Annotated in this window: 117 protein-coding genes and 4 tRNA genes (2 of these 121 only partly in view); 77 read left to right on the forward strand and 44 right to left on the reverse strand. The window is 68.9% G+C overall.

Translation table 11 applies throughout. From position 1 onward, the window contains the following. The 6 genes from mshD to ACRSBM_RS42055 form a co-directional block, all read left to right on the forward strand. Positions 1–313, forward strand: the final stretch of a protein-coding gene (gene mshD, locus ACRSBM_RS42030) for a mycothiol synthase (RefSeq protein WP_434452357.1). It extends 563 nt beyond the left edge of the window; 313 of the gene's 876 nt are visible here — the last part of the coding sequence; its start codon lies beyond the left edge, outside the window; its stop codon occupies positions 311–313. A 198-nt stretch (positions 314–511) separates the two neighbouring features. Next, positions 512–1,615: a phosphate ABC transporter substrate-binding protein PstS gene (gene pstS, locus ACRSBM_RS42035; RefSeq protein ID WP_434452359.1), complete on the forward strand. Its 1,104-nt coding sequence runs from the start codon at positions 512–514 to the stop codon at positions 1,613–1,615. A gap of 33 nt (positions 1,616–1,648) precedes the next feature. Beyond that, positions 1,649–2,713 (forward strand): phosphate ABC transporter permease subunit PstC, encoded by a 1,065-nt coding sequence (gene pstC / locus ACRSBM_RS42040; RefSeq protein WP_434452361.1) that lies wholly within the window; start codon positions 1,649–1,651, stop codon positions 2,711–2,713. After that, positions 2,710–3,624, forward strand: coding sequence for a phosphate ABC transporter permease PstA (pstA, locus tag ACRSBM_RS42045; RefSeq protein ID WP_434452363.1), 915 nt, complete (start codon positions 2,710–2,712; stop codon positions 3,622–3,624). Before pstC ends, pstA begins: the two co-directional genes overlap by 4 nt. 10 nt (positions 3,625–3,634) lie before the next feature. Further along, a complete protein-coding gene (gene pstB, locus ACRSBM_RS42050) occupies positions 3,635–4,411 on the forward strand; it encodes a phosphate ABC transporter ATP-binding protein PstB (protein WP_434452364.1) in 777 nt (258 codons plus the stop codon). A gap of 10 nt (positions 4,412–4,421) precedes the next feature. After that, positions 4,422–5,582, forward strand: coding sequence for a hypothetical protein (locus ACRSBM_RS42055; protein ID WP_434452365.1), 1,161 nt, complete (start codon positions 4,422–4,424; stop codon positions 5,580–5,582). Between the two features lie 6 nt (positions 5,583–5,588). Here the strand turns inward: ACRSBM_RS42055 and phoU are convergent, their stop codons facing one another. From phoU to dusB, 5 genes are all read right to left on the reverse strand, one after another. Then, positions 5,589–6,254 (reverse strand): phosphate signaling complex protein PhoU, encoded by a 666-nt coding sequence (phoU, locus tag ACRSBM_RS42060; RefSeq protein ID WP_434452367.1) that lies wholly within the window; start codon positions 6,252–6,254, stop codon positions 5,589–5,591. A 72-nt stretch (positions 6,255–6,326) separates the two neighbouring features. Continuing rightward, positions 6,327–9,311, reverse strand: coding sequence for an LCP family protein (locus ACRSBM_RS42065; protein WP_434452369.1), 2,985 nt, complete (start codon positions 9,309–9,311; stop codon positions 6,327–6,329). 301 nt (positions 9,312–9,612) lie between these two features. Beyond that, on the reverse strand, positions 9,613–10,461 hold the full coding sequence (locus tag ACRSBM_RS42070; RefSeq protein WP_434452370.1) for a GGDEF domain-containing protein: 849 nt from the start codon (positions 10,459–10,461) through the stop codon (positions 9,613–9,615). A gap of 141 nt (positions 10,462–10,602) precedes the next feature. Beyond that, the gene (locus ACRSBM_RS42075) at positions 10,603–11,055 is read right to left on the reverse strand and encodes a hypothetical protein (protein WP_434452372.1); all 453 of its coding nucleotides are present in this window, start codon (positions 11,053–11,055) and stop codon (positions 10,603–10,605) included. Next, entirely contained in the window at positions 11,048–12,172 is a 1,125-nt protein-coding gene (gene dusB, locus ACRSBM_RS42080; RefSeq protein WP_434452374.1) for a tRNA dihydrouridine synthase DusB, read from the reverse strand. Before dusB ends, ACRSBM_RS42075 begins: the two co-directional genes overlap by 8 nt. Positions 12,173–12,447: 275 nt before the next feature. On the opposite strand from dusB, the gene ACRSBM_RS42085 reads away from it, so the two are divergent. Further along, complete coding sequence (locus ACRSBM_RS42085) at positions 12,448–13,119, forward strand: DUF4241 domain-containing protein (RefSeq protein ID WP_434452376.1); 672 nt, start codon at positions 12,448–12,450, stop codon at positions 13,117–13,119. A 71-nt stretch (positions 13,120–13,190) separates the two neighbouring features. Next, entirely contained in the window at positions 13,191–13,667 is a 477-nt protein-coding gene (locus ACRSBM_RS42090; protein WP_434452379.1) for a DUF6328 family protein, read from the forward strand. Here the strand turns inward: ACRSBM_RS42090 and ACRSBM_RS42095 are convergent. Both ACRSBM_RS42095 and ACRSBM_RS42100 read right to left on the reverse strand, forming a co-directional pair. Then, the gene (locus ACRSBM_RS42095) at positions 13,632–14,327 is read right to left on the reverse strand and encodes a hypothetical protein (RefSeq protein WP_434452380.1); all 696 of its coding nucleotides are present in this window, start codon (positions 14,325–14,327) and stop codon (positions 13,632–13,634) included. The genes ACRSBM_RS42090 and ACRSBM_RS42095 overlap by 36 nt on opposite strands. 110 nt (positions 14,328–14,437) lie before the next feature. Continuing rightward, positions 14,438–14,848, reverse strand: coding sequence for a hypothetical protein (locus ACRSBM_RS42100; RefSeq protein ID WP_434452383.1), 411 nt, complete (start codon positions 14,846–14,848; stop codon positions 14,438–14,440). A 288-nt stretch (positions 14,849–15,136) separates the two neighbouring features. Between ACRSBM_RS42100 and ACRSBM_RS42105 the strand changes: the two genes are divergently transcribed. Continuing rightward, complete coding sequence (locus ACRSBM_RS42105) at positions 15,137–16,576, forward strand: MDR family MFS transporter (protein ID WP_434452384.1); 1,440 nt, start codon at positions 15,137–15,139, stop codon at positions 16,574–16,576. 446 nt (positions 16,577–17,022) lie between these two features. Further along, on the forward strand, positions 17,023–17,961 hold the full coding sequence (locus ACRSBM_RS42110) for an alpha/beta hydrolase (protein ID WP_434452386.1): 939 nt from the start codon (positions 17,023–17,025) through the stop codon (positions 17,959–17,961). 226 nt (positions 17,962–18,187) lie between these two features. Here ACRSBM_RS42110 and ACRSBM_RS42115 read toward each other — a convergent pair whose 3' ends face one another. The 3 genes from ACRSBM_RS42115 to ACRSBM_RS42125 form a co-directional block, all read right to left on the reverse strand. Beyond that, positions 18,188–18,586, reverse strand: coding sequence for a hypothetical protein (locus ACRSBM_RS42115; RefSeq protein WP_434452389.1), 399 nt, complete (start codon positions 18,584–18,586; stop codon positions 18,188–18,190). Positions 18,587–19,843: 1,257 nt separating this feature from the next. Next, complete coding sequence (locus ACRSBM_RS42120; RefSeq protein WP_434452391.1) at positions 19,844–20,455, reverse strand: HEPN domain-containing protein; 612 nt, start codon at positions 20,453–20,455, stop codon at positions 19,844–19,846. Positions 20,456–20,464: 9 nt separating this feature from the next. Beyond that, positions 20,465–21,505, reverse strand: a complete 1,041-nt coding sequence (locus tag ACRSBM_RS42125; protein WP_434452393.1) for a ParA family protein — start codon at positions 21,503–21,505, stop codon at positions 20,465–20,467. A gap of 82 nt (positions 21,506–21,587) precedes the next feature. Between ACRSBM_RS42125 and ACRSBM_RS42130 the strand changes: the two genes are divergently transcribed. Beyond that, positions 21,588–22,151, forward strand: coding sequence for an HD domain-containing protein (locus ACRSBM_RS42130; protein ID WP_434452395.1), 564 nt, complete (start codon positions 21,588–21,590; stop codon positions 22,149–22,151). Here ACRSBM_RS42130 and ACRSBM_RS42135 read toward each other — a convergent pair. Together ACRSBM_RS42135 and ACRSBM_RS42140 are read right to left on the reverse strand one after the other, a co-directional pair. After that, the gene (locus ACRSBM_RS42135) at positions 22,136–22,609 is read right to left on the reverse strand and encodes an NUDIX hydrolase (RefSeq protein ID WP_434452397.1); all 474 of its coding nucleotides are present in this window, start codon (positions 22,607–22,609) and stop codon (positions 22,136–22,138) included. The genes ACRSBM_RS42130 and ACRSBM_RS42135 overlap by 16 nt on opposite strands. Before the next feature lie 10 nt (positions 22,610–22,619). Continuing rightward, positions 22,620–23,363, reverse strand: a complete 744-nt coding sequence (locus ACRSBM_RS42140) for a DUF5919 domain-containing protein (RefSeq protein WP_434452399.1) — start codon at positions 23,361–23,363, stop codon at positions 22,620–22,622. A gap of 158 nt (positions 23,364–23,521) precedes the next feature. On the opposite strand from ACRSBM_RS42140, the gene ACRSBM_RS42145 reads away from it, so the two are divergent. The 9 genes from ACRSBM_RS42145 (at position 23,522) to ACRSBM_RS42185 (ending at position 29,595) form a co-directional block, all read left to right on the forward strand. Next, the gene (locus tag ACRSBM_RS42145; RefSeq protein ID WP_434452401.1) at positions 23,522–23,977 is read left to right on the forward strand and encodes a hypothetical protein; all 456 of its coding nucleotides are present in this window, start codon (positions 23,522–23,524) and stop codon (positions 23,975–23,977) included. 3 nt (positions 23,978–23,980) lie between these two features. Continuing rightward, complete coding sequence (locus ACRSBM_RS42150; RefSeq protein ID WP_319969644.1) at positions 23,981–24,181, forward strand: hypothetical protein; 201 nt, start codon at positions 23,981–23,983, stop codon at positions 24,179–24,181. After that, positions 24,181–24,441: a hypothetical protein gene (locus tag ACRSBM_RS42155; protein WP_258946352.1), complete on the forward strand. Its 261-nt coding sequence runs from the start codon at positions 24,181–24,183 to the stop codon at positions 24,439–24,441. Before ACRSBM_RS42150 ends, ACRSBM_RS42155 begins: the two co-directional genes overlap by 1 nt. A gap of 16 nt (positions 24,442–24,457) precedes the next feature. Further along, complete coding sequence (locus ACRSBM_RS42160; protein ID WP_434452403.1) at positions 24,458–24,688, forward strand: AMED_5909 family protein; 231 nt, start codon at positions 24,458–24,460, stop codon at positions 24,686–24,688. A gap of 159 nt (positions 24,689–24,847) precedes the next feature. Then, positions 24,848–25,111: a hypothetical protein gene (locus tag ACRSBM_RS42165; protein WP_434452405.1), complete on the forward strand. Its 264-nt coding sequence runs from the start codon at positions 24,848–24,850 to the stop codon at positions 25,109–25,111. Continuing rightward, complete coding sequence (locus ACRSBM_RS42170) at positions 25,081–26,571, forward strand: FtsK/SpoIIIE domain-containing protein (protein ID WP_434452407.1); 1,491 nt, start codon at positions 25,081–25,083, stop codon at positions 26,569–26,571. Before ACRSBM_RS42165 ends, ACRSBM_RS42170 begins: the two co-directional genes overlap by 31 nt. Beyond that, positions 26,568–28,172: a replication initiator gene (locus ACRSBM_RS42175; RefSeq protein ID WP_434452409.1), complete on the forward strand. Its 1,605-nt coding sequence runs from the start codon at positions 26,568–26,570 to the stop codon at positions 28,170–28,172. The genes ACRSBM_RS42170 and ACRSBM_RS42175 overlap by 4 nt, the downstream gene beginning before the upstream one ends. Before the next feature lie 17 nt (positions 28,173–28,189). Next, positions 28,190–28,384, forward strand: a complete 195-nt coding sequence (locus ACRSBM_RS42180) for a helix-turn-helix domain-containing protein (RefSeq protein WP_346129861.1) — start codon at positions 28,190–28,192, stop codon at positions 28,382–28,384. Further along, entirely contained in the window at positions 28,384–29,595 is a 1,212-nt protein-coding gene (locus tag ACRSBM_RS42185) for a tyrosine-type recombinase/integrase (protein ID WP_434452412.1), read from the forward strand. Before ACRSBM_RS42180 ends, ACRSBM_RS42185 begins: the two co-directional genes overlap by 1 nt. A 79-nt stretch (positions 29,596–29,674) precedes the next feature. Here the strand turns inward: ACRSBM_RS42185 and ACRSBM_RS42190 are convergent. Beyond that, positions 29,675–29,750: transfer RNA gene (locus tag ACRSBM_RS42190), tRNA-Lys, on the reverse strand. 207 nt (positions 29,751–29,957) lie between these two features. On the opposite strand from ACRSBM_RS42190, the gene ACRSBM_RS42195 reads away from it, so the two are divergent. The 3 genes from ACRSBM_RS42195 (at position 29,958) to ACRSBM_RS42205 (ending at position 33,264) form a co-directional block, all read left to right on the forward strand. After that, the gene (locus ACRSBM_RS42195; RefSeq protein WP_434452414.1) at positions 29,958–31,028 is read left to right on the forward strand and encodes an aldo/keto reductase; all 1,071 of its coding nucleotides are present in this window, start codon (positions 29,958–29,960) and stop codon (positions 31,026–31,028) included. A 98-nt stretch (positions 31,029–31,126) separates the two neighbouring features. Continuing rightward, a complete protein-coding gene (locus ACRSBM_RS42200) occupies positions 31,127–32,245 on the forward strand; it encodes a serine hydrolase domain-containing protein (RefSeq protein ID WP_434452415.1) in 1,119 nt (372 codons plus the stop codon). Continuing rightward, the gene (locus tag ACRSBM_RS42205) at positions 32,242–33,264 is read left to right on the forward strand and encodes a serine hydrolase domain-containing protein (protein WP_434452417.1); all 1,023 of its coding nucleotides are present in this window, start codon (positions 32,242–32,244) and stop codon (positions 33,262–33,264) included. The genes ACRSBM_RS42200 and ACRSBM_RS42205 overlap by 4 nt, the downstream gene beginning before the upstream one ends. 12 nt (positions 33,265–33,276) lie before the next feature. Here the strand turns inward: ACRSBM_RS42205 and ACRSBM_RS42210 are convergent, their stop codons facing one another. Beyond that, a complete protein-coding gene (locus ACRSBM_RS42210; RefSeq protein WP_434452419.1) occupies positions 33,277–34,185 on the reverse strand; it encodes a CobW family GTP-binding protein in 909 nt (302 codons plus the stop codon). 11 nt (positions 34,186–34,196) lie between these two features. Continuing rightward, entirely contained in the window at positions 34,197–34,994 is a 798-nt protein-coding gene (locus ACRSBM_RS42215) for an LLM class F420-dependent oxidoreductase (RefSeq protein ID WP_434452421.1), read from the reverse strand. Between the two features lie 91 nt (positions 34,995–35,085). On the opposite strand from ACRSBM_RS42215, the gene ACRSBM_RS42220 reads away from it, so the two are divergent. From ACRSBM_RS42220 to ACRSBM_RS42230, 3 genes are read left to right on the forward strand one after another with little or no spacing between them, the layout of a single operon-like run. Beyond that, entirely contained in the window at positions 35,086–35,613 is a 528-nt protein-coding gene (locus ACRSBM_RS42220) for a hypothetical protein (RefSeq protein WP_434452423.1), read from the forward strand. 1 nt (position 35,614) lies between these two features. Continuing rightward, on the forward strand, positions 35,615–37,486 hold the full coding sequence (locus ACRSBM_RS42225) for a flotillin family protein (protein ID WP_434452425.1): 1,872 nt from the start codon (positions 35,615–35,617) through the stop codon (positions 37,484–37,486). Then, positions 37,483–41,901: a DNA repair ATPase gene (locus tag ACRSBM_RS42230; RefSeq protein WP_434452427.1), complete on the forward strand. Its 4,419-nt coding sequence runs from the start codon at positions 37,483–37,485 to the stop codon at positions 41,899–41,901. The genes ACRSBM_RS42225 and ACRSBM_RS42230 overlap by 4 nt, the downstream gene beginning before the upstream one ends. Here ACRSBM_RS42230 and ACRSBM_RS42235 read toward each other — a convergent pair. Next, positions 41,898–42,383 carry a hypothetical protein gene (locus ACRSBM_RS42235; RefSeq protein WP_434452429.1) on the reverse strand — a complete coding sequence of 162 codons (486 nt, stop codon included), beginning with the start codon at positions 42,381–42,383 and terminating at the stop codon, positions 41,898–41,900. The two genes, ACRSBM_RS42230 and ACRSBM_RS42235, sit on opposite strands and share 4 nt — an antisense overlap. A gap of 85 nt (positions 42,384–42,468) precedes the next feature. Beyond that, on the reverse strand, positions 42,469–42,879 hold the full coding sequence (locus ACRSBM_RS42240; RefSeq protein WP_434452431.1) for a PPOX class F420-dependent oxidoreductase: 411 nt from the start codon (positions 42,877–42,879) through the stop codon (positions 42,469–42,471). A gap of 34 nt (positions 42,880–42,913) precedes the next feature. Between ACRSBM_RS42240 and ACRSBM_RS42245 the strand changes: the two genes are divergently transcribed. Continuing rightward, positions 42,914–43,726: an oxygenase MpaB family protein gene (locus tag ACRSBM_RS42245; protein WP_434452433.1), complete on the forward strand. Its 813-nt coding sequence runs from the start codon at positions 42,914–42,916 to the stop codon at positions 43,724–43,726. A gap of 82 nt (positions 43,727–43,808) precedes the next feature. Beyond that, on the forward strand, positions 43,809–44,624 hold the full coding sequence (locus ACRSBM_RS42250) for a glutamate ABC transporter substrate-binding protein (protein ID WP_434453473.1): 816 nt from the start codon (positions 43,809–43,811) through the stop codon (positions 44,622–44,624). A gap of 12 nt (positions 44,625–44,636) precedes the next feature. On the opposite strand, the gene ACRSBM_RS42255 is transcribed toward ACRSBM_RS42250, so the two are convergent. Continuing rightward, entirely contained in the window at positions 44,637–45,749 is a 1,113-nt protein-coding gene (locus tag ACRSBM_RS42255; protein ID WP_434452435.1) for a L,D-transpeptidase, read from the reverse strand. Between the two features lie 360 nt (positions 45,750–46,109). On the opposite strand from ACRSBM_RS42255, the gene ACRSBM_RS42260 reads away from it, so the two are divergent. Continuing rightward, on the forward strand, positions 46,110–46,313 hold the full coding sequence (locus tag ACRSBM_RS42260; RefSeq protein WP_030477903.1) for a cold-shock protein: 204 nt from the start codon (positions 46,110–46,112) through the stop codon (positions 46,311–46,313). Between the two features lie 105 nt (positions 46,314–46,418). On the opposite strand, the gene ACRSBM_RS42265 is transcribed toward ACRSBM_RS42260, so the two are convergent. From ACRSBM_RS42265 to ACRSBM_RS42280, 4 genes are all read right to left on the reverse strand, one after another. Further along, entirely contained in the window at positions 46,419–46,721 is a 303-nt protein-coding gene (locus tag ACRSBM_RS42265) for a hypothetical protein (protein WP_434452437.1), read from the reverse strand. 360 nt (positions 46,722–47,081) lie between these two features. Further along, a complete protein-coding gene (locus tag ACRSBM_RS42270) occupies positions 47,082–49,265 on the reverse strand; it encodes a heavy metal translocating P-type ATPase (RefSeq protein ID WP_434452439.1) in 2,184 nt (727 codons plus the stop codon). Then, positions 49,265–49,471 carry a heavy-metal-associated domain-containing protein gene (locus tag ACRSBM_RS42275; RefSeq protein ID WP_434452441.1) on the reverse strand — a complete coding sequence of 69 codons (207 nt, stop codon included), beginning with the start codon at positions 49,469–49,471 and terminating at the stop codon, positions 49,265–49,267. Before ACRSBM_RS42275 ends, ACRSBM_RS42270 begins: the two co-directional genes overlap by 1 nt. A gap of 55 nt (positions 49,472–49,526) precedes the next feature. Continuing rightward, a complete protein-coding gene (locus tag ACRSBM_RS42280; protein WP_434452443.1) occupies positions 49,527–49,787 on the reverse strand; it encodes a hypothetical protein in 261 nt (86 codons plus the stop codon). A gap of 154 nt (positions 49,788–49,941) precedes the next feature. On the opposite strand from ACRSBM_RS42280, the gene ACRSBM_RS42285 reads away from it, so the two are divergent. The 5 genes from ACRSBM_RS42285 to ACRSBM_RS42305 all read left to right on the forward strand — a co-directional run bounded on the left by ACRSBM_RS42285 (position 49,942) and on the right by ACRSBM_RS42305 (position 51,359). Next, the gene (locus ACRSBM_RS42285; RefSeq protein ID WP_434452445.1) at positions 49,942–50,187 is read left to right on the forward strand and encodes a hypothetical protein; all 246 of its coding nucleotides are present in this window, start codon (positions 49,942–49,944) and stop codon (positions 50,185–50,187) included. Between the two features lie 125 nt (positions 50,188–50,312). After that, the gene (locus ACRSBM_RS42290; RefSeq protein WP_434452447.1) at positions 50,313–50,942 is read left to right on the forward strand and encodes a ScbR family autoregulator-binding transcription factor; all 630 of its coding nucleotides are present in this window, start codon (positions 50,313–50,315) and stop codon (positions 50,940–50,942) included. 149 nt (positions 50,943–51,091) lie between these two features. Beyond that, a tRNA-Glu gene (locus ACRSBM_RS42295) sits at positions 51,092–51,164 on the forward strand. A 33-nt stretch (positions 51,165–51,197) separates the two neighbouring features. Further along, positions 51,198–51,271: transfer RNA gene (locus tag ACRSBM_RS42300), tRNA-Asp, on the forward strand. Between the two features lie 14 nt (positions 51,272–51,285). Further along, a tRNA-Phe gene (locus ACRSBM_RS42305) sits at positions 51,286–51,359 on the forward strand. A 46-nt stretch (positions 51,360–51,405) separates the two neighbouring features. Here the strand turns inward: ACRSBM_RS42305 and ACRSBM_RS42310 are convergent. Next, complete coding sequence (locus ACRSBM_RS42310; protein ID WP_434452449.1) at positions 51,406–52,116, reverse strand: hypothetical protein; 711 nt, start codon at positions 52,114–52,116, stop codon at positions 51,406–51,408. 61 nt (positions 52,117–52,177) lie between these two features. Here ACRSBM_RS42310 and ACRSBM_RS42315 point away from each other — a divergent pair, with 61 nt between their 5' ends. Both ACRSBM_RS42315 and ACRSBM_RS42320 read left to right on the forward strand, forming a co-directional pair. Continuing rightward, the gene (locus ACRSBM_RS42315) at positions 52,178–52,387 is read left to right on the forward strand and encodes a helix-turn-helix domain-containing protein (protein ID WP_434452450.1); all 210 of its coding nucleotides are present in this window, start codon (positions 52,178–52,180) and stop codon (positions 52,385–52,387) included. Continuing rightward, positions 52,384–52,911 (forward strand): Clp protease N-terminal domain-containing protein, encoded by a 528-nt coding sequence (locus tag ACRSBM_RS42320; RefSeq protein ID WP_434452452.1) that lies wholly within the window; start codon positions 52,384–52,386, stop codon positions 52,909–52,911. The genes ACRSBM_RS42315 and ACRSBM_RS42320 overlap by 4 nt, the downstream gene beginning before the upstream one ends. On the opposite strand, the gene ACRSBM_RS42325 is transcribed toward ACRSBM_RS42320, so the two are convergent. Further along, positions 52,862–53,515, reverse strand: a complete 654-nt coding sequence (locus tag ACRSBM_RS42325; RefSeq protein WP_434452453.1) for a YczE/YyaS/YitT family protein — start codon at positions 53,513–53,515, stop codon at positions 52,862–52,864. The genes ACRSBM_RS42320 and ACRSBM_RS42325 overlap by 50 nt on opposite strands. Positions 53,516–53,576: 61 nt before the next feature. On the opposite strand from ACRSBM_RS42325, the gene ACRSBM_RS42330 reads away from it, so the two are divergent. Further along, a complete protein-coding gene (locus ACRSBM_RS42330; RefSeq protein WP_434452455.1) occupies positions 53,577–55,013 on the forward strand; it encodes a PLP-dependent aminotransferase family protein in 1,437 nt (478 codons plus the stop codon). A gap of 296 nt (positions 55,014–55,309) precedes the next feature. Here the strand turns inward: ACRSBM_RS42330 and ACRSBM_RS42335 are convergent, their stop codons facing one another. The 5 genes from ACRSBM_RS42335 to ACRSBM_RS42355 form a co-directional block, all read right to left on the reverse strand. After that, on the reverse strand, positions 55,310–56,128 hold the full coding sequence (locus ACRSBM_RS42335; protein WP_434452457.1) for a hypothetical protein: 819 nt from the start codon (positions 56,126–56,128) through the stop codon (positions 55,310–55,312). 810 nt (positions 56,129–56,938) lie between these two features. Further along, on the reverse strand, positions 56,939–59,188 hold the full coding sequence (locus ACRSBM_RS42340) for a CHAT domain-containing protein (RefSeq protein WP_434452459.1): 2,250 nt from the start codon (positions 59,186–59,188) through the stop codon (positions 56,939–56,941). Further along, a complete protein-coding gene (locus ACRSBM_RS42345) occupies positions 59,185–59,544 on the reverse strand; it encodes a hypothetical protein (RefSeq protein WP_434452461.1) in 360 nt (119 codons plus the stop codon). Before ACRSBM_RS42345 ends, ACRSBM_RS42340 begins: the two co-directional genes overlap by 4 nt. Then, positions 59,541–60,071, reverse strand: coding sequence for an RNA polymerase sigma factor (locus tag ACRSBM_RS42350; RefSeq protein ID WP_434452463.1), 531 nt, complete (start codon positions 60,069–60,071; stop codon positions 59,541–59,543). The genes ACRSBM_RS42345 and ACRSBM_RS42350 overlap by 4 nt, the downstream gene beginning before the upstream one ends. 96 nt (positions 60,072–60,167) lie before the next feature. Then, complete coding sequence (locus ACRSBM_RS42355; protein WP_434452465.1) at positions 60,168–61,331, reverse strand: pyridoxal phosphate-dependent aminotransferase; 1,164 nt, start codon at positions 61,329–61,331, stop codon at positions 60,168–60,170. Positions 61,332–61,411: 80 nt separating this feature from the next. Between ACRSBM_RS42355 and ACRSBM_RS42360 the strand changes: the two genes are divergently transcribed. Further along, complete coding sequence (locus ACRSBM_RS42360) at positions 61,412–62,608, forward strand: DUF445 domain-containing protein (RefSeq protein WP_434453475.1); 1,197 nt, start codon at positions 61,412–61,414, stop codon at positions 62,606–62,608. On the opposite strand, the gene ACRSBM_RS42365 is transcribed toward ACRSBM_RS42360, so the two are convergent. Next, entirely contained in the window at positions 62,581–63,066 is a 486-nt protein-coding gene (locus ACRSBM_RS42365; protein WP_434452467.1) for a CGNR zinc finger domain-containing protein, read from the reverse strand. The two genes, ACRSBM_RS42360 and ACRSBM_RS42365, sit on opposite strands and share 28 nt — an antisense overlap. Before the next feature lie 86 nt (positions 63,067–63,152). Between ACRSBM_RS42365 and ACRSBM_RS42370 the strand changes: the two genes are divergently transcribed. The 3 genes from ACRSBM_RS42370 to ACRSBM_RS42380 are packed head-to-tail and all read left to right on the forward strand — an operon-like array spanning position 63,153 to position 66,588. Beyond that, positions 63,153–63,677, forward strand: a complete 525-nt coding sequence (locus ACRSBM_RS42370) for a PadR family transcriptional regulator (protein ID WP_434452469.1) — start codon at positions 63,153–63,155, stop codon at positions 63,675–63,677. Continuing rightward, a complete protein-coding gene (locus ACRSBM_RS42375) occupies positions 63,674–64,354 on the forward strand; it encodes an ABC transporter ATP-binding protein (RefSeq protein WP_434452471.1) in 681 nt (226 codons plus the stop codon). Before ACRSBM_RS42370 ends, ACRSBM_RS42375 begins: the two co-directional genes overlap by 4 nt. Beyond that, complete coding sequence (locus tag ACRSBM_RS42380) at positions 64,351–66,588, forward strand: FtsX-like permease family protein (RefSeq protein ID WP_434452473.1); 2,238 nt, start codon at positions 64,351–64,353, stop codon at positions 66,586–66,588. The genes ACRSBM_RS42375 and ACRSBM_RS42380 overlap by 4 nt, the downstream gene beginning before the upstream one ends. On the opposite strand, the gene ACRSBM_RS42385 is transcribed toward ACRSBM_RS42380, so the two are convergent. Continuing rightward, positions 66,524–68,542: an NACHT domain-containing protein gene (locus tag ACRSBM_RS42385; protein ID WP_434452476.1), complete on the reverse strand. Its 2,019-nt coding sequence runs from the start codon at positions 68,540–68,542 to the stop codon at positions 66,524–66,526. The two genes, ACRSBM_RS42380 and ACRSBM_RS42385, sit on opposite strands and share 65 nt — an antisense overlap. Positions 68,543–68,614: 72 nt before the next feature. Then, positions 68,615–69,682, reverse strand: a complete 1,068-nt coding sequence (locus tag ACRSBM_RS42390) for a methyltransferase domain-containing protein (protein WP_434452478.1) — start codon at positions 69,680–69,682, stop codon at positions 68,615–68,617. 117 nt (positions 69,683–69,799) lie between these two features. Between ACRSBM_RS42390 and ACRSBM_RS42395 the strand changes: the two genes are divergently transcribed. The 5 genes from ACRSBM_RS42395 to ACRSBM_RS42415 all read left to right on the forward strand — a co-directional run bounded on the left by ACRSBM_RS42395 (position 69,800) and on the right by ACRSBM_RS42415 (position 72,455). Further along, a complete protein-coding gene (locus tag ACRSBM_RS42395) occupies positions 69,800–70,177 on the forward strand; it encodes a helix-turn-helix domain-containing protein (RefSeq protein ID WP_434452481.1) in 378 nt (125 codons plus the stop codon). 5 nt (positions 70,178–70,182) lie between these two features. Beyond that, on the forward strand, positions 70,183–70,848 hold the full coding sequence (locus ACRSBM_RS42400; RefSeq protein WP_434452484.1) for a hypothetical protein: 666 nt from the start codon (positions 70,183–70,185) through the stop codon (positions 70,846–70,848). A 102-nt stretch (positions 70,849–70,950) separates the two neighbouring features. Next, entirely contained in the window at positions 70,951–71,244 is a 294-nt protein-coding gene (locus tag ACRSBM_RS42405; protein ID WP_434453476.1) for a DUF2516 family protein, read from the forward strand. Next, positions 71,241–71,897 (forward strand): alpha/beta fold hydrolase, encoded by a 657-nt coding sequence (locus ACRSBM_RS42410; RefSeq protein ID WP_434452486.1) that lies wholly within the window; start codon positions 71,241–71,243, stop codon positions 71,895–71,897. The genes ACRSBM_RS42405 and ACRSBM_RS42410 overlap by 4 nt, the downstream gene beginning before the upstream one ends. Positions 71,898–71,906: 9 nt before the next feature. After that, complete coding sequence (locus tag ACRSBM_RS42415; RefSeq protein ID WP_434452487.1) at positions 71,907–72,455, forward strand: type 1 glutamine amidotransferase domain-containing protein; 549 nt, start codon at positions 71,907–71,909, stop codon at positions 72,453–72,455. A gap of 28 nt (positions 72,456–72,483) precedes the next feature. On the opposite strand, the gene ACRSBM_RS42420 is transcribed toward ACRSBM_RS42415, so the two are convergent. Next, the gene (locus ACRSBM_RS42420; protein WP_434452488.1) at positions 72,484–73,242 is read right to left on the reverse strand and encodes a MerR family transcriptional regulator; all 759 of its coding nucleotides are present in this window, start codon (positions 73,240–73,242) and stop codon (positions 72,484–72,486) included. 176 nt (positions 73,243–73,418) lie between these two features. Between ACRSBM_RS42420 and ACRSBM_RS42425 the strand changes: the two genes are divergently transcribed. Then, positions 73,419–73,970 carry a YbaK/EbsC family protein gene (locus ACRSBM_RS42425; protein ID WP_434452490.1) on the forward strand — a complete coding sequence of 184 codons (552 nt, stop codon included), beginning with the start codon at positions 73,419–73,421 and terminating at the stop codon, positions 73,968–73,970. Here ACRSBM_RS42425 and ACRSBM_RS42430 read toward each other — a convergent pair. Next, positions 73,947–75,014, reverse strand: a complete 1,068-nt coding sequence (locus tag ACRSBM_RS42430; RefSeq protein WP_434452492.1) for an LOG family protein — start codon at positions 75,012–75,014, stop codon at positions 73,947–73,949. The genes ACRSBM_RS42425 and ACRSBM_RS42430 overlap by 24 nt on opposite strands. A 55-nt stretch (positions 75,015–75,069) precedes the next feature. Here ACRSBM_RS42430 and ACRSBM_RS42435 point away from each other — a divergent pair, with 55 nt between their 5' ends. The 3 genes from ACRSBM_RS42435 to ACRSBM_RS42445 are packed head-to-tail and all read left to right on the forward strand — an operon-like array spanning position 75,070 to position 76,107. Beyond that, positions 75,070–75,225 (forward strand): hypothetical protein, encoded by a 156-nt coding sequence (locus ACRSBM_RS42435; RefSeq protein ID WP_434452493.1) that lies wholly within the window; start codon positions 75,070–75,072, stop codon positions 75,223–75,225. 55 nt (positions 75,226–75,280) lie between these two features. Beyond that, positions 75,281–75,706: a hypothetical protein gene (locus ACRSBM_RS42440; RefSeq protein ID WP_434452495.1), complete on the forward strand. Its 426-nt coding sequence runs from the start codon at positions 75,281–75,283 to the stop codon at positions 75,704–75,706. Further along, positions 75,703–76,107: a hypothetical protein gene (locus tag ACRSBM_RS42445; protein ID WP_434452496.1), complete on the forward strand. Its 405-nt coding sequence runs from the start codon at positions 75,703–75,705 to the stop codon at positions 76,105–76,107. The genes ACRSBM_RS42440 and ACRSBM_RS42445 overlap by 4 nt, the downstream gene beginning before the upstream one ends. Before the next feature lie 68 nt (positions 76,108–76,175). Here the strand turns inward: ACRSBM_RS42445 and ACRSBM_RS42450 are convergent, their stop codons facing one another. The 5 genes from ACRSBM_RS42450 to ACRSBM_RS42470 are packed head-to-tail and all read right to left on the reverse strand — an operon-like array spanning position 76,176 to position 79,848. Beyond that, on the reverse strand, positions 76,176–76,922 hold the full coding sequence (locus ACRSBM_RS42450; RefSeq protein ID WP_434452498.1) for a hypothetical protein: 747 nt from the start codon (positions 76,920–76,922) through the stop codon (positions 76,176–76,178). Between the two features lie 28 nt (positions 76,923–76,950). Next, positions 76,951–77,802 (reverse strand): formyltetrahydrofolate deformylase, encoded by an 852-nt coding sequence (gene purU, locus ACRSBM_RS42455; protein WP_434452500.1) that lies wholly within the window; start codon positions 77,800–77,802, stop codon positions 76,951–76,953. Between the two features lie 37 nt (positions 77,803–77,839). Continuing rightward, a complete protein-coding gene (locus tag ACRSBM_RS42460) occupies positions 77,840–78,565 on the reverse strand; it encodes a maleylpyruvate isomerase family mycothiol-dependent enzyme (protein ID WP_434452502.1) in 726 nt (241 codons plus the stop codon). 9 nt (positions 78,566–78,574) lie between these two features. Further along, complete coding sequence (locus tag ACRSBM_RS42465) at positions 78,575–79,381, reverse strand: class I SAM-dependent methyltransferase (RefSeq protein WP_434452504.1); 807 nt, start codon at positions 79,379–79,381, stop codon at positions 78,575–78,577. Continuing rightward, a complete protein-coding gene (locus ACRSBM_RS42470; protein ID WP_434452505.1) occupies positions 79,360–79,848 on the reverse strand; it encodes a DUF2505 domain-containing protein in 489 nt (162 codons plus the stop codon). The genes ACRSBM_RS42465 and ACRSBM_RS42470 overlap by 22 nt, the downstream gene beginning before the upstream one ends. Here ACRSBM_RS42470 and ACRSBM_RS42475 point away from each other — a divergent pair. Both ACRSBM_RS42475 and ACRSBM_RS42480 read left to right on the forward strand, forming a co-directional pair. Beyond that, complete coding sequence (locus tag ACRSBM_RS42475) at positions 79,847–80,947, forward strand: UDP-N-acetylmuramate dehydrogenase (RefSeq protein ID WP_434452507.1); 1,101 nt, start codon at positions 79,847–79,849, stop codon at positions 80,945–80,947. The genes ACRSBM_RS42470 and ACRSBM_RS42475 overlap by 2 nt on opposite strands. Positions 80,948–81,023: 76 nt before the next feature. Next, complete coding sequence (locus ACRSBM_RS42480; RefSeq protein ID WP_434452508.1) at positions 81,024–82,037, forward strand: hypothetical protein; 1,014 nt, start codon at positions 81,024–81,026, stop codon at positions 82,035–82,037. On the opposite strand, the gene ACRSBM_RS42485 is transcribed toward ACRSBM_RS42480, so the two are convergent. Further along, entirely contained in the window at positions 81,991–82,722 is a 732-nt protein-coding gene (locus ACRSBM_RS42485) for an SDR family oxidoreductase (RefSeq protein ID WP_434452510.1), read from the reverse strand. The two genes, ACRSBM_RS42480 and ACRSBM_RS42485, sit on opposite strands and share 47 nt — an antisense overlap. A 92-nt stretch (positions 82,723–82,814) precedes the next feature. Between ACRSBM_RS42485 and ACRSBM_RS42490 the strand changes: the two genes are divergently transcribed. The 19 genes from ACRSBM_RS42490 (at position 82,815) to ACRSBM_RS42580 (ending at position 101,177) form a co-directional block, all read left to right on the forward strand. Continuing rightward, positions 82,815–83,954, forward strand: coding sequence for a L,D-transpeptidase (locus tag ACRSBM_RS42490; RefSeq protein WP_434452512.1), 1,140 nt, complete (start codon positions 82,815–82,817; stop codon positions 83,952–83,954). A 48-nt stretch (positions 83,955–84,002) separates the two neighbouring features. Continuing rightward, a complete protein-coding gene (locus ACRSBM_RS42495; protein WP_434452515.1) occupies positions 84,003–84,767 on the forward strand; it encodes an alpha/beta fold hydrolase in 765 nt (254 codons plus the stop codon). Beyond that, positions 84,764–86,011: a D-inositol-3-phosphate glycosyltransferase gene (mshA, locus tag ACRSBM_RS42500; protein WP_434452517.1), complete on the forward strand. Its 1,248-nt coding sequence runs from the start codon at positions 84,764–84,766 to the stop codon at positions 86,009–86,011. Before ACRSBM_RS42495 ends, mshA begins: the two co-directional genes overlap by 4 nt. Beyond that, positions 86,008–86,487 (forward strand): YbjN domain-containing protein, encoded by a 480-nt coding sequence (locus ACRSBM_RS42505; RefSeq protein ID WP_434452519.1) that lies wholly within the window; start codon positions 86,008–86,010, stop codon positions 86,485–86,487. The genes mshA and ACRSBM_RS42505 overlap by 4 nt, the downstream gene beginning before the upstream one ends. Positions 86,488–86,547: 60 nt before the next feature. Further along, positions 86,548–87,393, forward strand: a complete 846-nt coding sequence (locus ACRSBM_RS42510; protein ID WP_434452521.1) for a DUF4349 domain-containing protein — start codon at positions 86,548–86,550, stop codon at positions 87,391–87,393. A gap of 399 nt (positions 87,394–87,792) precedes the next feature. Then, positions 87,793–89,358 (forward strand): 4-coumarate--CoA ligase family protein, encoded by a 1,566-nt coding sequence (locus ACRSBM_RS42515; protein ID WP_434452523.1) that lies wholly within the window; start codon positions 87,793–87,795, stop codon positions 89,356–89,358. A 212-nt stretch (positions 89,359–89,570) separates the two neighbouring features. Continuing rightward, entirely contained in the window at positions 89,571–90,317 is a 747-nt protein-coding gene (locus ACRSBM_RS42520; protein ID WP_434452525.1) for a phosphoglyceromutase, read from the forward strand. Between the two features lie 236 nt (positions 90,318–90,553). Then, positions 90,554–91,726 carry a sensor histidine kinase gene (locus ACRSBM_RS42525; protein WP_434452526.1) on the forward strand — a complete coding sequence of 391 codons (1,173 nt, stop codon included), beginning with the start codon at positions 90,554–90,556 and terminating at the stop codon, positions 91,724–91,726. Next, on the forward strand, positions 91,723–92,403 hold the full coding sequence (locus ACRSBM_RS42530) for a response regulator transcription factor (RefSeq protein ID WP_109629061.1): 681 nt from the start codon (positions 91,723–91,725) through the stop codon (positions 92,401–92,403). Before ACRSBM_RS42525 ends, ACRSBM_RS42530 begins: the two co-directional genes overlap by 4 nt. Positions 92,404–92,430: 27 nt before the next feature. Further along, the gene (locus ACRSBM_RS42535) at positions 92,431–93,411 is read left to right on the forward strand and encodes a Ppx/GppA phosphatase family protein (RefSeq protein ID WP_434452528.1); all 981 of its coding nucleotides are present in this window, start codon (positions 92,431–92,433) and stop codon (positions 93,409–93,411) included. After that, a complete protein-coding gene (locus ACRSBM_RS42540; protein ID WP_434452529.1) occupies positions 93,411–94,700 on the forward strand; it encodes a hypothetical protein in 1,290 nt (429 codons plus the stop codon). Before ACRSBM_RS42535 ends, ACRSBM_RS42540 begins: the two co-directional genes overlap by 1 nt. Further along, positions 94,697–95,542, forward strand: a complete 846-nt coding sequence (locus tag ACRSBM_RS42545; protein WP_434452530.1) for a sugar phosphate isomerase/epimerase family protein — start codon at positions 94,697–94,699, stop codon at positions 95,540–95,542. Before ACRSBM_RS42540 ends, ACRSBM_RS42545 begins: the two co-directional genes overlap by 4 nt. Before the next feature lie 62 nt (positions 95,543–95,604). Further along, entirely contained in the window at positions 95,605–96,501 is an 897-nt protein-coding gene (locus tag ACRSBM_RS42550) for a proline dehydrogenase family protein (RefSeq protein ID WP_434452532.1), read from the forward strand. Beyond that, complete coding sequence (locus ACRSBM_RS42555) at positions 96,498–97,280, forward strand: thioesterase family protein (RefSeq protein ID WP_434452533.1); 783 nt, start codon at positions 96,498–96,500, stop codon at positions 97,278–97,280. Before ACRSBM_RS42550 ends, ACRSBM_RS42555 begins: the two co-directional genes overlap by 4 nt. Positions 97,281–97,290: 10 nt before the next feature. Continuing rightward, a complete protein-coding gene (proC, locus tag ACRSBM_RS42560; RefSeq protein ID WP_434452535.1) occupies positions 97,291–98,100 on the forward strand; it encodes a pyrroline-5-carboxylate reductase in 810 nt (269 codons plus the stop codon). Positions 98,101–98,461: 361 nt separating this feature from the next. Further along, entirely contained in the window at positions 98,462–98,674 is a 213-nt protein-coding gene (locus ACRSBM_RS42565; RefSeq protein WP_030477960.1) for a helix-turn-helix domain-containing protein, read from the forward strand. A gap of 120 nt (positions 98,675–98,794) precedes the next feature. Then, entirely contained in the window at positions 98,795–98,896 is a 102-nt protein-coding gene (locus tag ACRSBM_RS42570) for a 30S ribosomal protein bS22 (protein WP_015105422.1), read from the forward strand. Positions 98,897–99,164: 268 nt separating this feature from the next. Beyond that, positions 99,165–100,202 (forward strand): NAD-dependent epimerase/dehydratase family protein, encoded by a 1,038-nt coding sequence (locus ACRSBM_RS42575; protein ID WP_434452537.1) that lies wholly within the window; start codon positions 99,165–99,167, stop codon positions 100,200–100,202. 15 nt (positions 100,203–100,217) lie between these two features. After that, positions 100,218–101,177, forward strand: coding sequence for a lysophospholipid acyltransferase family protein (locus ACRSBM_RS42580; RefSeq protein WP_434452538.1), 960 nt, complete (start codon positions 100,218–100,220; stop codon positions 101,175–101,177). On the opposite strand, the gene ACRSBM_RS42585 is transcribed toward ACRSBM_RS42580, so the two are convergent. Further along, the gene (locus tag ACRSBM_RS42585; RefSeq protein WP_434452541.1) at positions 101,146–102,423 is read right to left on the reverse strand and encodes an isocitrate lyase/PEP mutase family protein; all 1,278 of its coding nucleotides are present in this window, start codon (positions 102,421–102,423) and stop codon (positions 101,146–101,148) included. The two genes, ACRSBM_RS42580 and ACRSBM_RS42585, sit on opposite strands and share 32 nt — an antisense overlap. 66 nt (positions 102,424–102,489) lie before the next feature. On the opposite strand from ACRSBM_RS42585, the gene ACRSBM_RS42590 reads away from it, so the two are divergent. Continuing rightward, complete coding sequence (locus ACRSBM_RS42590; protein WP_434452544.1) at positions 102,490–103,140, forward strand: ArsR/SmtB family transcription factor; 651 nt, start codon at positions 102,490–102,492, stop codon at positions 103,138–103,140. Here the strand turns inward: ACRSBM_RS42590 and ACRSBM_RS42595 are convergent. The 3 genes from ACRSBM_RS42595 to ACRSBM_RS42605 form a co-directional block, all read right to left on the reverse strand. Next, positions 103,133–104,029, reverse strand: a complete 897-nt coding sequence (locus ACRSBM_RS42595; RefSeq protein WP_434452546.1) for an HAD family hydrolase — start codon at positions 104,027–104,029, stop codon at positions 103,133–103,135. The genes ACRSBM_RS42590 and ACRSBM_RS42595 overlap by 8 nt on opposite strands. A gap of 41 nt (positions 104,030–104,070) precedes the next feature. After that, positions 104,071–105,057 (reverse strand): DUF5667 domain-containing protein, encoded by a 987-nt coding sequence (locus tag ACRSBM_RS42600; RefSeq protein ID WP_434452548.1) that lies wholly within the window; start codon positions 105,055–105,057, stop codon positions 104,071–104,073. A gap of 138 nt (positions 105,058–105,195) precedes the next feature. After that, a complete protein-coding gene (locus tag ACRSBM_RS42605) occupies positions 105,196–105,816 on the reverse strand; it encodes a sigma-70 family RNA polymerase sigma factor (RefSeq protein ID WP_434452550.1) in 621 nt (206 codons plus the stop codon). A gap of 164 nt (positions 105,817–105,980) precedes the next feature. Here ACRSBM_RS42605 and ACRSBM_RS42610 point away from each other — a divergent pair, with 164 nt between their 5' ends. The 5 genes from ACRSBM_RS42610 to ACRSBM_RS42630 all read left to right on the forward strand — a co-directional run. Continuing rightward, positions 105,981–107,456 carry an AMP-binding protein gene (locus ACRSBM_RS42610; RefSeq protein WP_434452552.1) on the forward strand — a complete coding sequence of 492 codons (1,476 nt, stop codon included), beginning with the start codon at positions 105,981–105,983 and terminating at the stop codon, positions 107,454–107,456. A 4-nt stretch (positions 107,457–107,460) separates the two neighbouring features. Next, positions 107,461–107,697 carry a glutaredoxin family protein gene (locus ACRSBM_RS42615; protein ID WP_434452555.1) on the forward strand — a complete coding sequence of 79 codons (237 nt, stop codon included), beginning with the start codon at positions 107,461–107,463 and terminating at the stop codon, positions 107,695–107,697. Positions 107,698–107,864: 167 nt separating this feature from the next. Then, complete coding sequence (locus tag ACRSBM_RS42620; protein WP_434452557.1) at positions 107,865–109,337, forward strand: molybdopterin-dependent oxidoreductase; 1,473 nt, start codon at positions 107,865–107,867, stop codon at positions 109,335–109,337. Positions 109,338–109,505: 168 nt separating this feature from the next. Beyond that, positions 109,506–110,276: a redox-sensing transcriptional repressor Rex gene (locus ACRSBM_RS42625; RefSeq protein WP_434453478.1), complete on the forward strand. Its 771-nt coding sequence runs from the start codon at positions 109,506–109,508 to the stop codon at positions 110,274–110,276. Positions 110,277–110,313: 37 nt separating this feature from the next. Beyond that, a protein-coding gene (locus tag ACRSBM_RS42630; RefSeq protein ID WP_434452558.1) for a glutamyl-tRNA reductase crosses the window boundary here: on the forward strand, positions 110,314–111,151 show its 5' portion. 476 nt of this gene lie beyond the right edge of the window; only the first 838 of its 1,314 coding nucleotides appear in the window; its start codon is at positions 110,314–110,316; the stop codon falls past the right edge of the window.

Here is a 111,151-nt window from a genome sequence, read left to right on the forward strand (position 1 = left end):
CAAGGAGGACGAGGACTGGTTCGACCCCGAGGGCTTCCTGCTCGCGTTCGACGCGGAGGACAGGCTCGCGGGCTTCCACTGGACCAAGATCCACACCCCCGCGCTCGGCGAGGTCTACGTCGTGGGCGTCGACCCGGACCGCCAGGGCGGTGGCCTCGGCAGGGCGCTGACCCTGGTCGGGCTGCGCCACCTGCAGCAGCAGGGGGTCAAGGAGGTCATGCTCTACGTGGAGGCGGACAATGCTCCGGCGGTTCGCGTCTACACGGGGCTCGGCTTCACCCTTTGGGACGCTGACGTCCAATACGCCAGGTAGTGAACAAACTGTCACAAAGCGCATACGCGCAGGTCACGGCGTCACCCTAATGGCGGTGTGCCTGGTCACTTCCCGTCCTGTGTTCACCTCGCGTTCACCTCGTCTAGGCGGACTGTCCATTCTGGCTACCTACCTTCCGTAGCGAGCGGCGACGTCCGTCGCGAAACCGCTAATGCTTCCGCAAGGTGGAGGACTCAGGTGAAGATCCAGCGGCACGGCGCCGTACTCGGCCTCGTCGCGGCCGGCGCGCTTCTGCTCAGTGCGTGCGGCAGTGACAACAACGCGGGCACGGGCGGCACCAACGCGCCCGCTGCGTCCGGTGTTGAGTGCGGTGGCAAGACCAACCTCAACGCGGAGGGCTCGTCGGCGCAGAAGAACGCGGTCGACGCGTTCGTGCAGGCCTACCAGGCCGCCTGCCCCGGTGTGAACGTCGCGTACAACCCGTCCGGTTCCGGCGCGGGCGTGAAGAACTTCAACGCCGGCCTGGTCGACTTCGGTGGCTCGGACTCCGCGCTGAAGGAAGGCACCGAGACCACGGACGCCGCCAAGCGCTGCCAGGAGAACCCGGCCTGGAACCTGCCGCTGGTCTTCGGCCCGGTCGCGATCGGCTACAAGCTCTCCGGTGTGGACAGCCTCGTGCTGGACGCCAAGACCACCGCCGCGATCTTCTCCGGCGAGGTCAAGAAGTGGAACGACCCGGCCATCAAGGCGCTGAACGGCTCCGCGACCCTGCCGGACAAGGACATCGCGGTCGTCTACCGCTCGGACGAGTCGGGCACCACCGACAACTTCCAGAAGTACCTGGAGGTCGCCGGCGGCTGGACCAAGGGTGACGGCAAGCAGTTCAAGGGTGGCGTCGGCGAGGGCAAGGAGAAGTCCGCCGGTGTCGCGCAGGCCGTCGGCTCCATCGACGGTGCGGTCACCTACGTCGAGTGGTCCTTCGCGCAGGACAACAAGCTCTCGATCGCCAAGATCGACTCCGGTGCCGGCGCCGTCGAGCTGACCGCCGAGTCGGCCGGCAAGGCCATCGACGAGGCGAAGATCAAGGGCGAGGGCAACAACCTGGTCCTCGACCTCGACTCGATCTACGGCTCCAAGGCCGCCGGTGCGTACCCGCTGCTGCTCGCGACCTACGAGATCGTGTGCTCGAAGGGCTACGACGCCGACACCGCCAAGGCCGTCAAGGCGTTCCTCACCGTCGCCGCGACCACCGGCCAGGAGCAGCTCGCGGACGCCGGCTACGTGCCGCTGCCCAAGGCGTTCCAGGAGAAGCTCCTCACCGCCGTGAAGGCGATCGCCTGAGGTTGATGCGAGACTGCGACCAACGCTGACGCGATGAACGATCCCGTCGCGGCCTTGCGCCCCGCCGGCTCCGGGGACCCCGGAGCCGAGCGGGGCGTCGCGGCTGCTCCCACTGCCACGGAGGCTCCGATTCCCCCGACACCGGAAGCTTCAGAAACTCAGACCAAGGTTCACGTTCGGCCAGGTGACCGGATCTTCCGCGGCCTTGCGACGGGTTCCGGCGTCTTCATCGTCGCGATCATCGGCGCGATCGGGCTCTTCCTGATCCTGCAGGCGATCCCGTCGCTCGGACTGGACCAGGTCAACTTCCTGACCAGTCGCGAGTGGAGCACCAGCGATGCGAACAACCTCCGGTTCGGCATCCTCGACCTGCTGATCGTCACGGTCGTCGTCGCCGTGGTCGCGCTGCTGATCGCGATGCCGATCTCCATGGGCATCGCGCTGTTCCTCACGCAGTACGCGCCGCGCAAACTCGCCCGGCCGTTCGCGTACGTGATCGACCTGCTGGCCGCGGTCCCCTCGATCGTCTTCGGTCTGTGGGGCCTGTTCGTGCTCGGGCCGGTGCTGTACCCGTTCTCGACGTGGCTCGTCGAGAACCTCGGCTGGTTCCCGCTCTTCGCCCAGGGCAACGTCAACCTCCAGCTCGGCGGCACCGTCTTCACCGCGGGCATCGTCGTCGCGGTGATGATCCTGCCGATCATCACGGCGGTCAGCCGCGAGGTCTTCGAGCGCACGCCCACGATGCACATCGAAGGCGCCATCGCGCTCGGTGCGACCAAGTGGGAGGTCGTACGGACCACGGTGCTGCCGTTCGGCAAGGCCGGTTACATCAGTGCCTCGATGCTCGGCCTCGGCCGTGCGCTCGGCGAGACCATCGCCGTGATGATCATCCTGAGCACCGCGTCGAGCTCGTTCGGCTGGTCGCTCTTCGACGGCGGCAACACGTTCGCCTCGAAGATCGCCCTGGCGGCACCGGAGTTCAACGACCCCCGCTCGGCCGGTGCCTACATCGCGGCCGGTCTGGTGCTGTTCGTGCTGACCTTCGTGGTCAACGCCATCGCGCGCTCGATCGTCGCCGGCCACAAGGAGTACGAGTGAGCACGAACCTCGCTGACCCGGCGCGCCTCGCGACGCCGCCGACGTTCCAGGCGGTCGGCGCCGCCCGCCGCTTCAAGAACGGCATCGCCACCGCACTCGTGTGGGGCGCGTTCCTCATCGCGATCATCCCGCTGGTGTGGGTGCTCTACACCGTCGTCCAGCGCGGCTTCCCGGTCATCCTCGACGGTGACTGGTGGCAGAAGTCGCTGTCCGGCCTGCTGGCCCGCCAGCAGGGTGGCGGCGCGTACCACGCGATCTACGGAACGCTGGTCCAGGGCCTCGTCTGCGCGGTCATCTCCGTGCCGATCGGCATCATGGTCGCGATCTACCTGGTCGAGTACGGCGGCCGCTCGCGGCTGGCGAAGGCCACGACGTTCATGGTCGACATCCTCACCGGTGTCCCGTCCATCGTCGCGGCGCTCTTCGTCTACACGGTGTGGATCACGTACTTCGGCTTCGGCCGCAGCGCGCTCGCCGTGTCGCTCGCCCTGGTGCTGCTGATGGTGCCGGTCGTCGTGCGCACGACCGAGGAAATGCTCAAGATCGTCCCGGACGAGCTGCGCGAGGCCTCCTACGCGCTGGGCATTCCCAAGTGGAAGACGATCGTCAAGATCGTCATTCCGACGGCCCTCTCCGGCATCCTGACCGGCATCATGCTCGCCCTCGCCCGCGTCATGGGCGAGACCGCGCCGGTGCTGGTGCTGGCGGCGTACGCGGCGTACATCAACTTCAACATGTTCAGTGGCCCGATGGCCTCGCTGCCGTTGATGATGGTGAACGAGCGCAACAACCCCACGCAGGCGGGCTTCGAGCGCATCTGGGGCGCGGCGATCACGCTCGTGCTGATCATCACCCTGTTCAACCTGCTGGCCACCGTGATCTCGCGGGTGCTGGCGCCGAAGACGAAGTGAGCGGGCGGACATGGCCAAGCGACTCGACATCAAGGACCTGAACCTCTTCTACGGCAAGTTCCACGCCGTCGAGAACGTCTCGCTCGCGGTGCCGCCGAAGAACGTGACCGCGTTCATCGGCCCCTCCGGTTGCGGCAAGTCGACCGTGCTGCGGTCGCTGAACCGCATGCACGAGGTGGCGCCCGGCGCGCGCGTCGAGGGCAAGGTGCTGCTCGACGGCGAGGACATCTACGCGTCCACTGTGGACCCGGTAGAGGTGCGCCGCACCATCGGCATGGTGTTCCAGCGGCCGAACCCGTTCCCCACGATGTCCATTCGGGACAACGTGGTGGCCGGGCTGAAGCTCGCGGGCATGAAGAACAAGAAGGAGCTCGACGAGGTCGCCGAGCGCTCGCTGCGCGGTGCCAACCTCTGGAACGAGGTCAAGGACCGGCTCGAACGTCCCGGTGGCGGCCTCTCCGGCGGTCAGCAGCAGCGTCTGTGCATCGCGCGCGCCATCGCGGTGCAGCCCGACGTGCTGCTGATGGACGAGCCCTGCTCGGCTCTGGACCCGATCTCCACGCTGGCGATCGAGGACCTGATCACCGAGCTGAAGAAGGAGTACACGATCGTCATCGTGACTCACAACATGCAGCAGGCGGCGCGCGTGTCCGACCAGACCGCGTTCTTCAACCTGCTGGGTGTCGGTCAGCCAGGACAGCTGATCGAGGTGGACGACACGGAGAAGATCTTCTCCAACCCGGGCCAGAAGGCGACCGAGGACTACATCTCCGGCCGGTTCGGCTAGATTGCTGCGGGTGAGCCCGCAAAGCAAGTCCCGCAAGAAAAAGCAAGGCAAGGCACCCGGCCGCAGGCCCGAGCAGCAGTCCCCGTACGGGGCGTTGCTCGAGTCGGCGGCCGCGCTGCGTTCGGAGTCGTGGCTGCTCGCGGACGCCTGGGCGAGCGAGCTCTACGCCACGCTCTGGCTCGCCGGCTCCGGCCACACGCCGATGGTCGAGGCACTGCGGGCGATGGACGACCCGGCGGCGCTCACGGCGTTGCGCGCACTGTCCGGTGTGGGCTCCGAGGAGCACCGGCGCGAGGCCGCCGAGGCCGCGGAGGCCGTCGCGGCACGTGGAGTCGCCGAGCCGTCGTGGTACGTCGCCGGCACCGTCGCGGACTTCCGGGACGCGTTCCTCGTCACGAACCTGCTGGGGGACGTCGAGGTCATCGCGATCACCCAGGAACGCGCCGGCGTCGGCGAGACCGTGCTGTTCATGCGGCAGCCGGTGCTCGGGGCCACCGCGATCGAGCTGTTCTCGACGCCGGACGAGGGCACCGTGGCGTTGCTGGAGGACATGATCGCCTCGACGCCCGAGGCGTTCCGCGACGAGATCACGCCGTTGAGCGCCTCCGACGTCTACGACCGGGTGTGGCCGGACGTCGAGCAGTTCTGGGCGGACGGGCCCGACGAGGAGGCCGAAGAGGGCCTGATCGGCTCCGAGGACGTGCGGCACCCAGTCCAGCTGATCGCTCTCGCCGATGCCCGCGTGAGCGCGCTGGTGCCCGACGAGTACGAGATCCCGACCGTCAGTCCGAAGAGGACGGACGAGGTGGTCGAGGCGTTCGTGGCTTCACCGCACGGAATCGCCGACGTCGACGCCGTGCGGGCGTTCGCGCGGATCGTCGCTTCCGCTGCGGTCGAGCAGAACCGCGATCCGGTCGTGTACGGACCCGCGTCGCTCACCGCGGTGCTGATCCTGAACGTGGCCGCGCGCCTGCACGTCTCGGACGCGGATCTGGCGTTGCTGCCGGAGATCGCACGGGCGTGGGCGTACTTCACCGTGGACGTGCGGGACCTGCCGCGCGACGAGGCGCGGGCGGCGTGGGATGAGGAACTGCCCACCGTGCTCGCCGAGTTCGCGGAGGCCTACGCCGATCCGGAGCTGGTGGCTGAGCGCGATGGGCAGTTTCGCTGAAGGTTCCTACAGTTTCTCGTCGCCACCGTAGCCGGGCATCCGGCCGGTGACGACGAAGACCGTGCGCTTGGCGACCGACACGGCGTGGTCGCCGTAGCGCTCGTAGAAGCGGCCGAGCAGCGTCACGTCCACGGCGGAGGCGACGCCGTGCTGCCACTCCTTGTCCATGATCACGGAGAACAGGTGGCGGTGGATGTCGTCCATCGCGTCGTCCTCAGCCTCGAGGGCGCGAGCACGGTCGACGTTCTTCTCCCGGATGATCTCGGCGGCCTCCTTCGCGAGCTTGACCGCGATGCGGCCCATCTCGGAGAAGTACGGCTGCACGTCCTCCGGCAGCGCCGACGCCGGGTGCCGGCGGCGTGCGGCCTTGGCCACGTGCAGCGCCAGGTCGCCCATCCGTTCGACGCTCTCGGCGGCGTGGATCACCGCCAGCACAGTGCGCAGGTCGGTCGCGACCGGTGCCTGCAGAGCGAGCAGCGCGTACGACTGCTCCTCGATGCTGGAGCGGACGTCGTCGACCTTCTGGTCACCGCTGATGACCTGCTCCGCGAGACCGAGGTCGGCCTGCAGCAGGGCAGCGGTCGCGTTCTCCATCGCCTCGGCGACCATGCCGGTCATGTCGGCCAGTCGGTCGGCGAGTTCTTCTAGCTGGTCGTGGTAGGCCTCGCGCATGGCGCTCAGCCTACGTCCCGACCCTCGCGGCAGCGACATGCCAGCATGAACCCGAGGTGAACCCCAGGCGAATCACTTCGCCGCGCAGGGGTCCTGTGCCGCGTTCACAACGGACAGGTCGTCGCCGGGCTGACCTTGGTTGTTGCCCTGCTGAGGGGTCCCGCCCTGCTGCGGCGCTCCGCCCTGCGGATTGACGACCTTGCCGTCGAAGTTCGCGCCGATCGTCAGCACGACCGCCCCGCCCATCTCGGGCGCCTCCACCAGTTCCGCGCTGGGCACGGCGGCCTTGAGGGTCGCCGCCTTGTTCTCCTGGCCCTTCGAGTACCTGATGGTCGTCTTCGGCGCGTTCTCCGGGGCGTTGTCCTTGCGGGCGATCTTGAACCCGTACTGCTCCAGCGAGGTCGACGTCCTGCCGACGGCGCCCACGTTCGACGGGTCCCCGTTGAGCACCTGGATGGTGACCTCCTTGGGGTCGATCACCGTGCCGGGCTGGGCGGGAGCGTTGGGGTCGCCGGGCTTCGGCTCGGCCACCTTCTCCTGCGGCAACGGCGTGCCATCGATGATCGTCTGGAACAACGCCCTGACGTCGTCGTCCTTCAGTCGCTCGATGTTGTCGTCCGGGTTGTTGATCAGCTTGTTGTCGTCGGTCCAGTGCGGCATCGTCACGAACGAGACGCGGCCCGCTTCGAGGCCCTGCAACGAGTTCGCGAGCTCCAGCAACGACGCCACGTCGATGTTGTCGCCGGCGGTCGAGGTCGTGAGCGCGTTGATGAAGTTGTTGAGCTTGGTCGGGCTCAGCAGGACCTGGTTCGACAGCGCCTGGCGCAACATCGCCGACATGAACCCCTGCTGGCGCTTGATCCGGTCGAAGTCCGTGCCGCCGTCTCCGGCGACCTTGCGGGCGCGCACGTACTGCAGCGCCTGGTCGCCCTTGAGGACGTGCTTGCCCGCCTTGTCGATGACGACGCCGAGCTCGTCGTCGACGATCTTCGTCGGCGTGCAGATCTCCACGCCGCCGATCGCCGTCGACATCTCGCGGAAGCCGATGAAGTCGATGCTGACGAAGTGGTTGATCTGGAGGCCGGACAGCTGGGTCATCATGTTGGCGACGCACTCGGGCCCGCCGTCGTTGTAGACGGAGTTCGCCATGACCTGCTTCTCGGGAGCCAGCGGACCGGCGTACTGCCCGGTGTCCGGGTTCCAGCTGCGGCAGGCCGGCCGGTCGACGCGGACGTCGCGCGGCAGCGACACGATGACCATGCGCTTCCGGTCCTTGGGGATGTGCGCGAGCATGATCACGTCCGACCGCGCGCCACCCTCCTGCTGCTGGGTGCCGACGTTGTCGCCCGCCTTCGCGCCCGCTCGGGTGTCCGAGCCGACCAGCAGGAAGTTCTCGTCACCGAGCTGCTTCTCGGCCTGGTGCACGGCCTGCGAGTTGCCGCCGAGCGCGTCGATCTTCTGGAACTTGGAGTCGGCCCACTGCATCGCTGCCCAGCCGATGCCGGTCGACGCGAACACCGCGGCCGCGGCGGCGATCGCCCCGATCCTGGCGGTACGCATCAGTTTGCGCTGCTTGGGCGTGCGTCCGACGGGCCGCTGCTCGCCGTCTTCCTCAACGACGACCGGGTCGGCGAACTGGGTCGCCTCCTCGTCCTCCTCGTCCTTGACCCACGGCATGAGCTTGGCGCGCCGCTCCTTGCGCTGGCGCTCCTGCTCGAGCAGTTCGTCGTGCACCGCGGAGAACCGCGCGAGGGTGTGGTCGACCTCGCGGCGCTTCTTCACGTCGTCGCCGATGGCCTCCATCTCGGTCGTGAGGCACGTCGGGTCCATCTCTTCGCGCTTCTCGACCTTGGCCACGCCCGCCGCGGAGGTGATCTGCGTGGCCTCGGGGCCGGGCGCGGCGGCCTTGGGCTCCTCGACCGGCTGGGGCGGCGTGGGCGGTGTGGGTGCCGCAGGCGTCTGGGGCGTCGGGGGCGTCACGCCGAGCCGGTTGGCGATGACGTTGGGCGCCGGACGTGGGCCGCTCGACTCTGCCCGTGGGGGCATCGGCCGGGGACCGCTCGACTCCGCGCGCGGCGGCATCGGGCGCGGAATGCTGCCCGACGACGGGGCCTCGCCCGGCAGGAGCCGGCGCGGCGCGGGGCCGTCCGGCGTTCCTCCCGGCGCGGGGGGACGCGGGATGCCGTCCGACGACGGTGCGTCGCCGGGGGCGAGCCGGCGCGGCGGTGCGCCGTTCACGTCGGGGGCCGGGCGGCGCATCGTGCCGCTGGGCATGCCGTTGGCCGCCTCGGGCGCTCCACCAGGGGCGGGGCGCCGGGGCACGCTGTTCGACGACGGCGCGTCGCCGGGAGGCATCCGCCGCGGCTCACCGGGTGCCGGTGGCCTGGGCGCGCCGTTCGAGGTGGGTTCACTGGGCGCGGGCGGGCGCGGGATGCCGCCGGACGACGGTGCGTCGCCTGGGGCGAGCCTGCGCGGCGGAACGCCGTTCGAGCCCATTTCCCCTGGTGCGGGGCGTCGGGCAGTGCCGTTCGGCTGCTGCTCTCCCGGTGCCGGGCGGCGCTGCCTGCCCGTCGCGTCGGGACGCGGCCGCTGACCGGTCTGCTCGCCGGGCGGCGGGAAGGCGCCGTTCGGCGCCGGCTTCTGGACGGGCCGCGGCCGGGATCCGGTCTGCTCACCAGGCGCGGGACGCGGTCGCGCACCCGGCTGCTGAACGCCGTTCGGTTCCGCGGGTGCGTCCGGCCTGCGCCGCCTGCCGGTCTGGTCACCGGAGAAGTTCTGCGGAGCAGCCTGCTCAGGACGCGGGCGCGGGCCCGTCTGCTCACCAGGCCGGTGAGCGGCGGGCGGCTGCTGCCGCGGCGCCTGTGGTGGCTGCTGGGGCTGGTGCGGCTGGGCCGGCGGGTCAGGAAGCGCACGCCGGCCGGTCGCGGGTGGTTCTGGCAGGGCACGCCTGCCTGTCGTGGATGCGTCGGGCGAGCCTGGCGGGACGGGTCGGGGGATGTTCGTCCTGCTGTGCTGCTCGATGAGGTCCGAGACGCTCAGGCCCCCAGAGCCTTCCATCGAGCGACGTCTACGGCCGGTCGGCTGGTCGAGCTGGGGATCCTGATCACCGCGGGAAGAGGGGCCGCCACGTCGGGGGTCGTCGGGCACCCAATCTCCCTTCTGGGTCAGAAGCTGAAAAAGTGGTTCGTCATTACGAAGTGACGACGACCGGGACACAAGGGTTGCATCACCGGCGTGTCAGTTGCGCCCGCGATACTACGGATGTAGGCGACTTCTGACGACCACTCCGGGTGATACGTCTGCGATCCGTACGCGATTACGAGCAGTCTGCTTGCCCTGAACGGGTGAGCCAGGTCACTCAGTAGTAACCGAGAACACGTGTCTCTGTGACCGCACGCCTGCCCGCGGCAGCACCTGCGAGCCGAACCCGTCCGTCGGCACGGTACGCCACGGCGTTGCGACCTGACTGCTTGGCGGTGTACAGCAGGCTGTCGGCCCGCAGCAGCTGTTGCTCGGCGCCGACGGGTGGACGTTCCGGCGCCTCGTCGGCGGCCGGTTCGTACGCCAGGCCAACGCTGACGGTCACGCGCAACCCCGGCGCGAGCTCCTGCCAGAGGTGACGCTCGACACGTTCTCTCGCCGCCTCGGCGATCTCCACGGCCGTCACCGCGTCCACGCGCGGCAGCACCAGCACGAACTCCTCGCCGCCGTACCGGGCGCAGAAGGCGTCCTCGGGCAGGCCCTGCTGCAGCAGTTCGACCACGCGCTGCAACACGCGGTCGCCGAGCAGGTGCCCGAACGTGTCGTTGACCTGCTTGAACCAGTCGAGGTCGATCAGCGCGATGGCGAGCCCGTGCCGGCACGCTCCGTGTTCGGTCAGCAGGTCCATCAACCGCTGGTCGAGGTAACGGCGGTTGTAGGAGTCGGTGAGGGTGTCGCGCAGGCTCTGCTCGCGCGCCTCGGCGTGCTCCCGGCGCAGTCTGTCGACCTCGCGCCGCAGCTGCTCGGGAACGTGCGGCTGCTCGTCCTGGTCCGCGTAGAGGAGGTCGAGCGCGGAACGCAGGTGCTGGTACGCCTGCCGCCACTGGCCGCGGGAGGCGAGCAACGCCGCGATGGACTCGTGCAGGCTTATCGGCCCGGTCCCCTGCTCGTCGACGCTGGCGTCGATTGGCTGGGAATCTGCGATTTCGGGTCGCAGCGCGGTCATCGCGGTCACCTCCTTACTTGCCAGGTGTCGTCTCCTGAGAGGCAGCGCTTGAGCTAGAAGGACGCGTGGAGGCGGGATTTCCCCCGTCCGGTTGACCGTCAGCTGCTCCGATCCAGTGAGCTTGGAAGATCGACAATCCGCTCAGCCACCGAGACAGGGCGCGAACCCGTACACCTCGTCGTCCAGGAGTACGACGTGCAGTGACCCGATCTGGCTGCCGATGACCTGGTCCTTCTGGCGCAGCGTGATGGTCACGGCGACGACGTAGACGTCCCCACGCGGATGGGCCTTCTCACCAGGGGGTGCCCAGTCGGCGTCCATGCGAAGCGTCGCCCACGTCGGCTCGACCTTGATGGTGGCGCCGCGCAGCTCGCACGTCTTCTGCCGGAAGTCGGGGTGCTGCGTCTCCTTCAGCAGCTTCTGCTGCTGGTTCGCGCCCTCGTCGCCCGCCTTGTTGAGACGCTCGTAGAACGCCTTGAACCTGGCTCGGTCGCCGTCGGACAGCTGGACCGGCCGTGCCGTGCCCGCGACCGGGCCGGCGCAGCCCGCGAGGAGCACGAGCGAGGCGAGGAGGACCGCGATGCGCTCAGCCACCGGAGTGCATCACGTCCGCACCGGCCGGAACCGTCGCGTCCTCGGGGTCGTCGAGCCAGCCCTCAGGCAGCACGACCTTCGCCGACGAGCCCTGCCTGCCGCGCGGCCCCTCGGCGTTCGCGGGGAACGGGACGGACCCGTCGAGCGTGCCGATGAGGTCGTCGAGCTCCTGCAGGCTCGACACCATCGCGAACGCCCGCCGCGTGTCGCCGCCGACCGGGAAGCCGTGCCAGTACCAGGCCATGTGCTTGCGCAGGTCACGCAGACCCTTGTGCTCGCCGTCGTGGGCCGCGAGCAGCTGGGCGTGCCTGCGCAGGACCTCGGCGACCTCGCCGAGCGTCGGCCCCTCGGGGACCGGTTCGCCCCGGAACGCCGCCTGCAGGTCGCGGAACAGCCACGGCCGCCCCAGGCAGCCACGCCCGACGACCACACCGTCGCAGCCCGTCCGCGCGACCATGTCGAGCGCGTCCTGGGCGCTGAAGATGTCGCCGTTGCCCAGCACCGGAATGCTCGTCACGGCCTCTTTGAGCCGGGCGATGGCCGTCCAGTCCGCCTTGCCGGAGTAGCGCTGCGACGCCGTGCGCGCGTGCAGCGCCACGGCCTGTGCGCCCTCGTCCTGCGCGATACGTCCCGCGTCGAGGTACGTCAGGTGGTCGTCGTCGATGCCGATGCGGAACTTCACGGTGACCGGCATGTCACCGGCGTTGCGCACCGCGGCCCGCACGATCTGCCGAAACAGCTCCCGCTTGTACGGCAGCGCCGCCCCGCCGCCCTTGCGCGTCACCTTGGGCACCGGGCAGCCGAAGTTCATGTCCATGTGGTCGGCGAGGTTCTCGTCCACGATCATCTTCGTGGCCTCGCCGACGTTGCGCGGGTCCACCCCGTAGAGCTGCATCGACCGCGGGCTCTCACCCTCGTCGAAGGTGATCATGTGCATGGTCATCGGGTCACGCTCGACGAGCGCGCGCGCCGTGATCATCTCGCAGACGTAGAGCCCGGCCCCGTACTGACGGCACAGCTGCCGGAACGCCACGTTGGTGATGCCGGCCATGGGGGCCAGCACGACGGGCGGGTCGACGGCGAACGGGCCGATCTTCAGCGTGGAGGGAACGGACACGCTCCCCAGGTTACGGCACTGACCTGCCGCGATCTTCACCGAGAGTGACCGCGATCGCGTCGAGGACCGCGACCAGTCTGCGGCGTTTGTCACGTTCGCTGCCGTGACGATGACGTCGACCCGCTCCGCCGTGATGCCGCCTCGATCGCCCCACGCCCACCAGCGCCGCAGCGGTTTCGCCGGAACCGGGCGCTCTTCACCGAGCGCGAACACCCCCGGTGCCCCGATCGGGTGTCGGGGGCTTCTGCCAACATGCCCTTGGAGGTGGCCTACGCGTGGGGGCGGTTCAACTGATCAGGTCCGGGTTCGAACGGTTCTTCGTCGACGGGCCCGTCGGCTCGCCGACCGGCGGCGGCGAACAGCAGGTCGTCGCCGTGCAGCAGGTGGGCGACCTGGCGCTGCCGAGCGGCAGGCTCGTCGCGGCCGACCCGTTCGTGCTGTGGCCGGAGGACGCCGAGGCGTTCACCACCGAGGTCGCGCCGGGCGCGTACCCGGTGTCGGTCTCGCTGGTGTCGTGGGTGGACGGGGACGGCTTCCCCGACCTGCGCCAGGGTTACCGCGTCGCCGCGGCCAAGGTGACGGTGCGGGACGAGCCCGCGTACTCGTGGACGCCGGCCGTGCTGCCCGGCCAGCGCGTGCCGATGCACGAGGAGTTCGGCTACGAGGTGAAGTCGAGCACCGGCGCGTTCTTCGACCTCACCGCCGCCGAGGCGCTGGATCGTCTGGCGAGCGACGACGAGGTGGGCAACTGCGACCTCATCGACGCCCTCGACAAGGTGGGCGGCGGTCGCGGCCCGGCCAACGTCGCGGACTTCCAGTCCGGCCTGAACGTGGTGGCGTTCTCGACCGGGTGGGGCGACGGGGTCTACCCGACGTGGGTCGGCCGCAACACCGCGGGCGATCCGGTCGCGTTCGTGACCGACTTCCAGGTGATCAGAAACGTCTAGGTCGTGATCAGCCGCAGCACTTTGCGCGCGGACCGGTGTTTCAACCGGCCTGTTCCGGGTAAGCAGTGCTGGTGAGCGAAGCCGAGGAATCCGACCAACGCAGACTCGCCCGCAACGTGAACGAGCTGCTGCAGGAGCTCCGCGTTGCGCAGGCCGGCGTGCAGATCCTGTTCGGATTCCTCTTGTCCATCGCGTTCACCGAGAAGTACGCGTCCGTCGGCGCGTACATCCGCGTGACCCACCTGGTCACCGTGCTGTGCGCCGCCGTGGCCGTCGCCTTCCTCACCGCTCCCGCCGCGTGGCACCGGGTCCTCTTCCGCCAGGGCCGCCGCGAGGATGTGGTCCGCAAGGGCAACGCGTTCGCCCTGACCGGTCTGGCCTTCCTGGCCCTCGCCATGACCGGCACCGTCCTCATGCTGGCCGAGGTGATCCTCGGCGGCTGGCCAGCGATCGCCGTCGGCGTGCTGGCGTTCGCGGTGTTCGCCGGCCTCTGGTTCGTCCTGCCGTACGCCTCACCCGAGGGTGCTGAGGACGGCGAGGGCGCCTAGTCCGATCGCGACCGGCACCGCCGTCAGCACATTCCTCCTTGTAGGCCGCGGTTGTTCGCGCAGCACGTGAATTCCCAGCGGCACCAAGGCAATGCACAACCCGGCCGTCCCGACGATCGACAGGACCTCGGTGCCCTTCAACACCCCGAGCGGCAGCAACCCCATGGCCGCCAACGCCACCGCACGCACTTTCCCGAGCACGCCGCCGAGGTACGCCCCGATCGCCAGCACGTACCAGCCGAACATGATCGTGAAGGACAGGAAGCTGAACAGGTGCAGCTCCCCGTACCCGTTCGCCACCAGCTCGATGGCGCCCTCGACCCCGAGCGAGCCGGTGGCGTTGAACGCGGCCTGGTCCATCCCGGCGTGGAACGTCCGCCCGAACAGCCCGACCGTCACGAGCAGGCCGCCCCAGGCCGCCCACCTCGGTTTCTTCTCCCCGATGCGCTGCGCGAGGAAGGCGACCGCGGCCCACATCACCACGTTCCCCGCCAGGAAAGCCGTGTAGGCCGCCCGCATCAACTCCGGATGCTCGGCCACCGCCCGCAACTGGTCGGGGAAGAAGAAGTTGAACGGCGAGCGCAACACGGTGCCGGCAAAGAGGAGTACCGGCCCGAGCACCAGCGCCACGCCACCGACCCACCCGTTCGGAAACCTCATGGTCGTTGACGCTGCCACCGCTGCGGCTTGCTGTGATCGGCCTTCGGTCCGACCCGTGCCTCAGACCACGGTCCGAGATCCCCGTGCACGCGAACGCGGCGGCGTCGTCATCACGGTCGCGGACCGAATCCGTGCTGCTGCCCAGGCGGAACCTGAGGCCCAGGGCCGGGAAACGGCGGTCCGGAATGCATCGGCCCCGGCCGCTGAGCCGGCGCGGCCGCGATCCGGGTCCGGTCGAACTGTCCGATCGCGACAGCGGCACCGATCAACGCCACCCCACCGATCGTGAGGCCGAGGTAACTGATGGTGTCCGTCAGCCCCGACGGCCCGCTGTACCTGGCGCTCTGCGTCTTGCAGGTCATGCGGGCGGTGGTCCCGCTACCGCTGTTGGTGCAACTCCACGACGCTTCGAGCGGACCACCGGAGACCTTGGCGTCGACGGCGATCAGGATGATCCCGAGGGCGGCCGCGATGATGCCGAGCACGATGAGGGCAATACGAACAATCCGGAGAAAGACCACGTGGGGCACGCTAGCTCGCGCTGCCGGTGATGTCCCTGGATCACCACATCTCGTCCCGCGCGGCCGGACTGTCGATCCGCGCCCCTGCCGTTCGACGTGTGGGTAGAAGGGCAAGGACCGGATCCGCCCCGGCGAATTCGGATGAGACTGACGCGGCGATGAGGAACACTCGGACCTACCGATGAGTTCCGCAGTACCCGCCGGTCTTCACCGGTGTCACGAAGAACGCCGACACCGGCGGCCTTGGCCGCGACACGACTGTGCCAGCAACCTAGTGAGGGCCCTGACATGCCTGCTGCCATCCAAGACCGCCCGACCGCGCAAGCGGGCAAGACACCACTGGTGGTGCGCCTGCTGGTGCTGGCGACGTTCGTCGTGATCCTGAACGAAACGCTCATGATCAACGCGATTCCGCGCCTGATGGAGTCGATGCACGTCACCGAGCAGGCGGCGCAGTGGGTCTCCACCGCGTTCATGCTCACCATGGCCGCGGTGATCCCGATCACCGGCTGGTTCCTGCAGCGCGTCACCACCCGCCAGGGTTACGCGATCGCGATGGGCGTCTTCCTGGCGGGAACCGCTCTCTGCGCCGTGGCCCCGTCGTTCGCGGTGCTGCTGATCGGCCGGATCGTGCAGGCCACGGGCACGGCCGTGATGATGCCGCTGCTGATGACCACGTTGATGACCGTCGTGCCCGAACAGGACCGAGGCCGCGTCATGGGCAACGTGACGCTGGCGATCTCGGTGGCGCCCGCCCTGGGCCCGGCCGTCTCCGGCCTGATCCTGCAACTCGGCTCGTGGCGGCTCCTGTTCGTGGCCGTCCTGCCGATCGCGGGCGCCGTGACCTACTTCGGCCTCCGCCAGCTGGCCGACATCGGCGAGCCGAAGGTGAGCTCCCTGGACTGGTTCAGCGCCACCATGGCCGCCCTCGGCTTCGGCGGCCTCGTCTACGGCCTGAGCCTGTTCGGCGAAGGCGACGCCGAACTGGGCGCGGGCATCGCCGTCGCGGGCGCCGCCACCATCGCGATCTTCGTGCTCCGCCAGCTCAAACTGCAACGCACCGGCGCCCCCTTGATGGACCTGCGCACCCTCAAACACCGCACGTTCGCGCTGGCGCTGGCCCTCATGTGCGTCGCGTTCCTGGCGATGATGGGCTCGATGATCCTGCTGCCGCTCTACCTGCAGAACCTGCGAGGCCTCACCCCACTGGAAACCGGTCTGCTGCTCATGCCGGGCGGCCTCGCGATGGGCCTGCTCGGCCCGACCGTCGGCAGGCTCTACGACCGCCTCGGCAGCCGCCCGCTGGTGCTGCCCGGCGCGATCGGCATCGTGCTCTCCCTCGCCGGCTTCACCCAGGTCTCGATGACCATGCCGTACTGGCAGGTCCTGGCCCTGCACGCGTTGCTGATGGTGAGCCTGGCAGCGACGTTCACCCCGATCTTCACCCTCGGCATGGGCGCGCTCCCGTCGAACCTGTACCCGCACGGCAGCTCGATCCTCGGAACGCTGCAGCAGGTCGCGGCAGCCTTGGGAACCGCACTGGTGGTGACCGTGATGTCCGCGCGCTCCAGCCAACTGGTCGCCGACGGCACCGCCGCCGCGTCGGCCCAGTTGAGCGGCATGAAGCTGGCCTTCGTGGTGGCGGCCGTCATCGCCGCGGCGACGATCGCGGTAGCGGCCCTGCTGCCGAACCGAAGCTCGACCGGCACCGCCGCCCCTGTCCACTGAGCCGTCAGAACGACGACACCCCCAGGTCTTGGACCTGGGGGTTTTCGTTGCACCCGACGTGGGTGGCGATCCGGGAGCAGCTGTACCCGCTGGTTCGGCCACCACTCGTCGCCCGGCTGGTTGGCCGGAACTGTTTGGCGGACAGTCCTTTGTCGACGTTCGCCTGGGTGCGGAGGGGACCGATCCAGTGGGTGTTCGGGCGTTGTTCACCGCGATCATGTCCGTGGCGCCCCACCGGAGGTAGGTTCCGCACATGCTCAAGGCGGCACCGGCCTCGCCGGTCTTCAAGGTGTAAGCCTCGTCCGCCGGCCCGCGATCGCGGCGGGTGCCGGCCAGGCGAGGTGCCCGGATCCGGTTCAGGACAGGAACGACCTGTGGGCTGCCTGCTAACCCTCACTCTGCGTGAGAGCGCTCTCACAACCTGTTGAAGGAGATCCGGAAACACAATGAGGACCTTGGTCGCCGCACTCGTGCTGGCGCTGTGCACGCCGGCGGTCGCCAACGCGGCCGCTCCCGCCTGCACGGACATCACCACGGCGAGCGGCATGCACGCCAACCTGTGCGACCCCGGCTCGGACACCGCGCTCGTACTCGTGCCCGGCGCCACGTACAACTCGGCGTACTGGGACTTCCCGTACCGCCCGGAGCTGTACTCGTTCAGCAAGGCGATGAACGCCGCGGGCTACGCGACCGCGACCGTCGACCGGCTGGGCACCGGCCGCAGCGACAAGCCGCTCAGCGTGACCGTCACGGCGGCCCGGCAGGCCGCCGCGGTCAACGACGTCGTGCAGTCGTTGCGGGACCGCGGTTTCCGCAAGGTCGTGCTGGGAGGCCACTCGCTGGGCTCGATGATCTCCATCGTGTCCGCGTCCACCTACCGCAACGTCGACGCGGTCCTGATCACCGCGGCAACGCACCTGATGGACGCGCCGACGTTCCTGGACTTCGCGGCCACCAGGATGGAGCCGCGGTCAGTCCTGGACCCCGGCTACCTCACCACCAAGCCCGGTGAGCGCTACCACGTGTTCCACGCTCCTTCCCAGGTCGAGGCAGCAATGGTGACGGCCGACGAGGCGACCAAGGACGTGGCGTCCATGGTCGAGATCACCACGGGCCTCACCCTCGGCGTGGCGCTGCCGTACTCGATCCGGATCAACGTGCCGGTGCTGCTGGCCATCGGCGAGGTCGACCCGCTGCTGTGCAGCCCCATCGCACGCGACTGCTCCACCGCCGAACGCATTGTGGAGCAGGAACGCCTGGCCTACGCGGGTTCCCCGGACCTGCGCGGGTACGTGCTGCCCGGCGGGTCGCACGACCTGAACCTCCACCCGGACACTCGGAACTACCAGCGCGCCGTCATCAACTGGCTCAACGACGTCGTCTGACGCACGAAAGCCCCGGTCCCTTGCCAGCGCAGGGAACCGGGGCTTCGCTGGGTGTGCCGCCGCGCCGCAACCGGGCTAGCTCGCCGGGCAACTGATTGCAAAGTGGGGGGTAAGCGGGGGCTTTGATCTCGAACGGATCGCCCCCGCTGCTCCTATCAGCGATCGTCCACACCCTGCCATCATCCCGGCCAGGGGCCGATCGCGTCCGGCGCGGAAGTCAACAGCTTCAAGCCTGAGATTGCGTTCGGCTGACGACTGCAGCGGCTATGAGCGCTACGAGGTTGTCGGTCCAGCAGTCCGACTCCTTGGTGGCGACCTCGGCACCGCAGGCTGCACAGACGAGGTTGGGGCCGTCCTGGCCGTCAAGTCCGCAGCAACCGGCGCGCCGTCTGCGATCGGGATGCAGAGCAGTGCCTGGCACGTCGTCAGGATGCAGGATGAACAGCGTGGCGTTGTAATTGATCGCGTAGGTGCCCTGCGCCACCCGCGGGTCTGCGATGCGATGGTCGGACAGGTGATCGCCAGCCGGGAATGCCTCTGACTCCAGGAGATCGCCGGTGAGAGGGTGATCGCAGTTCGCGCAGACATACAGGGTCACCGGGACAATGTGCGGAATCACGACCACGGTTCGAGCGAAATCGCATATCTGGCCGACCAGTCCCGTGAAGTTGGCCGGCACAGTGACCCGGTCAGCGAATACCACGCTGCGTGCCGCCGTCCAACACTCGCCCGCCGGCGCCGCGCTTCCGCTGTCAGGGGTCGGACTGGTGTTCGCTGAGCGTTCATGGTGCTTCGTCCTGGCCGTCGTTCGGTGGCAAGGCGGCGCAGCCGTCGCGGCAGTCGAGCGCATGCCCTGCAAGCTGTGGTGACCCCGCTGGCGCTCGTAGGGAGCTGCTAGACGACTTAGCTCCACGGGTGAAACCTCGCTGGCTGAGGTGAGGCCGGAGTTGCGGCGCGCAGCGCTGCGCCCGGCCGACCGGGCGCAGCGAAGCGGCTGCCGGTAGCGCCGGGATGGATGTTGTTCGACGAAGGCCCCGGACGCGCCGCCAGCGGCGGCGCCTTGAGAGCGCCCTGGACAAGCCCGAGCATGACAAGACCGAGAGGCCTGACCAGGGCGAACAGAGCGGGCTGCCCGATGCCGCTGCTAAAGGAGTCAGGGGTTAAAGCGCATCAAAGGTGTATCAGCGATCACCCAATGCGAAACCCCCAGGCCTGTGACCTGGGGGTTTGGTGGGCCGCCAGGGACTCGAACCCTGAACCCGAAGAGTAAGAGCCTTCGCTTGGCGTTGTTCGCCGATCTTCCTCGACAGTGCTCACTACCTGCACGGATGCGGTCTTGATCTGAGCACTGTGGACGATCACTTCGCGACGTTTATCGACGTTTTACGAGACTAAAGCACATCATGATCTTGGTCCTTCTGGGCCCGTCCGCACCCCTGCCATCATCCCGATACTGAGCCTCGAACGCGGCCGGTGGTGCTGGGTCAAGGTACTCGTTCCAGCCTTGACGCGGCGCTGCCGGCCGTTGTCATGACTCGCGGCGTCGGGGTGGCTCGGCCTGGCGTTCGTCGGGGCGTTCCCGCTGCTTCGTCTGGTGCCTGATCGGTGGCAAGGCGGCGCAGCCGTCGCGGCAGTCGAGCGCCAGGACCAGCAGTCCGCGGTGACCCTGACGGCGCTCGTAGGGAGCTGCTGGACGACATGGCTCCACGAGAAAGCTCATCGGTTGGGGCAAGGCCGAAGGACGGCGCGCAGCGCCGCCCGGCCGACCGGCGCAGCGAAGCGGATGCCGGGAGCGCCGGGATGGAAGGTGTTCGCCGTACACGCGGAGCGTGCCGCCAGCGGCGGCCTTGATCCCGTAGAGCCAAATTCGGCAAGCCACTCGCTACCAGGTCACAGTTTGTCCAAGCGTTTTTTGTAGCTGTCCTTCCAGGCCAAGATCAGTTTGGGCCGATAGGTGCTTCAGGAACTCGGAGACTCTTCGGCACACAACGACCGAAAGCCACATTCCTGTCGGTCGTTTCTCCAGCCAGCTGAATGCCGGAAGGGAGAATCCGTGTGCAAAGGAGTGTCTGACAGTGAGGATTTCGTTGAGGCGTTGCTGGGCCGCGATAGGTGTTGTCAGTTGGCCTTTCGGCCATGTCCACAGGGGCAAGACATCAAAGCCGGTGTATCGACTTATGTGCGTCCTGCAATTTTCCCAATTTGGTGTGTTGAAGCTTCCTCGGGCGCGCTCCTGCTCCGCGAGTAGCAGCTGATGAAGAGCGGACTCCAACGGCTTACGGGCCTTCTTCCCGTACGCTAGTAGGAACTCTTCGGTTACTGCCTCGACGTAGGCCTCCCACGAGGCAACAGAGGCAGCCAAGTGGGCTCGGAAGCGAATTTGTTTATAGCTCGATGTCAGGACTGATTCTGGTCCATTCGACGGCAGATCCTGAAGCAGAAGGTCTGCACTTGTAAGAGCATTCTGGAAGGATACGATTGACTTTGATGACATGGGCGGCCATCACAGTCTTGAAGTGAAGTTGGCGAGTGCTTCTTTGTACCTGTTAAGCGGGGCGATATTGATCTGAACTCGCTCGCCATTGATTGTCTTGGGGCCGGGCTTAAGTAGGTGAATCGGCGTACCGGTGATTGTTGATATAATGCAGGCGGAGTGGTAATCCGGTACCTCGGTAAAGGTCTTGTCGAGCTTGCCGATTCCGACCTGGAACAGGGATGGATGTTCCTTATAAGTCTTCTCTACGGTCGACTTGATGATCTTCGCTGCGATTTCAAAGGCCTTAGAAGCAGTCTCTCCGTACAGCGTGACTCGGTTGCTTACGAAGGTGTGAAGCTTGGGCGTCTCCACTCTTTCGGCCTCAGCGCGCCTGGCGAAGTTGATTTTTGCGTACTCGGCGATATCGCCCTGCCCGACCCCGTAAAGGAGTGCAAATACGTTTTCAATGCCGCGGCGCGAGCTATCGTCTGCGGTGAAGGGAATAATTATATTATCTGCTGCCACTAGTGCCTGCTGGGTGTAGACCGCGAAAGAAGGATTGCAGTCGATAAGTACGTATGCATCCCGATCGGCGCTACGTGCAGAGAGTGCCTTGCAAAGGTCTCTCACCCATTCGAGAACCCGTTTCCAGGCATCTGATGGAATTGGCAGGGCAGACGTTTGCCGAATTGCTTCGCTCAAGATTTCCAAAAGATTGTCGCCCGCAACCAGGTTGACATTCTTTGGAATCTTGCTGTTGAACTCATTTGGAATGCTGATGTACTTCTCTACCTCGGCTGCTGATACGGTGCCAAAAGGGTTGCTGAGGCGCGCTTCAAGGTAGCCGGCTACCGTACGTCTTGGTCGCTCTTGGGCGAGTTCTTGAATAGGTGGATCTGTTGGGGTGAAACCTCCGAGTAGAGTTTCGGATACATTTGCTTGCGGGCAAAGGTCGATCACATAGATGTCGCTTTCTGGGTTGTCATGCGCGAGCTGGCAAGCGGCCGTAAAGCAAAGAAAGCTCTTGCCAACGCCGCCTTTGTTGTTCCAGAATGCGTAGGAATGCAATACAATCAGCTCCGCGTCGTCGATGTGATCGGCATCTCAGTGTAGATGTCGAGCTGCCCTGAAGTCTCGGTAGGTTGGCTCCGTGGACGTTACTAGTTGGGCATGTGCGCAGGCTGAGCGTGATCTAGCTGGTCTCCCGCGTCGTTGGGCACACGTACGCGGCGTGGCAAGGCGCGCGAGCATGGCGGCTGAGGCCCTCTCGGTCGAAGACGGCGAGATGCTGGTCGCGGCTGCGTTCCTGCATGACGTGGGCTATGCGAGCCACGTGGCCACTTCGGGATTTCATGCGCTCGATGGCGCTTGCCACCTTCGTGATCTTGCTGCTCCGGGCCGCCTATGCGCCTTGGTTGCGCATCATTCGTGTGCGTACCGAGAGGCTGAACTGCGCGGGCTCTCGGCTCATCTGGCGCAATGGGCTGATGAGCGCACGCCCGTTCGTGACGCGCTCTGGTGGGCAGACATGACCACGACACCCGACGGTGAGCCGACGAACATTCATGATCGAATCGAAGAGATACAGAAGCGCTACGGCCCGGAGGACCTGGTGACCTTCTTCATCCGGCAGGCCAAGCCGGAGTTGGTCGCTGCGGTCGAGCGTACCGAGGAACGGCTACGCGCGGCGGGTGTCGACTACACCGCGAAGTAGGGTGTCGATCGCTCCTCGAACCCGTGTTCGATCCGAAGTCGGATCGACGGATGGATGTTGAGCGTGTCGAGGTCTCCGCGGCTTACCCAGTGAACTTCGCTGGACTCGTTGCTAGTCCGCAGCTCGCCGCCGATCAGCCGTGCCCGGAAGCAGATGGAGAACTGCTGCCGCACCTCGCCGTCTGTGTAGGCGATGACGTGCGCGGGGTCGGAGTACACGCCGATGATGTCGACGGGCTCGACGTCGATCCCGGTCTCTTCCTTGACCTCGCGGATGACGGTGTGGCCGATGGTCTCGCCGACGTCCTGCGCTCCGCCGGGGATCGAGTACAGGTCGTTGTCGGTCCGCCGGATCATCAACAGCCGGCCGTGCTCGTCCTGTACGAACGCCGTCACCGCCACGACGATGTTGGTCGCCTTGGGCGCGTTCGGGTCGTTGTAGTGATCAGTGCGAGCCATGCCTACCTGCCTACCACTTCGGCGGCTTCGCGCCGTCCCAGACGCCCTGGAAGCTCTCGGCGTACGTCTCGAACAGGTCGCCCCCGGACAACCGCCGCAGGTGCAGGACCGGCGCGTGCGCTGCCATGAAGCCGTGCACGTGCGTGTTCACGAGCATCTCGTCATCGAAGCGGTAGATCGAGTTGTAGAGCGTCGTGCCGTGAATCCGGATCTCCACGCCAGACACCTCGGCCAACGGCTTGTAGACCGCGAGGGCGTTCCGGATCTTCGCGCCAAGCGTGGTCTTGCCGATGCCCTCTTCCTCGCTGCGGCGCGCGACCTCTCGGCTCGCGGGGTCTCCGAGCAGCAGCCGGATCTTGACGCCGCTCTCTGCCTTCTGGCGAAGCGTCTTGATCAAAGCTGGGTTGTCCACCAGGAACATGCCGGCGTAGACGAGGATCGAAATGCTGATCTTGGACTGCTCGATCAGGTGTCCCCAGATGTCCTGCGGCACGGCATGGCGGTGCGCGTAGACCTGGACGACCTCGGACTCGTTGATCTCTTTCTTCTTCTCTGGCGCGACGGCGTCTGGCCAGAGGTAGGTCTCGGTCTCGCGGACCATCGCGGCGATGGCGTGCCGGTGACGTGGGTACGGCGTCCGGTCCTGCGTGATCCACCGTTCGACGGTCTTCGGGTCTACGCCGGTTGCCTTGGCCACTTCATCGAAGCCCAAAGTGTTGCGCAGCAACGCATCCCGCAGGCGCTGGTTCGGCATGATCCACCCTCCGTACAACTAGGGACGACTTCAATGTAGCCGAGACGTCTGTAGTTGTCCTGTTGTGTGGTGTGGACGTCCTCGCGATTCGTCGAAAGTCGTAGGTGTCGAGATGTCGGGGAGTGGCCCCGACCGGCACAAACGTCAGGAGAACGACGATGGCGATCACAGGTGGGAGCAGGTTCCCGGCGGGTCACGACTTCGTGTTCCCGAGGGGCGCGCTCGTGATGGGCGTCGAGCCGGTGCTCAAGTTCCAGTCGGCTGAGGAGCGCGCCAAGGGCCTCCCCGCCGAGCAGGAGACGGACAAGGAGACCGGTCAGCTCGTGTGGTCCGTCCTGGTGATCGACCAGGCTGCGGAGCGCAAGGCGGACGCTGCGGTCACGGTCAAGATCTCGGCACCTCACCAGCCGGTGCCGCCGGAGGCGATTCCGGGTACGGACATCCGCCCGGCGATGTTCGAGGGTCTGACGGTGACGCCGTGGATCGATGACAAGGGATGCCGTGGCGGCCACGTCGGGGAGCGCCACCGCTGCCGGGCGAAGCTGGGCTACAGCCTGCGGGCCACAGGCATGAAGGCCATCGTTGCGGCCAAGCCCGCACCTAAGGCGGCGTGATCCGTGCCTGACTTGATGCGCCTGCACCTGACGGCGAACCTGCCGATCCGGGTGGAACCGCTCGTCTTCGCTGGGCGGGTCGAGTTCCGGCTGGGCAACGCGTTCCCGGCCGTCTTGGTGGTCGACGCGGAAGCGTTGCCCCGGCTTGCTGAGGCGATCGCGGAGGGTCAGACGGCTCTCGATGCGGCGCGGGGTGGTCAGTGATGGGGTTCAACGCCACCTGCACGCCCGGTCAAGACGCGGGCGCGGCCATGATCCGCGTGACGCCTGAGGTTCCGGCGCTGGCCATCTACCTCGATCCGGTCAACATCGCGATCCAGCTTCCGCCTTTCCCCGGTGGCTCGGACGTGCTGATGCGGTTCTGTCGGGAGTTGTCGCGCGAGGCGGCCAAGCTGGCCGATCACCTCGACAACCAGGAAGGCCGTCACGCGCTCGCGGAGGAGGCTCCCGATGTCCTCGGCTGAGGCTATGCACTGGGGCTTGGCTGAGCAGGCTCGGACGCTGAGCGAGGCGCACGACGTGCTGAGCAAACTCATGCCCAACCCGAAGGCAGCTCCCGCTGTTCTGCGGGACTACTACCTCCGCTCGGCCGCCATCTACGCGCGAGTCGCTGAGACCGACCGCAGCCACCACCACGAGGCCATGTACTGGGCGAACCGTGAGCGCGAGAAGGGGGAGGCGATCAAGGTCACGAAGACGGCGAAGAAGTAAGCAGAAGTCCTTATTGGACAGAGCGCGTGACTTTGCTGGGTCACGTGGCGATGCCGCACGTCTTGTTGCGGTGCAAAGAGAACGTGAGACGCAGGAGCGGAACCCGGCTACCAACCTCGCCGCTCCTGCGTTGTCCACCCAACTCAGGAGTGAACAACGATGAGCGTAGAGCCTGAGCGCATTCGTGCGCTAGACGGGGATCAGATGATCTCCGGCAGGCAGACCGTTTCCAGCTACGCCGTGATGCTCGATAGCGGCTCACTGGAGACGATGGAACTCACGGCCGCGCAGGCCAGGGGCTTCGAATGCCTGACCTGCCGGGCGCAGCACACCGCCGCTTCGGGAGCGTTCCAGCCTGTTGGGCGCATCCCGAGCGTGGGCAGCGTCTTCCAGTGCCTCAAGTGCGCTGGCGGTGCACGATGAAGGGCAGCCGCTGGGTAGACCCCGCGCCGTTCGAGGGCTCTCGTCCGCAGGTTCCGTGGTGGGTGTGGCTTCCCGGCTGGGTCAAGCTCGTGCTCGCGCCGTTCGGGCTGCTCTGGCTCGCGGTCCGCCTGGTCGTGCGGCTGGCCGTGACGGCAGTCCGGTACCCGATCGCGGTCACGGCCGGCCTCGGCGGCTACGTCACCTACCGCCAGTTCGGGCTGTCGCCGCTGGTGATCGCGTTGCTGTCGCTCGTGTGCGCCTTGACCGTCTGGTACGGCCTTCATAGGGACTCGTACCTGCGGCACGGCTGGTACCGCGTGCTTACCGAGTGGCGGCGGCTCACGGTATACGTGCCGCAGTGGCGCACCGTGATGCGGCTGGCGGAGCTGTCCAGGGACAACCGGGGGCGGGAGTACCGGCCGAAGTTGCGCCGCGTTCGCTCTGAGGGCTGGCGGGACAAGGTCCGGGTGCGGATGATCCCGGCGCAGTCGCCGGAGCAGTGGGAAGCGCGTCGGGACAACCTGGCGCACTCGTTCAATGCCCGGTCCTGCCGTGTGCGGGTGTTGAAGCCTCGCGTGCTTGAGCTCGACTTCGTCCACGCTGACCCGTTGGCGCGTCCGGTCGCGGTGCCGCAGCTCGCCGACGCCGGAGAGGTCGACCTCAAGCGCGTCGTCGTTGGTCGCACTGAGACCGGCAAGCCCTGGCGGCTGAGGCTGCTCGGCTCCCAGGTCCTCGTGGTCGGCGTGCCCGGTGCTGGCAAGGGCTCGGTGCTGTGGTCGATCGTCTGGCAACTCGCCCCGGCCATCAAAGCCGACATGGTCCGGCTCGTCGGGATCGACCCCAAGGGCGGCATGGAGCTGGGCCAGTGCCCGGACGCGTTCGAGAAGGTCGTCTACGACAACGGGCCGGAAGCTGTTGCCCTGCTTGAAGAAATCGCGGCTGAGGTCAAAGAGCGCGCCTCTCGCTACCGGGGTATCCGGCGGCTTTGGGCGCGCAGCACTGGTGAGCCATTCACGGTCCTGATCGTGGACGAGTTGGCGGACCTGATCGCCTATCAGGCGGACCGGAACCTGCGTGACCGCGCGACGCGCGCTATCCAGACGATCACCTCGCAGGGACGTGCACCCGGCTACGCCGTCGTCGGCCTGGTCCAGGACCCGCGCAAGGAGATCGTCGGCTTCCGACACCTGTTCACCACCCGCGTGGCGCTGCGCCTCGATGAGCCGGTGCAGGTGGACATGGTTTTGGGCGATGGCGTTCGGCAGCGCGGTGCGGCTGCTCACGAGATCAGCGAGAACACGCCCGGTGTCGCCTGGGGCAAGGAGGACGGGCAGCGCGAACCCGAGAGGGCACGGGCCTTCAACGTCACGGACGCGGACCTGGTCGAGCTGGGCGTCTACCTTGCCCCGGCCACCGTCCACGAGTTCCCCGAGCTGACAGACGGGAGGGCGGCGGCATGACCGAGTACCTGACCCGCTCGGAGCGGATGAAGCAGCCGGCCGCGCTCGACGTCGTCCGAGCCGTCGCAGAGGAACACGGCGTCTGCGTCCGGCCTCTGGCCAAGGAGCGGATCGACCTCGACACCGGGCGCGTGGACATCGTGCCTGTGCCGTGCGGCTCGACGGTCGCGAGCGTCTGCCCGACCTGTGCTGAGAAGAACCGCCGTCTGCGGATGGCGCAATGCCGCGAGGGATGGCACCTGACCGAGGAACCGGACTTCACTCCGGACGCTCCGAGCGACGATCAGCGGGAGCTGACCGAGTACCGGGCTGACCTGGTCAAGGCCTTCCGCCTGGCCCTCGATGAGGGCGACGAAGTTGGAGCGGAGGAGGTGCGGGAGGAGGTCGCGGAGGTCGACGCCGAACTTCGGCAACTCGGAGTCCGCGGCTCCCTCCCCTCCCTGGAAGTGCCGCTCACAGCTGCTCGGAAGCGGTCGACCAGGCGGCGGCAGGACGCGCCCAACCTGCCTCGGCGGCCGGTCAGCAAGCGCACCGTGGGCAAGGTCTTCGGAGGCAAGTACCAGCCCTCGACGTTCCTCACGCTGACGCTCGACACCTACGGCAAGGTCCGCAGCGATGGCACCCCGGTAGATCCGACGACGTACAACTACCGGCGGGCTGCTCGGGATGCGGTGCACTTCGCGGCGCTGCTCGATCGGTTCGTCCAGAACCTCCGGCGCTGTGTCGGCTGGGAAGTTCAGTACTTCTCGACGGTCGAGCCACAGCGGCGGCTGGCTCCGCACTGGCACGCAGCCGTTCGAGGCTCGGTCTCACGGACAGAACTGCGGGCGGTCGCTGAGGCCACGTACCACCAGGTCTGGTGGCCCGAGCATGACGAGATCAAGTACAGCGGCGACAACCTGCCGTTCTGGGATGTGCGGGCCAAGGGGTTCGTTGATCCGCAGACACGCAGGGCCTTGCCTACCTGGGAAGAAGCCCTAGATGAGGTCGAGCGTCCGGCCCATGTAGCGCGGTTCGGGGTGCAGGTGCACTCCAAGGGCATCCTCGGCGGCACCGAAGAGGCCGGCCGCCACATCGGCTACCTGACGAAGTACCTCACCAAGAGCATCAACGAGTGCTACGAGGCGCAGACGGCCCGTCAGGAAGACCATGCCGAACGGCTGTGTGCGGAGCTGGCCGTGACGCCCTGCTCGCCGCAGTGCGCGGTGTGGCTGATCTACGGCGTCCAGCCTCGTGGGGCTCGGCTGTCCACGGTGCCGGGGAAGTGCAAAGGCAAGGCGCACAAGCGAACCACGCTCGGCGTCGCTGGTCGGCGGGTCCTTGTGTCGCGGAAGTGGTCGGGGAAGTCGCTCGCGGACCACAAGCACGACCGCAAGACGTTCGTTCGGCAACTGCTCGCGGATGTCGGGATCAAGCCCGAGGACCAGGCGCAGCGCGTCGTCTGGAACAACGTCCAGCCCGGTGACCCGAACGTGCCGCCTCGAGCACACCTGTTGTTGAGCGCTGTCGCTGAGCGGCGCAGGTGGAAGGCCGAATACACCGCCGCGCTCCTCGCATCCGCCGGACCGCCAGAAAGTTCGGCAACTCCGCAAGCTGCCTGATCAAGGGGGAGAACATCATGGAAGCACGCGAGTTTGAGCCGCTGTGGACAGTCAGTGACGTTGCGGCCTACCTGAACGTCCCGGTCCACACGCTCTACGGCTGGCGCACGAAGAACTATGGCCCACCCGCACGGCGCTTGGGGAAGCACCTGCGGTACCTGCCGTCCGAGGTGCGGAGCTGGTTCGAGCACCTGCTTGAGGAGGCTGCCTGATGGGACGGCCACCTCTCGACATCGGCACCTATGGCGCGATCCGTTGCTACCAAGAGGCAAAGGGCTGGCGCGCACAGACGAACTATCGCGACTACGACGGCCAGACACGGCCGGTTCAGCGGCGCGGGAAGACCAAGGCTGAGGCTGAGCGGAACCTCAAGAAGGCGTTGGCTGAGAGGAAGGCACCTGCCGGTGATGGGCTGACGCCTGACAGCCGGTTCAAGGAGGCTGCGGCTCTGTGGTTCGGCAAGTTCCAGGCGCTCGCCGATGCCGGCAAGAGGTCGCCTGGCAGCGTCGACACCTACCGGAGCATTCTTGATCGTCACGTATTGCCTGGCCTCGGTGAGCTGCGGCTTCGTGAGATGACCGTGGCGCGGATCGACGCGTTCCTCCAGACGCTGTGGCGGTCGGTCAGCGTCGACACCGCCAAGACGGCCCGTTCGGTGCTCTCCGGGGCGCTGAGGATCGCGGTGAGGGACAAGGCGCTCGACACCAACCCGGTTCGCGAGACGGATCGGCTCGAGGCTGGGCGCAAGAAGAGTCCGAGGGCGCTCACGCTCGAAGAACGGCTCTTGTGGCTCGAAATGCTCGAGTCGGATGAGGAGGCGGTGAAGTGGGACCTTCCTGACCTGTCGCGCTTCATGATGGCGACTGGTGTCCGGATCGGTGAGGCGCTGGCCGTCTACTGGGAGGACGTCGACGTCGAGGCGGGCACGGTCGCGGTGAACTACACCGTGATCAGGGCCAAGGGCATCGGACTGATCCGGAAGTCCACGAAGACGGAGGCTGGAGAGCGCACGCTTCCGCTGCCTCGGTGGGCGCTGGACATGTTGAAGCGGCGGTATGCGATCACCCTCTTCCCGAACGGGCCTGTCTTCCCCAGCAGCCTCGGCGGCCTACGTGACCCGTCCAACGTTCGGAGGGACCTCCGCAAGGCTCGCGGCGGCGAAGAGTTCGCGTGGGTCACCTCGCACGTCTTCCGGAAGACGGCGGCAACCATCCTCGATGAGGCGGGGCTCTCCGCGCGCCTGGTCGCGGACCAGCTCGGGCACGCCCGGCCCTCGATGACGCAGGACGTCTACTTCGCCCGCAAGGTGGTGGACAAGCGAGCTGCTGACGCTCTTGAGGGCGCGTTCGGCGTGCCGAAGCGAGACGCTGACGAGGACGAAGAGGACCAGATCGAGGACGGTCCGCCGGATGCCGCAGCTTGAGAGTCAGAGGCGTAAAGCGTGCCAAAGGTGTGCCAGCGATCTTGCAAAGCGAAACCCCCAGGCCTGTGACCTGGGGGTTTGGTGGGCCGCCAGGGACTCGAACCCTGAACCCGAAGATTAAAAGTCTCCTGCTCTGCCAATTGAGCTAGCAGCCCTCGCCGGACAGCCTACCGATCTCCAAGGCCGCATGTCCTCCGGGTTGCCAACCTCACCCCCGCCGCGCCCCAACCCCCGCCACCAAGCACCCAACCAGCCACGAAAGAGAGGATCAGGCAAGAACACAAGCGGATCGTCGTACCACCACCAACCCGAAGCAGCTGGAATTGGAGGTGTCACAACGACGACCCAGAGGAGCAGAGAAGATGCCGCTCGACCACTACGTCACCCTGGGCCGCTCCGGCCTCCGCGTCAGCCCGTTCGCCCTCGGCGCGATGACCTTCGGCGAGGACGCCGGGGCCGCCGGCTGCAGCGTCGAGGAGTCCGAGAAGATTCTCAGGGCCTACCTCGAGCGAGGCGGGAACTTCATCGACACCGCCAACTTCTACACCAACGGGCACTCGGAGAAGATCCTCGGCGACTTCTTCGGCAGCAACGGCGGCAGGGACCGGGTGGTGCTCGCGTCCAAGTTCTTCTTCAACATGCACCCCGGCGACCCCAACGGTGGCGGGGCGGCACGCGGGGCCATTCGCCGGCAGCTCGACGAGACGCTCCGGCGGCTGAGGACTGACTACCTCGACCTCTACTGGATGCACAACTGGGATCGGAACACCCCCATCGAGGAGACCATGCGGACCCTCGACGATCTGGTGGGATCGGGCAAGGTCGGGTACATCGGGTTCTCCAACGTGCCTGCCTGGGTGACGGCGCAGGCACAGACGATGGCACTGCTGAAGGACTGGACGCCGCTCATCGCCTTGCAGGTCGAGTACTCGTTGCTGGCGCGGACGGTCGAGGGTGAGATCGCGCCGATGGCAAAAGAGCTCAACATGGCCCTGGTGCCTTGGAGTCCGCTCAAGAACGGGTTCCTCAGCGGCAAGTACCGGCGGAACGTGCAGGTCAGCGACTCGGAGCGGACCAAGTTCGTCGGCGGGCCCAGCGAGCGGGAGTTCGAGGTCATCGACGTCGTCACCGGGATCGCGGACGAGCTGGGCACGACTGCGGCGGCGGTGTCGTTGGCCTGGCTCAGGCAGCGAGGGAACGTGGTGCCGATCATCGGGGCGCGGAAGCTGGAGCACCTCACCAGCAACATCGAGGAGGTCACGCTCACCGAACAGCAGGTCGCGCGCCTCGACGACGTTTCGCGGCCCGAGCTCAACTACCCCGCGCCGCTGCACGGTGAGTTGCGGGCGATGCTGCAGTTTGCCGGCGCGACGGTGGATGGCGAGCCGTCGAACGTCTACCCGCCGTTGTTGCTCAGCGACGTCCGCTACTGAGGTAGAGCCTGCTCCACCCCGAGAACGGAAGTGTGCGTGACTGTGCCGGAAGGCGCCGGCTGAGAGTGTTTCCCCATCGACGGAAGGGGAGGCGCAGGATGAAGAAGACGCTGGTAGGGGTCCTGGCAGCGGCCATGCTGTTCAGCGGGACGGCCATGGCCACGCCGAGCAGCCAGGTGCAGAAGCAGCTCGACGGACTCACGCAACAACACGAGTTTCCGGCGGCGCTGGCGACGATCACCGAGGCCGGCGGCTGGTCGATGTCGCTCACCTCGGGCACGGCGGAGCTGAACAAGCGCACGCCCGTCCCGAGGAACGGGCAGGTGCGGGCCGGCTCGAACACCAAGGCGTTCGTCGCGACGGTGGTCATGCAGCTGGTCGGCGAGAACCGCGTCGAGCTCGACAAGCCGATCAACCACTACCTGCCAGGAGCGGTCAAGGACGACCGGATCACCGTTCGGCAGCTGCTCAACCACACCAGCGGGCTCGCGAACTACACGCAGTACCTGGGGCTGGAGAAGTTCGAGGAGCTGCGGCACCGCTACTTCGAGCCGCGTGAGCTGCTGGACGTCGGCAACGCGAATCCGGTCACCAACGAGCCGGGCGCGAAGTTCAAGTACAGCAACACGAACTACGTGCTGCTCGGTCTGCTGATCCAGAAGATCACGGGCAGGCCGGTCGCGGAGAACGTCGACCAGCGGATCATCAAGAAGCTCAACCTGCGCGACACCTACTGGCCCGGTGTCGGCGACGAGACCATCCGGGGCAAGCACCCGCACGGGTACGCGAGGACGAGCAACGGGATTGAGGACGTCACCGAGCTCGACCCCTCGTGGGGCTGGGCCGCCGGACAGATCATCTCCACGACCAAGGACCTCAACACCTTCTACCGCAGCCTCCTCAAGGGTGATCTGCTCAAGAAGGCCCAGCTGGACGAGATGAAGAAGACCGTCGACACCGCCGGCGAGATGTGGCCGGGTGTCGAGTACGGGCTCGGCATCGCCAGTGCGCCGCTGTCCTGCGGCGGTGTCTCGTGGGGCCATGGCGGTGACATCCACGGCTTCGAGACGCGTGGTGGGGTCACCGACACCGGCAGGGCTTTCTCGGTCGCCGTCACGGCGCTGCCCGGTACTTTCCAGGGCACGCCTGAGGAAGGCGCCAAGGCCCACGACGCGGTTCTGGCCACTGTGGACGCTGCCCTGTGTGGTGCCAAGTGATCATCGCCGCAGCAGTCGCAACGCTGTCGTTGCTCATCCCCCAGCAGCTCGACCAGATCGTCCACGAACGCACGCCCGGAGTCGAGGCCCACGTCAACGGCCGCAACTACGCCGCGGGCAACGCGCCGGTCAACGGGCAGGTGCGGATCGGCAGCATCACCAAGTCGTTCGTGGCGGTCGCCACGCTGCAGCTCGTCGCCGAGAACAAGGTGCGGCTCGACGAGCCGGTCAACCGGTTCGTGCCGCACATCAAGGACGGCCGCATCACCGTGCGCCAGGTTCTGCAGCACACCAGCGGTTTGCCGGACTACGTGATCCAGGTCGGCGTTCCGAAGATCGAGGACATCCGGAACAGGTACTTCGCGCCGCACGACCTGCTCGACGTGGCCCTCGCGCAGCCGCCGCTGTTCCAGCCGGGCGAGAAGTACGAGTACAGCAACACGAACTACGTCGTCGCCGGCCTGCTGATCCAGAAGGTCACCGGACGGCCGGTCGGCGAGGCGATCCAGAAGGTCATCACCAAGGCCGGCCTCAAGGACACCTACTGGCCGGACCAGGGCGAGCGACGGATCCGCGGCCGCCACGCCCAGGCCTTCGTGCTGACCGACCTGCTCGACCCGAGTTCCAAGGTCGTCAACGCCACCAGGCTCGACACGTCCGCGGCGTGGGCGTCCGGCGCGATGGTCTCCACGCCCGCCGACGTCGCCAAGTTCTACAAGACGTTGCTGCAGGGCGGACTTCTGCCGAAGGCGCAGCTCGACGAGATGCGCAAGACCGTCCAGGTCGACGACCGGAGCGCCTACGGGCTCGGCCTGGAGAGCACGAAGCTGAGCTGCGGCGGGGTTTCGTGGGGCCACGGCGGCTCGATCCACGGGTGGGCGTCGCTCGGTGCGGCTACCGACGGCGGCAAGTCGGCGGCGATCACGCTCACCGCGTTGCCCGGCACGTTCGGTGACGACCCGGCGAAGAAGTACCAGCGGATGATCGACGTGATGGACAGCGCGTTCTGCCGGAAGTGAGCCGGAAGTGCGTCAGCGGGCGTACCGGAGCACCCAGAGCATGTCCTGCTCGGTGACCGGTCCGTCCGCGACGCACGCCAGCAACCAGTCGGTCAGCGACTCCGGATCGATGCCCGCCCCGATCAGCACCAGCTGAGTCGGGGCGTCGTCGCATTTCGTGAACGAGACGTACGCGCCGACGGTCTGCAGCATGAACGTGCCACCGGGAAACCGCACGAAACCCTTGGCGCGGAACAACCCCTCCGGGCGTGCGGACAGGAAGTCCATGAACAGCTTGGGATGCATCGGCTCCGCTGATTCGAACGACACGCTGTCGTACGAGGCGTGGGCGTGCGTCGAGTGGTCGTCCAGGTCGTCGAACGACAGCTGCCGCGGCCCCAGGTCCGGTGGCCGCACCTCGAACAGCAACGCCGGGTCGATCCGCCCGTACGACACGGGGACGACGGGCACCTGGCAAGGCAATGCGGGCAGGGACGAAACGCGGTCGACCTTGTTCAGCACCACCAGGTCCGCCAGCGCGAGGTCGCGCTCCAGGTGCGGCACGGCGTCGAGCTCCACCGCGTCGACCACGTAGATCAACCCGCCGTAGGACACGTCCTGAGCCTGCAACACCATCCGGACCATCGCCGCCGGCTCGGCGAGGCCGGACGCCTCGATCACGATGACGTCCAGGTCCGCCGCGGCCAACTTGGCCAGCATCCCGTCCAGTTCGGTGCCGTCGACCGCGCAGCACAGGCAGCCGTTCGACAGCGACACCATCGAGTCCACCTGCGCCGACACGGCGAACGCGTCGATGTTGATCCGCCCGAAGTCGTTCACCACGACGCCGATCCGCGTGCCGCCGGACGTGCGCAGCAGGTGGTTGAGCAGGGTGGTCTTGCCGGAACCTAGGAAGCCGGCGAGCACGACTACGGGGATCACGACGACCGAGGCTAGCCGGTGAACTCCGAGTTCCTCTTCAGCACCTCGTCGACGCTGCCCTCGAACGACGGCGGGTAGATCACCAGCTCGTCCACGCCCAGGTCCTCGTACTCCCTGATCACCGGCTTCGACAGCGGGACTTGCGCGGACACGCTGATCCGGAAGCCGGCGGGACGCTCGGGAAAGCGGTCGAGGTGGCCGCGGATGTCGGCGGGAGTCCCGATGCCGAACCACCCCTGCGCACGGGTGACGGCCCGCCGGAACGCCGAGCGGCTGTGGCCGCCGACGACCACGCGCACGTTGGACGGCCGCGGATGCGCGTCCACGCCGGAGAACGACACGAACCTGCCCGCGAACGACGGCGAGGGCGCGTGCCACAGCTGGTCCATCGCGTCCAGGTACTCGTCGGTCCGCGCGCCGCGATCGTCGAACGACACCCCGACGGCGGTCATCTCCGGTTCGAGGTAGCCCGCGCCGACGCCGAGGGTGAAACGGCCGCCGCTCAGCAGGTCCAGCGACGCCACCTGCTTCGCGAGCACCAGCGGGTTGCGCTGGGGCAGGATCACGATGCCGGTGGCGAGCTCCAGCCGGGACGTGACCGCCGCCACATAACCGAGGTGCGTCAGCGGGTCCACGATCACGGTGTCCGGTTCGGACGGTGACGGGTCCACCCGCGGCGACGGCAGCACCACGTGGTCGGACGCCCACCAGGAGTGATAGCCGAGTGACTCGGCCAACTGGGCCAGTCGTCGCGTCTCGTCCGGTCCGGCGGTGTCGCCGATGTTGAGCCCCTGCACCCCGATGTCCATGACCGGGCCAACGATCGATCTGCGTCGATCATTCCCCGGAATGCAACGGATTCGGGGTTTCGCGCATCAGAGTGTCCGAGAGGGGGCGATGATGACCGAGTTCCTGGCTGCCGCGGTGGCTTTCCCAACCGTGCTGTTCAGCCTGCTGGTGCTCGTGGTGCTGGCGTACTGGCTCACGGTCGCGTTGGTGGGCCTGGACTTCGACGCCCCGGTGCTCCCGATCTCGATCTCGTTGTTCGTCGTGGTCACGTGGTTCGCCGCGCTCGTCGGCACCGTGCTCACGCCGGAGGGCTCACTGCGGTACGCAGTCCTCGCCGGCGCGCTGCTCGTGGGCGCGTTGGTCACCAAGATCCTGCTGATCCCGGTCAGGAACTGGACAAAACCCGAGAAACCCGCGTCCCGCAACGACTTCGTGGGCCGTACCGCGATCGTCCGGACGACGAGGGTGACCGAACACTACGGGCAGGCCGAGGTGACCGCCGACGACGGCGGCACGGCGGTCGTGCAGGTGCGAGCCGCGCAGAGCACCGAACTGAAGGCGGGTCAAACCGCACTGATCTTCGACTACGACGCAGAAGGCGAGTTCTTCTGGGTCGTGGACATCACCACAGGGGGCTGAAATGGGTGCGATCTCCACGGGGCTGATCGTGCTGATCGCCGTGATCGTCGTCGTGCTGATCCTGGCGACGATCACGCTCAGCAGGTTGTTCAAGAAGTGCGAGCAGGGCAAGGCGCTGATCGTCTCGAAGATGCGCAAGGTCGACGTGACCTTCACCGGAACCGTCGTCCTGCCCGTGCTGCACAGGTGCGAGACGATGGACATCTCGGTGAAGACCATCGAGATCCGCAGGGCCGGCAACGAAGGCCTGATCTGCAAGGACAACATCCGCGCGGACATCCGCATCACGTTCTTCGTGCGCGTCAACAAGACCGTCGAGGACGTCATCAAGGTCGCGCAGGCGATCGGCACCGAGCGCGCGAGCCACGAGGCCACGCTGCAGGAGCTGTTCAACGCCAAGTTCTCCGAGGCGCTCAAGACCGTCGGCAAGCAGCTCGACTTCGTCGACCTCTACACCCACCGCGACGAGTTCCGCGACCGGATCGTGCAGGTCATCGGCACCGACCTCAACGGCTACAGCCTCGAGGACGCGGCCATCGACTACCTGGAGCAGACGCCGCTCAAGCAGCTCGACCCGGCGAACATCCTGGACGCGCAGGGCATCCGCAAGATCACCGAGCTGACCGCGATCGAGCACGTCAAGACCAACGAGTTCACCCGCAACGAGGAGAAGGAGATCACGCGCCAGAACGTCAGCGCGCGTGAGGCGATCCTGGAGCTCGAACGACGTCAGGCCGACGCGGAGATCAAGCAGAAGCGCGAGATCGAGACCGCCCGCGCGCAGCAGGAGGCCGAGACGCAGAAGGTGCAGGCCGAGGAACGGCTCAAGGCCAACACCGCGTTCATCCGCACCGAGGAGCAGCTCGGCATCCAGACCGAGAACAAGGCCCGCGAGATCGCCGTCGCCGAGAAGAACCGCGAGCGCGTCATCGCCGTCGAGACCGAGCGCATCGAGAAGGACCGCCTGCTGGAGGTCATCGCCCGCGAACGCGAGACGTCGCTGCGCATGATCGAGAAGGACAAGGAGCTCGAGCACGAGCGCCGCGCGATCGCCGACCTGGTGCGTGAGCGGGTCGCCGTCGAGAAGACGGTGGCCGAGCAGGAGGAGAACATCAAGCGGCTGCGCGCGGTCGAGGAGGCCGAGCGCGAGCGCCAGCAGATCGTCATCAGGGCCGAGGCGCAGGCGCAGGAGTCGCTGGTCAAGGACATCAAGGCCGCCGAGGCCGCGGAACAGGCCGCGCAGCACAAGGCCCGCGAGGTCGTCGTGCTCGCCGAGTCGCGCCAGCAGGCGGCGGACCTCGACGCCCAGGCCAAGATCAGGCTCGCCGAGGGCGTGCAGGCCGAGTTCGCCGCGACCGGTCTCGCCGAGGCCGTGGTCGACCGCCAGAAGGCGCTGGCCGACGCCGAGGGCATCCGCGAACGCCTCAAGGGCGAGGCGGAAGGCCTGTCGCACAAGGCGGAGGCGATGGCCGCGCTCGACACCGCGACCCGTGAGCACGAGGAGTACCGCCTGCGCCTCGAAGCCGAGAAGGAGATCCGCCTCAGGGGCATCGACGTGCAGCGCCAGATCGCCGAGGCCCAGGCCATGGTGCTGGCCGCCGGTCTGGAGAAGGCCGACATCGACATCATCGGTGGCGACACGATGTTCTTCGACAAGATCGCGAGCGCGATCACCGCGGGCAAGCAGGTCGACGGCTTCGTCGGCAACTCGGACGTCGTGCAGGCGCTGGGGTCGAAGTGGATGGACGGATCGGCGAACTTCCCCGAGGACCTGACCAAGATCCTCAGCTCCTTCACCACGGGTGACGCGCAGAACATCGCCGCCGCCATCGCACTCACGCAGATGGCCAAGAACAACGGCCAGCCCGCATGACCCAACTCGACGCCGGCACTTACGAGGTGCTGCGGGCCCGGCTCGCCGACCAGGCCGCCGAACTCGCCCGCAGCACCGAGGCGCTGAACGCCCAGCGCGTCGAGACCTTCGGCAGCACCGCGCTCGAACTCGTCGCCACCGAACGGATCCGTACGGCGAACAACTGCGTGCCGCGCGACATCGTGGCACTCGGCGACGTGATGCTGTTCGGCTACAACGTCTTCATGGGCCTCAAGCCCGAGACGACGGTCGACGACGTCTTCGCGGCGCACGGCAGGGACTTCGGCACGGTCGAGGCGGAGTTCCTGCGGGACCCGAGGTTCCGCAACGACTTCGCCGAGCTGTACCGGTACTACCGCGAGACGCGACTGCTCCAGCTGCGCATCGTCGAGTCACGGCTGCTCGCGGTGTTCCAGACCGGCGCGCGGATCGAGGACATCCGCGTGCTGCGCTGGGACGTCAAGGTCGACGGCACGGTCACCTACGTCGACAACCGCGGCGACCGCGACCACGTCTTCCCGCCCTCGCACGACTTCACGTGGGTGGAGACGACGCGCGAGCAGCACGTGCTCGGCCGGCACCCGCACATCGCGATCGACAACGAGGTCTTCGTCGAGACCGTCGGCGGCACGCTCACCGTCAAGGTCGAGAACAACACCGAGTCCGGCCAGGGTGTCTACGAAGAGCCCGTCGACGAGCCGTTGCAGAGCCTCGCCGACGCCGACGTGCACTACGCCCGCGTCGGCCCGTTGATCCTGTTGCGCATCCTGCCGTACAAGGAGACGGTCTGGCGGCACCTGGTGTTCAACACCCGCACCAAGGAGGTCACCAGGCTCGACGGCATCGGCCAGGCCTGCCAGCGGCTGCCCGAGGACCAGGGAATCATCTTCCCCGGCGGCTACTACCTGGTCACGGGTGCGGACAAGACGTTCGACGTCGACACCGACGAGCTGGAGTTCGAGCGGGTCGTCCGGTCCGCGAACGGCGAGGACGTCCTGTACGTCTTCCACGCCCGCCGCGATGGCCGCAGCCTCCTGTTGCCCTACAACGTGATCCGCAAGGAAGTCGCGACGCCGCTGGTCTGCCACGGGTACTCGCTGTTCGCCGACGGCACGCTGGTGATCTTCCGCGAGACCGGCTCCGAACCCGTGCGGGTACACCCGATGCAGGTGTGGCGCACGCCGTTCCTGCAGGACGAGGAACTGCCGGAGCAGGCGGGTCCACTCGCCCGCATCGGCAACGCCGAACTGGTCCGCGGCATCTCGGACTGCCTGTCCATCACCAGGATGAGCGCCGAGATGACGCCGAGCGCGCCGGTGTTCGAGGGTCTGATCGCCCTGTGCACCAGGGTGATCGACGGCGTGCACTGGCTCGGCGAGCTGGGGCTGAAGCAGGCCGTGCTGGCCGTGCGCGCCACGGCGGAGCAGGTGCTGGACGAGTTCGAGGCCGTCCGCACGCTCACCGAACACGCCGCCGGGCAGCTCCACGCGGCCTCCGAGAAGCTCGCCTCACTGGTCAGGCTCGCCCGCTCGGCCGCGCCGCGCAGCGCCGACGAGTGGGTGCGGCTGCTGGCCGACCTGAGGTCCGCCCAGGGCCGGCTGATCACGCTCAAGGACCTGAAGTACGTCGACCTCGACGAGATCGACCGGCGCGAAGCAGAACTGGTCGAGGAACTCGGCGCGTCAGCACGCAGAGCCGTCGCGTTCCTCAGCGGTGACGGCGCGTTCTCCCAGTACCACGAGGAAATCGACCGGATCGCGGCGGTGGAGCTCACGACCGCCGCCGAGGCGAAGCCGTTGCGCGAACGGCTCGCGCAGCAGCAGACCGGCCTGGAGGTGCTGACCGAGGTCGTCAGCACGCTCGACGCCGCTGACACGACGACCCGCACGCGGATCCTGGCCAGCATCGGTGAGGTGCTGGCCGCGGTCAACCGCGCACGGGCCACAGTGGACGGTCGGCGGGCGCAGCTCGCGAACGCCGAGGGCCGCGCGGAGTTCGCCGCGGAGTTCGCGCTGCTCGGCCAGGCCATCACCGGCGCGCTCTCGGTCGCGGACACCCCGCAGCGCTGCGACGACCAGCTCGGCAGGCTGTTGCTGCAGCTAGAGAACCTGGAGTCGCGGTTCGGTGAGTTCGACGACTTCCTCGCCCAGGTCGGCGCCAAGCGCACGGACGTCTACGAGGCCTTCTCGTCGCGCAAGCAGACGCTGCTCGACGAACGGGCGCGCAAGGCCGACCGGCTCGTGCAGTCGGCGGAACGGGTGCTCGGCACGATCCGCCGTCGAGTCGGCAAGCTCGGCTCGGCCGACGAGATCAACACGTACTTCGCCGGCGACCCGATGGTCGCCAAGGTCCGCACGGTCGCCGAACAGCTACGGGAGCTGGGCGACGTCCGGGCCGACGAGCTCGACGCGAGTCTGCGTGATGCCCGGCAAGAGGGAGGCCGGGCACTGCGGGACCGGGCCGATCTGTACGACGGCGCGTCGATCGTGCTCGGTCGTCACCGCTTCCCGGTGACGACCGAGCCGATGAACCTCACGCTGGTGCCGCGCGACGGCCGCCTGTTCTACGCGGTCACCGGCACCGACTACCGCAGCGAGGTCACCGATCCGGCGTTCGAGGCCACCAGGCCGTTCTGGGACCAGCTGCTGGTGTCGGAGACCCAGGACGTCTACCGGTCCGAGCACCTCGCGGGCTGCCTGCTCGCCGAAGGCCGCACCGATGCCGCGAACGCGGCCGCGGAACGGTACGACGAGGGCTACGAGAAGGGCGTCCACGATCACGACGCCGAGAAGATTCTGGCTGTCCTGCGACGACTTCACGCCGGTGCCGGACTGCTGAGGTACCCGCCGGTCGTCCGGGCGGCGGCTCAGGTCTTCTGGTCCGAGCAACGAGAAGACCAACGCGCGGTGTGGGCGCGCAAGGCCGAGTCACTGGCCCGCGCCCGCACGATCTTCGGTGGCACGCACGGAATCGCGGAGCTGACGGAGCAGTTCGGCCTCGACCCGCTCGCCGCCGAGTATCTGTTCGAGGAGCTCGCGTGTGAACCGAAGGGGTTCGTCACCAGCAAGACCGCCCGCGCGGTGATCGACAGGTTCCGCGCCGTGGTGACCGAGGAACTGCACGACCGCGACCTGATCGAGGCGTGGCTGCGGGCGTTCCTGGGAGACGAGGACTGCCCGGAGTTCCCCGAGGTCGTCGCGGTCCTGCTCACCGACCTGCCGCGCTACGACTCCAGTGCGTCACTGACCGAGACCGTCACCGGCCTGCTCGGCACGCACCCGCGCGTGACCGGCCAGTCGATGGACCTGCGCCTGGACGAGGTCCTGACCAGGCTCAGGACCTTCACCACCGAACAGGTCCCGGCGTTCCGTGCCTACCAGCGCCGGCGCGACGAGCTGCTCGCCGAGGAACGCCGCAGGCTCAGGCTCGACGACTACCAGCCCGCGGTGCTGAACACGTTCGTGCGCAACAGGTTGCTGAACGAGGTCTACCTGCCGTTGATCGGCGACAACCTCTCCAAGCAGCTCAACGACGGCACGGGACTGCTGATGCTGATCTCCCCGCCCGGCTACGGCAAGACGACGTTGATGGAGTACGTCGCGAACCGCCTGGGCATGGTTTTCGTCAAGGTCAACGGTCCGGCGCTGGGCACCGGCGTCACCTCGCTCGACCCGCAGGAGGCACCGAATGCCACCGCACGCCAGGAGGTCGAGCGGATCAACTTCGCGTTCGCCCTGGGCAGCAACGTTCTGCTGCACCTCGACGACATCCAGCACACATCGCCTGAGCTGCTGCAGAAGTTCATCTCGCTGTGCGACGCACAACGACGCGTTGACGGCGTCTGGGACGGTGAGACACGCACGTTCGACCTGCGGGGCAAGCGCTTCGCGGTGTCGATGGCGGGCAACCCGTACACCGAGACCGGCCGCGCGTTCCGCGTTCCCGATATGCTCGCGAACCGCGCGGACGTGTGGAACCTGGGCGACGTGCTGTCGGGTCGCGACGCCCTCTTTGCGTTGAGCTACCTGGAGAACGCGTCCGGCTCGAACCCGACGCTGAACGGCGTCGACGTGGAACCGTTGGTACGCCTGGCGAACGGCGAGAGCGTCCGCCACGACCACGAAACCGTTGAACTGGAACGAATGCTGTCCGTCGTGCGCAAGCTCCAACGGATCCAGCAGGTCGTGCTCAAGGTCAACCAGGCGTACATCGCGTCGGCCGCGAACCCGTCCGAGCAGCCGTTCCTGTTGCAGGGCAGCTACCGCAACATGAACCGGATGGCGGCGAGGATCGTGCCGGCGATGAACGACGACGAGGTCGAGGCGTTGATCGACGACCACTACCTCGGCGAGGCACAGCTGCTCGGCGGTCTCGCGGAGGCGAACCTCGCGCGACTGCGCGAGCTCAAGGCCTAGTCGCAGTCCACGTCGAACGGGTCGCGGCCGCGCCCGCCCCGGTCCTGCGGACCGGCCGGGCGCAGGTCGTGCTCCTCCAGGAAGTCGCAGAGCTCGTCGGCGTCGAGCGGCAGCTCCAGGCAGCGCTCGAGGGCCTTCCCGAAGAGCTCGGAGTCGCAGCGCAGCAGGTCGAACAGGTTGGGCGGCCACGGCTTCGACGGCTTACCGGGGGACGGCGGTGGCGGCTTCTGCGTCGGAAGCGGGGCGGTGGCCGCCGGGGGAGGCGGTGGCGGCGCAGGTGGCGGTGTGTGCACCACGGCACCGACGGCGGAGACGGTCGTGGTGGCGGTCGCGGTGACGACCTCGGGCGGAGCGGGTGGCGGGGCGACGAGACGGATGTCGACCGGCTTGTCCGGGGGTACCGCGAACAACGCCGCGATCAGGGCCGCGCCCATCACCGCCACCACGGCTGCGAAGTAGCCGCGGCGTCTGACACCAGTCATCGCTTCCGCTCCCCAGGTTCCGCCTGCCCGGTAGCCGCCGTCCCCGTGGAATCGTTCCGCCCGCTAACGGTGTTACTGCCCGGGCTCAGCCCGTCTTGTCCGGTCCCGCACTGGCCAGTGCGACGCGCAGGATCACCCGCTGTTCACGCTCCATCGCCGCCCGGTAGTCGTCCCAGTTCTCGTGCTCGCCGGAGATCGTCCGGTAGTACTTGACCAGCAGATCCATCGCCTCCGGCAGCCCGACGACCGTCGCGGTGCCGTTGATCTGGATCCACCGGCCGAAGAAGCTGTCCGGCAGCACGCACAACGACACGCGCGGATCACGTTGGATCTGCTTCGTCTTGTACGCCGTCGCGCGAGTGGAAACGAGCGCGTCACCGTTGTCGTCGAGCGCGACGAGCACCGGTGACATGGACGGCGTGCCGTCCGGCTTCAGCGCGCAGAACACCGCGCGGTGCTGGCTGCGGAGCACTTCCCGTGCCTGATCGAGGTCCATGGTCTTCATCTTCGCGAGGCGGGACGATGTCCGCATGCCCGATCCGAATTCCGTGAGCTGGCAGATGCACGCAGATCCGACGATGTGGATCGCCGGGATCGCGAGCCTCTACCTGCAGGCACTGCACCCGAAGGCCGTCGCCGGTGTCGTGCAGAACTCGAACTTCCAGGCGGACCCGCTCGGCAGGCTCAGGCGCACGGCGGACTTCGTCGGGCTCGGCGTCTACGGCACCGACGAGGAGATCGCCGCCGCCTCGGCACGGGTGCGCGCCACGCACCGCAGCCTGCGTGGCGTCGTCGACGGCAGGACGTTCCGCATCGACGAGCCCGAACTGCTGCTGTGGGTACATTGCTCGGAGGTTTACAGCTTCGAAACAGTTCTCGACCGCGCGGGGTACGGACTGTCAGACCGGCAGAAGGACCTCTACTACGCCGAACAACGATCTGCCGCCGCTTTGGTCGGATTGCACCCGGATGAAGTACCGGGATCGCGGCGCGAGATGGCGGAGTACTTCGACCGGATGCGTCCCGTTCTGGCCCGAACGCACGATTCAGATGTGATCTACACCTTCTTGCATGGCCCACCGGTGCAAGGTTTCGTCCGCCACGGCCTTCCGCTCTACCGGGTCCTGGTGGGCCACCTGGCGTACTCGGTGCTGCCAGATTGGGCGCTCGAGCTGCATGGACGCGAGCCTTACGCACACGCCGACCGGTGGCTCAAGATCATGCGCCGAGCTGCGCTTTTGGTGCCGGGCAAGATCAGGAGACTGGCTCCGCCCGGCCATCTGAGGCGCGCGATCGAACGACTCGGAAAGCAGGCGATCCCGAGCAGGGCGAGGCTTCCGTAGATGTCATACGTCACAGTTGATCATCGCCGCAGGTCCGTAGCATTGCTCACGACTCCACACCACCCCTGGAAGGCCTGTCGTGATCCGTCGTGCCGCGCTTCTGACTGCCGTAGCGGTGTTCGCCACCGCCTGTGGGAGCGGTGACACCAGCACAGTCATCGGACGTGCTGACAGCGGGAACCTGACCATCGGCATCCGCTACGACCAGCCGGGCCTGAGTGAAAGGCGGCTCGACGGCCGGTACGTCGGCTTCGACGTGGAGGTCGCCAAGTACGTCGCGAACGAGCTCGGCGTGGAAGAAGCCGGCATCAACTTCGTGGAGGCCCGCGGCGCCGCCCGCGAGTCGATGCTGGAGAACGGCGAGGCCGACCTGATCATCGCCTCCTACTCGATCACCGACGCCCGCAAGGAGAAGGTCGCCTTCGCCGGCCCCTACTTCGAGACCGGCCAGGGCATGCTGGTGCGCTACACCGAGGAGTCCATCCAGGGCCCGGAGACCATGAACGGCCGCAAGCTGTGCTCGGTCAAGGGATCCACCTCCGCGCAGAAGGTGAAGACGGACTTCGCGCAGGCCGTGCAGATCGTCGAGTACGGCCAGTACTCCGACTGCGTGATCGCTCTCATGGCGGGCAACGTCGACGCCGTCACGACCGACGAGGTCATCCTGGCCGGGTTCGCCGCCGAGAATCCCGAGCTGCTCAAGCTCGTCGGCAAGACGTTCTCCAAGGAGCGCTACGGCATCGGCGTGCCGAAGGGTGACACCGAGTCGCGGGACGCCGTCAACGAGGCCATCGAGAAGATGATCTCGAGCGGTGAGTGGAAGCGGGCGCTGGAACGCAACGTCGGCCCGTCGGGCTACGAGATCCCGGCGCCGCCCCAGATCACGGAGAAGAGCTGAACAGCTGTTGTCTTACGGATTGGCTGCCGACTTGGAGGTCCAGGTCGGCCAGTCCAGCGTCCAGTCCCAGTAGTCGCGGTCGGCCGGCCCCAGCGGAACCGACGACCCCACGACCTCGACCGGGTCACCGATCATCGTCAGGTCGTAGAAGATCTTGGCGTTGGCGCCGGACAGGTTCGCGCACCCGTGCGAGACGTTTTCCCGGCCCTGCGACGGGATCGTGCCGTTGTTCTCGTGCACGAACTCGCCGTTCTGGGAGATCAGCACCGCCCAGGTGACCGGGATGTCCTTGTAGCCGAACGTCGGGTTGGTCATCGTCCGCGCGGCTTCCTTCTGCTGCACCACGTGGATGCCGTTGCGGGTCTCCGCGCGCTTGTCGCTCTCCATGCCGTACGACGCCGGGAAGTCGTGCAGCAGCACGCCGTCACGGTAGATCTCGAACCGGTGCGTCTTCGTGTTCGCCTTGGCCACCAGGGCCCTATCGGCGATCTTGAACTGAACGTGCACGTCCGCGGCCCCGTACGCGCCGCCCCCGAACGGCACGCCGTAGACGTTGACGTCGACGGACACCTCGGTGCTCGGCTTCCAGTACTCGCGCGGCCGCCAGTGCGCCTCCGTGTCGGACAGCCAGGCCCACGCGCCCTCGGTCGGCACGGAGGTCGTGACAGTCATGGACTCCTGCACGGCGGCCTTGTCCGCGACCGGCGCGCTGAAGGTCACCTTCACCGGCTGCGCGATGCCGTACGTCTGGTGGTCGCCGACGTTCATCCGCGCGCTGGTGAGCCGCTGCGGCTTGACCGTGCGGAACGAACCGGAGACCGGAACCTCCGTGCCGTCCTGGCCCTTCGCCGAACCGGACCACGTGTAGACCTTGTCGTAGCCCAGATCCTCGGTGGCGACCCACCTGTCCGCGGTCAGTTCGCCCTTGACCACCCTGTTGCCCGCGCCCGTCAGAGCGACGGCGGTCAGTGCACCTCCAGTCACCCCAACCTGGAACGGCCCCGCCGGGCTGATCCCCTCACCCGACGCCGGCGTCACGGTGACCGCCGCCTTCTCCGCCGCGGCCGGCGTAGTGGGCGGCGTCGCCGGACCGGACGTGTCGGGCACGGCGCTGCAGGCCGTCATCCCCAGTAACAAAGCCAAAACCAGTGGCCGGATCACGTGCTCTCCCCAAGATCCCCTCGTCCAACGCTGGAGAAGACGCGCAGGGTCGCTACACGTTGCTTGGGAGATTGCGATCACCCGCTCGGACCAGCGGGTTTACCCCTATTGAGGCAAGCGACTGGCCAGTAATGACCAGTAGTGCTATGACCAATCACACGTTAGGCTGACCCGCGCAGGCCGTGGTTTCTGTGTTCGTGCTTCACACGCTCGCGGAACGACACGCGGGCGTGCGGTGCGCTCTCACGGAGTGAGCCGAACGCCCCCGGGACGGCCGGGGTTGCACGGTGCAGCCCCAAGCTTTCCTGCGATGGAGGCAGGTACATGGCACAGGGCACTGTCAAGTGGTTCAACTCCGAGAAGGGCTTTGGCTTCATCGCCCAGGACAACGGCGGCGCAGACGTCTTCGTCCACTACTCGGAGATCCAGGGTCAGGGCTTCCGCACCCTGGAGGAGAACCAGCGAGTGGAGTTCGAGGTCGGCCAGGGCACCAAGGGTCCGCAGGCCCAGAACGTCCGCGCGGTCTGATTCACAGCAATACGCCGCAATTCGAGTCGTACGTGCGAAGGACCCTCGACCGGGCTCGGTCGGGGGTCCTTCCTCGTTTCGCTTTCGCCAGTACTAGTCGTTGTACTAGTGGCCGCGCTGCCGCGCTTCCCACTCCAGGCGCTGCATGACCCACTCCGTGGCGAGCGCCTGCGGGGATGTCTGGCGCTCGGCGGCGAGCTCCTTGAGCTGCTCGTTGGCCATGAGCTGGAGCCGCAGCTGGTACACCTGCGCGTTGCCGAAGCCCGATGCGGTGGTCTCGTTGTCCGAGTCCGGGGCCAGGGCGGCCAGGTATGAGGTCAGCTCCTCGTCGGGCAGCGTCTCCGCCTGCGGTTCGTCCGCGGGGCGGTGACGGCCGGACTTGGAGCGTCCGAGGGATCCGATAGGCACCGGGACACGATAACGGCTCGGTCACGGAACCCAAACCCTTGTGAGCCGGGTCACCCCAAGGTGTGGTTTCCAAGCGAACCCGGGCCGGGGACGATTGGCGAAGATCCATGGCCGACCTACGGGGGTCCGGGGGCTTGCCCCCGGCTGGGGTCTGGGGGCTCGGCCCCCAGAAGACACCCGCAGCGTGAGGCGGCGAGGCGTAAGCCGAGCAGACTCACGCACAGCTGCGGAGGCCCCCGCGCCAGGGGGAGGAACGCGGGGGCCGGAGGGGATCTCCACAGGCGCTGACCGGGGGTGTGTCAGCTCTTTGGATTGTTGCACGCGCACACGCCCGTTGGGGAGAGTTCGCAAGCAAGATTCTTAAGTTGCCGATGCGCGGAAACCCCGCAGTCGCAAGCTATTGGTAACAACGAACACGCTGCTGAAAGCCATTGCGGCCCCCGCGATCATGGGGTTCAGCAGGCCCAGCGCCGCGAGTGGAAGTCCAGCGACGTTGTAGGCGAACGCCCAGAAAAGATTCCCCTTGATCGTGCCCAAAGTCTTGCGGGACAACCGGATCGCGTCCGCCGCCACGCGCAGGTCGCCGCGCACCAGGGTCAGGTCGCTCGCCTCGATCGCGACGTCGGTCCCGGTTCCCATGGCCAGCCCCAGATCCGCGGCCGCGAGCGCCGGCGCGTCGTTCACGCCGTCGCCGACCATGGCCACGACTCGGCCCTGTGCCTGCAGATTCCGGACCGCGGCGACTTTCCCGTCGGGCATGACATCGGCGATGACGTCGTCGATGCCCACCTCGGCCGCCACCTGCGCGGCCACCGAGGCGTTGTCGCCGGTGAGCAACACCGGGCGCAGGCCCAGTTCGCGCAACGAGCGAATCGCTTGTGCCGACGTGGGTTTCACGACGTCCGACACGGCGATGATTCCGACAACCTTGTCATCAAAGGAAACCGCTACAACCGTTCGAGTCGCGTGTGCAACTGCGGCCTCAGTCAGTTCCCGTGGCAGGGAAACGTCGCGCACCCGGCCGACGACGACGCGCCGGCCTTCCACGACGCCGCTGACACCGATGCCATCGGTGGAAACGAAGTCGGAAACCGGAAGCAGTTCGGCGACCTCGCGCCCGATCGCCGCGGCGATCGGATGTTCGGACGCGTTCTCGACGGCCGCCGCGAACCGCAGCACCTCGTCGCCCGCCACGCCGTCCGCGGGCACCACGTCGACCAGCGTCAGCCGCCCCGTCGTGACCGTGCCGGTCTTGTCCAGCACGACGGTGTCCACGCGCCGCGTCGACTCCAGCACCTCGGGACCCTTCACCAGGATCCCGAGCTGGGCGCCGCGGCCCGTACCCACGAGCAACGCCGTCGGCGTCGCCAGTCCCAGGGCACAGGGGCACGCGATCACCAGCACCGCCACCGCCGTTGTCACCGCGAACTCCAGCGGCCGCCCGGCCAGCAGCCACGCGGCGAACGACGCCAGCGCGATCAGCACGACGACCGGGACGAACACGGCGGAGACCCGGTCGGCCAGCCGCTGCACCTCGGCCTTGCCCGCCTGGGCCTGCTCGACCAGCCTGGCCATCCGCGCGAGCTGCGTGCCGGCACCCACCGAGGTGGCCGTGACGACCAGCCGGCCGCCCGCGTTGACCGTCCCGCCGACGACGGAATCGCCCGCACTGACCTCGACCGGCACCGACTCCCCGGTGACCATCGAGCGGTCCACGGCCGAGCTGCCCTCGTCCACTAGCCCATCAGTGGCGATCCGCTCACCTGGACGGACCACGAACCGTTCGCCGACACGGAGCTGTGCGATCGGCACGCGGACTTCCCCGCTGTCGCGCAGCACCGCCACGTCCTTCGCGCCCAGGGCGAGCAGCGACCGCAGGGCCGCACCCGCGCTGCGCTTGGACCGGGCCTCCAGCCAGCGTCCGAGCAGCAGGAACACGGTCACGCCGACCGCGACCTCCAGGTAGATGTCGCCGGAGGTCGTGGGGCGCGGCAGCAGGCTGAACTCGTGCCGCATGCCGATCGTCCCGGCCTCGCCGAGGACCAACGCGTAGAGCGACCACAGGTACGAGACCGTGACACCCATCGAGACGAGGGTGTCCATGGTGCTGGCGCCGTGCCGCGCGTTCACGGCGGCGGCCCGGTGGAACGGCCAGCCGCACACCCACACGACCACGCTCGCGAGCGCCAGCGACACCCACTGCCAGGTGGGGAACTGCCACGCCGGGACCATCGAGAACGCGATCACCGGCACGCCGAGCACCGCGGCGAGGGTGACCCTCAGCCGCAGCTCACCGGCCTCGTCGGGCTCGGGAGCCTCCGGCCGGGGCTCCTCGGCGTCGTAGCCCGCCGCCCGCACTGTCGACACCAGGTCGGTGACGTGCAGGCTGTCCGGGAACTGAACGCTGGCCTTCTCGGTCGCGTAGTTCACGGTGGCGGACACACCGTCGAGCTTGTTCAGCTTGCGTTCGATGCGCCGCGCACAGGAGGCGCACGTCATGCCGCTGATGCTGAGCTCGACGTGACGAGGCTCGGTCGTGGTCATCAGGCGACCTGGTACCCGGCCTCGGTGACGGCGGCGACGACCTCGGCGCGGTCGAGCTCGCGGTCGCTGGTCACGGTCACCGCGCCGGTCTCCAGGACGACGTCGACGCCCGTGACGCCGGCGACCTCGCCGAGCTCTTCGGTGACCGAGCTGACGCAGTGGCCGCAGGTCATGCCGGTGACGGTGTAGGTGGCGGTGACGGACATGGGAGCCCTTTCTCTCTACGGGGCTCCGAGTCTATACCCCCCTGGGGTACGCGATCTACTGAGGACTCTCGGGTTTGGGCTGGTCCAGGTTCTGGATGTTGCTCTCGATCTTGTCGACCAGCTCGTCGAGGCCCTCGAGCATCTTGTCGAGCTCGGCCATCCTGGAGCCGAACGCGGACTCGATGTCGGCGTCGATCGTGTTCAGGTCGATGCCGCTGATCGCCTTGAAGATCTCCCGCTGGTCGACCGAGGGCGGTATCTGGGACGCGTTTTGGCCCTCTGCTTCGGGGGAAGGCTCCGGCGTGGGGTCAGTCATCTGTCCATCATCCCCTGGCCAGTTCCCCACGAGACACACGCCGCACCTGTACGGAAAGTAACGCTGGGTGCCGGTGGAATCACTCTGCGGGGGGCTGCGGCCGTTGTCCCAGGTCGCTTAGCCTCGCGCCAACCTCAAGTCGGGGAGGGTTCTCATGAGCGGGTCACTGGAAGTTCGGAAGTTCCTGATCACACAGGACGACAGCATGTCGCGGCAAGGCGGGCCGAGCGTGCCGGCCCAGCGCAGCGGAGAACCCTCGCGGATCTCCGACGAGCAGGTCCACCGGGCGAGGCTCGCGGTCGCGCGGAGCGCACTCGGAACCGAGGACTGCCGGATGCTGCTCGACATGCTGGGCCTGTCACCGGGCGAGGACGGAGGAACGCCCCCGGTGCAGCGGTGACGTGATGGGCACGCGAATGCGGCCCTGACTCCAGACGCGCACCCCCCGGAGCGCGTCTGCGGGACAGGGCCGCATCTCGAAACATACCCACGGGTCTCTTTAGCGGCAACGGCTAACCTTGGTCCATGCCCCAGCAGGACCGGGCGCACGCGACCCGTGAGGCGATCCTCCACGCCGCGGCGCAGGAGTTCGACCGGCTCGGGTACGAGCGCACGTCGCTGACCGCCGTGCTCGCGCGCGCCGGGCTCACCAAGGGCGCCTTCTACTTCCACTTCCCCTCCAAGGCCGCGATCGCCGACGCCCTGATCGAGCGGCAGAGCGAACTGTGGGCCCAGCTCAGGGAGTCGTGGCGGGCGCGCGGCCTCGATCCGCTGAGCGCGCTGCACGGCATGTTCGTCGAGTCGGCCGACCGGATGGCCACCGACGTCGTGCTGCGGGCCGGCGTACGGCTGAACGCCGATCGCGAGGTCGGTTATCCGGGCGTCCCGAACACGCATCTGCTGTGGGAGAAGCTGGTCGCCACCTACGTGATCGAGGCGGGCGAGCGCGGAGACCTGCGTCCCGGCGTCGATCCGGACGCCGTCGCGCGGACGTTGTGCGGCGCCGCCCTCGGTTCCCGGCTCATCTCCTCGGCGACGACGGGGTGCGCTGACTTCCCCGACCGAATCCGCGAGGTGCTGGGCCATGTGCTGCCCTCCGTCGCGTGTTCCGCGTGGAAGTTGTCTGGATCACAAAGTGCGCGGGAAAAGTCCTGAAGGCCCCGCCAGGCCCTGAACAGGCATTTGTTGATCTGGCCGATCTCGCCCGGAAGCGGGTTTGAGCAGCTCAACGCACAAGTGGGACCCCCGTTTTGGAGGTGCGTGGACCTATGGCATATGCTTACGATGCTTCCAGAGACCAGCTAGTCCCCATCATCTAGCGGCCTAGGATCCCGCCCTTTCAAGGCGGTCGCGCGGGTTCGAATCCCGTTGGGGGCACGTAGTACGGTACGGTAAGACAGCAACAAGCAAGGCCCAGTGGCGCAGTTGGTTAGCGCGTCGCCCTGTCACGGCGAAGGTCGCGGGTTCGAGTCCCGTCTGGGTCGCTTTTTCTTCTCATGGCCAGGTAGCTCAGTTGGTACGAGCGACCGCCTGAAAAGCGGTAGGTCGGCGGTTCGACCCCGCCCCTGGCCATCCTTCTTCGAAAGAAGCCCCGCGGAACGCTGCGGGGCTTCTTTCGTTATGCGCTGAAGCTGATCCGGGCGATGGCCTGGTCGTCGTGGGTTTTGTAGCGGGGCCAACGCGTGCGCTCCGAATCACCGCGCTCGGCTTCGCGGATTCGGGCCAGCACCTCGTCCAGCGGCAGTTCCGCGAGGTCCTCCCAGGCGAAGAGCCCGTACTCGGACACTCCACAGGAGACACCGTCTGTGAGAGCGATCACACTTGTGGTCTCCGCTCGAACCCAGGTGGTGGTCAGAGCCTGGTGTCCAGCACCGGGTTCAGCCTCGGCGACCCAGTAACCGCCGGGCCTGTTCGTCCATCGGAGGATGTCCGGGTCCGGCCGGAGATCTTCGAGCCTCGTGTCCTCGAGCACGCGAGTGGACTGTCCGAACGCGACCACCGGGGTGTCGCACAGCACGAGCGCGTCGATGGTCTCGTCGTTCCAGCGCACGATCGCCGCGGTCGAGGCCGGCGAGTCGCCGGGCACGAGATCGTGTCGCCGCACGAGGTTCGTGATGGCCTGGGCGAGCAGGTCCGTCAACGGGTCGGTGTCGTTGATCAGCCGGGCCAGCTCGTCGGCGAGTTCCGTGGCGTACCAACCGCCGTTGCGGTCGGGTGGCCTGGTTCGCGAGGTGACTCCGTCGAGGACGACGACGGCGTTCGGCAGCACCCTGATCCGGTCCTCGGTGACTCGTCCGGGAGCGCCCTGTTCGGCGGTCTCGATCTGCACGTCCTCACCGTACGTGTCAACTTTGGTTGACGAACGGCGGTTGTCAACGTACGTTGACATCATGACCGAAGCGACGGATCTCGCCACAGCGGCTGGGGACCGCGACCCGAAGATCGGGTTGCGGGCCGTCACCGCTCTGCGGCGACTTTTGGAACATCTGGAGGCGGCCCAGGTCCGCAGTGCGCGGGCCCAGGGCTGGTCGTGGCAGGACATCGCGGCGGAGCTCGGGGTCTCGCGCCAGGCGGTGCACAAGAAGCACGGGGGTCGATGATGATCGCGGAACGGTTCACCAAGGAAGCCCGTGAGGCGGTCAAGGCCGCGGTGCGGGACGCGGAACGGGTCCACGCCGCCGAGGTCGGCGTGGAGCACTTGCTGCTGGCGTTGCTCGACTCGCCGGTGCTGGCGGGGTTCGACCTGCCGCGCGACGAGCTGGAGACGGCGTTCCGGGACTACCGGCGCAAGGGCGGGCTGACCAAGGCGGACGCGGAAGCGTTGCGGGGCTTGGGGATCGACGTCGACGCGGTGATCGACTCGGTCGAGCACTCGCTTGGCGCCGGGGTGTTGCGGCCGGGACCGCGCCGGCGGTGGTTCGGGATGCCGCTGGAGCCCGCGTTCAAGAAGGCGCTGGAGAACTCGCTGCGCGAGTCGCGCGACCTCGGCCACAACTACCTGGGGGTCGAGCACATTCTGCTGGCGTTGTTGGTGGGCAAGGGAATCGTGGCCGAGGTGCTGACCGAGCGCGGTGTCACGTACGAGGAGATTCGCAAGCGGGCCGCGAGCGCTCGCGCCAGGTGAGCGCGGGCAGGAAGAGCTGCGCGAGCGGGCCAATGCCCAGCGCGTAGAGGATCGTGCCGATGCCGACCGTGCCGCCGAGCAGCCAGCCGGTGCCGAGCACGAGCAGTTCGAGCACGGTGCGCGTCACGCGCAGGGAGATGCCCGTGCGGCGGCAGAAGCCGGTGACCAGGCCGTCGCGCGGGCCCGGCCCGAGCCGGGAGCCGACGTACGCGGCGAACGCGACGGCGTTCAGCACGATGCCCAGTGTCAGGAACGCGATCCTGGGCACGAGTCCCTCCGGCGCGGGCAGGATCGCGAGCGTCACGTCGACGCTGACGGCGATGAGCACCACGTTCGCGATCGTGCCGAGGCCGGGCTTCTGCCTCAGCGGGATCCACGCCAGCAGCACCAGGACGCCGGCGATCGCGGTGATCAGGCCGAAGCTCAGGCCGGTTCGTTTCGTGAGGCCCTCGTGCAGCACGTCCCACGGGTTCAGGCCGAGCGTCGCCCGGATCTGCATCGCCATGCTCGCGCCGTAGAGCCACAGGCCTGCGAAGAGCTGCGGGAGGCGACGGGCGGGTGCGATCCGGACGGAGACCTGGTGGAGTGCGGTCATGGAGGCCATGTGGCCATAGTGAGTTGTGATTGGCCTGGTAATCCATAGCCAATTCGGGATAATTGGCCTCATGCTCCCACCAGGTGGACGTATATCGGGTGTCCGGCTCGTCCGGCTGCTCGGATCGTGGCAGCGCGGCGGTGCCCGGCAGTGCTCGAACGACCTCGCCGCGGCGATGAAACTGCTGGTCGCGGACGGCCGACTGCCCGTGGGTACCAGGTTGCCGTCCGAGCGGGAGCTCACCGACGTGCTCCCTGTGAGTCGCACCACGATCACCGCCGCGCTGGACCAGCTGCGGGCCGAGGGGGTGGTGGAGTCGCGGCGCGGCGCCGGGTCGTGGATCAACGGGCCGGTCGGTACCGGCGGGGGGATCACCGGTACCGACGACACGTTGATCGACCTGTCCCGCGCCGCGCCTCCCGCGTTGCCGTCGATCCGGCTGGCGATGGACGTCGCGCTGGGCCAGATGCCGGAGCACCTCGCGTCGCACGGGTACGACGAACGTGGGCTCCCGGTGTTGCGGCAGCGGATCGCCGACCGTTACGCGGAACGTGGGCTGCCGACGTCACCCGACCAGATCGTCGTGACGTCCGGCGCGCAGCACGCGTGGGCGTTGGTGCTGCGGCTCTTCGTCGGGGCCGGCGACCGGGTGCTGGTGGAGCAGCCGAGCTACCCCAACGCGCTGGAGGCGGTGCGGGCGTCGTTCGGGGTGCCGGTACCCGTGCCGATGCTCGGTGACGGCTGGGACCTGGAGGGATTCGAGGCGGCGCTGCGTCAGGCAGGCCCCCGGTTGGCCTATCTGATCCCGGAGTTCCAGAACCCGACCGGACTGCGGATGTCGTCCGAGTCGCGCGAGTCGCTGGCCGCCGTGCTGCGCAAGGCGCGTACGCCACTGGTCGTCGACGAGACCCTGGTGGAGCTCGTGCTGGACGACTCCCCGGCACCATTGCCGATGGCGGCGTTCGGCGGCGAGTCGGTGGTGACGCTGGGGTCCGCGAGCAAGTCGCACTGGGGCGGGCTGCGGATCGGGTGGATCAGGGCGTCCGCCGACATCGTGCACCGGCTGCTGTCGACCCGTGCCGCCATCGACCTGGGTACGCCGGTGTTCGAGCAGCTCGTGCTGGCCGCGTTGCTCGAGTCACCGGAAAGCGTTCTCCGGCAACGACGCGCGGAGGCTCTGGTGCAACGGGACGTGGCGGTCGAGGCACTGCGCACTCACTGTCCACAGTGGAGCTTCGAGGTGCCTTCCGGCGGGCTCGGGGTGTGGTGCGCGCTCGACGGCCCGGTCAGCACGCGGATCGCCGTGGTGGCGCAGAACCACGGTCTGCGACTCGTCCCCGGCCCCCGGTTCGCGGTGCACGGCGGGTGCGAGCAGATGCTCCGAGTGCCGTACACGCAGTCGCCCGAAGTGTTGCGCGAGGCGATCGGCCGTTTGGGTGTGGTGGCTGCATCCGTTGCGGGTACCGGGTTTCCGGCGGATGCCGACCTGGCGGTACCGGTCGCGTGAGACACGTCGGCCCGGTCTCCCGCAGCGGTGGAGACCGGGCCGACGAACTTGCCACCGAGAGGCCTGCGGCGGGGAACGTCCCAGGGATTGACGTCCCCCGTCCGCAGGTTTCCCGTGCGGTCCGAGCCTGCGGGGGCAGCGCGGCACTCGGACCAGACCCGACCTGCCAGGGCGCGGTTGGCAGGTCAGGAAGACTTGGGTTCCTTGCGTACAACGGGAAATCGAAGAAGGAGTTACTGGCGCGACGGCACGAGACGGTCACAAATCGCGCAGAGGGCAGACTTGTCCTGTCGGACTCAGTCAGGTGACGTGGCGGGAAGGCCGGGAATGCTGCCCGGCACAGTGCCGTCGCGACGCTCGTCGACCGACCACGTGGTGGGCGGGAAGAGCGAGTTGTGCGACGTCAGGACGGCGAGCACGCCGCGCGTGCCACCGGAGTTGTCGGTGTGGCCGGACGACGCGGAGGCCGTGGTGACCACGGGTGCGGACGGCGGCGCGGGCAGCGGCGCGTCCGGGCCGGGAACGGTCCAGTTGAGGTCGCTGACGGGCGCCGGCTCCGTCTTCACGGGAGCAGGCACCCGAAGAACGGGCAGCAGCGGCACGGTCCTCGTGACCGCGACGACGGGCGGAGCGGGTGGCGGAGGCGGCATCTCGGCGGCGAGCTTCGCGGCCTTCCTGGCGGCGCGGGCCTGAGCCTTCGCCGCGATGACCTCGGGCGGTGCGGTGTTCGAGATGGAGCCGGACCGCGTGTTGCCCTGGGTGCCGCCGCTGAAGTCGAGGGTCGGGCCCTCGTCCTCCTCCTGGGGCCGCTCCTGCTGGGGCTGCTCCTCCGGCTTGGTCACGACCGGCGGGGACACGAGCTTCTCCGGCTGGTTCTTCTCGATGACGGCCGCGGTGAAGGACCTGGCCCAGGCCGCTGGGTCCTCGGACAGCGCGAGGGATTCGAACAGAACCGGGCCCTCGGACAGAGTCGGAACCTCGATGGAGATCTCGACGGGTGGCGGCGGCTCGGAGTCGGCGGACGCGGTCGTCCCGCCGAGCAACCAGGCGGCGGCGGTCAGGCCGCCGAGCGCAGCGGCCCGCAGCAGCAGTGCGCCGGCTCCACCACTCGCCACAGGATCACCACCCGTCCACCGTTGAGGTCATCGCCAACGCCAGAGCGCCGTCGGAGGTCGACGTTGAGCTATGTCTAGCACTGGAGAGTGGGTTTGCGGCCCAACTCGGGCTTAAACACCCGGACGGGCGGTCTCATGCGGCTGTCCGTGTTGCCCTGATCAGGCATGAACACCGTCAGTGTCGTCATCGGATCGAGTGACATTGCGCGTCGGTCCCGTGTGGACGGGCTCGCGGCGCGGGATCGTGTCCGATGTGGACGCGCCCAAGCAGGTGAACAGCCTCTCTGAGCTGGTCGGTCATGCCTCCAGGGCGCTCGGCCCGATACACGTGCACGATGAGGGTGGCCCAAACGAGTGTTTGGTCCGTTCGGGGGAACTGGTCGTGCTGCCGGTGGACGCACCCACTGTGCGCAAGCGCTTGCGAGGCATCTACTCGCACGAGGAGATCGCTTCGGGTGCCATCCGCATGTACCTGAAAGCACCCGAACGAGCGCGCGTCGTGGACATCGCCTCGGACGTCGGAGCCACTCCGAACCACATTCACATCTCGTGTCCGATCATGATCGGAACCTCCCGGCCGGTGGTGGGGGAACGCTTCCCCGACCTGTTGGGAGAGGGCACCGTCGCGTTGCTCGACACCCCTCTCGATGCGCCGCACGGCTCGTTGGTGGCCGGAGTCCTGCACCGCCACGGCGCCTCGGTGCGTCCGTTCCCCGTGCTGACACCGTCCGGTTTCGGCGACGACCTGACTCTCGCCGCGGCCCTGAGGGCGACCCGTGACCTGCCGGTCGTGCTGGTCGCGTCCGGTACCTACTCGTTCGACGACGCGTGTCCGCCGGTTCTTGCGCAATGTGGCCGCAACGTCGTGGCCGCGGCGGGCAACGGCGGGTCGTCGCGTCCCTGGTGGCCCGCCGCCCTGCCCGCGGTGACGGCGGTGGGCGCCTCGGAGGCATTCTCGGGACACGGTTCGTGGGTGGACGTGGTCGCTTCGGGCGTCGACGTGCCGGCCACGGTGGGTTCGTCGCAGCTGCTGTGCACCGGCACCTCGTTCGCGGCCGCCCTGCACGCGGCGACCCTGGTCCCGGTGCCGTAACAGCTGAACCCGAGGTGCGCGACGGCCCTCGCCGCTTCGGCCGGGTGCCCGATGCGGTGGTGGACCTCGGCCATCGTCTCGCTGATCCGCGCGTCCGGGACCGGGAGGACGCCGGCGATCACGGCGCGGGTGCCGGCGTCGAGGAACGCGCGGGCGAGGCCCGACTCGCAGGCCGACAGCACGACGATCTCCGGCGGGTTCTCGATGCGCGCGATGTCGTAGCCGTAGAGCGGGCCGTCCTCCAGTTCCAGGTAGGAGAACAACGGGTTGTCCGGGTTGACGTGACCGTGCGCTGCGATGTGCGCGATTCCCGCTCCCTCCAGCCCTTTTACGGTTGCCTCCACAGTGGACTTGAGTACTTCGCCGCCGTGTTTTCGTTGCAGTGCGGTGGTTTCGTCGCTTCTCAGGCGCGGTCCGGTCACCCAGACACGACGTCCGCCGTGGCTGAACGGACGCCAGTGCCGCAGTGACGGGACGACGTGGACGCGACGGCCGAGCGCCGCCCACGGCATGTCGTGGAGTACGCCGTCCGGGACGACGATGATCTCGTCCGCTTCCGGCAGGAGGTCCGTGGTGACCGCGCGGCCCGCACGCAGCGCAAGCCTCGCTGTGCGGACGAGCTCGGCGGGTTCGGGAATCGTGCGCAGGCTGGCGCGTCCGTCGATCAGTGTGACCGCTTTTGTCTGTCCTTCGTGGACGATGAAGCTGACCAGTGGAAGCTGTGGATCCCTTGTCGTGTGGTCTTTTGCTTGTGCCGCTGAGGCGAGGGTGAGTCTGCGGACGTCCCGCTCCAGTGCCTCCAGTGGCAGCCCGAACGCCCTCGCTCGTCTCAGTTCCGTGAGCGCCCGCGCGAGCTCGGGTTCGTTGGGAGGCAAGGTGACCGAAGCGCGATGCCGTTCGGACCAGTGCAGCACCTCGCGCGGCGTGCGGGCGAGTCCCAGCGCGTGCCCGGTCAGTTCCCGCCGAGGCCAGTCGCCCAGGTGCTCGTCCAGCAACCTCAACCCCGCCCGGCACGCGGCCAGCGCACCTCGGCGATCCGACCTCCTGGCCTGCGCGAGCCACCCGAGCGCCCGCGTCTGCACCGGCCCGCGGAACCGGTGCGCCGCAACGGCATCCAGCTTCCCCGCCGCCAGCATGAACTCGACGTCCGACCCGCCGAGCTTGCGTGCTGGCGCCGGATCGCCGTCGCGCAACGCACACCGCGCACTCAGAACCGCCAGCTCGGGCACGTGCCGCCGGCACCGGCGCAGCAGCTCCATCGCGGGTGCGAGCACCCGCCGCGCCTCCGTCGTGAGCCCGGCCGCGAGCAGCGCCTCAGCCCTGTCGACCAGTGCCTCGGGCTTGCTCGCCGAGTCGAGTCCCGCCTTCGCGGCCTCCTCGTACCGGCGCAGGGCGAGCGGCAGATCACCGGCGAGCATCGCGACGAAACCCCTGTTGTGCAGGCACATCGCCGCACGCCCCGGCTCTCCCACGGCCTGTAGCAACGTCTGCGCCGCGGCGAAGTCGGCCTCGGCCCTGGTCAGCTGGGTGGCGTTGCAGCGGGCGATCCCGCGCCCGATCAACGCGTTGGCCAGCCAGCGCTCGTCACCGCATCTGCGCAACTCCCTGATGACCGCCGTCAGCTCGGCGATGGCGAGCCGTGGCTCGGCCGACTGGCACAGGTGCAGCCCGCGCAGGCACCTGGCCCTCGCCAGCTCCCGGCCTCGCAGGTGCGGCGTGGCGAGGTCGAGATGCCGGAGGCTCTGGCTGTGCCGGCCTCTGTCCAGGTCGATCCACGCGAGCGTGAGGTGGAACCTCGCCTCACCCGTGAGCCGCAGTCCGCGCCGCGCGAACCGTGCCGCGACGTCGAGGTGCCCCAGTTCGACGTGGGCGACGCCGAGGTCGTGCAGTGCGTCGGCCCGCTCGGCCTTCGTGCCGCGAACCTCGGTGTTCGCGATCGTCGCCCGTGGGTCGGCGCTGGCGCTCATGCGACGAACCACCCCGTCGTCAGGCCCAGCTCGGGCACCGTCACGCACACCGGTCCCGGCTCGACGTCGGCGCGGAACCAGCCCTCGGGATCCGGCCGCAGCGCCCGGACCGACGACGGCGAACGGACCTCGACCGTCACGCCGCTGTCGTCCAGCACGCCGGTGAGATGACCGGAGTCGAGCTGCAGGTGCAACCGGCCCGTGCCGACGTGGAACACGAGCTGGCGGGAAGGCCCGCGGACCGGTTCGTCCACAGCCTCCATCGGGTCGAGACCGGTCGGCCGCGGGGTGAGAGCGGGTGGCGGGACGTCCGAGCTGAGCAGGTCGGCGATCTCGTCGAGCAGCGAGTCCCTCATCGCAGGCCCTCCAGCTTCCGCCGCAGCTCAGCCAGGCACCTGCTGCGCGTGGAACCAACGCTCCCCAGCTTTATCCCCAGGGCGTCGGCAACCTGTGCATAACTCAGCTCGGGGCTGTGGGCGGCGATCTTCAGCAGCCGTTGGCACCGTTCGCTCAAGGTCATGAGCGCGGACCACAGCCGGCGCTGCCGATCATTGGTGATGACGACCTCGTCGGGCGCCGGCAGCGGTGACTCCGGCTCCCACAGGTCGTACGACACCTCACGTCCACGGGTGCGCAGCACGGTGATCGACTGCCGGGTCGCGGTACGGACCAGCCACGACGCCAGGTGCTCTGGCTCACGCAGCCTGGTCAGGTGTTCGGCCAGGCAGAGCCAGGTGCACTGGTAGACGTCGGCGGCGTCGGCGTGGCTCAGGCGGAACGATCTGGGCACCGACCAGACCAGCCGGGAGTAGCGTTCGACGAGCGCGTCCCAGCCGCACGAGCCGGTGCGCCAGCCGACGAGAACCTCAGTGTTCGAGTCCATGCCATTTGGAGTCGAACACGGCCGCCGAGGCTCCCGGTCTCACCCGAAAGTGGGTTGTCCACAGTTGTGGAGAAACTCATCCACACCTGTGGACAACTAAAGCTTGTGGAGGCGCTCCACGGCTTCGTCGATCACGGCGTCCTGCTTGCAGAACGCGAACCGGATCAGGTGCTTCCACTGGTCCGGCGTGTCCGTGAACACCTGGACCGGCACGGCGGTGACCCCGATCCGGGCCGGCAGGTCACGGCACAGCGCCAGGCCGTCCGAGTACCCGAGAGGGCGGACGTCGGCGCAGATGAAGTACGTGCCCTCCGACGAACGCACCTCGAACCCCGCCGCGCGCAGTCCTTCGGCCAGGCGGGCCCGCTTCGAGGCCAGCGAGTCACGCAGGTCCGTCACCCAGTCCAGTTCGGCGGTGAGGGCGTGGGCGACGGCGGGCTGGAACGGGGCCCCGCCCACGAAGGTCATGAACTGCTTGGCCGCACGGACCGCGCCGACCAGCGGGGCCGGCCCGCACACCCAGCCGATCTTCCAGCCGGTGCAGTTGAACGTCTTGCCGGCACCGGAGATCGACAACGTCCGCGACGCCATCCCCGGCAGCGAGGCCAGCGGGATGTGCACGAGACCGTCGAACACCAGGTGCTCGTAGACCTCGTCGGTGATCGCCAGCAGGTCGTGCTCGACGCACAACGCGGCGATCGCTTGGAGCTCCTCCAAGCGGAAGACGGTGCCGGTCGGGTTGTGCGGCGAGTTCACCAGGATGGCCCGCGTCCGCGGCGTCACGGCCGCGCGCAGGGCGTCGACGTCCAAAGCCAACCGGCCCGAGGCGTCCTCGCGCAGTCCGACGGTCACCCGCGTCGCGCCGGACATGGCCACGGAAGCGGCGTACGAGTCGTAGTACGGCTCGATGAGGATCACCTCGTCGCCCGTCTCGACCAGGGCCAGCAACGACGCGGCGATCGCCTCGGTGGCGCCGACGGTCACCAGGACCTCGGTGTCCGGGTCGTACGACATCCCGTACCGCGAGCGGTGCGCGGCGATGGCACGGCGCAGCACCGGCATGCCGGGGCCGGGTGGGTACTGGTTCATCCCCGACGCGATCGCGGACTGGGCGGCCTGGAGCATCGACGACGGACCGTCGGTGTCGGGGAAGCCCTGACCGAGGTTGACGGCGTCGTGCTGCACGGCCAGCGCCGTCATCTCCGCGAAGATGGTCGACGTGAACGGCTGCAACCGGGGAACTAGCGCTGGTACCCGCACAACGCAGGATCATCACGGACAATGAGTGTGTGGAGCAACTGACCGCCGCTGACCAGCAGAAGCGCAAGGACCTGCGCAAGATGAAGCTCGTCGCGACGAGCTTCCTCGTGGGCGCGACGGTCATCTTCTTCGGCACCCACGCGTTCGAGGGTGCCTGGGTGGGCTACGTGCGAGCCGCCGCCGAGGCCGGGATGGTCGGCGCGCTCGCCGACTGGTTCGCCGTGACGGCGCTGTTCCGGCGCCCCCTCGGCCTGCCCATCCCGCACACCGCGATCATCCCCGAGCGCAAGAACATGTTCGGCCAGACGCTCGGCGACTTCGTGGGCGTGAACTTCCTCAGTCCCGCGGTCGTGCAGGACAAGCTCCGCAGGGCCGGCATCGCGGAACGGGCCGGCGCGTGGATCAAGCAGCCCGCGAACGCCGAACGGATCACCAACGAGCTCGCGAACGTCCTCAAGGGCGCGATCACGGTCCTCAAGGACGAAGAGGTCCAGGCGGTCGTGGAGCACGCCATCGTCAAACGGGTCACCGAGAAGCCCTGGGGCCCGCCGCTGGGCAAGCTGCTCAACCAGGTCCTCACCGACGGCGCGCACCACAAGCTGGTCGACCTGATGTGCGACCGCGCGTACGAGTGGGTGCGGGACAACTACGACAAGGTCAGCCTCATCGTCTCGGACCGTGCGCCCACCTGGTCGCCCAAGTTCGTCGACGCCATGCTCGGCGACAAGGTGTACACCGAGCTGGTCAACTTCGCCTGGGCGGTCAAGACCGACGTCAACCACCCGATGCGTCTCGCGGTGGACCAGTTCCTGCTCGAGTTCTCCTCGGACATGCAGACCGACCCGTCCACGATGCAGCGCGCGGAGCAGGTCAAGCAGCAGGTCATCAACCACCCGGACGTGCAGAAGCTGATCAGCAGCGCGTGGGGCACGGCCAAGAAGATGCTCCTCGACGCCGCCGAGGACCCGTCCAGCGAGCTGCGCAGGCGCGTCACCCAGGGGTTGATCACGCTCGGCACCAACCTGACCGACGACCTGGAGCTGCGTGCCAAGGTCGACGGCTGGCTGGAGCAGGCCGCCGGGTACGTGGTCGGCAACTACCGCGCGGAGATCACCACGCTGATCACGGACACGGTCGAGCGCTGGGACGCGGAGGAGACCTCGCGCAAGATCGAGCTGCAGGTCGGCAGGGACCTGCAGTTCATCCGGATCAACGGCACGGTGGTCGGCGCGCTCGCCGGCCTGGTGATCTACACCGCGGCGAACGTGCTGTTCTGAGCGCGGGACCGTTTGCGGAACGTGCGCGCCTTCTCGCGGTTCCCGCACACCTGCATCGAGCACCAGGTGCGCGAGCGGTTGCGGGATCTGTCGAAGAACGCCCGCCGGCAGTCGTCGGCGGGGCAGATCTTGAAGCGTTCCCACGACCCCAGCACCGCGAGGCGGGCGGACGCGGCCAGCACCGCGCCGAGCGCGTCCGAGCTCGACAGCACCGGGACGCCGTCGGTCAGCTCGATGTGGACGACGCCCGCTGCCGTCTGGGGTCCTGACGACCCCTCGATGGACGACCGCAGCGCCGCACGAGCCGCGCGCGCCTGCGCGATTTCACTGCTCCGCCCAAGGCCGCGCTCGGTCACCCATGCGCGCCAGGAGGCTTCACTGTCCAGTACGTGTCGAGTGTTCAGGAAGTCGAGCAGCAGCTCGACGTCGTGATCCCAGCCGACAGTCAGACCAGTCACCCCACCACTGTAGGCGCCACGGCGGTTGCCCGTCAGGGCATCTGAGGAATACAACCGGTGTATACCTAGTGTGTATAGTGCTCCGCATGTCGATCGGACACACACTGTTGGGCCTGCTAGAGGGCGGTCCAAGCCACGGCTACGACCTCAAGCGCGCCTACGACGAGCGCTTTGGTCAGGACCGGCCGTTGCACTACGGGCAGGTGTACTCGACCCTGTCGCGACTCCTGAAGAACGGGTACGTGACCGAGGCCGGGGTGGAGTCGGGCGACGGCCCGGACCGCAGGCGCTACGCGATCACGGACGCCGGGGTCACTGATGTAGAACGCTGGCTCGGCACTCCGGAGAAGCCGGAGCTGTACCTGCAGAACACCCTGTACTCGAAGGTCGTGCTGGCCCTGCTCTCCGGCCGCAGCGCCATCGAGGTGCTCGACACGCAACGGTCGGCGCACCTCGCGAAGATGCGGGAGCTCACCAGGCGCAAGGCGGACGGCGACCTCGCCGACCAGCTCATCTGCGACTTCGCCCTGTTCCACCTGGAAGCCGACCTGCGGTGGCTCGAACTGACCGCGGCTCGCCTGGACTCCCTCGCCGAGGAGGTGACCCGATGACGAACACCCTGCTCACCGCCGAGGAGCTGCACAAGTCGTTCGGGAAGACGAACGCGCTGGACGGTGCCGGGATCGCGATCCGGGAGGGCGAGGTCGTCGCGATCATGGGCCCGTCCGGGTCCGGCAAGTCCACCCTGCTGCACTGCCTCGCGGGCATCCTGCCGCCGGACTCCGGCACGGTCACCTACCGCGGCCGCGAGCTGACCACGATGAACGACGGCGCGCGCAGCGAGTTGCGGCGCACCGAGTTCGGGTTCGTCTTCCAGTTCGGCCAGCTCGTGCCGGAGCTGACCTGCCTGGAGAACGTCGCGCTGCCGCTCCGGTTGAGCGGCATGAAGCGCAGGAACGCCGAACGGGCCGCGAAGGACTGGATGGCCCGGCTGGAGGTCGACACCGTCGCCGACCAGCGGCCCGGCGAGACCTCCGGTGGTCAGGGGCAACGGGTCGCGGTGGCTCGCGCGCTGGTCACGGCGCCGAAGGTGATCTTCGCGGACGAACCGACCGGCGCGCTCGACTCGCTGAACGGCGAGCGGGTGATGCACCTGCTCACGACCGCGGCGCGGGAGACCGGTGCGGCGGTCGTGCTGGTCACGCACGAGGCGCGCGTCGCCGCCTACTCCGACCGTGAGGTCGTGGTGCGCGACGGCCGTTCGCGGGACGTGGAGTTCGCCAGGTGAACCGCGTGCTGAGCGACCTCGCCCTGGGTGTCCGGCTGGCCGTCGGGGGCAGCCGGAACTCCTGGGTGAGGCTCCTGCTCCAAGGCATCGGCATCGGCATGTGCGTCGCGGTACTGCTGCTCGCCGCGTCGATCCCGAACGCGCTCGGGAACCGGGACCAGCGCGCGGACACCCGCAACGTCGTGTCGAAGGGCACCGGGCCCGCGCCGCTGCTGCTGGAGGACGCGTCGGTGGCGTTCCGCTCGGACTACGTCCGGGGCGTCTACGTGCGCGCACTCACGGCCGACGCGCCGAAGCCCGCCGGTGTCGACCGGCTGCCGGGCGACGGCGAGATCGTCGTGTCGCCGCGGCTCGCGGAACTGCTCGCGAGCAAGGAAGGCGAACTGCTGCGGCCGCGCTTCCCGCAGAAGATCATCGGCACGTTCGCCCCGGCGGGCCTGGACGGCCCGCAGGACCTGAGGTTCCTCGCGGGCGACGCGAAGATCGAGCCGCACGAGGGCAACGGGGTCTACGCGTTCGGGCGGGCGGGCTACGGCGGCGGGATGCCGACGATCCTGGTGATGCTCAGCATCGTCGGCACGGTCGTGCTGGTGTTCCCGGTACTGGTGTTCGTCGGCGTCGCGACCAGGCTCGCCGCGGCGCAGCGCGACCGCAGGCTGGCGGCGTTGCGGCTGGTCGGGGCCGGTGCGATGCGGGTGCGGCTGATCGCGTCCGGTGAGGCGCTGGCCGGCGCGCTGGCAGGCCTCGTGATCGGGTTCGGGCTGCTGTTCGCGATGAGGCCGCTCGCCGCCGACATCCCCATCCCCGAGATGGCGGTGTTCCCCGGCGACCTCACGCCGACGCTGCCGTTGACGCTCGCCGTCGTCATCGCGGTGCCGGTGCTGGCGGTGCTGACCTCGGTGTTCGCCATGCGCCGGACGATCATCGAACCGCTCGGCGTGGTGCGCGAGCAGAAGCCGGTGCGGCGCCGGCTGTGGTGGCGGGTCGTGCCCGCGCTGGCCGGTGCGGCGCTGCTGGCGAGCCAGTTCGGCGAGCTCGACGAGAAGTCGAAGCCCGCCCAGTTGCCGATCGTGCTCGGTGTCGTGCTGCTGATGTTCGCGATCCCGGTGCTGCTGCCGTGGCTGGTCGAACGGGTCGTCTACCGGGTGCGCGGTGCCACGCCCGCGCTGCAACTGGCCGCGCGCCGGTTGCAGCTCGACGCGGGCACGGCGGCGCGGGTCGTCGGCGGCGTCGCGGTGGTGCTCGCCGGCGTCGTGACGTTGCAGATGATCCTCGCGGGCGTCGAGCGTGAGGTGACGGCCGAGGAGAAGGCGGAGGCGAGCCACAACTACCTCAGCGTCTCCGTGAACGAGACCGTCGACCTCACCGGACTGCCGGCCCTGCTGGCCAGGACCGAGGGTGTCGTCGCGGTGCACAACCTGACCAGCACGTACGGGGCGTTGCCCGACGACGACTACGTCAGCATCACCGTCGGAACGTGCACCGCGCTCAGGTCGATGGCGACCATCGCCAACTGCGTGGACGGCAAGGCGTACGTCGTGCCGATCGGCTCCGGCCAGACCGACGCCAAGGCAGGCGACTCGATCGTCGTCGAGAAGACCGAGGGCACGTGGACGGTTCCCGCGCTGGAGCAGGCGACCGGGAACCGCCCAGGCCTCTACCTCACGCCCGCCGCGGCCGGGGGACTCAGTCTCGCCAAGGGTTCCGTCGAGTTCCAGGCCGAGCTGAACACGGCGCTTCCGGACGTCGCGGAGCACGTGCGCAACGCCATCGCGCCCTACTCGTGGCGGGTGTACGCCTACTACATCGGCCAGGACGACACCGATCAGGTCGAGCAGGTGTTCGGCGGGATCCGCAGGGCGCTGTACGGCGCGGCGCTGATCACGTTGCTGCTCGCCGGAGCGTCACTGCTGGTCGTGGGGCTGGAGCAGGTGCGGGAACGGCGTCGGCCGCTCGCCGTGATGGCCGCCGGCGGAGTGCCGCGCGGAACGCTCGCCCGGTCGCTGCTGTGGCAGAACGGGATTCCGCTGGTGATCTCCACGGTCGTGTCGGTGGCGACCGGCATCCTGCTCGGCGTCCTCGTCACGCGGGTGTTCGGCACCGAGGTGGCCTTCGACTGGACGGGCATCGGCATCGTCACCGCCATCTCGGTCGGGCTGGTCGTGCTGGTCACTGCTCTGACGTTGCCTTCGCTGAGAAGGGCGACCGGAGCACTTGGCCTGCGGACCGAGTAGTCACCTCGTGCTCTGCCAGGCGGTCCTGCACCAGTCCGTGCCGGAACTGGTAGCAGGCTCCCGCCCGGCAGAGCACGCCGAGCTTGCGGGAGTCCTCCAGGAAGACCATCAGCTCCCACGGCAGCTTTCCGCGCAGCGCCAGCCAGATCCGTGCGACGGTGAACCACCACCAGCGCAGGTGCAGCACGGCGAGGGCGAACCCGAGCATCAGCCCGGACGCGAGGCCCAGCCCGACCATGCCGGTCTGGCCGGGACCGAACACCAGTGCCGCCGCCGAACCGAAGACCACGGCCAGCACGAGGGATCCGGTCCACACGGCGATCCGGTCGCGCGCCATCGTCCACTGAGGACTGGAGGCTTGCGAGAGCTCGGTCGCGCTCGACAACGCGAACCGCAGCGCGATCGCCACGGCCAGGCCGAGGCCGACCACCAGGCCCGCCGAAAGTCCGTACAGCGCACCGAAGACGAGCCCGGCGGCCAGTCCCAGCACGCCGGGTACCAGCAGCAGGCTGCGCCAGATTCCCAGCCGCGGCTTGGTGGTGCGCTCCTGCGCCGCGGTCAGTGCCGCCGCGCCGACGCCGATCCCCGCGACCAGGCCGGTGATCGGGGCGAGCGAGGGCGTGATTGAGTATGCCATCAGCCAGCCGACGCCGAACCCGCCGATCGCGCCCAGCACCAGCGCGCCGAGCACCGCGAGCCAGGTGCTGCCGACCGACCGGCGCAGCTCCCACCAGGCCAGTTCGCGGATGTCCCGGTCGCGCATCTCGTGGGCGAGGAACTCGAGCCACCGGCGGGCGCGGTCGCGTGGCCAGACCTGTGAGGCCTTCGCGTGGTGCGCGAACGCCCTGTTCCCGAACGCCCGCGACACCAGTTCGTCGCAGAGGTGGTCGGAGATCGCCCGCGCGTCCGGGAACCGGCCGCGGTCGAGCAGTTCGGTCGGCTCGGCCTCGCTGTCGGCGTAGACCATGCTGGCCAGCCACATCGTGAGCGGTGTCGACAGTGCGTCCGCGAGCCTGCCGTCCGGTTCCTCGCGCAGCTGGATGAACACCGGCTCCCAGCGGGCGGCGCCCCAGCTGTCCGCGCTCGCCCGCAGGTAGGCGCAGACCTCGTCCAGGTCGAGCGGGGCCAGTTCGACGACGTCGGCGCCGGGCAGCGGTCCGGCCAGGTGCACGGCCTGCGCGAACTCGGCGGTGCGGCAGGTCAGCACCAGCGGGCGGTTCGCCCCGAACGCCTTCGCGATCCGCGTGAGCGCGTCCGCGCGCTGGTGGGCGGGGATGTCGTCCAGTCCGTCGAGCACGGGCAGGACCAGGTGCTGCTCGACCAGCAGATCGCCGGCGTAGCTGCCGTACAGCTCGGTGTTGCGCAACGCAGGGTGGTCCTCGTACAGCCTGCGGGTGATCCACGTGCGGATGTCCTCGACCGCCGGGTTCCACGTCGACAGCGGCAGCAGCACGGGCACCATGCCGCCGTCGTAGCGCTCCAGCAGGCCGCACGTCAGCAGCATCGACACCGTCGTCTTGCCGGTGCCGGCCTCGCCGATGACCACCATCCGGCGGTTGATCTGCCGTTCGAACGCGCCCACCACCGCGTCGCTGCGTCCGGGCGGCGCGGCCGGCTCGTCGCTCACGTCCAGCTCAGGCGCGATCCAGTGCAGGTCGAGCACGTCGGGGTCGGTGAGGCCGCGCGAGCGCACCTCCTCGTTCCACTGCGCCCGCAGGCCGGTGGCGAGCGCCCGGCACGCGGCGTCGAGGTGCTCGTCGGTGCTCAGCTCGGCGTTGTGCCTGCGCCTGACCCAGGGGTCGAGTAATGCCAGAAAACCCAGGAACGCCAGTGCGAGCACGATCAACCACAGGTGCGGGTTGATGCCGTGGTCGGTCACGAACAGACCGGCCGCGGTGAGCAACGCGGCCAGCACGCAGCCGGTCAGCAACGCCTGCTGGCGGAATCTGGACATGCGTCGAATCATGACGCACCGCATCCGTGTGAGGTCGATTCAGTGACCCGTGTCGTGACGTTTGGTTGTTGATCACAGTGGCCACCTGAGGTCGCCCAGGGTCAGGAACTGGCCGTCGGCGCCGACGGTGATCCCGAAGTCCTGGCGGCGGGGTTCGCCCAGGTCGCGCCAGTCGACGACGGCCTCTTCCGCGGTGTCCCACAGGCGCCGCGGACCGCCCTGGTCGACGTGCGAGCCGTGGTGGTGCACCCAGGAACCGTCCGGGTGCGCCAGCCAGTCCCGTCCCGCCGCCACACCCGGCAGCGCGATGCCCGCGAAGAACTCGAACGGGCTCGCCGGATCGATGACGGTGTTCAGCGGCAACGTGGTGGTGCGGCGGTCGAACGATCCCGCTCCCGCCGGTGCGGGACGGCGGGCGTGGGCGCGCAACGGCATGAAGCGCCCGTCTTCGGTGAGCACGCGGCCCTCCCCGGTGCCGTCGCCGTTCGACACGACGAGGACGAGCCCGGCGCCGATCGGGCGGTGCAACGTCGTGACCACCAGGCCGCCGGGCCGCACCTGCTCCAGCCAGGCGGGCGGGATGGTCGCGACCGAGCAGGTGGCCAGCAAGCGGTCGTACGGCGCGCGGCCCGGATGGCCCAACGCGCCGTCGCCCGCCACGCAGGTCGGGAAGAAACCGTTGCTGTGCAGGCGTTCCCGTGCTCGACGGGAGAGGTTCGGGTCGACGTCGATCGTGGTCACGTTCTCCGAACCCATTGCGTGGCAGAGCAAGGCCGCGTTGTAGCCGGTGCCGGTACCCACCTCGAGCACCGTCTGTCCGGTGTGGACGTCCAGTGCCTCCAGCATGATCGCCATGATCGTGGGCATGCTCGACGAACAGGTCGGTGTGCCGCCGGTCACCGTGTCGTCGCCGTCGAACTGGGTAACCCAGACGCGGTCGGCGTAGACGAGCACGAGCCAGTCCGGGTGCTCGGCGGTGAGCGGTTCCCACTCGCCGCCGGCCCGCTGGCGGTAGAAGCGCGGCAGGAACTCGTGCCGCGGCACCGCCCGGAAAGCCTTGAGCCACTTGGAATCGTGCAGCACGCCGTCGCCGAGCAGGTGGTCCGTCAGCTCGGCTCGCAGGGCCTCGGCGTCGTCCATGGCACCTCCACGGTATCGCTGTGGCGGAGCACACGCAGCAGTTGCTAGCAGGGTGCTTGCAACTGCTAGCACTCGTCGCTAACGTGGTCGGTGGCACGAGGAACGGGAGCGGGAACAGTGGACAAGTCCATCGACAAGGCAGTCGCGGACCTCGGCCGCAACATCGGTGAGTACATCCGCGAGCAGCGCAACACCGCCAAGATCTCCTTGCGGGAGTTGGCGAAGCAGGCGGGTGTCTCCAACCCCTACCTCAGTCAGATCGAGCGGGGACTGCGCAAGCCCAGCGCGGAGATCCTCCAGCAGATCGCCAAGGGGCTGCGCATCTCGGCCGAGGTGCTCTACGTCGAGGCCGGGATCCTCCAGCAGCGCGAAGGCGGTGCGCTGGCGGACGCCATCGTCGCCGCGACCGATCTGACCGAGCGGCAGAAGCAGGTGCTGCTCGACGTTTACGAATCTTTCAGGCGGGAGAACTCCGCCAACAACCAGGAGGACTGATCCCCATGCCGAAGCTCACCCAGGACGACGTCCGCAAGGCCGCCGAGCAGGGCGCCCACGCCGCACGCCAGGCGCTGCTCGCCGCACTCGGTGCCGGTGACCTCGCCGCCAAGGCCGTCGTCGAAGCGCTGAACAAGGCCAAGGAGCGCGCCGAAGAGGCCCGCACCCAGGCCAAGGACCTCCCGACCGAGCTGGGCGACCTGCGCGACAAGCTGCAGCCGGCCGAGCTCAAGAAGCTGGTCGACGCCTACACCACCTCCGCGGTGAACCTGTACAGCTACCTCGCCGATCAGGGCGAGCAGACGCTGGAGCAGATCAAGGCCCAGCCGCAGGTCAAGCAGGCCGTCGAGCAGGTCGAGCAGGCCGTCGAGGCCGCCCAGAAGCGCGCCGGCACCGCTGCCGCCGACGCCCGCGTGATCGCGGACGACGTCCTCGGCAAGGTGACCCGCCGCACCCGTTCGGTCGGCGAGAAGGTCGCCCACGAGGTCGAGGGCGCCGCTGAGAAGCTCGCCGAGGAGATCGTCGAGGTCGGTGGCGAGGCCGCGCACGAGGTGCGCAGCACCACCCGCAAGACCGCCGCCCGCACGGCCCCGCGCAAGCCGGCGACGACGACCCGCAGCACCACCACCGGTGCCGCCGCGAAGAAGACCACGCCGAACACCGCCAAGTGACGCGCTGAAGTCCACCGGGAGGGGAGCAGTCCGAGAGGGCTGCTCCCCTCCCGTCGTACGTCCACGTAGTCTGAGTGCGTGTTCCAAATCCCGATCTTCAGCATCTGGTACCTCGACACCGTCGTGTACTTCGTGTTCGACCTCGGGTTCAGCATCCTGGGGCTGTTCGCGTTCTTCCATGCGCTGACCCAGCGCGTCGACGCGTACAACGCGATCGAACGCATGACCAAGCCCGCCTGGCTGGGTATCACCGGCGGTGGCGCGGCGGCGTTGCTGCTGTTCGGCCCCGGCGGAGTCGGGTCGATCTTCTGGCTGGCCGGCCTCATCGCGGTGCTCGTGTACATGGTGGACGTGCGGCCGAAGCTCATCGAGATCCAGCGCGGCCCCCGCTGGTGATCACCCGCTCGTACGGCTCCGGCTCACCGGTGACGCTGGTCGCCCACGGGCTCGGCGCCACGCCCGGCGAGGCGCGGATCCCCGCCTCCGGGCTGCCCGGCACCCGTGTCGTCGTGACGCTGCCGTCGCACGGGGACGCTCCGGACGCACCCGCCGGGTACTGGGACTACGGCCGGATCGCGGCCGACCTGGCAACCGTTCCCGCCGACCACGCCGTCGGCGTCTCGCTCGGCGCCGGTGCGCTGGTGCGGCTGCTGTCCGCGGAACCCGATCGGTTCCGGCGCGTGGCGCTGCTGCTGCCCGCGGTGCTGGACCAGCCGCGGCATTCCTTCACGTTGCGGCAGCTCGCGGACCTGACCACCGGGCCGCCCGGCTACGTCGCAGAGCGGCGGCAGGCGTTGCAGAGGCTGACCGCCGCCGCCGACCAGCTGCCCGGCCAGGTCGCCGTCGCCGACGCCTCGTCGTTGGCGGCCGTGACGGCTCCGGTGCTGGTCATCGGGGCGGTCGGCGACCCGCTGCACCCCGAGGACGTGGCGAAGGCGACAGCCGCGGCGTTCCCGAACGGTGACTTGTGGCTGGTCGACTCGGCCGCGCCGATGATCACCCACCGTGCCGAGGTCCGGCATCGATTGGTCGAGTTCTTCGCCGGGTAGCCGAAGTGCATGGCTGAACAGAAGAAGATCGCATTCATGGTCGACACGGAGGGCATCGAGCAGGTCGAGCTCACCGACCCGTGGGCGCACGTCGAGAAGGCCGGCGGGATGCCGCGCCTGCTCGCGCCGAAGCTCGGTGAGGTCCGCGGGTTCAACCACCTCACGCCCGCCGACTCGTTCCCCGTCGACACGACCTTCGCCGACGCGAGCGCGGACGACTACGACGGCGCCGTGATTCCCGGTGGCGTGGCGAACGCGGACTTCCTGCGCATGGACGCCGACGCCGTCGCGCTGGTGAAGGCCTTGGTCGCGGCGGGCAAGCCGATCGCGTCGATCTGCCACGGACCGTGGTTGCTGGTCGAGGCCGACGTCGTGCGGGGCAAGATGCTGACCTCGTTCCCGAGCCTGCGGACCGACATCCGCAACGCGGGCGGTGACTGGGCGGACCAGGAGGTCCGGGTGTGCGACATGAACGGGTGGAAGCTCGTGACGTCCCGTAACCCCGACGACCTGCCGGCGTTCAACCGGGAGGCCCTGAAGGCCTTCGAGCTGGGGTGATGCGGGATCTGCAGCTCCCGCACCGGTCCTAGAGGCGCGTCTCGGCGTAGTGGGCCATGGCGTCACGGGTCCACTCGGCCATGTTGCCGCCGCCGTCGACCTCGAAGTTGGCCCGGAACTCGTCCGAGTCGACGTAGAGGTCACCGAGGCCCTTGTACGACTCCTGGTTCGGCGTCCAGCTCAGGCAGATCCAGTGGTAGTGGCGGTCGATCAGCTCCTGCGTTTCCGGAGCGTCGATCGCCTTACCGGCCGTGAACAGCCCACCGAGCTTCTGGGCGATGTCCCGCCATTCGGCCATGAACTGGTCCGCGTCGGCACGCGTCCACGTCTTCAGCTTCTTCCTGCTCTCGGCGAGGTGCTCCTTGATGCCCTCGCCGTAGCGTTCGACGAGCTCGGCCTCGTGCCGCTCCTGCTTCTGCGCGTCGAAGCCGTCGAACAGCTCTTCCATCTTCATCTCGTCCCCACCTTCCAGTTCCTGGATAGTTCGCGCGACGGTGTTGGCGAGCCGGTCCAGCCGTTGCTTCTCGTCCTGCAGCCACCGGTGGTGGTTGCGCAGGACCGTCAGCTGGTCCGAGCCGTTCAACATCTCCGCCACCACGTCGAGGCCCAGGCCCAGCTCGCGCAGCAGCAGGATCTGCTGCAGGCGGTGCACCTGTTCCTTCTCGTAGTAGCGGTAACCGTTGTCGCCGACCCAGGCCGGCGGCAGCAGCCCGATCGAGTCGTAGTGCCGCAGCGTCCTGGACGTCACCTTCGACATCCGGGCCACCTGGGCGATCGACCAGGCCATCTCGGTTCCCCCTTCGCGCTCACCAACGACGGTAAAGGTTGACGCAGCGTCAATGTCAACGCGACTTTGTGGGAAACGCGGGGGCCCCGCGTTTCCCACTGGGGCACGCGGGGCCCCCGCGTGCCATCCGAACGGGGCGGGACGGGTGGCGTTGGTCGTGGAGTGACAATGGGGGCGTGTGGACTATCGCTGGATCGTTGAAACCCGTGCCCGTGTTGTCTCGCCTCGACCTCGTGCCCGAACCGGTCGCGGCGGCGCTGAAGACGCTGGACGGCGCCGACCGCGTCGCGGTGGCGGAGATCGACCCCACGCTCGCCGACACCGCCGAGTTCTGCGCGCACTACGGCTCGCCCCTCGAAGCCTCCGCGAACTGCGTGGTCGTCGCGGGCAAGCGCGGCGGCGAGATCCGTTACGCGGCCTGCATGGTGCTGGCGACCATGCGCGCGGACGTGAACGGCGTCGTCCGCAGGCGGCTCGACGCGCGCAAGGCGTCGTTCGCGCCGATGGACGAGGCCGTCGCGCTGACCGGCATGGAGTACGGCGGCATCACGCCCGTCGGCGTGCCCGCGGACTGGCCGATCCTCGTCTCGCCCGAGGTGGCCGCCGCCCCGGAACTGGTCGTGGGCAGCGGCATCCGCGGCAGCAAGATCCTCATCCCGGGTGACGTGCTGATGAAGCTCGCCGGTGCCGAGGTCCTCCCAGATCTAGCCCGTGTACTTGAGCAGTAGCTCGATCGCCTCGTCCACGTCGTCGGTGACGAGGATCCACTGCTCCGCCTTCCGGCCCGCCGCGAGCTTGCGCACCAGCGGCGCGGCCGGGACCTCGTCGGTCCAGAAGTCCTTGCCCAGGAAGATCATGGGCGCGGCCGGGCCGACGCTGCCGTAGTAGTTCTGCGTGAAGTCCTGGAAGACCTCCTGGACCGTGCCCGCCTTGCCCGGCGTGTAGACGATGCCGCCGGTCGCGACGGTCAGCAGGCCTTCCTCGCGCACCGAGTTCGCGAAGTACTTGGCGTGCACCTCGCAGGCCGGGTTGGGCGGCTCGTGGCCGTAGAACCAGGTCGGGATGCCGATCGTGCGCGGCGTCTCGAAGCTGGGGATCTCCGGGAACACGGCCAGCCACCGGCCGATCGACTCGTCGTCGTGGCCGAAGCCCGGGACCTGCGCGATCGCGTCGAGCACGTCGGAGTTCGCCTCGCCGAGCCGGACGCCCAGCGGTACGGCCTCCATCGCGCCCGGCCCGCCGCCGGTCAGCACGGTGAAACCGGCCCTGCCCAGCGCGGCGCCGAGCTCGACGGCGTTGCGGTAGCCGGCCGAGCCACGGGCCAGCGCGTGGCCGCCCATGACCGCGACCGGCGAGCCCGTCAGCGCCTCGTCGAGGGCCTCGGTGATCGAGTGGTCGTGCAGGCGCTCGGCCAGCGCGTGCAACGCGTCCGGGTGGTGACCCTGCTGTCTGCTGTGCCGGTAGATCTCGGCGTCCGGGGTGTCCGCGTACGACTTCGGGTTCGCTGGGTCGAAGCCCGCGAACAGCTCCCGCGGCGTGTAGAGCGACGAGCGGTAGACGTCGTAGGGCAGGTCGGGGATCACCGGGAAGATCAACGCGCCCGCGGCCTCCGCCCGGCGCTGCATGGTCTCGCTGAGGGTGCAGCCGAGCAGCATCGCGCCGTCCAGTGGCACCCGCACGTCCTCGCGAGTGAGGTCCAGCCCGATGATGACGGCTTTGCGCAGGTCAGGGGCTGCCCGCAGCTGGTCGAGGTCGGTGATTTCGATCCGCACGCGGAAAAGCCTATGCCCCAGGCGAACCGGCGGGCCGCGCAATCCGAATGTGGTGGTGGGAACTGAGGTTCGCTCGCCATTTCGACGAGCGGCCGCGGGCCGCGCTGCCCGTGTCATCGCCTCCGGCCGTGGCCTGATGCTCGGCGTCGAACTGCCGGACGGGCGGTCCGTCGACGCCGGGTGGCTGCTCGACGCGGCGGCCGGAATCTGAGTCCGCCTGACACGCACGGCCGGGCCCCTGACAAGATCCCGGTGTGGGGTCCGCCGTGTTCAGACTGCTTCCGCTGCTCGTGCTGCTGGCCGGCTGCGGCCTGCTCGAGGGCTTCGACCCGCAGCTCAACGCCATCGGCAAGCAGGTCGTGGCCGACTGGGAGCAACGCCAGGAGGTCGCCGCCGCGCAGTTCGAGTACACCCACGGCCTCGACGCGGACGACCGGCTGATCCTGCAGGTGATGGTGAAGGCCGACGCGATCTCCGACGACGTCGTCGACGAACTCGTGCAGATCGCCCGCCGCGGCTGCTGGCGGGGCACCTGGAAGGACTGCCCGGCCCGCTACGTCATCTACTCGACCGACGACCCGCCGTACGCGGACGAGCGCGACTCCGGCAAGCCGGTGCGCGAGGGCGACGTCGACCTGGGCCCCGAGCTCGAGCACCGCTTCGGCCCCCGTCCGACGAGGCCGGGCGGATGAGGCGCCTCCTGCTCGTCGCGCTCGCCCTGCTGCTCGCCGGGTGCGGGACCTCGGACTCCACCGTCGAGGACCTGGCCGACCGCATCACCGCCGACCTCAACGCCGAGGACGGCGTCTCCGACGTGGTCGTCGAGCACAGGTCGGACGTCGACTACCGGCAACGCATCATCGTCACCGCGACCGTCCGCGACGAGGCCACCGCCGACCGGGCGCTCGAGATCGTGAAGCGCGACTACTGGACCGGCACGGGCCGCGACGTCGACTTCACCGCGCGCTTCGCCGAGGCCTCCGGTGCCGAGCTGCTGAAGTCCAATGTCGAGTTCGAGCTCGGCGACGTGGTGGAGATGGAGCGCAAGTACGGGCCGCGTTCGGAAGCGGGCGAACTCGACCCAGGTCGCTAGGGCCGGTATCGAAGTCCATGTTCGCGATAGCTGGGCGACTCTCATCGAACGGGACTTCGATACCGGCCCTAGTCCTGCGGTGCCCACACGAGGACGTCCAGTTGGAGCAGGTCACCCGAGTCGACGCTGGCGAGCCGCACGCGGGCGAACGAGTTGCTGTTGGTCTTCACGCAGAAGACGGCGTCGGGAACGACTTCCTCGTATTTCGCGTAACGCTTGTAGCCCGCCCTGATGCAGTCCTCGACGGTCGCGTCCGCCTTGGCCGGCGCGAGGTCCGCGGCCGCCCAGAGGTACGAACCGTCGTACTTCAGGTCGTGCCTGGCCGCGTCCGGTGACCCCGTTCGCGCCGAACCCCAGTTCAGCTCCGCCGAGTCGAGGTCCACCCCGTAGCCCTGCGTGAGCTGGACCGGCTTATCCTCGCTCTTCCGCTTGACGCCGCCGGTCTGCTGCGACGTCGTGGGCGGAGTCGTCGTGGCCTGCGTGGTAGTGACAGGGCTGCCCGTGGTGGTGACGGGGCTGGACGTGGTCGCACCCGAGGCCTGGCCGGGCACGTCCGTCAGGGCACGGGTGGTGACGACGGTGACCGCCGCCGTGCCCGCGATGATCCCGACGAGCGCCAGCAGGACCACCCTGTCCACCGGCTTGCCGATCTTCGCGACGACCAGGCCCGCGCCGATCAGCAGTGCCACGACGCCGATCACCAGCGCCGCCGTCGACGCCGATCCGGACAGCACGGTCACGACCGCCGAGACGTCGGCGACCAGGCTGACGGGCAGCAGCCAGTGCCACCCGCGGTTGTTCTCGTTCTCCGTCAACGCGTCTCTCCCCCGAGACCTTGAAGCGCTAGAAGATCACCGTCTGGTTGCCGTGCACCAGCACGCGGTCCTCCAGGTGCCACCGCAGCCCGCGCGCCAGCACGACCTTCTCGATGTCACGGCCCTTGCGCACCATGTCCGCCACCGAGTCGCCGTGGTGCACGCGCAGCACGTCCTGCTCGATGATCGGCCCGGCGTCGAGGTCGGCGGTGACGTAGTGGCACGTGGCGCCGACCAGCTTCACGCCGCGGCGATGTGCCTGGTGGTACGGGCGCGCGCCGATGAACGACGGCAGGAAGCTGTGGTGGATGTTGATCGCGCGGCCGGACCAGGCCGCGCACAGCTCCGGCGGCAGGATCTGCATGAAGCGGGCCAGCACCACGGCGTGCGGGTCGTGCTTCTCCACGAGCAGCCGCAGCTGGGCGAACGCCGCCTGCTTGCCCTCCGGGTCGTTCACCGGGAACGGCACGTGGTGGAACGGGATGCCGTGGGCGCGCGTGATGTCACCGAGCTCCGGGTGGTTGCCGACGACGGCGGACACCTCGACGTCGAGCTCGCCGGTCGCGACGCGGGCCAGCAGGTCGTAGAGGCAGTGGCCCTCGCGGGACACCAGGATGACCACGCGCTTGCGGGAGCCCGTGTCCGTCACCGTCCACGTCGACTGCGCGCCCAGCGAGGCCGCCACCTCGGCGAAGCGGGTGCGCAGCTCGTCCGCGCCGAACGGCAGCGAGTCCGCGCGGACCTCCTGGCGGGTGAAGAACCAGCCCGTCTCCGGGTCGGTGTGGTACGCGGCCTCGACGATCCAGCCGCCGTTGTCCGCGAGGAACGACGAGATCCTCGCGATGATGCCGGTGCGGTCCGGGCAGCCGAAGGTGATCACATAGCGACGTTCAGGCGATGACACGCCGCAGAAGTATTCACGCCCTGGGCAGCGCCGCCAACAGCGACTCGTCGCCGGACACGATCGCGTGACCCGGGCGGCTCCACAGCGCGCGGTAGACCGCGTCCGCGGTGCCGGCGAGGGTGGCGTCGGCGTCGACGGCGGAGTCGAGCACGCCCGTCACGACCAGTGGCTCGCCGGGTGCGAGCCAGACCTCCCACGTGCGGCCCGCGTCGGCGGCGTGCACCAGCAGCTTGCCCGTCGCCTCGATGACCTTGCCCCGCTCCAGCTGGCGGGGCGCCATCACGGTGAGGAACTCGTCGACGCCGTCGGCGGCGAACTCCGAGTCGAACAGCAGCGTCGGCGGTTCGTGCCCGGTCGCGAGCTCGGCGTCGAGGCGGTGGATCGACGTCTCGTGGGCCTGCCTGCGTGCCCAGAAGCCGGCGCGCCGCGGACCCTGGAACGTCCAGGAAGGACTGTCCGGCGACGTCTCGCGCAGCCGTGCGACGAGGAGGGACGTCCCGGTGTCCCACCAGGCCAGTGCCTCGTCCCAGTCCTGGGGCGCCTGCGGCCACGCGGGCCGGCCGTCGTCGGGTGCGGTGACGACGGCCTCGGCCGCCCAGGTGTGCACCTCGGCCATGTGCCGCACCAGGTCCAGCACCGTCCACTTAGGACAGGTCGGGATCGGGGCGTCCGGGCCTGCCAGCAGAGCGGCCGAACGCAACAACGATGCCTGGGTCTCGACTTGAGCGACGAAGTCCACGGACCCACCCTAAGGCGCGACGGCCGCCCATTCGAGCGTGATTTCGCCCAGCCGCCAGCGCCGCCGGTCGTCGAGCAACGGCCAGCCGCGCTCGCGCAGCAACCGCGCCGACTCCACCCACCGCGCCCGAGGCCCGAACGGCGCGAACGGCGCCGCGGTGGCCCAGCACGCGTCCAGCTCGGTCAGCAACGCGTGCACGCGCTCACCCGGCACGTTCTTGTGGATCAACGCCTTCGGCAGCCGCTCGGCCAGGTCCGACGGCACCTCGATCCCGGACGGCTTGCACGCCAGCGTGAACGTCTGCGGCCCGGCCGCGGACAGCGTCACCCACGTGCACCGGCGGCCGATCTCGTCACAGGTGCCCTCGACGACCAGCCCGCCGGGAGCCATCCGCGACAGCATCGTGTCCCACGCCTCGAACGCCTGCTCCTCGGTGTACTGGCGCAGCACGTTGAACGCGCGCAACAACGCCGGCCGCGCACCGGCGAGCTCGAAGCCGCCGCGCCGGAAGTCCAGCCACGGCGGGTCGGCCACCGCCTTGCCCGCCTCGACCCGGTCGGCGTCGATCTCCAGCCCGAGCACGCGCACGTCCGGACGGACGACCCGCAGCCTGGAGGCCATCTCCACGGTCGTGATCGGCGTCGCGCCGTAACCGAGGTCGACCACCAGCGGATCGGTGGAGTCCAGCAGGAACGAGCGCAGCGTCCCGGTCATCCACCGGTCGACCCGGCGCAGGCGGTTCGGGTTGGTGGTGCCGCGCGTCGGCAGGCCGAGCGCACGGGCCCGCCCGGCCGCTAGCCGCGGTTTGCGAGCCATTCCGACGTGAACTCGCTCTCCTTGTCGAGCAGCACGGCGACCTGCTCGGCGATCAGCTTCTCCAGCTTGCCGCCCAGCAGCGGGATGCTCACCTTGACCTCGCCGGTGAGGGTGGTCCTGGAGCCGGAGCCGTTGCCCAGCACGGTGAACGAGCCCTCGAGCCGGCCGGGCACGCCGCCGACCGCCACCTCGACCGTGCCGGCGCCGGCGGCCCAGGTCTCCGTGCGCTGGATCACCAGGTCGCCACCGAGTGCCGCCTTGACCGCCGACGGCAGGTGCTCGGCGGGAACACCCTGCTTGAGCTGGTACGACGTGCGTTCCTCTGTCGAGTCGAACGACACGAGCTCGGCGTTCGTACCGCCGATCGCGGCCAGCCTGTCCCGCAGATAGGTCTCGTCGACCATCGCGCCGAAGACCTTCTCCGCCGAATGGGGTGACGTGGTGTGGTGCTCGATGCGGCGTGCCATGTCGCGGAGGCTACCGTTGACGTCTGTGACCACCACGCAGTCCGTACCTCTGGCCGAGCGCACCACGCTCCGACTCGGTGGGCCGGCCGCGCGGTTCGTCCACGCCACGACCGCCGCTGAGCTGGTCGAAGCCGTGCGAACAGCCGACGCCGCCGCCGACGAGAAGGTCCTCGTGCTCGGTGGCGGCTCGAACCTCGTGATCTCCGACGGCGGCTTCGACGGCACCGTCGTGCACGTCGCCACCAAGGGTTTCCGGCTCGACCCGCTGGGCGGCGGCATCGTCCAGTTCACCGTCGAGGCGGGCGAGGAGTGGGACGCGGTCGTCGCCGAGGCGGTCGCGCAGGGCCTCGGCGGTCTCGAATGCCTCTCCGGCATCCCCGGCCTCAACGGTGCCACGCCCGTGCAGAACGTCGGCGCGTACGGCGTCGAGATCTCCCAGGTGCTGCAGTCGGTGGATCTTCTCGACCGGCGCAGCGGCAAGGTGCACCAGGTGCCCGCCGCCAAGCTGGGCCTCGACTACCGCACCAGCGTGCTCAAGGGCACGGACAGCGCGGTCGTGCTGCGCACCCGGTTCTCGCTCACCGCCGGTGGGATGTCGGCACCGATCCGCTACGGAGAGCTGGCGCGCGTTCTCGGTGTGGCGCAAGGTGATCGGGTTCCGGCGGACGCGGCCCGCAAGGCCGTGCTGGAACTGCGCCGCGGCAAGGGCATGGTGCTCGACCCCGCCGACCACGACACGTGGAGCGCGGGCTCGTTCTTCACCAACCCGATCATCGACGACTCGACCTTCAGCGGCGTGCTGATCCGCATCGCCGAACGCCTCGGCGCCGACGTCGACGTGCCGAGCTACCCCGCGGGCCACGGCCACAGGAAGCTCTCCGCCGCGTGGCTGATCGAGCGGGCCGGGTTCCGCAAGGGCCACCAGGGTCCGGGCGGCCGGGTGTCGTTGTCCGGCAAGCACACGCTGGCCCTGACCAACCGCGGCGGCGCCTCGACCGAGGACCTGCTCGACCTGGCGCGAGAGGTGCGCGACGGCGTGCGGGCGGCGTTCGGCGTGGAGCTGCACCCGGAACCGGTCTTCGTGGGCGTGCAGCTGTAGGTCTGTTCGAGTGACTCTATGTGACCAGCCGCTACCGGGAGTGTTTCATTGAGGTAGGGGTGAAACGGAGGTCGCCATGAGCTACCTCGACGACAACGCGCGCGAGGTCATCAGGCCGGTCAAACGCATGGTCGAGGACGAGTTCCTGACCCGGCCGGGCGTGATCGGCGTCGACATCGGGGAGAAGGTCACCGGCGGACGCCCGACGGGCCGGGCCGCGATCGTGGTCTACGTGTGCGCCAAGGGACCCGAGCAGCCGCGGCAGATCCCGGCCGAGGTCGGCGGTGTGCCGACGGACGTGGTCGCCGAGTCGATCGTGCTGCACCGGGCCAGGATCTCCCGCGACGCGGCCGAGCAACCCGTTGTGGCCGAACGGCATCCGGTGTTGCGCGGTGGCATCGGCATCGGGCCGGCACGGTCGTTCCGGGTCGTGCCGCCGGAGGTGCGGAAGGCCGGCGAGTACGTGATCGCCGGCACGCTCGGCGCGTTCGCGGTGACCAGGGACGCCGAGCGAAAAGTGTTGGGGCTCACCGCTTTCCACGTCGGCTGCGTCGACGACTCGTGGTCGGTGGGCGACGAGTTCGTGCATCCGTCCAGAGTGGACGGTGGCGTGCCCTGCGTGGACCAGGTGGCGGTGCTGGACCGCGCGGCACTCGCCGGCGCCGTGTCGGCGGCGGGCCTGCGGATGGGCGCGCGGCCGTTCCGCGCGGAGGTGCTCGACGTCGGCGCGATCACCGGCAGCGCGCGGGCGGTCGTCGGCTCGACCGTCCGCAAACGCGGCCGCACCACCGAGCTCACCTACGGCGTGATCACCTCGACGGACGCGACCGTCCGGCTCGACTTCGGCGACGGGATCGGCGTCCGGACGTTGCGCGACCAGATCCGCGTGTACTCGTCGGAACGCTTCGGCGACCACGGCGACAGCGGCGCGGTGCTGGTCGACGCCGACAACCGGGTCGTGGGCCTGTACGTCGCCGGCTCGGCGTCGACGGGATACGCGAACCCCGTCGACGCCGTGCTGCGTCAGCTCGACGTGGAACTGCTCACTCCCGGTGTGCCCGAGTCGCGGAGGCCTGCGCCCGCGGCTTGAGCACGATCGTGTCCAGGTTCACGTGCGAGGGCCGGGTGACGGCGAACGAGATCACGTCCGCCACGTCGTCGGCCGTCAGTGGCGTGAGGCCCTCGTAGACCTTGGCCGCGCGCTCGGTGTCACCACCGAACCGGTTCGCCGAGAAGTCCGTCTCGACCATGCCCGGCTGGATCTCGGTGACCCGCACCGGCTGACCCAGCAGCTCGCCCCTCAGCGTGCGGTGCAGCGCCGACTGGGCGTGCTTGGCGCTCGTGTAGCCCGAGCCGTTGTCGTAGGCCTCGTACGCCGCGATGGACGTCACAGAGACGATGTGCCCGTCCCCGGACGCGACCAGCTTCGGGATGAACGCCTTGGTCACCAGCAGGGTGCCGAGGACGTTCGCCTCCCACATCCAGCGCCACTCCTCGGGGCTGCCCTCGGCGACGGTCGAGAGCCCGCGCGCGCCACCCGCGTTGTTCACGAGCACCCGCGCCTCGGGTACCCGGTCGGCGAAGGCGGTGACGGAGGCCTCGTCGGTGACGTCCAACTCGATGGCCGTTCCGTCGATTTCCTTCGCGATAACGTGGAGAAGGTCCAGACGACGTGCGCCGAGCACGACGTGGAAGCCCTCGGCGGCCAGCCGCCGCGCGGTGGCCTCGCCGATGCCCGCGCTAGCTCCGGTCACAACTGCGACAGGTCGATTCACGACCTCGATCGTAGGCGGCCGAAGGGTGTGTGACCGACATCACTCGCACCACCCGGTCGTGTCGGACGTCCTGATGGTGGGAGGTCGAAACCGTGAAGAGAACACTTGCCGCGCTGGTCGTCGGGCTGACGCTGCTGACCGGATGCTCGAGTGTCGAGACGGGAAGCCCCAAGGCGGACAGTTCGCTGCCGTCCGCGAAGGTGACCCTGTCGCCGATCGACGGAACCAAGGACGTGCAGGTCACGGCCCCGGTCCAGGTCACGGTGGTGGACGGCAAGATCGAGTCCGTCGCCGTGAAGTCGCCCGAGGGCAAGGAGATCAAGGGCACCCTTACCGAGGACAGGTCGGGCTGGACGACCGCCGAGCCCCTGGGCTACGGCAAAACCTACAGCTTCTCCGGCAAGGTCGTCGGAACCGACGGCAAGCCGGTCGAGCTCAAGGGTTCGTTCACCACCGTCGCGCCCGGCTCGCAGACCCGCGCGACGCTCTGGCCCGGCGACAACATGACTGTCGGCGTCGCGGCGCCGATCATGGTCAAGTTCGAGGCGCCGGTCCAGGACAAGGCGACCGTCGAGAAGGCCCTCAAGGTCACCAACTCGGCGAACGTCCAGGGCTCGTGGGCCTGGCTCAGCGCCCAGGAAGTGCACTACCGGCCGGAGAAGTACTGGCCGGCGAACACCACGATCAAGGTCGAGGCGAAGCTCTACGGCGTGAACTACGGCGGCGGCGCGTTCGGCAAGGCCGACGTGACGAGCGACTTCACCATCGGCCGCAACCAGGTCGTGAAGATCGACAACCCGACGCACCAGCTCGTGGTCCTGCGCGACGGCCAGCAGGTCGCCTCGTACCCGGCCTCCTTCGGCAAGGACGCCGACCCCGAGCTGACGACGCCGAACGGCACGTTCGTGGTCATGTCGAAGCACGACACCTGGTCGTTCGACAACCCGCGCTACGGCTACACCAACGTCGTGAAGAAGTGGGCCGTCCGGTTCTCCAACCACGGCGAGTTCATCCACGAGAACAACGACAACGCGGGCAACATCGGCAAGAACAACACCTCGCACGGCTGCGCGAACCTGCTGGAAGCCGACGCGAAGGCGTACTACGACTCGGCGCTCGTCGGTGACCCGGTCGAGGTGACCGGTTCCATCACGACGCTGCCGGCGCAGTTCGACTGGTACGACTGGCAGCTCTCCTGGCAGCAGTGGAAGGCCAAGTCCGCCATCCAGTAGCCAGCCCGTCCGGGAACGCGGCCCCCGACCAGGTCGTTCGTAACGTGTGTGCAACTGACACACGTGACGGCGGCCGGCGGGGGACGACTGGCCGTCCGTGAGGCAGGTCCGCCCGGCGCGCCACCTGTCGTCCTCATCCACGGCTGGGCGCAGACGGGCGCTGTCTGGGACCTCCCCGACTTCCACACCTACGCCGTCGACCTGCGCGGACACGGCGAGTCGGACGATTTCGGCGACTACCGCGACTCCGCCCACTGGGCCGCGGACCTCAGGGCCGTGCTCGACCACACCGGCCCCGCGACCGTCGCCGGGTGGTCCTACGGCGGCCTCGTGATCGCCGACTATCTGCGCTTCCACGGCACCGAGCTGATCGACGCGCTGGTGTTCGTGAGCGCCATCACCGAGATCGGCCGCGGCCGCCCCGGCGGCGCCACCGGCCCCGTGATGCGGGCCGCACTGCCCGGCGCGATCACCGACGACGCCGTGCTGGCGGAGTTCTGCCAGGCCATGGCCCCCGCGCTACCCGCTGCGACGGTCAGCGAACTCACAGCCGCCGCCACCTCCGTGAGCCATAAAGTGCGAGGGGAGCTGTTCCGCAGGGATGTGGGCAGCGCCGGCGTGTTGAAGGCCGTAGACGTGCCGACCCTGGTCGTGCACGGAACTCAAGACGAGGTGGTCGTTCCCGCGGCCGCCGAGTACTCCGCCGCCCTGATCCCCGGAGCCGAGTTGAGCCTGTACCCCGACACCGCGCACGCGCCCTTCCTGGAGCAGCCCGCGCGGTTCGCCGCCGACCTGGCGCGGGTGGTCCGATGAAGCGCGTAGCGGTGCTCTCGGTCCACACCTCGCCCCTGGAGCAGCCCGGCACGGGCGACGCGGGCGGGATGAACGTCTACATCGTGCAGACGGCCACCCGGATGGCTCAGCGCGGTGTCGAGGTGGAGATCTTCACGCGCGCGACGTCGTCGGAGCTGCCGCCGGTGGCCGAACTGGCGCCGGGCGTGCGCGTCCGGCACGTCGCCGCCGGACCGTTCGAGGGGCTGGGCAAGGAGGAGCTGCCCGGCCAGCTCTGCGCGTTCACGGCGGGTGTCCTGCGCGCCGAGGCACGGCACGAACCGGGCTACTACGACGCGATCCACTCGCACTACTGGCTGTCCGGCCAGGTCGGCTGGCTCGCGCGCGAACGGTGGGGCGTGCCACTCGTGCACACCGCGCACACGCTGGCCAAGGTGAAGAACCTGGCGCTGGCCGAGGGCGACGCCCCCGAGCCGCGGATGCGCGTGATTGGCGAGGAGCAGGTCGTCGCCGAGTCGGACCGGCTGGTGGCCAACACCGACATCGAGGCCGGCGAACTGATCAAGCTCTACGACGCCGACGCGTCCAAGGTCGCCGTCGTGCCGCCCGGTGTGGACCTCGACCGGTTCACGCCCGGTGACCAGCGCAAAGCCCGTGAGCGGTTCGGCATCGCGCAGGACGCGGTCGTGCTCGCGTTCGTCGGCCGCATCCAGCCGTTGAAGGCTCCCGACGTGCTGCTGCGCGCCGCCGCGGAGATGCTCGTGCGCGATCCCGGCCTGCGGTCGCGGCTGGTCGTGCTGATCGTCGGCGGGCCGTCCGGCAGCGGCACCGAACGGCCGAAGGCACTGGAGGAACTGGCCGTGCGGCTCGGGATCGCGGACGTGGTGCGCTTCCTGCCGCCGCAGCCGGGGCCGTCGCTCGCGGAGGTCTACCGGGCAGCGGACCTGGTCGCCGTGCCGAGCCACAACGAGTCGTTCGGGCTGGTGGCGCTGGAGGCCCAGGCGTGCGGGACGCCGGTGGTCGCGGCGGCGGTCGGCGGGCTGCCGGTCGCGGTCAACGACGGGATGTCCGGTGTGCTGGTCCACGGGCACGAGCCCGGTGAGTGGGCCGCGGCGATCAGCGGGGTGGCGCTGCCGCAGCGGGAGCACCTGGCGAGCAACGCCGTGGGCCATGCGCGACGCTTCTCGTGGGACCGCACGACTGATGCCCTGCTCACGGGGTACCAAGAGGCGGCAGAGGTGTTCCGCCGGGAGGTTTTCGCTTGAGCGTCGACAGTGTCATCAAGGCTTTCTTGGACGAACGAGAGCTGAAGTACGACCGTCGCGAGGAGGGCAAGTTCTTCGTGACGCTGCCGGGCACCAAGAAGCTGCAGACCAACGTGTGGCTGGTCGAGACGACGCACGCGCTGCTGGTCGAGGCGTTCGTGTGCCGACGGCCGGACCAGTCGTTCGAGGACGTCTACCGGTTCCTGCTGCGTCGCAACGCACGGCTGTACGGCGTGCACTACACGATCGACGCCGAGGGTGACATCTACCTGGTCGGACGGGTCGGCAAGCACGCTGTGACGGCGGACGAGCTGGACCGCGTGCTGGGCCAGGTGCTGGAGGCGGCGGACGGCGACTTCAACCCGTTGCTCGAGATCGGGTTCGCCGACGCGATCCGCCGCGAGTGGGCGTGGCGGGTGTCCCGCGGGGAGTCGCTGGCGAACCTGCAGGCGTTCCAACATCTCGTTTCGGACTAGCCGGCAACTCGTTTCGGCCTACGCGGCAACCACTGGTCCGTCCCGTGCCGTCCGACTGGCATGGGCAGACCAGTGCTGTTGGTGGGAGTCGCGTTGCTGGCCCTGGCTTCGGCCGGGTGCGGAAGCGGTACGAGCGGTGGGGGGACGTCGGCGAGGGATGCCGCCGCACCTCCGCAGGCGGCGCAGAACGTGGCGCCGCAGCAGGAGAAGGCCCCGGCCGCCGTGCAGTCGGTGCAGCAGCAGGAACGGCAGTTGGTGCGCACGGCGACCGTCGACCTGCGCAGCGACGACGTGCTGAAGGCGATCGGCCAGGTGAAGGACCGGGCGCAGGCCGTCGGTGGGTTCGCCGGCGAGGAGAACTCGACCAGGAAGAACGGGTCCGTGACCGTGCGGGTGCCGTCCGCGGAGCTGGACAAGGTCGTGCGGGACCTCGCGAGCGTCGGTGAGGTGACACGCAGCGAGGTGCGCAGCGAGGACGTCACTGACCAGCTGGTCGACGTCGAGGCGCGGATCGCGACGCAGAGGGCCAGCGTCGACCGGCTGCGCGTGCTGTTCGACCGGGCCGGGTCGACGTCCGAGATCGCGCAGGTCGAGGCCGAGCTGACCAAGCGGCAGGCCGACCTGGAGTCGATGCAGCGGCGCAGCGAGTCGTTGAAGGGCAAGGTGGCTCTCGCCACGCTCACGGTGCAGGTCAGCACCGTTCCGATCGTGGTCGAGCAGGAGAAGGTCGGGTTCCTCGGTGCGCTGGCCGGCGGCTGGGACGCGCTGGTCGCCGTCCTGAGCGTGATCATGATCGGCATCGGCGCCACGCTGCCGTTCCTGGTGGCGCTCGGGGTGCCGGCGGCGGCGGTGGTCTACGTGCTGCGGCGACGCAGGCGCGTCACTCGAATGAACGAAGCAGCATGATCAAGTTCTACTGAGAGTGTGCCTTTGATGATGCGCGGAACGGCTCGGGAGAGAGGGGGAGTCGCATCGAGCCGTCCCGCGTCAAAGGTCCCCGCTGCAGTGGATCCGTGGACGGGGGGAGCCTGCGGATCCCAAGCGGGCCACGCGATTCGACGGGGGATGACGAACCGCGCACGGTGCCTCGCGCTCGTCGAGTAAGCGTGGGAGCCGACTCGCGGAGGCGGTATCAACTTCCCAGATACGTCCTTGCGATCACAAGTGCTTGTATTGCTCCATTCGAGTGTATTTAGCCGAGCAAAGTAACGTCTCTGTAGCGATCGACGGTCCTTGACCAGCTCAGTGGGCTGGATCACGATGACCCCACAGGCTGGGTGTACAGCGAGTGAATGAGGTCGCCGCATGGTCTTTCGCAGTCCGTATCCCGATGTCGAGATCCCTGACGTGTCGCTGCATCAGCTGTTGTTCGGAGACATCGCCGACCGGGCGGACCGGGTCGCGCTGATCGACGGCATGTCCGGCGCGACGCTCACCTACGGCCAGCTGGCCGGGGCGATCGACCGCATGGCCGCGGCGCTGGCCGCGCGCGGCATCGGCAAGGGCGACGTGGTCGGCATCCTCAGTCCGAACACGCCCTACTACGCCGTCGTCTTCCACGGCATCCTGCGCGCGGGGGCCACGGCGACCACGATCAACGCGCTCTACACGCCCGACGAGGTCGCGCACCAGCTGCACGACGCGGGCGCGAAGATGCTGTTCACGGTGTCCGTGCTGCTGCCCAACGCCGCTCCCGGTGCCGCGAAGGCCGGCGTCACCGACGTCGTGGTCCTGGACGGCGCCGAGGGCTACCCGTCGTTGCCGGAGCTGCTCGCGAACTCGCACCCGGTGCCCGAGGTGGAGATCAACCCGGCCGAGGACGTCGCGGTGCTGCCGTACTCGTCCGGTACGACCGCGCTGCCCAAGGGCGTGATGCTGACGCACCGCAACCTGGTCGCGAACATCGTGCAGTGCGGCCCGATCCTGGACGACGTCGGCCCGCACACCCGAATCCTCGCCGTGCTGCCGTTCTTCCACATCTACGGCATGCAGGTGCTGATGAACAACGGCCTGTACATCGGCGGTGTCGTCGTGACGCTGCCGAAGTTCGAGCTGCCCGAGTTCCTGCGGGTCATCGCCGAGCACAAGACCGACCGCGTCTACATCGCCCCACCGGTCGCCGTCGCACTGGCCAAGCACCCGATCGTCGACAACTACGACCTCTCCCCGATGAAGACCCTCTTCTCCGGCGCCGCGCCGCTGGACGAGGACCTGGCCGCCGCGGTGCGCAAGCGCATCGGCTGCCGCGTCGTCCAGGGCTACGGCATGACGGAGATGTCACCGGTCAGCCACGCCATCCCGGACGGCCGCGACGACATCTCGGTCGGCACCGTCGGCGTGATCATCCCGAACCTGGAGTGCCGCCTGGTCGACCCCGCCACCGGTGAGGACGTCGGCGCGGGTGAGCGCGGCGAGCTGCTGTGCCGCGGCCCGAACGTCATGAAGGGCTACCTCAACAACCCCGACGCCACCGCCGCCACCCTCGACGACGAGGGCTGGCTGCACACCGGCGACGTGGCCGTGATCGACGCCGACGGCATCGTCTCGATCGTCGACCGCGTGAAGGAACTGATCAAGTACAAGGGCTACCAGGTCCCGCCGGCCGAGCTCGAAGCCGTGCTGCTCACGCACGACGAGATCGCCGACGCGGCGGTCATCGGCGTGCAAGACGCCGACGGCGAGGAGGTTCCGAAGGCGTTCGTCGTGCGGCAGGCGGGGTCGGAGATCGACGGTGAGGCCGTGATGGCGTTCGTGGCGGCGAACGTGGCTCCGCACAAGAAGGTGCGCGCGGTGGAGTTCATCGAGGCGATTCCGAAGTCGGCCGCGGGCAAGATCCTGCGCAAGGACCTCAGGGCCCGCGAGCAGGCCTGATCAGTGGGCGCGGCGGCGCCCGGTGGGCCGCCGCGCCGCATTTCCGCTTCAGCCGGAATCTCGTCGCGTGACGCGCCGGAATCGGGGCGAGCAACGGCCGTCGGCCGCGATGGCCCGGACGGGCGGGAGATCCTCGTGCAGGTGTCCCATGGCGTGGATCACGGTGACCTGCCGGGGTACGGCAGGACGACGGACATGGCAGGCTAGCTGCCATGTCTGTCGGAACCTTGGTGCTGCTCCGCCACGGCGAGAGCACGTGGAACGCGGAGAACCTGTTCACCGGCTGGGTGGACGTTCCCCTGTCGGAGAAGGGCGAGAAGGAGGCCCGCCGCGGTGGGGTGCTCCTCAAAGAGGCCGGCGTGCTGCCGGAGATCCTGCACACGAGCCTGATGCGCCGGGCGATCATGACCGCGAACCTGGCGCTCGACGCCGCCGACCGGCACTGGATCCCGGTCAAGCGGGACTGGCGCCTCAACGAGCGCCACTACGGCGCGTTGCAGGGCAAGAACAAGAAGCAGACGCTCGAGGAGTTCGGCGAGGAGCAGTTCATGCTCTGGCGCCGCTCCTACGACACGCCGCCGCCGCCCATCGAGCCCGGCAGCGAGTTCAGCCAGGACACCGACCCGCGCTACGCGGACCTCGGGCCCGACCTGCCGCTGACCGAGTGCCTGCTCGACGTCGTGAAGCGCATGCTCCCGTACTGGGACGAGGCGATCGTGCCGGACCTGCGCACCGGCAAGACGGTCCTCGTGGCCGCGCACGGCAACTCGCTGCGCGCGCTCGTGAAGCACCTCGACGGCATCTCGGACGAGGCCATCGCGGGGCTGAACATCCCGACCGGCATCCCGCTGCGCTACGACCTCGACGAGGACCTGAAGCCGATCAAGCCGGGCGGCGAGTATCTCGACCCGGAGGCCGCCAAGGACGCCATCGCCGCGGTCGCCAACCAGGGCCGGTAAGAGGATTGAAAAGGGCGTACCCGCGCGTCGGGTGCGCCCTTTTCTCGTCGCGAGTCCGACCGGCTTCCCGACGAACTCGCCGCCGGCCGCGAAGCAGTGGCCACCCCTCTCCATCACGGTTGGGTGAACGGCGCCTGACCAGGGACGGAACAACCGTCCATTGAGGTGTCACGGGTGTCACGGTTCACGCTTCCGCACTAGGCCAAGACACCTCGAAGCTGCTTACCATTCGCCTCGTGACCACAACGGGTTACCTCGCTGTGTCGATCGGCGTCGCGCTCATCGGCGTGATCGCCGCTTTCTTCGTTGGCAGGTTCACCGCACCGAAACACGCCCGCAAGCCGGACGGCCTGACGGTCGCCGACCTGATCCAGCAGATCGTGCACGACTCCCACGACGGCATCGTGGTGCTGAACCACTTCGGCGACGTCGTGCTGCACAACCCCCGCGCCGAAGAGCTCGGGATCGTCCGCAACAACCGCGTCGACGACCGGGCCCGCAAGGCCGCCGAGGGCGTCCGGAACAGCAACGAGGTCGTGTACGTCGACCTCTCGCCGTTGGACGGCTACCGGACCGGTCGGCAGCCGGAGGCCGTGCACGCCGAGGTCCGGCTGCTCATCGAGAACTTCATCGTCGTGGACGCGACCGACGAGTCCGAGGCCGTGCGGCTGGAGAAGACCCGGCGCGACTTCGTGGCGAACGTCAGCCACGAGCTGAAGACGCCCGTCGGCGCGTTGGCGCTGCTGGCGGAGGCCGTGCTGGACGCGAGCGACGACCAGGACGAGGTCCGCCGCTTCAGCGCGAAGATCATGCAGGAGGCCACCCGCCTCGGCACGCTCGTCACCGAGCTCATCGCGCTGTCGCGCCTGCAGGGCGCCGAGAAGCTGCCGGAGCTCAGCGACACCGAGGTCGACGTCGTGATCAACGAGGCGCTGTCGCGGTCCAAGCTCGCCGCCGAGTCGGTCAACATCTCGATCACCACCGACGAACCGAGCGGGTTCGTCGTGCCGGGTGACCGGGCGTTGCTGGTCACGGCGCTGACGAACCTGCTGGACAACGCCGTCGCGTACTCGCCGCCCGGCAGCCCCGTCTCCGTCAGCCGCAGGCTGGTGGACGGGCACGTCGAGATCGCGGTGACCGACCGCGGCATCGGCATCGCCGAGGACCAGCAGATCAGGGTCTTCGAGCGGTTCTACCGCGTCGACAAGGCTCGGTCGCGCGCCACCGGGGGCACCGGCCTCGGGCTCGCGATCGTCAAGCACGTCGCCGCCAACCACGGCGGCGAGGTGAAGCTGTGGAGCCTGCCAGGAACGGGGTCCACCTTCACGCTGCGGATCCCCGCCGCGGCGGCCGAACCCAACCCGGCGCTGGTCCCCACCGCCGCGGGTGACACTGGAGGAGAGCTGTGACCAGGGTGCTCATCGTGGAGGACGAGGAGTCCTTCGCCGATCCGCTCGCCTTCCTGCTGCGCAAGGAGGGGTTCACCGCGGCCCTCGCCGCCACCGGCCAGGAGGCGCTCGAGGAGTTCGACCGCAACGGCGCCGACATCGTGCTGCTCGACCTCATGCTGCCCGGCATGAGCGGCACCGACGTGTGCAAGCAGCTCCGGCAGCGCTCGGCGGTCCCCGTGATCATGGTGACCGCGCGCGACAGCGAGATCGACAAGGTCGTCGGCCTGGAACTGGGCGCGGACGACTACGTCACCAAGCCGTACTCGGCGCGGGAGCTCATCGCCCGCATCCGCGCGGTGCTGCGCCGCGGCGGCGAGTCCGAGGATCTGCTGCCGCAGATCCTGGAGGCCGGTCCGGTGCGGATGGACGTGGAACGCCACGTCGTCACCGTCAGTGGCCAGGACATCAGCCTGCCGCTCAAGGAGTTCGACCTCCTGGAGTACCTGCTGCGCAACGTCGGCCGCGTCCTCACCAGGGGCCAGCTGATCGACCGCGTGTGGGGAGCCGACTACGTGGGCGACACGAAGACGCTGGACGTGCACGTCAAGCGGCTCCGGTCGAAGATCGAACCGGACCCGTCGGCACCGCGGCACCTGGTGACCGTGAGGGGTCTGGGTTACAAGTTCGAGTCCTGACGGACACGACCAGGTACCGTTTCCGGCGTGCGCCTGGGCGTTCTCGACGTGGGGTCCAACACCGTCCACCTCTTGGTGGTGGACGCGCATCGTGGTGCCCACCCCATCCCCATGACGTCCGAGAAGACGATCCTTCGTCTCGCCGAGCAGCTCGACGACTCCGGCCAGCTCTCCAAGGCGGGCGCTGACCAGCTGGTTCGTGCCGTGGCCGCCGCCAAGGCGTCGGCCAAACGGTCCGGCTGCGAGGACCTGATGGCGTTCGCGACCTCGGCGGTGCGCGAGGCGGGCAACTCCGCCGACGTGCTCGACCGGGTGCGGTCCGAGACCGGGGTCGACCTCAAGGTCCTCTCCGGCGAGGACGAGGCGAAGTACACCTTCCTCGCGGTCCGCCGCTGGTACGGCTGGTCCGCGGGCAAGCTGCTCAGCCTCGACATCGGTGGCGGCTCGCTCGAGCTCGCCATCGGTCGCGACGAGAACCCCGACCTGGCCTTCTCCGTGCCGCTGGGCGCGGGGAGGCTGACCAGGACCCGGTTCCGCAAGGACCCGCCCCGGCGCTCGGAGGTCCGCGAGACCACCGACTGGCTCGCCGATCAGCTCGCGCCCGTGGCGCGGAAGCTGAAACGCGCGGGAGAACCCGATCGGGTGGTTGCGACCTCAAAAACTTTCCGAACGCTGGCGCGGCTCACCGGGGCCGCGCCATCGTCTGCCGGTCCCAGGGCGCGTCGGGTGCTCACCGACGCGGGCCTGCGGCAGCTGATCGCGTTCATTTCCCGGATGTCGGCCGGTGACCTCGCCGAACTGGAGGGCGTGAGCACCTCACGCGCCCACCAGCTCGTCGCGGGCGCACTGGTCGCGGAGGCAACAATGCGAGCCCTTTCACTGACGCAGCTGGAGATTTGCCCGTGGGCACTCCGGGAGGGTGTCATCCTCCGGCGCCTGGACCACACTGATGGGACGGACCAGAGCGATACTGGACGGACTGGCCAGACCGGGGCACGGTGGAGTTGATGAGTCGAGAGAGCGGATCGGACCAGACGCAGCGCACTGTCGCTGAGCTGCTCGCCCAGTACGGGGGCAGCGCGGAGAGTGCGCCACGTCGGCGACGCCGCCGGGCGGCTGACGACCCCGACGAGGCCCAGCAGCCGGAGACCGCGCCCCAGACGATCATCGAGCGGGTCCTGTCCGACAGCGGCCGGCTGATGGCCATCCGCGACGACGACGCACCGCCGTCCGGTCGTCGTGCGGCCCCCGAACCCCAGGCTCCCGCCGGGCCGCCGCCCACTGCTGCCGAGCGCACCGCGTACCAGCCGAAACCGCAGGTCGCACCGCCTCTTCAGCCGAAGCCACCGCAGCCGTCGCAGCAGCTGCCGGTGCCGCCGGCCCAGCCGCCGCAGGTCCGCAGACCGGCCCCGCCCACCCCGAAGCCGGCGCCGCCCGCCCAGAAGCCCGCGGCCGCGCCGATGCCACCCCCGGCCGCCGCCGAGCAGACCCGGCAGGTGCCGCAGGTCCGCGACCAGCCGTCCCGCTCGGACCTGCCGCGCCCGGACGCCGGGCGGATCGAGTCGCGGCTCGACCCGGCGCCGAACCCGTCGCGCCCGAACATCACCCGGCCGAAGCCGGTGCCGCCGTCGGGGCAGATGCCGGTCCCCGGACCGCCGCGCGAGGCGATGACCGAGCAGCTCCCGCGCATCCCGGCGAAGGCGCCGGTGGACCAGATCGCCGCGCTCGAGACCGAGTCCGTGCTGATCGTGCCGCCGGCTCCGCCGAGGCTGCCGGAGCCGTTGCCGAACAACGTGCCCGACGCCTGGTTCGGCGACGACGACCCGAACGCGCACACCGACCTGTCGATGGCGCCGATGGAGTCGACCGCGGCGCACCCCGGCCCGTACGTGGACGACGACTCGCAGGAGTACGCCGCCTACCGCGCCGAGGACGACTACCTCGCGGACAACGACGAGGAAGACGACGAGGGTCCCGCCGGTCTCGACGACGCCGACGAGGCCGAGGAGGACCCGGACGACGAGTCGCAGCGCTCGCCGGGCAAGGAATGGCTGGTCATGATCGGCCAGCTCGCCGTCGGCGTGCTCGGCGGCGCGGGGTTGTGGCTCGCGTTCAACTTCCTGTGGCGCACGCAGGCGGTGGCCGCACTCGTGGTGGCGCTGGCCGTTACCGTGGGCCTGGTGTTGCTGGTGCGAAAGATCCGCCGCGCGGACGACCTCCAAACCACCCTCCTGGCCATTCTCGTAGGCCTCATCGTCACCGTCTCACCAGCGGCGATGCTGCTGGTGAAGAGTTGACGGCCCGCATCCCGGTCGGGCTTTCCACGGCGTCGGTCTACCCGCAGCCCGCCGGAGCGGCGTTCGAGATCGCGTCCGAGCTGGGCTACGACGGCGTCGAGCTGATGGTGTGGGCCGACCCGGTGTCGCAGGACATCCGCGCGGTCGACCGCCTGTCGTCCCGATCGGGCATGCCGGTGCTCGCCGTGCACGCCCCCTGCCTGCTGATCTCGCAACGGGTGTGGTCGCCGGACCCGTCCGAACGCCTGCGCAAGGCCGTCCGCGCCGCGGGTGACCTGGGCGCACCGACCGTCGTGCTGCACCCGCCGTTCCGGTGGCAGCGCAAGTACGCGGACGGCTTCGCCGAGCTGGTCTCGTCCCTGGAGGACGAGAGCGGCATCGCGATCGCGGTCGAGAACATGTTCCCGGTGCGCCGGCCGCTCGGCCGCGGGCGCTCGGTGGAGATGAACGCCTTCAAGCCGTCCGTCGACCCGACCGACGTCGGCCACCGCAACTACACGCTCGACCTCTCGCACTCGGCCGCCGCGCACATGGACGCGCTGGAGCTGGCCAAACGCATGGGCGACGGGCTGCGGCACATCCACCTCGCCGACGGGTCGGGGGCGCCGAAGGACGAGCACATGGTGCCGGGACGCGGCACCCAGCCCTGTGCCGAGCTGTGCGAGATGGTGGCGCGGGCCGGGTTCGACGGGCAGGTCGTGCTGGAGGTCAACACCCGGCGCGCGGGGTCGGCCGCGGCGCGGCGGGAGATGCTCGCGGAGGCGTTGCTGTTCGCGCGGCTGCACCTGGACTGGGCTGCCGAGGGTGGCGCCGGGAAGGCTCGGCCGGGGCTGTCCCGCTGAGCCTGGCACCGGCAGCGAGTCCCCGCCGCCGGTAAGCCGACTGGCGAGTTAGGGTTCGTGGTGTGAACCCGCTGCGAGCGTTGATCATGGCTGCGTCTCGCAACGAGACCGTCCGCCACCTCGTCGCCAACGCGCCGATCAGCCGTGACGTGGTGAAGAGGTTCGTCGCGGGCGAGAGCACGAAGGACGCCGTCGAGGTCGTGCGGAACCTCGGTCTGCCGGTGACGCTCGACTACCTCGGCGAGCACACCACGGACCAGGCCCAGGCCGAGCGCACCGTGCAGGCCTACCTGGAGCTGCTCGACGCGCTGCACGCCGCGGGGCTGGCCCGGAACGCGGAGGTCAGCGTCAAGCTGTCCGCGGTCGGGCAGTCGCTCGACGAGGCGCTCGCCCTGACGAATGCCTCCCGGATCTGCGCCGCCGCCGAGCAGTGCGGCACGACGGTCACGCTCGACATGGAGGACCACACCACCACCGACTCGACGCTGCGGGTCCTGCTGGAGTTGCGGCGCACCTGGCCGTGGGTGGGTGCGGTGCTGCAGTCGTACCTGCACCGGACGCTCGACGACTGCAAGCAGCTCGCGGGGCCCGGGAGCAGGGTTCGGCTGGTCAAGGGTGCCTACGCGGAGCCGGCCGAGGTGGCGATCCACGACCCCCATGAGGTCGACCTGAACTACGTGCGGTGCGTGAACGTCCTGCTCGCCGGCGACGGCTACCCGATGTTCGCCACGCACGACCCGCGGCTGATCGAAATCATTGGCGAACGAGCACGCTGGTATGACAAAACTGACTTCGAGTACCAGATGCTCTACGGCATCCGGCCCGAGGAGCAGCGGCGTCTCGGCACTCGCGTTTATGTCCCCTACGGCGAGCAGTGGTACGGATATCTCATGCGGCGACTTGCGGAACGGCCTGCCAACGTGACTTTCTTCCTGCGGTCGCTGGCCAGCCGCTCATGACCTTCACGAAGTCCAGCGCGGTCCGGTCGCTCGGTGACGGAACGTTCACGGCGTCCCTGCCAGCCGAGTGGACCGTCGGTCCCAAACCCCACGGCGGGTTCCTGCTCGCGGTGATCGCCCGCGCGGCCGCCCAAGCCGCCCAGGGCGATCCGCTGGTGGTGTCCGCGCAGTTCCTGCGGGCGCCCGAGGTCGGACCGGTCCTGGTCCGCACCGACGTGCGCAAGTCCGGCAGGACGGCGACCGTCATCGCGGTGTCGCTGGAGCAGCGCGGTCAGGTGTGCGTCGAGGCGTCGGTGACGACGGGACGCATCCCCGAGCACCGCGCCGACTACGCGAACCTGCCGGCGATGTCCGCCGCGCCGCCTCCCGGTGCCGTGGAGCTCGGGACGTTCCCGACCGGCGGCGTCTACAAGGTCGGCTCCCTCTGCGACCTGCGGGTGGACCGCGAGTCGGCGTCGTTCCTCGACCGGCGCACGGACGGGCCGCTGACGCTGAAGCTGTGGGCCCGGCCGGCCGACGAGCAGCCCGACCCGTACTTCGCGCTGGTGGCGGGTGACCTGTCGATGCCGGTGACGTTCAACCTCGGCCGCTTCGGGTGGTCGCCGACGGTGCAGCTGACGGCGTTGCTGCGGGCGCGGCCGGCGCCGGGGTGGCTGCGCATCCACGTCACCTGCCAGGCGGTGCACGGGCAGTGGTTCGACGAGGACGCCACGGTGATCGACTCGACCGGGCGGCTGGTGTGCCAGGCACGACAGCTTGCGCTGACGCCTGCTGTGTGAGACTTGACCGATGACGAAGATCGCGGTGCTCGGCGCGGGCAAGATCGGTGAGGCGCTGCTGTCCGGGCTTCTGCAGGGTGGCCGCGCGGCCACCGATCTGATGTTCACCGAGAAGCACGAGTCCCGTGCACGCTCGCTCACCGAGCAGTACGGGTTCGAGGCCGTCACGGTCGCGGGCGCGGCCGAGAAGGCCGACGTGCTGGTCGTGGCGGTCAAGCCGCAGGACATCGAGCCGTTGCTCGCCGAACTGGGGCCGGTGCTGCGCGCGGGCACGCTCATCGTCTCGCTGTGCGCGGGCCTGCCGACGGCCCTGTACGAGCGCAGGCTGCCCGCGGGCACGCCCGTGGTGCGGGTCATGCCGAACACGCCGATGGTCGTCGGCGAGGCCATGAGCGCCGTCTCAGGCGGCTCCAACGCCACTCCGGAGCACCTCAAGGTCGTCGAGGAGCTGCTGTCGACCGTCGGCAAGGTCGCGGTCGTGCCGGAGTCGCAGCAGGACGCGGTGACGGCGCTGTCCGGTTCCGGGCCCGCCTACTTCTTTTACCTGGTCGAGGCGATGATCGACGCGGGCATCCTGCTCGGCATCCCGCGCGACCTGGCCTCGCAGCTCATCATCCAGTCGGCGGTGGGCGCCGCGACGATGCTCGCCGAGGGCTCTTCGCACCCGGTGATCCTGCGCGAGGCGGTCACGTCGCCCGCGGGCACGACGATCATGGCCATCCGCGAGCTGGAGAAGCACGGCGTCCGCGCGGCCCTGCTCGCGGCCATCGAATCGGCCCGCGACCGCTCCGTCGAACTGGGCCGCCAGCACGAGGACTGAGCGCACGCGGGGCGCTTCCGTACCAACACACAGCACGAAGGCGCCCCGCGTACACGAAAGCAGCACGCGGGGGTCCCACGTTTCCTTCAGGGAAACGCGGGGCCCCCGCGTTCCCCTGGTGGCAGCGCCGGGCCGGGCGTCTCGCCGCGGTAACGCGGGCGTCCCGCGTTTCCCTGGTGGCAACGCGGGGGCCCCGCGTTTCGCTGGCGGTAACGCGGGGGCCCCGCGTTCCCGGCAAACAACTCTGGTTGGGCGTCGCAGGAGTCACACCAGTCCCGCTACTCTCAAGACAGCACGTGCGTGTCGAACCGTCGGTGGGGAAGACCGACGGCACGACACGTGTCGAAGGATGCGGTGATACATGCCTGCGAAGGAGAACGAACGAACAGGTCTCGCTCAGGTCCAGTTCCTGACCGTGGCCGAAGTGGCCTCGATGATGCGGGTCTCCAAGATGACCGTGTACCGCCTGGTGCACTCCGGTGAGCTGCCCGCGGTGCGGGTCGGCAAGTCGTTCCGGGTGCCCGAGAAGGCGGTGCACGCCTACCTGGAGAACGCGTACTTCGACGCTGGCTGAAGGCTGGCGAACCCCGCCGGGTAGACTGGTAGGCCGATCGTGCTTACCGGCGCGCCGTGCTTGACACGGCCAAGGCTGGGGCGCGCCAGTCAAAGCAACGTCTAGAGCTAAGGAACCCGCATGGGCTCGGTCATCAAGAAGCGCCGCAAGCGCATGTCGAAGAAGAAGCACCGCAAGCTGCTGCGCAAGACCAGGGTCCAGCGCAGGAAGCGCGGCAAGTAAGCCCGCATGCGCTCTACCGCCGCCGGTCACCTCTCGCAGGGGGCCGGCGGCGGTCGCGTTTCCACAGGGCCCATCCGGGTGCTTGCGCCGGCACGGAATATCACTCCTTGAGATCTCGTGGCGCAACCACGGGAACGGGGGCCGCCGTTCGGGTGATTGGCTCGTAAAGCCCGCGTGACCTGCGTCAAGACGGCGTTCCGGCCCCCTGCGGTTTTCTGTCCGGTCTGTAGCATCGACCAATCGCCACGCCCTTCGTGCTTGGAGTCGCATGACGCCCAAGGTCGTCCTCGTCACCGGAGTCAGCCGCTTCCTCGGCGGCCACCTCGCCGCGCGCTTCGCCGCGAACCCGGACATCGAGCGCGTGCTCGGTGTGGACACCGAGCCGCCGCCACGCGACCTGCTGCGCCGGATGGGCAGGGCGGAGTTCGTGCGGGCCGACATCCGCAACCCGCTGATCAGCAAGGTCATCTCCACCGCGAACGTGGACACGGTCGTCCACGCGTCCGTCACCGCCAACCCGGCCGGGCCCACCGGCCGCACGGTGATGAAGGAGATGAACGTCATCGGCACCATGCAGCTGCTGGCCGCGTGCCAGAAGTCGCCCAAGGTGCAGAAGCTCGTCGTGAAGTCCACCAGCGCCGTCTACGGGTCGAGCTCGCGCGACCCGGCGGTGTTCACCGAGGACATGGGCCCGAAGGACCTGCCGTCGTCCGGTTACGCCAAGGACGCCGTCGAGGTCGAGGGGTACGTGCGCGGGTTCGGCCGCCGCAGGCCGGACGTGAACGTCACCACGCTGCGCTTCACGAACTTCATCGGCCCGCGCATCGACACGGTGCTGACGCGTTATTTCGCTCTTCCGGTCGTGCCCACCGTTCTGGGCTACGACGCTCGTGTGCAGCTGCTGCACTCCGAGGACGCTCTCGCGGTCCTGGAACGCGCGACGCTGCACGACCTGCCCGGTGTGTTCAACGTCGGTGGCGACGGCGTTCTGCTGCTGTCGCAGGCCATTCGGCGGGCGGGCAGGCTGAACCTGCCGGTGCCCAGTGCGGCCGTGCCCACGGTCGGCGGCTTCTTCCGGAGCGCCCGGCTCGTCGACTTCTCGCCCGACCAGATGAGGTTCCTCAACTGGGGGCGCGTGGTCGACACCACCCTGCTGAAGAAGGACTTCGGGTTCACGCCGCGGTGGACCACCCAGCAGGCGTTCGACGACTACGTGAGCGGCCGGGGCCTGAAGCCGCTCATCGACCCGGAGACGGTTGACGCCGCGGAACGGGGAATCCTCGACGCGGCCGCTCGTTTCCGCTGATCTTGCCTTGAGGAGATGAACGCAGTGGCAGGTGCACGCGTTATCCCGCTGCACGACCCGGAACGCGACGCCGCGCGCAGATCGCGCCACGTCGAGGTGGTCCCGGAGCCAGAGCAGCAGCAGTCCGCCACACCGGACTGGGAACGCAGGCTGACCGACCTGCTGTCGTTCGCGCGCAGGCGAATCGCGGGCGACTACGAGGTCGACGAGTTCGGCTTCGACCGCGACCTCACCGAGAACGTGCTGATGCCGCCGCTGAAGCCGTTGTACGAGAAGTGGTTCCGCGTCGAGACCATCGGGCTGAACAACGTCCCGTCGGCTGGTGGCGCGCTGATCGTGGCGAACCACTCCGGCACGGTTCCGCTCGACGCCCTGATGACGTCCTACGGCATCGCGTCCGAGCACCCGGCACAGCGCCACATGCGGATGCTGGGCGCGGACCTGGTCTTCCGCACGCCGGTGCTCGGCGCGCTGGCCCGCAAGTCCGGCCAGACCCTGGCGTGCAACCCGGACGCCGAACGGCTGTTGTCGTCCGGTGAGCTCGTCGGCGTGTGGCCGGAGGGCTTCAAGGGCATCGGCAAGCCGTTCAAGGACCGCTACAAGCTGCAGCGCTTCGGCCGCGGCGGCTTCGTGGCGGCGGCGCTGAAGACCGGCACGCCGATCATCCCGTGCTCGATCGTCGGGGCCGAGGAGATCTACCCGATGATCGGCGACATCAAGGCCCTGGCCCGGCTGCTCGGCTTCCCGTACTTCCCGGTGACGCCGTTCTTCCCGCTGTTCGGACCGCTCGGGGCGATCCCGCTGCCCTCGAAGTGGTACATCGAGTTCGGCGAGCCGATCCGCACCGACGTGTTCGGTGACGGCGCGGCGGACGACCCGATGCTCGTCTTCAACCTGACCGACCAGGTGCGGGAGACGATCCAGCAGACCCTGTACCGGCTGCTCACCCAGCGTCGGAACGTGTTCCTCGGCTGATCAGGTCCTGCACCTGGTCGTAGCTGAAGGACGCCGGGGCGGGTTCGCCGTCGCGCACTGCCTCGGCGGCCGCGACGGTGTGGCGGAGGGCTGCCCGGAACAGCAGTGATCCGGTGCTGACGCGTTTCACGCCGAGGTTCCCCAGTTCGGCCGGCGTGCGGTTCTGGGCCAGGACGTTGAGCGGGGCCAGCGGCGCGAGCCTCTCGATGCCGGCGGGCTCGGTGAGGCCCGCGACGAAGATGCCATCCGCGCCGGCGTCGACGTACCGGCGTGCCCGTTCCTCGGTCTCGTGCAGTGCGATGCCCTGCCAGTGCGTGTCGATGCGGGCGTTGAGGAACACCCCTGGCGCACGGTCTTTCACGGCCCTGATCAGCTTGGCCTGGTCCTGCGGTGCGGCCAGGCCGTGCGGGCGGCCGTCCTCCAGGTTCACGCCCGCCACGCCCAGGCCGCTGACGAGTTCGGCCACCTCCTCGGGACTCCTGCCGAAGCCCGACTCCAGGTCGACGGTCACCGGGCAGGGCAGCGTCGTGAGCAACCTGGCGAGCGCGATGGCCTGGTCGCCGGCCAGGCCCATGCCGTCCGGGAGGCCGTGGGCCGCCGCCACGCCGAGGCTCGTCGTGCCGATGGCGGTGAACCCCGCCGCGTGCAGCGCGACGGCGGAGGCGTAGTCCCAGGCGTTGGGGAGGACCAGCGGGTCTTCGCGGTGGTGCATCGCATGGAAGGCCATGTTCTTGGCGATCTTCGTGGCGAGGGTTCGGCCCGGACAGGCGTGCGGGCCGTGGCCGAACGGGTGCGCCGCGAGGCTGACCTCGATCGTGCCGGTCTCGGTGGCCCGCCGGGTGATCGGCACCGGCGGGGCCGGGTTTCCGCTGGTCAGGTGGTATGCGAGGGCGTTCGTGGCCGCCCAGGCCTGGACCAGCAGGCCGATCCTCGCCGCGGTCACCTCGTCGTGGCTTCGCGCCAGCCGCTCCACCGCCGCGTCCGCCTCGGCGGTCACGGGCTCGTGCGGCTGGTAGCAGGGGGCGATCCGGGCGATGTCGCCCATCGCACCGGGCAGCCCCAGTGCCGTGGCCAGCTCGTCGAGGGTGGTCGCGTCGACGCCGTCGAGGAGCCGGGTGGTCAGCGCACGCCTGCGGGTGTGTTCCTGGCCGTTGCTGAACCTGACCACGGACGACCTGAGCCAGGCCACGCCCGACCCGCCCGGTGGTACGGGTGGGACCGGGAGGCTCAGCAGCTCTTCGCTCATGCCGGACGACGTTAGGGGCTGCACGCTTCGGCGCCGGCCGAAGCGTCCGGGTCGCAGAATGGCGGGGTGGAAGCCCTCGCCCAGGTCGCCGGACTGCTCGCGGACAACACCCGTGCCGCGATCTGCGGCGCGCTGCTCGACGGACGGGCCTGGACCGTACGGGAACTGGCCGCGCACGCCGGAGTGGCCGCCTCCACCGCCAGCGAGCACCTCACGCGGTTGGTCGAGGGAGGGGTGCTGGTGGAGCATCGGCAGGGACGGCACAGGTACGTGGCGCTGGCCGGGCCGCACGTCGCCGAGTTGCTGGAGGCGATGGTGGCGTTCGCCGGGCCGCGGGTGGCGCCGCGTGGGCTGAGGGCGGCCGCGGTGTCGGAGGCGCTGGCCAGGGGACGGACCTGCTACGACCACCTCGCCGGCAAGCTCGGCATCGCGCTGAAGGCAGGGCTTCTCGAACTCGGAGTCGTCAGTGACGAGCTGGTGATCACCGAACCCGGGATGCTCTGGCTGAAGGAGCTCGGGTTCGAGCCCTCCAGGCGCCAGCTCGGCCGGGCCTGCCTGGACTGGACCGAACGCGTCCCCCACCTGGCCGGAGCCGCCGGAGCGTTCCTGTGCGAGGTGTTCTTCGAGCGCGGCTGGGTGCGCAGGATCGGCACGAGCCGCGCCGTGGTGCTGACTCCCGCGGGCGAGGAGGGCTGGAAGGAGCTCGGGCTTACTTGACCCGCCGGCGGTACGCCATGGTCGCGGCCACCGCGCCGGCCAGGGCGCCCGCGCCCAGGACCGAGGGGACGCCGATCTTCGCGGCCTTGCGGCCCGTGCGGAAGTCGCGGATCTCCCAGCCCTTGCGCCGCGAGACCTCGCGTAGCTGCGAGTCGGGGTTCACGGCGACGGCGGTGCCCACGACGGAGAGCATCGGGACGTCGTTCGACGAGTCGGAGTAGGCCGTGCAGCGGCGGAGGTCCAGGCCCTCCTTGGCCGCCAGCGAACGGACCGCCTGGGCCTTGGCCTTGCCGTGCAGGAGGTCGCCCACCAGGCGGCCCGTGTAGATGCCGTTCTCGGACTCCGAGACGGTGCCGAGCGCGCCGGTGAGGCCGAGGCGGCGGGCGATGATCTGCGCGAGCTCCACCGGCGTGGCGGTGACCAGCCAGACGCGCTGGCCCGCGTCCAGGTGCATCTGGGCCAGCGCCTGGGTGCCCTTCCAGATGCGGTCGGCCATCAGTTCGTCGTAGATCTCCTCGCCCAGCGAGACCAGCTCGGCGACGCTGCGGCCGGAGACGAAGGAGAGCGCCTGTTCGCGGGAGGCCTTGACGGACTCCGGGTCCTCGCGGCCGCCCACCCGGAACTTCAGCTGCTGCCAGACGAAGCCCGCGAGGTCGGAGGTGGAGAAGTACTTGCGGGCGGCCAGGCCCCTGGCGAAGTGGAAGATCGACGCGCCCATCATCATCGTGTTGTCCACGTCGAAGAAGGCGGCCGCGGTCAGGTCCGGTGGCACCGTGAGCGACGCTTCGAGCTCTGGCGCCATTGCGGCGGCCTGGATCGCCGCGTCTGCCGATGCCTCGCCGGCTAGTTCGGCCAGCCGGTCGCTCTCCACGTCACGCTTGCCTGCCATGTCACAAGCCTAGCGATCAGGTTCGTCGGAAACCGCCCGACTCAGCCGAAGCTGATGCCGGGCAGCAACGGCAGCGAGATGCTCGGGAGTGGCAGCGGGAGCGGGATCGTGATTTCCGGCTTGCCCGTGGACGGTGGGGTCGAGGTGCCCGGCTGCGCCGACGACGGGATCGCGGAGCCCAGCTGTTCCGACGCGGTGGGCGCGACCGAGGGGTCCGCCGAGCCGGACGGGACCGGCAGACCCGATCCGGTGGGCGGGACCGAGGACGGGACGCGGCTGGTGGAGGCCTCGGGTGCGACCGGAGTGCACTCGTTCCTGGCCGGGACCGGGCCGAGGGGGTCGGAGGAGCCGCTGGTCACGGCGCTGCAACCGGCGCGGGCGGCCAGGTCGTGGGCTCGCTGGGCGATGCTCGCGAGCAGCCACATCGTGGTGTCGGCGTGCGCGCCCGCGTCCTGCGGCAGGCGGGGGCGCAGGGTGCCGAGCTTCTCGTACTGGTCGAGCGCCCAGTCGCGCAGCGCCGGCAGGGCGGTCTCGTCGGTCGACGTGCCGTAGGTCGTGAGCTGGCGGGCGCCTTCGACGGCGTCGGCGTCGAGGTCGGCCAGGGCTGTGAGCTGGGCGGACGAGTCGGCGGTGCGGTCGGCCAGCGTCTCCATCTCGGTCACGCGGGACGCGGCGAACTCGAGGTGCTTGAGCGCACGGGACTCGTCGTCGAAGGTCAGGCCGAGCGAGGCGCCCTCGGTGGTGCGCTTGACGCCGTAGAGCGGGTCTCCCGGGAGCGCGTCACGGCTGAGCAGCACGCTCATGCCGGCGAGTGACAACAGCAGGCACAGGACCGCGGCCGCCGCGACCGCTAATCGCGCGCGCGCTCCCACCCGTCTTACCGACGAGAGCGCCAGCGGCTTCTCGGGCGGGGGCGCGGTCAGGACGCGCTGTTTCATCCGTTCGCGCGCCCCGGCGTCCGGGCCGACGTCCATCCGCCGGAGGAGCTCGACGATCGCGAGGTCCTCCGCGAGGTCGTCGTTGCCCACCGGTTGAGGGCCGCCTTCAACGGCACGGGCGAATCGCTCGTGCTCCGTCTGCCGCCACCGCGGTGTTCTTCCCTTGCCGTCCATCTCAGCCCGAGTAACGAAGTTGATCTGCTTTGGGTTACGCGTGTGCGATCGCGATCACCGCAGCCACGACGGGAGGATCTGTGCGAGCCGCCGGACGGCCCGGTGTTGCAACGCCTTCACGGCCCCCTCGTTGCGGTCCATGAGCTGCGCGACCTCGGACACCGACTTGCCCTCGATGAACCTCAGCACGATGCACTCGCGCTGGTCGTCACCTAGTTGTGAAACGCACCGGAGCAGCTCCGCGTTGGTCGCCTCGGTCATGACTTCCTGCTCGGGGCCGCTCGTCTCCTCGCGGTTGTCCTGGAGCTCGGCGGTCGTGACCTCGAGCCGGTACCGGCTGGACTTCACGTGGTCGAACACGATGTTGCGGGCGATCGTCACGAACCACGCCCCGACGTCGCGGCCCTGGTAGCTGACCGAACCGATGCTCCGCAGCGCGCGCAGGAACGTCTCGCTCGTCACGTCCTCGGCGAACGCGCGGTCGCCGCCCACCCGGAAGAGGACATAGCGGAAGACCATGTCGACGTACTTGTCGTACAGCACTCCGAACGCCTCGGTGTCACCCTGCTGGGCGGCCTTGACGAGCTGCCACGGCTCGTCGGCGGCGTTGTCGTGCTGACCTCCCGCCATGGTTCGGGTGGTCCTCATCGTGTTCGGTCGTGCCCGCGCGGTCATCGGCTGGCGGAACCTCCACAGAGTCGCCGTGGCGGCAGCATACGTGTTGTTACTCCGTAGTAGGTAGCGGATGGTTCTGGGGTGGAGACGCGCCAACCGCGGGTTCATGACGCTCGTCACGCGTGGAAGACTGCTCGCAGCGTCCAGTTGTTCATGAGGAGGCCATGTTGACTTCCGCTCGCAATGTCTCAGATCTGGTCCGTGCTTCGGCACAGCGGGGAGCCGGCCACGTCGCTCTGGTCGACGTAGCGAGCGGTAAGAGCCTCACGTGGGAGACCATCGACGGCGCGACCGATGCTTTCGCCCGCCATTTGGCCGATTCCGGTCTCGAACCCGGCGACCGGGTGGCGGTACGGCTGCCCACGAGCCCCGAGTTCGCCGTCGCGGTGTTCGGGATCCTGCGCGCGGGCGGTGTCGTGGTGCCCACCGGCCCCGGCAACCCGCCGCGCGAGCTCCAGCGCATCCTGGCCGACTCCGGTGCCACGTTCCTGATCGGCGACGGCGAGGGTTCCGACGCCCGGGTCCTGGACGTTCCGGACGTCCACGCCACCGGTGAGCCGGTCGAGGCCGTTCGCGGCGGCGAGGACCTGGCGGTGCTCGGCTACACCTCGGGCACCTCCGGCGTGCCGCGCGGCGCGATGCTGTCCCACCGCGCGTTGCTCGCGAACGTCGCGCAGTGCGCCGCGCTCCGCCCCGCACCGGTGACGGCGGGTGACAGGGTGCTGCTCGCACTGCCGTTGTTCCACGTCTACGGCCTCGGCCCCGGCCTGCTGCAGGTCGCGGGCGCCGGCGCCACGGCGGTCCTGCTGGAACGCTTCGACCCCGCCACCGCGCTGGACGTCATCGAGGAGCACCGCGTCACGACGATGGTCGGCGTGCCGCCCATGTACCGGGCGCTGCTCGCGCACCCCGTGGAGGTGCTGCGCGAGAAGCTCGCCACGGTCAGGCTGTTCACCTCCGGCGCGGCCCCGCTCCCGGCGGGCGTCATCGCGGAGATGCGCGACGCGCTCGGCATCCCGGTCTTCGAGGGTTATGGCCTGACCGAGACCGGCCCGGTACTGACGTCGACGCTGGTCGGCGGCGTGCCGAAGCCGGGTTCGGTCGGTCAGGCGCTGCCCGGAGTGGAGATCCGCCTGGTCGACACGGACGGCTCGGTGCTCGACATCGACGAGGACGAGCCGGGCACGGGCCTGGTCTCGGCGAAGGGCGACAACCTCTTCAGCGGCTACTGGCCCGACGGCACGCACGGCCCCGACTCCACCGGCTGGTTCCGCACCGGCGACGTCGGCTTCATCGACGCCGACGGCGACCTGCACCTGGTCGACCGCGCGGGCGACCTGATCATCGTGAACGGCTTCAACGTCTACCCGCACGAGGTGGAGCAGGTCGTCGGCGAGCTGCCGTCGGTGCTCGAGGCCGCCGCCGTCGGCGTGCCGGACGAGAAGACCGGCGAGTCGGTGAAGGTCGTCCTCGTGCTGCACGACGGGCAGCAGCTCACCTCCGACGAGGTCGTGGCCCACTGCGCCGCCCGCCTGGCCAAGTTCAAGGTGCCGACGTCGGTGGAGTTCGCCCCGGCCCTGCCGCACTCGCCGACCGGCAAGCTCGCGCGCGCCGTCCTGCGCAAGCCGCTGGGAGCATGAGGTCATGACCCACCACGTGACGTTGCTGAGCCGGGTGTCGTGCCACGCCTGCGAGGAGGCGGCGGTCGAGATCGAACGGATCTGCGCGGACCTCGGCGCGACCTGGTCCGTCGAGGACGTCGACAGCGATCCCGAGCTGCGGGCCGAGTACGGCGACCGGGTGCCGGTGTTCCTGGTGGACGGGGCCGAGCACGGCTACTGGAAGGTGGAGGAGGACCGCCTGCGGGCGGCTCTCGCCTGATCACCGGTGCCCAGCCCGACCCGGCTGCGAGGTTGATGAGGGGAGCTTTCATGAACCTCAGGTTGATGAAAGCTCCCCTCATCAACCTTGTCGCGGCGGAGGTGCGGTGATTACCGGGGCCTTACGGCTCGGGCGAACCAGGGACGGGCGGGTGTCGAATGGAAGGCATGAAGCCCGCCAAAGCCGCGTTCACCGGACTCCTCGCGCTCGTCGCCGCCCTGGCGGCAGGGCACCTGGTGGCGGCCTTCGTGGGCCTGAGCGCCTCCCCGTACCTCGCGGTGGGCAACGCCGCGATCGACCTCACGCCGTCGTGGCTGAAGGACTTCGCGATCGCCACCTTCGGCACCGCCGACAAGCTCGTGCTGCTCACCGGCATGGCCGTGGTCCTGGCGGGCATCGGCGTCGCGGCGGGCCTGGCGAGCAGGACCAACCCGGGGCCGGGGTCGCTGGTGGCCGTCCTGCTCGGGTTCGTGGGCGTGGTGGCGGTCGTGACCAGGCCGGACGTCGGCCAGCTCGCCGTCCTCGCGCCGGTGGCCAGCACGGCCGCGGGCGTTTACGTGTTCCGCTACCTGCACAAGGAGTCGCAGCGGAGCGAGTCCAGGCGCGGGTTCCTGATCACCGCGGGACTGGCCGTCACGGCGGGCGTCGTCGGCCAGGTCTTCGGCAGCCGCACGGACGTCGAGGGCTCCCGCAGGGCCATCGGTGACCTCACGCCGAAGACCAAGGCCCCGGAGATCCCGGCCGGCGCCGACTTCGTCAGGGACGGCACCCCGAGTTTCATCACCAGCGCCGACGACTTCTACCGGATCGACACGGCGCTGAGCGTGCCGCGCCTCCGGGCCGAGGAGTGGGCGTTGCGGGTGCACGGCATGGTCGACCGGCCGATGGTGCTGACGTTCGACGAGATCCGGAACAGGGACGACCTCGTCGAGGAGACCGTCACCCTGACCTGCGTGTCCAACGAGATCGGCGGCCCGTACATCTCCACGGCGAACTTCATCGGCGTCCGCATCGGCGACGTGCTCAGGGAAGCCGGCGTGCAGGCCGGTGCGGACCAGCTGTTCAGCACCAGCGACGACGGGTTCACGGCGGGCAGCCCGCTCGACTACGTCCTCGAACGCGGGCTGATCGCGATCGGGATGAACGGCCAGCCCCTGCCCGCCGAGCACGGGTTCCCCGCACGCCTCGTGGTGCCGGGGCTCTACGGCTACGTCTCCGCGACCAAGTGGGTCACCGATCTCGACGTCACCACGTTCGCCAAGGAGCAGGGTTACTGGATTCCGCGCGGCTGGGCGACGAGGGCGCCGATCAAGACGTCCTCGCGGATCGACCGGCCCAGGCGCATGGGCAAGCTCCAGGGCAGGGCGGTCATCGCCGGAACGGCGTGGGCGCAGCCCAGGGGCGTCGCCAGGGTCGAGGTCAGGGTGGACGGCGGGCCGTGGCGGGACGCCGAGCTCGGGGCCGACGTCAGCGACACCACCTGGCGGATGTGGCGGGTGGAGATGGACCTCGCGACGGGCAGTCACACGGTCGAGTGCCGGGCCACCGACAAGTCCGGGTACACGCAGGACCAGGCACGCCTCGACCCCGTTCCCGACGGTGCGACGGGATGGCATTCGGTCACCTTCACCGTCGAGTAGGCGCTCACCCCGTAGTGATCATGAACCGACGAAGTGCTGGTCACGCCCTGTGACGGGCGCTGTGACGGCCTGGCACCGACTTTGTGCATGCGTTCACAAGCGGTACGGTGTGTTCATCACCAGCGCCGCGGGGTTCCTGCGGTGAAGCACACCCGGAGGTCGGAGAGCGTGGCATCACAGCGGGGCGAAGGTGAGACGACCACCACCCCTGCGGAGCCTGCCGACTCCGAGCGCGCCCGTGCGATTCCCGAGGCGGCCGTGGCCCGGCTCGCCGTGTACCTCCGCGTGCTGTCCGGCATGGCCGAGAGCGGCGTGACGGCGGTCTCCAGCGAGGAACTGAGCCAGGCGGCCGGAGTCAATGCGGCGAAGCTCCGCAAGGACCTGAGCTACATCGGCAGCTACGGCACGAGGGGCGTCGGGTACGACGTCGAGGTCCTCGTGAGCCACATCGAGCGCATCCTCGGGCTCACCCGCAACCACTCCGTGGCCGTCGTCGGCATCGGTAACCTTGGTCACGCTCTCGCCAACTACGGCGGGTTCCCCGGTCGCGGGTTCCCGGTCACCGCCCTCTTCGACGTGGACGCCGATCTCATCGGAATCCCTGTTGGGGGCATTCCCGTCAACCACATCGACGAGATCACCGCGATCTGCCTCGAGCGCGAGGTGTCGATCGGCGTCATCGCGACGCCGCCGCCCGCCGCTCAGTCGGTTTGCGATCGTTTGGTATCTGCGGGCGTCCAGTGCATTCTGAACTTTGCACCAGTTGTCCTTCAGGTTCCAGACAACGTCGAGGTGCGCAAGGTTGACTTGGCGGTCGAGATGCAGATCCTGTCGTTCCACGTCGCTCGACGTGCGGACGAGGCAGTGCACAACGCGAACGGCGGCGTCTCGGTCGGCAACAACGGACTCGGTGTGGACGGGATGGTGATTCGCCCGTGAGCGTGAGCCAGACGGCTCCGGCAGACGTGGTGAGTGTATGAGTGTGCTCGTAGTCGGTCTGTCGCACCGCACCGCCCCAGTCCCGGTCCTGGAACGCGTCACCGTGGCCGAGCCGGACCTGTCCAAGGTCCTCGGCCAGCTCCTCGCCGCCCCCAGCGTCTCCGAGGCGATGGTCCTGTCGACCTGCAACCGGGTCGAGGTCTACGCCGTCGTCGAGTCGTTCCACGGCGGCATGTCCGAGGTCGTCGAGGTCCTCGCGCAGCACGCCCAGGTCGACCCGCAGTCGCTCTACGAGCACTTTTACGTGCATTACGCCGCCGCTGCCGTCGAGCACCTGTTCTCCGTCGCGGCGGGCCTCGACTCGATGGTCGTCGGCGAGTCTCAGATCCTCGGCCAGCTGCGCGGTGCGTACGCGGCGGCGGACGAGGCGGGCACCGTCGGCAGGACCGTCCACGAGCTCATCCAGAACGCGCTGCGCGTCGGCAAGCGCGTGCACACCGAGACCGGCATCGACCACGCGGGCGCGTCGGTCGTGTCCGAGGCCCTCGGTGACGCCGAGACCGAGCTGGGCACCCTCGTCGGCAAGCGCGCGCTGCTCGTCGGCGCGGGCGCCATGGGTGGCCTGGCCGCCGCGCACCTGCGCCGGGCCGGCGTCGGCGAGGTCGTCATCGCGAACCGGACGCAGGCCAACGGTGTGCGTCTCGCCACGTCGCTGAAGGCCGAGGGCGTCCCCGCGACGGCCGTCGACCTCACCGCGCTGGCCGTGGAGATCGATCTCGCGGACATCGTCTTCGCGTGCACCGGGTCGGTCGACACGGTCGTGCACGCGGACATGATCGGCAAGCGTTCGCGGCCGCTGGTCGTGTGCGACCTGG

The organism is Lentzea xerophila (assembly GCF_051094245.1).
In the GTDB taxonomy this organism is placed as follows: Bacteria; Actinomycetota; Actinomycetes; order Mycobacteriales; family Pseudonocardiaceae; genus Lentzea; species Lentzea xerophila.

Coding starts and splice junctions, on each gene's coding strand:
- ACRSBM_RS42360 (WP_434453475.1), top strand. CDS start 61,412: ATGAAGCTCGTCGCGACGAGCTTCCTCGTGGGCGCGACGGTCATCTTC.
- ACRSBM_RS42105 (WP_434452384.1), top strand. CDS start 15,137: ATGCCTGCTGCCATCCAAGACCGCCCGACCGCGCAAGCGGGCAAGACA.
- ACRSBM_RS42110 (WP_434452386.1), top strand. CDS start 17,023: ATGAGGACCTTGGTCGCCGCACTCGTGCTGGCGCTGTGCACGCCGGCG.
- ACRSBM_RS42315 (WP_434452450.1), top strand. CDS start 52,178: ATGACCGAAGCGACGGATCTCGCCACAGCGGCTGGGGACCGCGACCCG.
- phoU (WP_434452367.1), bottom strand. CDS start 6,254: ATGCGCGAGGCCTACCACGACCAGCTAGAAGAACTCGCCGACCGACTG.
- ACRSBM_RS42445 (WP_434452496.1), top strand. CDS start 75,703: ATGAGGCGCCTCCTGCTCGTCGCGCTCGCCCTGCTGCTCGCCGGGTGC.
- ACRSBM_RS42620 (WP_434452557.1), top strand. CDS start 107,865: ATGAAGCCCGCCAAAGCCGCGTTCACCGGACTCCTCGCGCTCGTCGCC.
- ACRSBM_RS42180 (WP_346129861.1), top strand. CDS start 28,190: ATGGAAGCACGCGAGTTTGAGCCGCTGTGGACAGTCAGTGACGTTGCG.
- ACRSBM_RS42065 (WP_434452369.1), bottom strand. CDS start 9,311: ATGGAAGGCTCTGGGGGCCTGAGCGTCTCGGACCTCATCGAGCAGCAC.
- ACRSBM_RS42615 (WP_434452555.1), top strand. CDS start 107,461: ATGACCCACCACGTGACGTTGCTGAGCCGGGTGTCGTGCCACGCCTGC.
- ACRSBM_RS42350 (WP_434452463.1), bottom strand. CDS start 60,071: ATGGACTCGAACACTGAGGTTCTCGTCGGCTGGCGCACCGGCTCGTGC.
- ACRSBM_RS42415 (WP_434452487.1), top strand. CDS start 71,907: ATGGCTGAACAGAAGAAGATCGCATTCATGGTCGACACGGAGGGCATC.
- ACRSBM_RS42510 (WP_434452521.1), top strand. CDS start 86,548: ATGGGCAGACCAGTGCTGTTGGTGGGAGTCGCGTTGCTGGCCCTGGCT.
- ACRSBM_RS42570 (WP_015105422.1), top strand. CDS start 98,795: ATGGGCTCGGTCATCAAGAAGCGCCGCAAGCGCATGTCGAAGAAGAAG.
- ACRSBM_RS42215 (WP_434452421.1), bottom strand. CDS start 34,994: ATGGACATCGGGGTGCAGGGGCTCAACATCGGCGACACCGCCGGACCG.
- ACRSBM_RS42220 (WP_434452423.1), top strand. CDS start 35,086: ATGACCGAGTTCCTGGCTGCCGCGGTGGCTTTCCCAACCGTGCTGTTC.
- ACRSBM_RS42555 (WP_434452533.1), top strand. CDS start 96,498: ATGACCTTCACGAAGTCCAGCGCGGTCCGGTCGCTCGGTGACGGAACG.
- ACRSBM_RS42290 (WP_434452447.1), top strand. CDS start 50,313: ATGCCCCAGCAGGACCGGGCGCACGCGACCCGTGAGGCGATCCTCCAC.
- ACRSBM_RS42585 (WP_434452541.1), bottom strand. CDS start 102,423: ATGAGCGAAGAGCTGCTGAGCCTCCCGGTCCCACCCGTACCACCGGGC.
- ACRSBM_RS42565 (WP_030477960.1), top strand. CDS start 98,462: ATGCCTGCGAAGGAGAACGAACGAACAGGTCTCGCTCAGGTCCAGTTC.
- pstB (WP_434452364.1), top strand. CDS start 3,635: ATGGCCAAGCGACTCGACATCAAGGACCTGAACCTCTTCTACGGCAAG.
- ACRSBM_RS42370 (WP_434452469.1), top strand. CDS start 63,153: ATGTCGATCGGACACACACTGTTGGGCCTGCTAGAGGGCGGTCCAAGC.
- ACRSBM_RS42320 (WP_434452452.1), top strand. CDS start 52,384: ATGATGATCGCGGAACGGTTCACCAAGGAAGCCCGTGAGGCGGTCAAG.
- ACRSBM_RS42185 (WP_434452412.1), top strand. CDS start 28,384: ATGGGACGGCCACCTCTCGACATCGGCACCTATGGCGCGATCCGTTGC.
- ACRSBM_RS42165 (WP_434452405.1), top strand. CDS start 24,848: ATGAGCGTAGAGCCTGAGCGCATTCGTGCGCTAGACGGGGATCAGATG.
- ACRSBM_RS42275 (WP_434452441.1), bottom strand. CDS start 49,471: ATGTCCGTCACCGCCACCTACACCGTCACCGGCATGACCTGCGGCCAC.
- proC (WP_434452535.1), top strand. CDS start 97,291: ATGACGAAGATCGCGGTGCTCGGCGCGGGCAAGATCGGTGAGGCGCTG.
- ACRSBM_RS42070 (WP_434452370.1), bottom strand. CDS start 10,461: ATGACCGCGCTGCGACCCGAAATCGCAGATTCCCAGCCAATCGACGCC.
- ACRSBM_RS42330 (WP_434452455.1), top strand. CDS start 53,577: ATGCTCCCACCAGGTGGACGTATATCGGGTGTCCGGCTCGTCCGGCTG.
- pstC (WP_434452361.1), top strand. CDS start 1,649: ATGAACGATCCCGTCGCGGCCTTGCGCCCCGCCGGCTCCGGGGACCCC.
- ACRSBM_RS42465 (WP_434452504.1), bottom strand. CDS start 79,381: ATGGCTCGCAAACCGCGGCTAGCGGCCGGGCGGGCCCGTGCGCTCGGC.
- ACRSBM_RS42155 (WP_258946352.1), top strand. CDS start 24,181: ATGGGGTTCAACGCCACCTGCACGCCCGGTCAAGACGCGGGCGCGGCC.
- ACRSBM_RS42175 (WP_434452409.1), top strand. CDS start 26,568: ATGACCGAGTACCTGACCCGCTCGGAGCGGATGAAGCAGCCGGCCGCG.
- ACRSBM_RS42325 (WP_434452453.1), bottom strand. CDS start 53,515: ATGGCCTCCATGACCGCACTCCACCAGGTCTCCGTCCGGATCGCACCC.
- ACRSBM_RS42515 (WP_434452523.1), top strand. CDS start 87,793: ATGGTCTTTCGCAGTCCGTATCCCGATGTCGAGATCCCTGACGTGTCG.
- ACRSBM_RS42400 (WP_434452484.1), top strand. CDS start 70,183: ATGCCGAAGCTCACCCAGGACGACGTCCGCAAGGCCGCCGAGCAGGGC.
- ACRSBM_RS42225 (WP_434452425.1), top strand. CDS start 35,615: ATGGGTGCGATCTCCACGGGGCTGATCGTGCTGATCGCCGTGATCGTC.
- ACRSBM_RS42255 (WP_434452435.1), bottom strand. CDS start 45,749: ATGACGGCCTGCAGCGCCGTGCCCGACACGTCCGGTCCGGCGACGCCG.
- ACRSBM_RS42270 (WP_434452439.1), bottom strand. CDS start 49,265: ATGACCACGACCGAGCCTCGTCACGTCGAGCTCAGCATCAGCGGCATG.
- ACRSBM_RS42285 (WP_434452445.1), top strand. CDS start 49,942: ATGAGCGGGTCACTGGAAGTTCGGAAGTTCCTGATCACACAGGACGAC.
- ACRSBM_RS42580 (WP_434452538.1), top strand. CDS start 100,218: ATGAACGCAGTGGCAGGTGCACGCGTTATCCCGCTGCACGACCCGGAA.
- ACRSBM_RS42235 (WP_434452429.1), bottom strand. CDS start 42,383: ATGACTGGTGTCAGACGCCGCGGCTACTTCGCAGCCGTGGTGGCGGTG.
- ACRSBM_RS42375 (WP_434452471.1), top strand. CDS start 63,674: ATGACGAACACCCTGCTCACCGCCGAGGAGCTGCACAAGTCGTTCGGG.
- ACRSBM_RS42390 (WP_434452478.1), bottom strand. CDS start 69,682: ATGGACGACGCCGAGGCCCTGCGAGCCGAGCTGACGGACCACCTGCTC.
- ACRSBM_RS42345 (WP_434452461.1), bottom strand. CDS start 59,544: ATGAGGGACTCGCTGCTCGACGAGATCGCCGACCTGCTCAGCTCGGAC.
- ACRSBM_RS42575 (WP_434452537.1), top strand. CDS start 99,165: ATGACGCCCAAGGTCGTCCTCGTCACCGGAGTCAGCCGCTTCCTCGGC.
- ACRSBM_RS42195 (WP_434452414.1), top strand. CDS start 29,958: ATGCCGCTCGACCACTACGTCACCCTGGGCCGCTCCGGCCTCCGCGTC.
- ACRSBM_RS42540 (WP_434452529.1), top strand. CDS start 93,411: ATGAGTCGAGAGAGCGGATCGGACCAGACGCAGCGCACTGTCGCTGAG.
- ACRSBM_RS42200 (WP_434452415.1), top strand. CDS start 31,127: ATGAAGAAGACGCTGGTAGGGGTCCTGGCAGCGGCCATGCTGTTCAGC.
- ACRSBM_RS42145 (WP_434452401.1), top strand. CDS start 23,522: ATGGCGATCACAGGTGGGAGCAGGTTCCCGGCGGGTCACGACTTCGTG.
- ACRSBM_RS42245 (WP_434452433.1), top strand. CDS start 42,914: ATGCCCGATCCGAATTCCGTGAGCTGGCAGATGCACGCAGATCCGACG.
- ACRSBM_RS42475 (WP_434452507.1), top strand. CDS start 79,847: ATGTCGCGGAGGCTACCGTTGACGTCTGTGACCACCACGCAGTCCGTA.
- ACRSBM_RS42480 (WP_434452508.1), top strand. CDS start 81,024: ATGAGCTACCTCGACGACAACGCGCGCGAGGTCATCAGGCCGGTCAAA.
- ACRSBM_RS42135 (WP_434452397.1), bottom strand. CDS start 22,609: ATGGCTCGCACTGATCACTACAACGACCCGAACGCGCCCAAGGCGACC.
- ACRSBM_RS42605 (WP_434452550.1), bottom strand. CDS start 105,816: ATGACCGCGCGGGCACGACCGAACACGATGAGGACCACCCGAACCATG.
- ACRSBM_RS42470 (WP_434452505.1), bottom strand. CDS start 79,848: ATGGCACGCCGCATCGAGCACCACACCACGTCACCCCATTCGGCGGAG.
- ACRSBM_RS42140 (WP_434452399.1), bottom strand. CDS start 23,363: ATGCCGAACCAGCGCCTGCGGGATGCGTTGCTGCGCAACACTTTGGGC.
- ACRSBM_RS42120 (WP_434452391.1), bottom strand. CDS start 20,455: ATGTCATCAAAGTCAATCGTATCCTTCCAGAATGCTCTTACAAGTGCA.
- mshA (WP_434452517.1), top strand. CDS start 84,764: ATGAAGCGCGTAGCGGTGCTCTCGGTCCACACCTCGCCCCTGGAGCAG.
- ACRSBM_RS42095 (WP_434452380.1), bottom strand. CDS start 14,327: ATGAGGTTTCCGAACGGGTGGGTCGGTGGCGTGGCGCTGGTGCTCGGG.
- ACRSBM_RS42520 (WP_434452525.1), top strand. CDS start 89,571: ATGTCTGTCGGAACCTTGGTGCTGCTCCGCCACGGCGAGAGCACGTGG.
- ACRSBM_RS42595 (WP_434452546.1), bottom strand. CDS start 104,029: ATGGCAGGCAAGCGTGACGTGGAGAGCGACCGGCTGGCCGAACTAGCC.
- ACRSBM_RS42610 (WP_434452552.1), top strand. CDS start 105,981: ATGTTGACTTCCGCTCGCAATGTCTCAGATCTGGTCCGTGCTTCGGCA.
- ACRSBM_RS42385 (WP_434452476.1), bottom strand. CDS start 68,542: ATGTCCAGATTCCGCCAGCAGGCGTTGCTGACCGGCTGCGTGCTGGCC.
- ACRSBM_RS42340 (WP_434452459.1), bottom strand. CDS start 59,188: ATGAGCGCCAGCGCCGACCCACGGGCGACGATCGCGAACACCGAGGTT.
- ACRSBM_RS42260 (WP_030477903.1), top strand. CDS start 46,110: ATGGCACAGGGCACTGTCAAGTGGTTCAACTCCGAGAAGGGCTTTGGC.
- ACRSBM_RS42240 (WP_434452431.1), bottom strand. CDS start 42,879: ATGGACCTCGATCAGGCACGGGAAGTGCTCCGCAGCCAGCACCGCGCG.
- ACRSBM_RS42420 (WP_434452488.1), bottom strand. CDS start 73,242: ATGGCCTGGTCGATCGCCCAGGTGGCCCGGATGTCGAAGGTGACGTCC.
- ACRSBM_RS42280 (WP_434452443.1), bottom strand. CDS start 49,787: ATGACTGACCCCACGCCGGAGCCTTCCCCCGAAGCAGAGGGCCAAAAC.
- ACRSBM_RS42230 (WP_434452427.1), top strand. CDS start 37,483: ATGACCCAACTCGACGCCGGCACTTACGAGGTGCTGCGGGCCCGGCTC.